This is a genomic window from Streptococcus infantis, assembly GCF_047465525.1.
Lineage (GTDB): Bacteria > Bacillota > Bacilli > Lactobacillales > Streptococcaceae > Streptococcus > Streptococcus infantis_R.
The window spans coordinates 1-115,343 of the sequence record NZ_JASGZS010000001.1; the positions used below are offsets into that span (position 1 = coordinate 1).

Here is a 115,343-nt window from a genome sequence, read left to right on the forward strand (position 1 = left end):
AGAGGCTTGTGACGAGTCAAATGCAATAAGGCTTGAACAACGTGAAAGCCAGCGTCTTTAGGCGCTGGCTGGTAATTTGGGCTTATAGCCCTGGTGCAAACCACCCGTTAGACGGGTGGTTATGATTATTCTAGTCTACCATCTTTACGATAGGCGATATCTGGTTGCCAAGTCCATTCAGCTCCGTATTTTTTAAGTAAATCAAAGCTAGCTTGCGGTCCCATACTACCAGCCTTGTAGTCATGGAGTGGAGCACCGTTTTCAGCCCAAAGCTTTTCAATACGGTCAATCAATTTCCATGAGGCACTCACTTCATCCCAATGGCTAAAGTTAGTTGAATTATTGTTCAAAACATCATAGATCAGTTTTTCATATGGATCTGGCGAAGCACCTGTTGCAGTCGCATCTGTTCGATAGTCAAGAGAATTTGGCGCAAGGCTAAACTCTTCTCCGACCTTTTTTCCGTTAAGACTGAGAGAGAATCCTTCAGTTGGTTGGATGTAGATAGTAAGCACATTCGGTGCTAGTGGTTCTCCGAAAATGGAATCCATTTGCTTGAAGACAATATTCACGTGTGTTCCTTTTTCAGTGAGGCGTTTCCCTGTACGGAAGAAGAAAGGTACATCACGGAAGCGATCAGTATTTACAAAGAAGGCCCCTGAAGTAAAGGTTTCTGTCATAGATTCAGGGTTAACATTTGGTTCACTACGGTAAGAGATGTATTTCATGCCATCAACTTTACCAGAACGATATTGACCACGGATGAATTGTTCTTTAAGTTCCTCGTCTGTAGGGTGGTAAAGATTTTTAAAGACTTTGATTTTCTCTGCGCGAATGTCATCCTTGGTAAAGCTTGCTGGCTTGTCCATGGCAAGGAGTGACAGAAGCTGAAGTGTGTGGTTTTGAACCATATCTCGAAGGGCACCAGATTCATCATAGTAGCCACCACGTTCTTCAACACCTAGACGCTCTGCAAAGGTAATCTGTACGTTATCGATGTGCTCTCGATTCCAAACATTTTCAAAAATCATATTGGCAAAGCGAATAGCAAAAATACTTTGAATCATTTCTTTACCGAGATAGTGGTCGATACGATAGATTTGCTCTTCGTTAAAAGTAGCTAGGAGTTCTTCGTTTAGTTTGCTTGCAGTCTCATAGTCTGTTCCAAAAGGTTTCTCAACAATCAAACGTTCAAAGCCTTTACCGTCAACAATCTGCTCTGATTTGAGGTGTTTGGCGATGGTACCAAAGAACTGAGGTGCCATTGAGAGGAAGAAGAGTTTGTTGTGCTCAGTCTGATATTTTTCGTTTAATTCAGCCTGAAGCTTGCGTAGTTCGATGTAGTGCTCAGTATCATTAACATCGTGACTTTGATAGTAAAAATGACTCGCAAATGCTTGAGCTTCTTCCACACTGTCTGCCAAGTCTAAAATAGATTCGACAACGACAGATTCAAAATACTCCTTACTCCAAGGTCTACGAGCAGTTCCAATAACAGCAAAATGATCAGAAAGATTACCTGATTTATAAAGTCTAAAAAGTGAAGGGTAGAGCTTACGTTTGGCCAAATCCCCACTTGCACCGAAAATTGTAACAATAACTTTTGATGACATCTAGCTACCTAATTTCTATTTTGTTTCCTAGTTAGACTAGGCATGAGGAATCCCCATTTTTCATATCCTTTATTTTATCATAATTTTCTAAAAAATCCAAAAATCCAATACGTCTATATTAAGAGTCTGGGCAAAAACTTAATTTCATACTCTTCGAAAATCTCTTCAAACTACGTCAGCGTCGCCTTATCGTATATATGTTACTGACTTCGTCAGTTCTATTTACAACCTCAAAACAGTGTTTTGAGCTGACTTCATCAGTTCCATCTACAACCTCAAAACAGTGTTTTGAGCTGACTTCATCAGTTCTATCTACAACCTCAAAGCAGTGCTTTGAGCAACCTGCGGCTAGCTTCCTAGTTTGCTCTTTGATTTTCATTGAGTATAGTATATTGAATCTAGAACAGTACACTACAACTGCTAAAAATTTTTCTAGAAATTAGTTTGACTTTTCTAATCTCTCTGTTCATATCTTATTTCAATCCACTATATTAGGAGAAACCGAAGTAAATCTTTCCACAATAAAACGCATAATATCAAGTTTTTAATACCTGATACAATGCGTTTATTTTGATTATAAAGACTTTTTGTCCAACCTCTTCTAGGCGTTTAGAACCTTGTCTAAAAATTCTTTAAGACGCGGATGTTGTGGGTTGTCAAAGATTTGATCAGGTGTACCGTCCTCAAGGAATTCACCGTCTGCAGTAAAGATTACACGATTGGCAACCTTGCGGGCGAATCCCATTTCGTGGGTTACGATGATCATAGTCATACCTTGTTCAGCCAATTCCTTCATAACGTTAAGAACGTCGCCGACCATCTCAGGGTCAAGGGCAGAAGTTGGTTCGTCAAAGAGCATGATATCAGGGTTCATGGCTAGACCGCGAGCGATAGCCACACGCTGTTTTTGACCACCTGATAGGCTTTCAGGATTTGCATTAGCCTTATCAGCGAGTCCAACTTTTTCAAGAAGTTCCATTCCCAATTTTTCAGCTTCGGCCTTAGTCATCAACTTATGCTCTACTGGAGCAAAAGTGATATTTTCTAATACCGTCATGTGTGGGAATAGATTGAAGTGCTGGAACACCATTCCGACATTTTCACGAACGTGGTCCACGTTGGTTGCTTTATCCGTCAAATCATAACCATTAACTGTGATATGACCTTTTGTACCTTCCTCAAGGAGATTCAAGCTACGCAAGAAAGTTGATTTACCTGAACCAGAAGGTCCAATGATACAAACAACATCTCCTTCATAGAATTTTGCTGAAATTCCTTTAAGGACTTTGTTTTTACCATATTGCTTATGTAAATTATCGACATCGATTTTTAATTTAGCCATTATTGAATCCTCTTTTCTAAGCGTTTTGCAAGTCTAGTAAGAAGAGTGATAATCACAAGATAGAAGACTGCGAGAATTGCATACATTTTGAAACTTTGGTAGTTACGAGCAATGATAATCTTACCAGTCTGGAAGAGTTCGACCAAACCGATTGCAGATACGATAGTTGTATCTTTCAAAGCGATGACAAATTGGTTGACGAAGTTTGGAAGCATGAGTTTGGTTGCTTGTGGCAAGACAATCTTACGCATGGTTTTACTGTAAGAGATACCAAGGCTTCGACTAGCTTCCATTTGTCCGATAGGAACAGCCTTAATACCACCACGTACAATTTCAGCGATATAAGCGGCTGAGTTTAGGGAGAGGGCGATTGTACCAGCGACAAAGTCATTGATTGGACTCTGTTGGCCTGTAAGGGATTCGATAAAGTTAGGAACTCCCCAGAAGATAAAGGCGGCAAGAATCATCAATGGAATACCACGAATCACATCGACAAAGATTTCTGAAATAATACGAAGTGATTTATAAGGACTAACGCTAAACATACCAAAGATAATCCCGATAACAATCGCAATTGCAAATGAAATCAGAGCTAGAGAAAGGGTAATTCCAAGTCCACTTAGAAGTTGTTTGTAGTTGTTTTTCAACAAGCCCAAGATAGTAGTTTCGTCAACAGTTGATGATTCACTTGTTGAATCAGTTGCAAGGTATTTATCAAGAATCTTTTGGAATTCACCACTTGCTTTAAGATTTGCAAGACCATTGTTGAACATTTCAATCAATTCAGGATTGCTTCCCTTTTTAACTGCAAAAGCAGTTTCACCAATTGGAGTACCTTCGATTGGTGTTTTTAATTTTTGCCCTTGGCTAATAGAGTATTTAAGAACTGGTTCGTCATCCATCACGGCGTCAATTGAACCTGTGTTCAAGCTGTCATACATAGATGAACCGTCTGCAAAGGTTTTAATTTTATAACCATATTTGCTTTGATTTTCAGTTAGGAAGGTTTGAGAAGCAGTACCGTTTTTTACCCCAACGGTTTTACCATTCAAATCTTCATAAGAAGAAATGGTACTTGATTCCTTAACTCCAAGAATAGTATTAGCTGTATAGTAAGAATCAGAGAAATCAAAGGTTTCTTTACGAGCGTCTGTAACAGACATACCAGCAATCATACCATCGGCTTGACCAGATTGGACCGCGTTAATAGCAGCGTCAAAACCTGGGTTAGTGATTTCAATTTCAAAACCTTGGTCTTCGGCAATAGCCTTGATCAAGTCCATATCAATACCAGTGTACTGGTTGCTTGAGTTTTGGAAAACGAATGGTGCAAATGAAGAATCACTTGCGATAACGTATTTTGATTTGACTGGAGTAGCTTTTTGCCCTGCGCTTGTAGTAGAAGTGAGAGAAGTTATTTGTGAACTAGTTTTAGAAGAATTTGTCCATTTATTGATAATTTTGTCCAAGCTACCATCTTTTTTCATCTGAGCTAAAGCTTCGTTAAATTCTGTAACCAGGTATTCGTACTTGCTACCTTTTTTAACTCCAAAAGCAAAGCTTCCAACGGCTTCTCCGTTCATGTTGATACTGAGATCTTGCCCTTGGTTAATAGCGTACTCGATGACTGGTTTGTCATCCATGATGGCATTTACAGCCCCTGCACTGAGACTGTTATTCATCAAATCACCAGTATCAAAGGTTTTGATAGTGAATCCATATTTATCTTTGATGCTTTCTAGGAAACGTTGTGCGGCAGTACCGTTTTTAACACCAACAGTTTTACCACTGAGTTCTTCATACTTAGTGATTTTGTTAGACTTAGTCGTTGCGATGACAACTTTTGTATCATAGTATGTATCAGACATGGTAAAGACGTTTTCACGTTCTTTGGTTTTTGTCATACCAGCCATGATCGCATCTGCTTGCCCTGCTTGGACCGCATTGACAGCAGCATCAAAGCCTGGATAAGACATTTGGATATTCCATCCTTTTATCTCAGAGACTTTATTGATAATGTCGACATCAATTCCTTTATAAGTCTGGTCTGTATCTTTAAACTCAAAGGGTGCATAAGCTGTATCACTAACAATCTTGATAGTGTCCGCATTAGCATAGCCTAAAGAGAATAAGGGAAATAAAAATAATAAAAATGCAAGGATTTTTTTCTTCATGTTTAGTCTCCTTTTTAGAATATTTACCCATTATAGCAGAAAATAAAAAAGTTGGCAAATATTTAGTGTTTTGATGTAAGAAGATGTGACATGTAGTTTCTTGTAATACTGATTTTTTTGACGTAAAAATTAAAAGAAGCCGAACACATAATGATGAGTTCGGCTTGTTCTATATAATAGGAATGATTAGCTTGACTTGTGCACCATTATTGCTATTTTCTAAGTGCATAGTTCCATTATGAAGTTTCATGACACGTTTGACGAAAGATAAACCAAGTCCATAGTGACTTTCTTGAGAGGGGGTTCTTGCTTGGTCATCTTTATAGAAAAGATTTCCAGCATTTTGTAATATGTTTTTTGAAAAACAAGATTGGTTATTCCATATAGTTAGAACTAATTGACTATTTTCTTGTGAAATTGTGAGGTGGATTTGTGCATCATTTTCTTTTTGATGTTGTATAGCGTTGTTAATAATATTTGTGATTGCTCGGAAAAATAAATTGGAATGAATTTCAATTTGTGTCGATGGATTTATTGTGTTTGTAAAAACAAAGTGTGTATTTCTAGGAACTAACGGTGTGATATGTTCCTTTAATTGATGAGTTACTTGTTGAATTGATATCTTTTCAAGTTGAATATCATGGTCATAAAAAGTTTTGGAGTATTGGATGAAGTGGTTGAAATAATCGTTTAACTGAATACTTGCTTGCTCCAGATCTTTTAGACATTCCATTACTTGGGGTGTTTGCTTGGTAGATTGTAGGAATTCAGCATTTCCTCTTATGACAGTTAGAGGAGTTCGAAGATCATGCGCAGCGCTAGATACTTGAAACATGAGTTCTTTTTTTTGTTCTTTTTCATTTTCAATCCTATTTTTTATATCAGATTGCATTTTTTCTATTAGATCATTTGTTTCAATAAACTCTTTAATCTGTAAATGCTGATTTTCATTTTTTGTGAAATATAGACCACTATGATAAACCATGTTCATTTCTTTTTGAATCTTGGTTAATAATTGTCGAATATTTGTTACAATGATAAGAATTAAAATGATGCAAAGATAAATCCAAGAACTGACGCTAAAAAATAAAGCAAAGAGATTGGCATTTTTCTCATTGATTCCAGATACAGAAGATAGAAGAGCAGGAACTATGTAAAAAAGTAAAAGACATAAAAGAAATTGCCAAATGATTTTAAGGTAGGTATGCTGAATGAGTTGTTTGATTGTCATTTCTTTTGCCATTTGTATCCTCCTCCCCAAACCGTTTTGATAGGATCAATTTGATGATCCTTAAATTTTTGTCTGATTTGATAGATGTATTCGGTGATTGAACGTAGCTGTACATCAGAGCTTACAGGATAGAGGTAATCGTAAAGTTCCTCTGCGCTAAATATTCGGTTCTCATTTTTAGCTAAAAGGTAAAGTAAATCAAATTCTCGCTTAGTTAGAGAAATGCTCTTTGATTGATAATAAACTTCTTGACTATCTCGATAAAAAGTTATATCTGAAATCAATTCTTTTTTAGAGGTTTGGCACAATCTTTCCTCTCTCCGAAGATGCATTTAAATTCTTGCAATCAATTCCTTAATACTAAAAGGTTTTGTGATGTAATCATCTGCTCCGGCTTGTATTCCTTTTAGTAAATCTTCTTCAAAATCTTTAGCGGTTAGAAACAGGATTGGAGTCGTAATTTGTGAACGAATGGAGCGACAAATCTCTAAACCAGAAATAGGCATCATGACGTCAAGTAAAATCAGATCGAACCCAGTAAAGTCACAAATATCGATCTCTTCTATATTTGACCGAGTTTCTACGTTAAAGTTGTTTGCTTCTAATGCATTTCCAATTAATCGTAAGATTTTTTTATCATCGTCAATTGCTAAAATTTTATACTTCATAATCCCTCCAATTACTTGTGTATATTATAGCAAACATAGAAAGTAATTTGTTAGAAATGAAAAAATAATTATAAAAATGTTTATTCTGATTTTTTCCTGATATTCTCCTGATATACTTGCTCCAAGTGAAGGTGAAATTTCACAAAAAGTCAGAAGGGAAAAAGAATGAATGATAACAATTCAAAATCTACATAAGGAATATAATAATAAAATTGTCCTACAAAATGTAACTTTCAAAGCTAAGAAAGGTGAGGTAACTGGATTGATTGGACCAAATGGTTCTGGAAAATCAACTCTAATCAGAATTTTACTCGGTCTAGAAAATAGTGAAACAGGAATGGCATTGATCAATGGCAAAAAATACTCTCAATTGGGAGGTAATCCTTTTTGTGTTGTTGGATCATTCCTCGACAGTTGCCAACCTTATCCAACAAGAACAGGATTTCAGCATCTTCGGTGGATTGGCTTGGCTTGTGGTGTTGACAGAAATAGGTGCAACGAATGTTTAGACTTGGTGGGGTTAAGTGAAACTAAAAATAAAAAAGTAAAAGACTATTCATTAGGAATGAAGCAACGTCTTGGGTTAGCAACAGCCTTATTAGCAAATCCTGACATTTTAATTTTAGATGAGCCAATCAATGGACTAGATCCTGAAGGAATACGCTGGGTACGTAATTTTTTACAATCTTTTGTCAGTGAAGGTAAAACTGTATTAATGACAAGTCATTATATGAGTGAGTTAGAATTAACTGTAGATCATTTGGTTGGTATTTCTAATGGGAAGATCGTTATTGATGGTCCTACCAAAGACATTTTGAAACAGTTTGGATCTTTTGAGGAAGCATATTTTAAGGCACTCGAAGGGAAAGAAGGTGAATAATATGTTGAAGCGTTCCTTTTTTAGTGACCTTTATAAATATAGTAGTTTACCTACTTTTAAATTTACTTTTTTTCTTATTTTGGGTGTCAGCATATTTTTTACAATTCAAAATATCCAGGTGATAAATGCCTTAGTAGAAGGAAATGGCCAAGCAGTTAACCTTGATCCGTCTATGTTATCATCGAATCCAGTCTATACAGTCAGGGATGCTCTCTTATCTTCACCCTACCAAGCAAGTGTAATTTTCTTGCCAATCTTGGTTTCACTAGTTTATTCAACCCATTATCAATTTGGTGATGATTATTTTAGCCAATTATTGATTCCTAGCTGGAAAGCTCGTCTTACTGGTTTTATTGCTAGTTCGATAGTCTTATCACTACTTTCTACTGTAATATTTTCGATAGTAAATGCTGTTATCTTACTCATTTTTTTAGATTCAACTTTAAAGAATTATTTAGAATTTACTTTGTTTTTAGATGTGACGGCAAGAGTTGTGATATTTGCAATCGTCCTCACTTTATTAGCTATATTTTTAGTAAGAGTCACAAAAAAATCAATTTCTTCATTAATTACAATCGTTTTATTATTAGTAATTACTTTATCAGGTGTTCTAAGAGGACTTTCTTCTAACATAGAGAATCTATTACCTTTGATTGGAGCAAAGTCATTTGCTTTTGGCCGAGTTGAAGGGACTCAAACGAGCCAATTGTATGGATTTATTCTTTTAGTAGTTGAAGGTGTTGTATTCTTAGTATTGATAATTGTTGTAGAAAAGATGCGAATGGGGAGGAAGAATGGCAAGAATATTTATCAGTCTTATCGTCAAAAAATATAGCTTAAAACCCGTAAAGTATCAAATAGCCATACAGTCGCTTCTGATAGGTTTTGTGTGCCTACTAAGTGTGTTACCAGTTGCAATCAATGGTAGAATTGTAGAATTATCTTTAAAGCAAGCTCTTATTTTTACATCAATGCTCTCTGTTAGTATTGGGTGTGTTAATGCATTTGTAGACTTACAATCACACGAAACAAAACTAGTTTATTTGGTTAGTGGAAAAAGGATCTTAAGTTCAATTAGGATCCTGTTCGTAGAGTTATTTGATGTGTTACTACAATTAATTTTATATTTCATTGTACTGCATATATGGTTTCATTTTTTAAGTAGCGAAAATGGTGTCGGTTTAGAAATTTTCAGTTTCTATTTGATTGGCTCCATCCAATACTTTTTAGTTTCTTATTTTTTAAGTTATTTTTTCAAAAGTCCAATGGGGAGTTTAGCAATTTTGCTGCTATTTCCTATTTTGTTACAACCGTTCATAGAAAGAGTAGCGGAACCATTGACTAGTTATCTGTTTTACAATATTATTGCGGATACAATACTAGGGAGAGCTTCCTACTTGCAACTATGTGTTTATGCTATGGAATTGGTGTTTTCACTTGGAGCCACTCTTTACCTTTTGATAAGGAATCAAGAAGTTAAGTAGTCTTATAAAAATGATGCTGATGAACAAGCTTTGCTACTTCTGTAAGTCATTGGCGTTGATGTTTATTACGTATTGCATTGTTTCAAATAAAAGACAAGACTTTCGAAGTAATATCGGGAGTCTTGTTTAGTTTTCACTTCTAATATGAGTCCAATTAATTATATTGTTATTTAAACATGTACTGATTTACGGGATTATTTTGTTACATCTTGTATTTCCCTTTTATTCCCCAACTCAGAGAATTCTGGTGATTTATGGTAAAATAAGGTCTATATATGTGAGGACAAAGAGATGATCAATAGAATTACAGACAACAAATTTAAACTTGTATCCAAATACCAACCATCTGGGGATCAACCGCAAGCTATCGAACAGTTGGTAGATAATATCGAGGGTGGAGAAAAGGCTCAAATCCTGATGGGGGCGACTGGTACAGGGAAAACCTATACCATGAGTCAGGTTATTTCCAAAGTTAATAAACCAACTCTAGTCATCGCCCACAATAAGACCCTAGCAGGCCAGCTCTATGGAGAGTTCAAAGAATTTTTCCCAGAGAATGCGGTCGAGTACTTCGTATCCTACTATGATTACTATCAACCTGAAGCTTATGTTCCCTCTAGTGATACTTATATCGAAAAAGATAGTTCAGTCAACGATGAGATTGATAAACTTCGTCACTCCGCTACATCAGCGCTCTTGGAGCGTAACGATGTCATCGTTGTAGCATCTGTATCTTGTATTTATGGTTTGGGGTCTCCTAAGGAATATGCTGATAGTGTAGTAAGTCTGCGCCCAGGACTTGAAATTTCTCGTGATAAACTCCTTAATGAATTGGTCGATATTCAATTTGAGCGTAATGACATTGATTTCCAGCGTGGAAGATTTCGTGTTCGTGGAGATGTGGTGGAGATTTTCCCAGCATCTCGTGATGAGCATGCCTTTCGTGTAGAGTTTTTTGGAGATGAAATTGATCGTATTCGTGAAGTCGAAGCTCTTACGGGACAAGTTCTGGGCGAAGTGGATCATTTGGCGATTTTCCCAGCGACTCACTTTGTGACCAATGATGACCACATGGAGGTAGCAATTGCTAAGATTCAGGCTGAATTGGAGGAGCAGTTAGCTATCTTTGAAAAAGAAGGCAAACTCCTCGAAGCGCAACGATTGAAACAACGGACAGAGTACGATATCGAGATGCTACGTGAGATGGGTTATACCAACGGTGTCGAAAACTACTCCCGTCACATGGATGGACGAAGCGAAGGAGAGCCTCCTTATACACTTCTTGATTTCTTCCCAGATGATTTCCTGATTATGATTGACGAGAGCCATATGACTATGGGGCAGATCAAAGGAATGTATAATGGAGACCGTTCACGTAAGGAAATGTTGGTTAACTACGGTTTCCGTTTGCCGTCTGCCTTGGATAACCGTCCCCTTCGTCGTGAAGAGTTTGAAAGTCATGTCCACCAGATTGTCTATGTTTCAGCGACGCCAGGTGATTACGAGATGGAACAAACGGACACCGTGATTGAGCAAATCATCCGTCCAACAGGTCTTTTGGATCCTGAGGTGGAAGTTCGTCCAACTATGGGACAGATTGATGATTTGCTTGGTGAAATCAATGCTCGTGTTGAAAAGAATGAACGCACCTTTATTACTACCTTGACCAAGAAAATGGCAGAAGACTTGACTGATTACTTCAAGGAAATGGGTATCAAGGTCAAGTATATGCACTCGGATATTAAGACCTTAGAGCGGACAGAGATTATCAGAGATTTACGATTAGGAGTCTTTGATGTCTTGGTTGGAATTAACCTCCTTCGTGAAGGAATTGACGTACCGGAAGTCAGTCTGGTTGCCATTCTCGATGCCGATAAGGAAGGTTTCCTCCGAAACGAACGTGGTCTGATCCAAACCATCGGTCGTGCAGCCCGTAATAGTGAAGGGCATGTCATCATGTATGCAGACACTATGACTCAGTCTATGCAACGTGCCATTGATGAAACAGCCCGTCGTCGTAAGATTCAGATGGCCTATAATGAAGAACACGGCATTGTCCCACAAACTATTAAGAAGGAAATCCGTGACCTTATCTCTGTAACAAAAGTTGTGGCTAAAGAAGAGGACAAGGAAGTCGATATCAATAGCCTCAATAAACAAGAACGCAAAGAACTAGTCAAGAAACTGGAAAAACAAATGCAAGAAGCCGTCGAAGTGCTTGACTTTGAGTTGGCAGCGCAAATACGTGATATGATGTTGGAAGTCAAGGCGTTGGGTTAGATAGGATAAAGCGAATGAAGATTATCATTAAAACAATGGAAACTCCTGAAGAGATAGAAGGCAAATCCCTCGTTCATTGGCAAACGTGGAGAGAGGCTTATGACAATCTTTTACCCGCGGAATTTCAGGAGACGATGACATTAGAAAGATGTCGATTCTTTAGTCAAAAATATCCAGAAAATACCTTGATTGCGATGGATGGAAAGCAGGTCGTTGGATTTATCAGCTATGGAAATTTTCGTGATGAGACCATTCAAGCTGGTGAAATCATTGCCTTATATGTTTTAAAAGATTACTATGGAAAAGGTGTGAGTGAACAGTTAATGCATGCTGCATTTGTTGCTCTTGATCATTTCTCTGAAATTTATTTATGGGTATTGAAAGATAATAAGAGAGCCATTGCTTTCTATCAAAAAATGGGTTTTACTTTTGATGGTCAAGAAAAAATACTTGACCTTGGAAAACCTGTTAAGGAATTGCGGATGATGTTTTCTTCAAATAAAAATTCCTAAAGGACATATCTATCAATCTTTGAACCATTATCAACTAATCAAGTATAAAAAGTGAAATAGATAGAATGAAACAAAGAGATGAAGGAGAAGATGAATGAAAATTCTAGTCATCAATGGACACCCAGATAAGGAAAGTTATTGTCAGGCTATTTTTCAAACCATTGTAGAAAATATTGACACAAATCATCATGAAGTTGAAGTGATCAAACTCAATGAAGAAGACTTTGATCCTGTTTTACGTTATGGTTATCGAAAACGTATGGAAGAAGATTCTTTTATCCTTCGTTCTCAGGAATTAATCCAATGGGCAGATCATTTCATATTTGTTTATCCTATCTGGTGGAGTAGTATGCCTAGCCTCATGAAAGGCTGGATTGATTGGGTCTTCACACCTGGGATTGCCTATTCTGCCAATGGCCAGGGGAGTTTTATCTGGAATTACCTAAGAGGCAAGCAGTTTAAAAAGTTATTAAAAGGGAAAACAGCCAGTATTTACGCAACCTCCATGGCGCCCACTTGGTGGTACAAGATCTTTTCGGGTCCTATCAACATTCCAGATAGCTATGGCATCTCTGTTTTGAAAAATGCGGTCTTGAATCACTGTGGGATTAAAACCAAGCGCGTGTGCGTACTAGGTGAAGTTGGACGGGATGTGAATACAGCAAGTATGCGTGAAGAGCATCTCCAAAAAGTAGCAGAAGAAGTTAAAAAACTATCATGAAACAAAAAAGTAAGAGACAGAAAATATTAAAAAAACACCAGAAATCAAATCGAAAGATTGGTTTACTAGACCGCATGAATCTGTGGTTTGTGCAACATTCAACAATTGCCTGGATCCTTGATGCAAGCGTTCTGTTCTTTTCTGCTCTAGGAATATTATGTCTATTGTACGGGACAACCTTTATTCCAAGTCCCTATCGGGAACCGCATTATAGTTTTCCACTTTATTTAAATATCGTTCTTTTGGTGAATGCATCTTATCATACTTTCCTTCGTAACTTTAGGAAAGACTGGATTTCCTTGCGAAATTTTGCAGAAGTGTTTTTATATTCTAACGGAATTGCTTGTGTATTACAGTTAACGATTGGGATGACCTCTAAAAGAGGAAGAAGACTACTTCCGATATGGGCATTAGACTATCGCTATATCTGGTTTCCCCTCGTTACTTATTTCATTTTCTTTCTAGTGCCTATTGTGACAATTATAATTTCCAAGTATATTGAAAAGAAAAAGAGAAAAGAAGAAAATGGGAAAAATACAATCAAATCAAAGTAACAAAAGAAAGTCAAATACAAAAAAGAATCACCCAAGAAAAGAAAGTTTTCAGCTTTGGCTAGATTCTCATAAAATTATAGGTTTTTTCCTGATCCTTGCTCTCATCTTAGGAATAGGACTAGGTGTTACCCTTGTTTTTAAACTTCTTCCTATTCCGTCTCCATACCGAGATATCAACTATAGTTTTCCAATATATATAAATCTTTTTTGTCTGGTGTATCGATTATTTGACTATTGGTTCCTAGACTTGTCTAAGACAAGGATGACAATAAAAAGATATGCAGATTTATTTATCTATCTTAATAGTATTGGTTTAATAGTTCATCTCTTTATTGGTATTGGCGGGAAAAATAGTAAAGGAATTTTACCTCCCCTCTTATCCCTAGATCACCGCTACATCTGGTTTCCTATTGCAACTTATCTGATCTTTTTCAGTTTGGCATCTATTATAACTCTAGTAATGAAATATATTGAAAAGAAAAGGAGTCAATCATGATGAAACATCTAACTGTATTTAGGTTTATTTATCTTTTGTGCCTGGTATTTGTACTGCTTCATTTTATCTTAGGGCTTTTTGGTTTAGCCTTTACACCGGTCTTGTGGAATTTCTGGTTCTTTGGTCTTTGTTTAACCCTATTTATCCATCCGTGGACTATCTTTTATAAATCTAGAATCTTTCAATGGCATCATCTGATTTTTCAAGCTCTCAGTGGATTCGTTGCTCTCATAATCTGGTTTATGATATTTTTATTTTTCTCCACGGTTCCAGATTCATCTATGCCTATCAATTTAGACTACTATGTGATTAGGGAAAAAAATGAAATAAGAATCATCAGAGGATTCTTACTCCATGAAATTCATGAATATCATGACTTAGTTAATCCTTTGATTATGAAGTCTAAAGTTAAGTATGTAGAAAAAAATTAAACATTAGAAAGTGAGTCTATGTATGTCTCGAGCACAATTAACCATTCTAACTAATATTTGTCTAATAGAAGACCTTGAAAATCAGCGCGTGGTTATGCAGTATCGATCGCCTGAAACCAACCGCTGGTCTGGCTATGCCTTTCCAGGAGGTCATGTTGAAAATGGAGAAGCATTCGCTGAATCTGTTATTCGTGAAATTTACGAGGAAACAGGTCTGACGATTCAAAATCCTCAACTTGTCGGCATTAAAAATTGGCCTTTAGATTCGGGTGAACGCTATATTGTCTTTTGTTATAAGGCGACTGAGTTTTCTGGAAGGCTTCGTTCTTCGGATGAAGGAGAAGTCTCCTGGGTGCAAAAAGACCAGATTCCAAACTTGGATCTGGCCTATGATATGTTACCCTTGATGGAGATGATGGAAGCTCCTGATAAGTCAGAATTTTTCTATCGTCACCGTACAGAAGATGGATGGGAAAAGAAAATATTCTAATCCTTTACTAAATAACCTAGCTGGTCCAAGGCCTTCTCGATATAGAGAAGGTCTTGTTCGTTTTCAGCTTCGACTAGGTGATAATGGACGCCATCTGTTAATTCAGAAAGTGGTCTAAAGTCAGATCTTTCGACTTGCTCTAAAAAATGCTGAACGTCACGGCGACAAGAGAGTTTGAGCAAGGTTTCAATTTCACCGTAGACAGGATGATCAATCAAGGTATTCTGAACACGTCCCCCATTATCGACGATAGCTAGAAGTTCTTGACCAATTTCTTCCATCTCGTGCTTAACTTTAAACAGTTTGTGAACATAAGGATTGGTTTTATTCTCTTTATAAATATAGCCACGATTGGTTGATAAGATCGGAGCACCATCAGCACGTAGAACAGCAATGTCCTGAACGATAATCTGACGGGTTACATGAAAACGGTCTGCTAAAGTTTGACCATTTAGAGGTTTTTGAGACTCCTTTAACAGTTGTAAAAGTGCTTCTTTTCGATTTTTTGTCATATTCTTCTCTCTTAACGCTTAACGGCGTTTTCTCAATGCTTTATAAACAGCCAAGGCTAAGTAATAGTCTACCATACTATGGATAATAGTACCAAATCCAACTAATACAAACAAGACATAGAACATATTTTTTAAGTCAGTTCCAGTACTAGCATAAAAGATCATACAAGCCAAAACTTCAGCAATAGCATGAACCAAACCAAGTACAAAGTTAAAAATCAATGAAGATTTCTTATTGTCCAAGGTTTGAGGATGTTTTTGAAGATAGAAAGCACCCAGACTTCCAAAGAATATGTGGGAAAAGGCGCGAAGTACAATGACAATCGGATACCCAGCCATGAGAAATCCTAAACTAGAAGCTATAATAACAAAGATAGCCATCCATGGCGAGAGAAACATGGCGATAAAAATAGCAACGTGACTTCCTAAAGTGTAGGAAGCGGGAGGAATGACAATTTTAAAGGGCATCACCAAAGGAATCAAAATAGCGATAGCTGTTAGCAATGCGGTTAAGGTCATGAATTGTGTTTTCTTTTGTGTATTCATAATAACTCCTTTTAACTGTATATACAGTTGTATAGTACAATAAAAAATCAAACAAGTCAAGAACTAAAATTGATTTTTGATGAGATTATCTTGAAATAAGGTTAAAAAATAAATAAAATTTTTTAAAAATAAGCAAAAAACTCTTGCACTAAACAAAGTAGTATGGTATACTTATATACGGTTTGAAAAAACTGCCTAAGACAGTAGGGGAGCTCGACTCATAAATATCCTACCGAGGACAAAACGTATCATGTAAAAAGAAGCGTATTGTACTTTCGTGTCTAGGTTTGGGCGCGTTTTTCTTTTGGAAAAATTCCCCAAGCAAAATAATTACGGAGGTGAACACACTAATGAGTGAAGCAATTATTGCTAAAAAAGCGGAACTAGTTGACGTAGTAGCTGAAAAAATGAAAGCTGCTGCATCAATCGTCGTTGTAGACGCTCGTGGTTTGACAGTTGAACAAGATACAGTTCTTCGTCGTGAGCTTCGTGGAAGCGAAGTTGAGTATAAAGTTATTAAAAACTCAATCTTACGTCGTGCAGCTGAAAAAGCTGGCCTTGCAGAACTTGCATCTGTATTTGTTGGACCATCTGCTGTAGCATTTTCTAACGAAGATGTTATCGCTCCAGCAAAAATCTTGAACGACTTTGCTAAAAACGCTGACGCACTTGAAATCAAAGGTGGTGCAATCGAAGGCGCTGTCGCATCAAAAGAAGAAATCGTTGCTCTTGCAACTCTTCCAAACCGCGAAGGACTTCTTTCTATGCTCCTTTCTGTACTTCAAGCGCCAGTGCGCAACGTTGCTCTTGCAGTCAAAGCGGTTGCAGACAACAAAGAAGACGCAGCTTAATCTTAAGCTACGCAGCGTAGCCTAGCTACAAAAATATAAACATAAAATATAAACTTATTTGGAGGAAATAACAATGGCATTGAACATTGAAAACATTATTGCTGAAATTAAAGAAGCTTCAATCCTTGAATTGAACGACCTTGTAAAAGCTATCGAAGAAGAATTTGGTGTAACTGCAGCTGCTCCTGTAGCTGTAGCTGCTGCTGGTGGTGCTGAAGAAGCTGCTAAAGATTCATTTGACGTTGAATTGACAGCTGCTGGTGACAAGAAAGTCGGCGTTATCAAAGTTGTACGTGAAATCACAGGTCTTGGTCTTAAAGAAGCTAAAGAACTTGTTGATGGTGCACCAGGTGTCATCAAAGAAGGCGTTGCAGCTGCAGAAGCTGAAGAAATCAAAGCTAAATTGGAAGAAGCTGGAGCTTCAGTTACTCTTAAATAAGAGGCATATACCAATTAGAATTCGGAATACTATAGTATCAGCCTTTTAGAATCGTGAACACATTTTAGAAACTGATAAATTAATTTAGTTTCCTACCAAAAACCCTACCAAAAATTAATTTGGCAGGGTTTTTCTTTTTAATAAAATTATTTTGGAGAACAGTTGAATATTGTTCTCCTTTTTTTATTTTCAGGAGGGAAAATGACAAAAGAATTACAATCATCACGCTATATTGTCATTTCATTTTTAGTACGTGAAATGGGAATAGATATTGTTGAGGCCATATCTCTTATGGCTGAATTGGAAAAAAGTGGCTTGGTTCGATTGGAATCAAGTGGAGATTTAACACTCAAAGAACTTGGAGGCGCGCTATGAAACGAATTACCGCAAATCAATACCAAACTTCAGAACGGTATTACAAATTACCTAAAATTCTTTTTGAGGATGAGAAATATATGGATATGAAATTAGAAGTAAAGGTGGCTTATTCTATTTTAAAAGATCGTTTAGAATTATCTCTCAGTCGTGGTTGGATAGATGAAGAAGGCGCGGTCTATTTAGTATTTTCTAATTCTAAACTGATGAGGCTGTTAGGTTGTTCGAAGTCAAAATTACTGTCCATCAAAAAAACTCTTAAAGAATATGACTTAATTGATGAAGTTCAACAGTCTTCAAGTGAGAAAGGAAGACTAGCTAATAAGATTTATTTAGGGGAATTATCTTCTACCCCAGTAGGTAATTCAAACAGGCCTAGTGTTAAAAAAAGACTAGGGCTGGTTGAAAATGAAACGGCCCCCGTCTCACATTCAGCCCCTAGTGAGACTGAAGTTAGTGAGACTAAATATAGTGAGACTGATTCTTTATTTATTGAGGATGAGGAGGAGAGGGATACTCAACCTATCTTGAAAAGAAAAGTAGAAAAGGTCACAAAATATGATCGAGATTATATTTGGGGATTGGTACAAGATCAATTTAGACGAGAGGGTTTTTCTGAAACAGCCAGTGAAATTGCTATGACTGATTTTGAGAGAATCTATCAGTATGCTCTTGACAATGTTCGCTTTGTTAGACGAGCGGAAGTACTTGCTGAATTTGTGTTTAACGGCTTGTATTCTGTTTGGAATAATCGTGTTAGAAAAGGAGGTGGTTAAATGTCGCCAATCGAGTGGATATTAGTTATGCTCATTTTCATTTCAAGTGGTGTGACACTTTGGACAATGATAGTCGATAAGAAAGAGGTGATAAAGAAATGAGATTTATTGATTTATTTTCAGGTATCGGTGGCTTTCGACTTGGAATGGAAAGTGTCGGACACAAGTGTATTGGATTTTGTGAGATTGATAAATTTGCTAGAGAATCTTATAAATCCATTTTTCAAACGGAAGGAGAAATAGAATTTCATGACATACGAGATGTTTCAGATGACGAATTTAAAAAACTTAGAGGGAAAGTCGATGTCATCTGTGGGGGATTCCCTTGTCAAGCATTTTCAATCGCAGGAAGACGATTGGGATTTGAAGATACTAGAGGAACTTTGTTCTTTGAGATTGCTCGGGCGGCCAAACAAATCCAACCACGTTTTCTTTTTCTTGAAAATGTTAAAGGCTTACTCAATCACGATAAGGGACGGACGTTCACCACAATCCTTACCACACTTGATGAGTTGGGGTTTGATGTTGAGTGGCAGGTGCTTAACAGTAAGGATTTTGGCGTTCCCCAAAACAGAGAGAGGGTGTTTATTATCGGACATTCTAGAAAGAAAGGTACCAGACTCTTATTTCCTTTCAGACGAGAAGGTCAAGCAACTAACTCTGAGACTTTGAAAGCACTAGGAAATTTGAATCCATCAAGAAGTGGAATGAGTGGTAAAGTCTATTATTCAGAAGGTCTTGCGCCAACCTTAGTTCGTGGAAAAGGAGAAGGATTTAAAGTTGCGATTCCTTGTATGACACCAGATAGATTAGAAAAAAGACAAAATGGTAGACGCTTTAAGGAAAACCAAGAGCCGATGTTTACTTTAAATACTCAGGATCGTCATGGTATTGTTGTTGTTGGAGATTTACCGACTAGCTTTAAGGAGACAGGTCGTGTCTATGGAAGATCGGGCTTATCTCCAACATTGACTACGATGCAAGGTGGAGATAAAATTCCCAAAATACTGATTCCAGAACCAATCCAATTTTTAAAAGTCCGGGAGGCAACGAAAAAAGGATATGCTCAAGCAGAGATTGGGGATTCAATCAATTTAGAAAGACCAAGTTCTCAGTATCGTCGTGGTAGAGTTGGAAAAGGTATAGCGAATACGTTAACAACTAGTGGACAAATGGGAGTAGTAGTGGCTAGCTATGAAGGAAAAGATAAACAAGTTTATCATGTAGCCGGTGTCTTGATAGATGGACAATTTTACCGTCTGAGAATTCGACGAATCACTCCTAAAGAGTGTTTTCGCTTGCAAGGGTTTCCTGATTGGGCTTTTGAAGCTGCTAGAAAAGTCTCTAGTAATAGTCAGCTCTATAAACAAGCTGGTAATAGTGTAACCGTTCCTGTGATTGCCGCAATCGCAAAGAAATTAAAAGAAATAGAGGAAAAAGATGAAAGCATTAAATAAAGAGTCAGTACTAGATTGTGATGAATTAGAAACAGAATTACATGATGCAGAAATCAGACAGCTGGATGAACAAATATTTTTGATGCCCAATTATCCATGTGAGTTTGAAGTGAAATTTTTAGATTATTACCATAAAAAACACAATTACCCACTATTTTATGAATCCTATCTTCAAAACATTATGGAATTCCTTGAAAGTCAGGATATAAAGAACGGAGCTGATGCCTTTGTAGATGATAATCATAATCTTGTTTTTGTTTTATATGGGCAAGGCTATCGAGTCGAGGGAAAAGAGGGAATACTTACAACCCAAGTAACTGTAAAAGCTTATGATGAAGACAAGAAATCAATTAACTTCTCAAATTTATTAGATTCCTTAATCGTCTCAGAATATCAAATGGAACCGAATCTTTGGGAGGTCTCCCATGATTGATCTCTATCTAAGTAAAAATAACCATAGAAATCAACTTCTTTTAGAATTCTTCCAAAACTATGGCATTGAGGTATCCTGTCATTCGATTTCTGAAATGACAAGGGATAAATTAATTGAGATGATGAGCTATTCTTCAGATTGTTTTGAGTTTTTATCTCCCAATTTATTACGATTTAAGAACCGTGACAATTTAAGATTAACGGATTTCATTGAAATGATATTAAAAAATCCTGAACTAAACATCAGACTTCCTCTTGCGGTTTCGAATAAGCGAGTTTATCCAAATCTGAGTCTGGAGGAGGCTAGAGCTTTATTGCCAAGAGATACGAAACAATTGATTTACATGGCACAAACACATTATTTATCTAACTAAAGGAGAATCGATATGGCAGAACGATTTTGGGAGAACTTGTCCATTATTTTGGCTGAAAGAAATATCAGCTGGATTGAGTTAACCAGAAAAATGTTTGCGGGAGAGTTTCACTATCCAAGTGAATTGAATCGTTTGTATCAAAAGATTCGTCACTACAAGATGGAACAACGAATGCCTCAAAGTCCATGGGTAGAAAGGATTGTGCAGGTATTAGATTTAGATTATGAAGATTTATTTCGGAGGTAACGATGAAAAGAATAATTCCAGTTTATATATTCCAACAAGTAAATGTCCTATTGGTATCCTTATACTTGCTGAAATTGCTTTGTATCAGTGAGTTAACTATACTAGAGATTCTCTATGGAGCGTCGCTCATTTCTTTTTTATGGATGTATGGTCAACGAAAACAAGTAATCAAGATTAATATGAAAACTAGGATAAAATGGCTTGGTATTGGATTTGTCAGCCTACTGATTATAAGTCTATGTTTTAGCCTAATCCATGCTCAAGGAAGCACGAATCAAGCAAACTTAATTGGGCTTCAACATCAAGTCCCTTGGTTTTCATTTTTATTGTTCTTAATCAATGCGAGTATGGTTGAAGAATTTCTGTATCGAGAAATTTTATGGAACTTGGTTAGAAAATTAGATATTCGAGTTGCTTTGACAAGTGTTTTATTTGCCTTAGCACATCATCCAGAAACTATTCTAGCTTGGTGTTTATATGTTTCATTGGGAATGTTTTTAGGGCTTGTACGCTATAAATCTGACTTATGGGGCAGTATGGGTCTACATTTAGTGTGGAACCTACTAGTTTATAGCTTGCTGCTTTTTTAGACCAAATTAGCTTGTTTTAGGGAAATGAAATGCTAACGTTATGTAACAATGTTAGTCTTTTATTTCAAAATCTTTGTTTAGTATGAATTTAGCTCTACAGGAAAATAAAAAATGTGATAAAAATTTCAACTACTCTTATCTATAATAAAGCTACCTGTTCTTTGAAAATTGAATCCACTCCGTCTTGATTAGCGTGCCTGTGTAAGTAGGGACTGAGAGTATTTCCCTGTGAAGGGCAACTGGCACAAGACGTGTGTGAGAATTTTCTAACAGACACGGAGTTTATCGTTACCAGACTTAAACGATGCGACAAACTAGATAAAGGAGTTAATCATGAAGGTAGTAAACTTGTATGATTTGAAACAAATGGGAAATAAAGGTGGATGTACCATCCAATTGATTCATCACTTTCCTTTTGGTATGGGCTTAGGACATCTCAAAAAAGACTACATTGAATTTAAACGTGTTGGTATCGTTGATGGGAAAGCAGTAGAAGTTACTCTTCGAGAACCTTATTCGAGAGATCTACTGCAGGTTGTCAAGTCGATTAAGCAACATCAGAAATTGATAGCTTATCGCTATAAAGAAGGAAAACTGCTATTTGTTAAGAAGGAGGCGTCAGATGTCCTCTGAACAACAGGAACGAATGGCAGTTCAATATGCAGAGCGTAGTCTTTTATTTACTGTAAGAAGTCTCTTAAAGATTCTAGAATGGTCTAGACGTCAGGCTTTAGCACAGGATTCCGCCTATAAGATAGGTGTGCAGAAATTAGAAGAATTGCTACAATCTCCCTATGCGATTGATACGATTAATCTGAAAAAAGATTTTTTAGACAAACCAATTGATATAGAGAAATTTAAAGCCTTTTTAGAAAAAGAAGAGATTCCTTTAGCCATCGCTTGGCAAGGGGATTCTCTGCATTTCTACACGAAAGACCGTTCGATTCTAGACAATCATTTAGACCATCTGCTAGAAAAAATGGTTAATGATCCGGAGAAATTAGCTGATTTTACCATGGATAAGTCATTAGACGATGCAATTGATGAGGCTAAATCCCAAATTACCTTTAGACAAGAAGGAGCCGTCAAACAGAAAGAGATGGTGAGATGATGTACAGTGGAAAGAAATTCCTACTATTCTCACTGTTAGGTATCTTACTAGGCTATCTTTTTCATCGTTTGACGCTTTTGTATGATTCCTATACTGGAAATACCTTAGATAAATGGACTCATCTTCTAATGGAAGGTCAAGATGAAGTTCTTCAGTCGCCATGGAATGTTTCTTTTACTGGAAAATCAAGTGCTTTTTTTCTACTAGGTTTTGTGATGATGTTGCTGGTTTATCTCTATCTAGAGACTGGTAAAAAACAATACCGAGAAGGGGTAGAATACGGGAGCGCCCGTTTTGGAACTCTAAAAGAAAAGAAGCTCTTTTACGGTAAGGAATTTTCTCATGATACGATCTTAGCTCAAGATGTTCGTTTGACATTATTAGATAAAAAACCACCCCAATATGATAGAAATAAGAATATTGCGGTGATCGGAGGTTCAGGAAGTGGGAAGACATTTCGCTTTGTGAAACCCAATCTGATTCAGATGAATAGTTCTAATATTGTCGTGGATCCTAAAGATCACTTGGCCGAAAAAACAGGCAAACTCTTTTTAGAACATGGCTACCAAGTAAAGGTGCTAGATTTAGTCAATATGAAGAACTCAGATGGCTTCAATCCTTTTCGCTATATAGAGACAGAAAATGATTTGAATCGCATGCTGACGGTTTATTTCAATAATACCAAAGGCTCTGGCTCCCGTAGTGATCCATTTTGGGATGAAGCTTCTATGACTTTGGTACGAGCTTTAGCCTCCTACTTGGTCGATTTCTATAACCCACCTAAAACAAGAGAACAGCTCATAGAAGAAAGTCGTTTAAGTCAAAAGGAATACCAAAACTTGTTGAAACGTCAAAAAAAAGAAGTGGAAGAGCGAAAAAAACGAGGGCGTTATCCAAGTTTTGCTGAAATCTCAAAACTCATTAAACACTTATCCAAGGGTGAAAACCAAGAAAAAAGTGTCTTAGAAATTCTATTTGAAAATTATGCTAAAAAGTATGGGACTGAAAATTTTACCATGCGAAATTGGGCAGATTTCCAAAATTATAAGGATAAGACTCTGGATTCTGTCATAGCTGTAACCACTGCTAAATTTGCCCTCTTCAATATTCAAAGTGTCATGGATTTGACCAAAAGAGATACCCTTGATATGAAGACATGGGGCAAGGAAAAATCAATGGTTTACCTAGTTATCCCAGATAACGATAGTACCTTTCGCTTTCTTTCAGCCCTCTTTTTTTCAACCGTATTTCAAACCCTAACAAGACAAGCAGATATTGATTTTAAGGGTCAATTGCCTCTTCATGTGAGAGTCTATTTAGATGAGTTCGCAAATATCGGAGAAATTCCAGATTTTGCTGAACAAACCTCAACAGTTCGTTCTCGTAATATGAGTCTCGTTCCCATTCTTCAAAATATTGCCCAACTTCAAGGGCTCTATAAAGAAAAAGAAGCTTGGAAAACCATTCTTGGGAACTGTGATAGCTTAATCTACTTAGGCGGTAATGATGAAGATACCTTTAAATTTATGAGTGGCTTACTCGGTAAACAAACCATTGATGTTCGAAATACGAGTCGTTCCTTTGGCCAGACAGGTTCAGGATCCCTTTCTCATCAAAAGATTGCTCGTGATTTAATGACACCTGATGAAGTCGGAAATATGAAACGGCATGAATGCCTGGTTCGAATTGCCAATATGCCTGTCTTTAAAAGCAAAAAATACAATTCAACCAAGCATCCAAACTGGAAGTACCTAGCCAATCAAGAAACCGATGAACGGTGGTGGAACTATCAAATCAATCCTTTGAATCAAAGACAAGAAAATCATCTTGAAGGCCTTAGAATTCGTGATTTAACTTTTGAATCTAGTTTAAAATAAAAATAGAAAAGAGGAAATAGATGATTACGCATTTTAAAGGTTTTGTTTATGGAGTAGACGCAAGTGCTATGTTTGCACAAGCTATGTCTTTGTTACAGAAGGGATTGATTGCGGTTGGTGCCTTTCTCGTTGTTGTGGGGATTGTCAATCTTGCAACCAACATTAAAGATGGTGGACCAGGTGTTCGGAATGCCATTCTGGAAATAGTCGGTGGTGTTATGGTAGGGGCTGCTGGAGCCTTTGTAACTCAAATTTCAATTTAGGAGGATAAACAATGATATGAATCTTAGTTTAGTCTCACCCTTTGTTTACCTTGCATCTGAAAAAATATCAGCTGAAAATTTATTTGAAGGATTTAATGTAGATTTACAATCTACGGTAGATCTGATTAAATCTCTATCTAGCTATAATCCAACCGTTTGGACTTACATGTCTAGTATTACTAAAAGTGTCATGCAGCCTCTTGGAGTTGCGATTTTATCAGTTGTTCTTATCTTAGAATTTTCGAAGATGGCAAAGAAGATTGCTAACTCAGGAGGAGCGATGACCTTTGAAGCATTAGCGCCGATGTTGATTAGTTATATTATGGTCGCAGTGGTAATTACCAACACTACCGTGATTGTAGAAGCCATCATCGGGATTGCGAGTCACGCCATTGAACAAGTGGCCTCGATTGTGGCTCACGGTGGGGCAAAGTATGATACCATCTCTGGATTAAAAGGTTCAGGATTTATTGGCCGGATGATTGTGGGATTTTTCGCCCTCCTCATTTGGCTAGTTCGGATAGTAAGTGCAGCCATGGTTAATCTTTTGGTATCTATTCGATTTATTCAACTCTACCTTATGATTCCATTTGCCCCTCTTACGATTCCAACATTTTTAAGTGATGAGTGGAAGTCTATTGGTATTGGCTATTTAAAAAATATTATGGTCTATGCGGTACAAGGGGTTCTTATTTTTCTGATTGTTTCTCTTGTTCCTTTGTTTGAATCTGCTGGGAAAATAGCTGTTTCAAATGGTGCAGGAGTCTTGCAATCTCTTGCGATTATGTTTGGTAGTTTAATACAAGCTATCTTACTGATTATTGCCCTCGTTGGTTCTCAACGTACGGCTCGCTCAATCTTAGGTATGTAATTAGATAAAGGCTAGGAAGTGATTGCTTCTTAGCCTTTTTAGAAAGGAAAGTCATGAATACACGTGTCTTTAAAGACATCTCAAAATACCAACACAGGGCTTGGTTAGGTTTCACCACAAGACAAATCATTTTTGTTTTACCAGCCTTTATTGTCACAATTATTGTTTTGGGCTTGAATCTCTTTTTCTGGCAATTTGGAGATTGGTTTGTTTACGGTTTTGTGTTTGCCTTTACCATTCCCCTCATGCTTTTTGGAGTCTATAAACCCAATGATTTATATTTTGAACATTATTTGAAATACCGTCTTCATTTTGAATTAACGGTTCCCTTACGCACAATTACAGGAAAGAAAGGACCTGAACATGAAAAGAAAATCAAATACATTAAAGAAACAAAAAACTTCAATGACTAATAAAAAGGAAGTAGTTAAAGGGAAAAAAGAGGAAGTGTTACCCTCTACGGCTAATACTCTTTCCTATCAAGCCCTGTATCAAAATGGTCTGATGCAGGTAAAAGAAGATTATTTCTCACAAAGCTATTTACTTGGAGATGTCAATTACCAGACCGTTGGTTTAGAAGATAAGGGGGCAATCATTGAGAAGTATTCTGATTTGATTAACTCCCTAGACGATCAAACCAACTTCCAATTGACTATCTTTAACAAAAGATTGAATTTAGAAAAATTCAGACAAAGTGTTTTGTATGAGGAAAAAGAAGATGGGTATGATACCTATCGTAAAGAATTGAATCGGATGATGAATCAGAATTTAGACAGTGGCGAAAATAACTTTTCGGCTGTTAAACTGATTAGCTTTGGTAGAAAGGATTCTAATCCCAAACAAGCCTATCGTTCCTTGTCCCAAATAGGAGAATATTTCAAGAGTGGTTTCTCAGAAATTGATGCTCGATTTGAATCCTTGGCTGGAGAAAACCGTGTCAACTTGTTGGCCGATATGCTTAGAGGAGAACACCATCTTCCTTTTTCTTACCGTGATTTAACCAGATCTGGTCAGACAACTCGTCACTTCATAGCACCTAATCTCTTGGATTTTAAAAACAAGAATTACCTACAAATCAATGACCGCTTATTACAGATTGTCTATGTAAGAGACTACGGCATGGAATTAGGGGATCAGTTTATCCGAGACCTCATGCAAGGAGATTTGGAATTGATTGTGAGCCTCCATGCACAAAGTTCAACCAAGGCAGATGCCATGAAGAAACTACGAACAAAGAAGACCTTGATGGAATCACAAAAGATTGGGGAACAACAAAAACTAGCTCGTACAGGTATCTATTTGGAAAAAGTAGGTCATGTATTAGAAAGCAATATCGATGAAGCTGAGGAACTCTTAAAAACCATGACAGAGACAGGAGATAAACTATTTCAAACAGTCTTTTTGATTGGTGTTTTTGGTCAGGATGAAGAAGAACTCAAACAAGCCCTAGACACGATTCAACAAGTGGCCGGCTCAAATGACCTAATAATTGATAAACTTCCCTATATGCAAGAAGCAGCCTTTAATAGTTTGCTGCCATTTGGTTGTGATTTTTTAGAGGGAGTATCACGGAGTTTATTAACGTCCAATGTAGCAGTGAACTCACCTTGGACTTCAGTAGACTTACAAGACCGTAGTGGGAAATATTACGGTATCAATCAAATCTCAAGCAATATTATTACCATTGATCGCAGCCTATTAAATACACCGTCTGGTCTGATTTTAGGAACATCTGGAGCTGGGAAAGGGATGGCAACCAAGCATGAAATTATCACGACCAAAATCAAGGAATCTGGTGAAAATACAGAAATTATCATCGTGGATCCAGAAGCAGAATATAGTGTCATTGGCCGGGCTTTTGGGGGAGAAATGATTGATATTGCGCCTGATTCCCAAACCTATCTCAATGTCCTTGACTTGTCTGAAGAAAATATGGATGAAGATCCTGTAAAGGTAAAATCAGAATTTCTTTTATCCTTTATCGGCAAGTTATTGGATAGAAAAATGGATGGAAGAGAAAAATCGATTATCGACCGAGTCACCAGACTCACCTATCAGTCTTTTAAAGAACCTTCTTTGGAAGAATGGGTCTTTGTCTTGAGTCAACAACCAGAAGAAGAAGCGCAGAATTTGGCACTTGATATGGAACTGTATGTCGAAGGTTCTCTTGATATTTTTTCTCATAAAACAAACATTCAGACAGGATCCAATTTCTTAATCTATAATGTTAAAAAGTTAGGAGATGAGCTGAAACAAATCGCCCTTATGGTGGTTTTTGATCAGATATGGAATCGTGTTGTTCGGAACCAAAAATTAGGGAAGAAGACCTGGATTTATTTTGATGAAATGCAACTTCTCTTATTAGACAAATATGCCAGTGATTTCTTCTTTAAATTGTGGAGTCGTGTCAGAAAATATGGCGCTAGTCCGACTGGGATAACCCAAAATGTCGAAACCTTATTGTTAGATCCAAATGGTAGACGAATTATTGCAAATAGTGAATTTATGATTCTCCTCAAGCAAGCAAAAAATGACCGAGAAGAACTAGTTCAACTCTTAGGCTTGTCAAAAGAACTCGAAAAATACCTAGTCAATCCAGAAAAAGGGGCAGGACTGATAAAAGCTGGATCAGTTGTTGTTCCCTTTAAAAATAAGATTCCCCAAGATACTCAATTGTTTGATATCATGAGTACAGATCCTGATAAAATGGCTTCTAACTAAGGGGAAGTAAAATGAAGGATAAAAGAGAAATCATACGTGCCCGAAAGGCATTTAGAAGAAGTCTAAAAGATGAGAAGAAATTCTTGAAACAAGGAAAGAAGGAGGTGAGGAAACAGAAAAAAGATTCCTCTGTACTGGATGAAAAAGCATGGAAAAAAGAGATAAAGCAAAAGCTAGAGGGGATGAGAGAAACTTCAAAGGAGAGAGTAAAACAAGCAAATGAAGACTACAATCATATTCTTCAAAATAGTCCTCCATCTCTTTTGAATCGGAAAGAATTAAGAGACAGACGGTTGCCTCATGCTAGGAAACGATTGAAAATAGCCAAGGAGCAATTTAGAGAAGCCAAGGTAGAAGCAAAAGAAGAAAGAAAAGAGAGTCGTAAAGAAAGAAAAAACAATCAAAAATTTCTTTATGGTCAGGAATCGAAACAAAAATCTAATTTTTTCTTTCAAGGGAAGAGTTTAGAAGAATTAAAAGCTAAGAAAGAAGTCAAGGCCGCCAAAGAGAATCTAAAATCTGCTAAACAAGCCTATAAGTCCAAAAAAGTCAGTAGGAAAGCCAAAACTTTTCTTTATGTACTTGGACGTGAAGGAGGAGAGTTAGCTTCAGAAAATGAAGATTTAGAAGGTTATCGCACGCTTCAAGAGACAATTAGAAAAGGAAAACGCTACAGCCGAATTTCTTATAATCTGGGAAAAGCTAGTGTTAAGACAGGACAAGCAACAGGTCGTTTTACGAAGAAGAGACTTGCTAACACAAAAGAGCGTTACCATCATTTTAAGGCTGGAAAAGGATGGAAACTAGCGAAAGATAATCCAAGTTCCTTTAAAAATCGGTATCGAAAATTAAAGAAACAAGGTCTTACAAGTGTCCGAAATATCTATCAAAAACTAAAAGCAGCCTTTTCCTTCTTTACATTTGCGGCTGGGAATCCTATAACATGGATAGTAGGAGGATTAGTTTTTCTTCTCTTACTTATGATGAGCTTCTTTTTAGGATTTTCATCTGCTAGTTTGATTCAACAAGATGAATTTGAATTAACAAAAGCTTATACCCACCTAACTTGGGAAGACGCAGAACATACTCGTACAAATGACAAAGGAATTACTTATTACACAAAAGTTGATGATGTGATGGGGTATATGAACTTTAAATTCCATGACTATGAGTTACACAAACCAGTTCACTTATTTAGTTCAGAATCTTACAAGGATTATCTGTCTACTTTGTGGCATGATTTAAACGATGGAGAAGATTTAAAATCCATGCAAGACCTTTATGAAACTCCTAAGTATAAACTATCAAAAGACGATCAAGAGGAAATGAAGGAACTAAAAGAAGAGGGTGTGTATGCTTCCATGCAGGAATTGGACAATCCATTTGAGGGGAAAAGCAACGAGGATAGTCTAACCATGACTTATCGTTATGGCTACTATGATTTAGACGGCAAACCTACCCTTCAGGAGTACATTCTACTAGAAGCGAAGGCTCACCAAAGGATTGTCGCACCAATGGATGGTGTTGTATCTCTAGACGGAGATAATGTTATTCTCACTAACGGAAAAGGAGAGAATGAGAGTCGCTTAACCTTATATTCCATTCATAATGGCCGTGCGATTGAGGGAACAAGAGTTCTAACGGGTGATGTTATAGGTGAAACACCAGATGATACAGGTTTGAAAGTTTCCTATCAAAAGTATAAGAACAAGAAAGAAAAATTGGTGTATGTCAATCCGCAATTTTATTTTCCAAAAGTCATTCAACTTCAGACTACTATTTTACCAGCAATTGGTCAGTTTGGTGGGGATGAGTTTGAACGAGCAAAACATATTTATGAGTTTTTGAAATCTCAAGGGGCAAGTCCCCAAGCCATTGCGGCAATTTTAGGAAATTGGTCAGTAGAGTCTTCGATTAATCCAAAACGAGCAGAAGGAGATTATTTATCCCCTCCTGTTGGCGCTACCGATTCCTCATGGGATGATGAAACCTGGTTAGCAATTGGTGGTCCAGCCATTTATAGTGGTGCTTATCCTAATATCCTTCATAGAGGTTTGGGGTTAGGTCAATGGACAGATACTACAGATGGTTCAACACGTCATACAGCTTTATTGAATTATGCACGCAGCCAAAATAAGAAGTGGTATGATTTAGACCTCCAACTTGATTTTATGCTTCATGGGGATAGTCCTTACTATCAAAGTTGGTTAAAGGATTTCTTTGGAAATACAGGCAGTGCTGCCAATCTCGCCCAACTCTTTCTTACCTATTGGGAGGGAAATTCTGGTGACAAACTACTGGAAAGACAAACCAGAGCAACGGAATGGTATTATCAAATTGAAAAAGGCTTTAGTCAAACAAATGGAGGACAGGCAAAAAGTGACCCACAATCCCTTGAAGGGGTTCGTGGGGACTTGTATGATCATTCTGTTCCTGGTGGTGGAGATGGTATGGCCTATGCCTATGGACAATGTACATGGGGTGTTGCGGCTCGTATGAACCAGTTAGGATTAAAGCTAAAAGGTAGAAACGGAGAGAAGATTTCAATCATTAATACCATGGGAAATGGTCAGGACTGGGTTGCGACAGCTTCAAGTCTTGGTGGAGAAACGGGTTCCACACCAAAAGCAGGTGCTATTGTTTCTTTTGTCGGAGGTACCCATGGCACACCAGCAGACTATGGTCATGTGGCTTTTGTCGAGAAGGTCTATGATGATGGTTCTTTCCTTGTGTCTGAAACCAACTATGGTGGCAACCCTAACTATACCTTTAGAAAAATCTCTCAAGCAGATAGTGCCATTAGTTTTGCTTATACGGTGAAATAAAAGAATCATGTCATCAGTTTAGGTGACATGATTCTTAGTTTTTATAGAGTGACATATTTAATGCCATAGGCTGATAACTTACTTGATGATCGTCTTTAATCAATTGACTGTAAGCAACAAATCCGAACTGTTCATAAAATTGAATGACTTTAGGATGATTGATACTATCTAAAAATACCATCTGAGTTCCTACAATTGCTCGAAATTCTTCAATTTTTTGAATTACAATTTCAAATAACTCTTGTCCTGATAGTTTATTTAGCTTTGTGTTTTTGCCGAATTGACCGATAAGTAACACAGGGAGATAATCAATATTTTTGGGACTTTTCCCTTTTAGGACGAGTTTCTTTTTTAAGGATTTCTCTAAATCAGAAATATCAACAACTTTGAGAGATAAACTAAAGAATCCTATGATGTTACTTGTTTCAATTTCTTCAACGATAAAATTACGAGAACGATGTTGTTTTTCAAAATTGGGAGCTTTATCAGATAGATAAGTCAACATCTCTTCATTACCGTTGAAATTAACATTTTCTAAAATGATAGTTTTAAATAGCTCCTGAACTTGTTTCTTAGTTTTATCAGGAGCCAGCACTTGAATATTTTCAAGATATTGCTTAAGTGGTGTTACTTGAATTGTCATCTTACAGATACTTTGAAATGAGTTTATTTTTCGTTGGAGCGGTAGCGTCTTGTGATTCAATAGATTTCAAGACTGCTTGTAGCTTTTTAGATGGTTTATGATTAAGAATTTTTAGAGCATCTTCGTTTGTTAGTTTTATGTCACGTGTTAAACTGATTGTAGCCATTTGTTCTACCTCCTGTTTCTACTTAAATTCATTATAGCTTATTTTGAAAAAAAGTTCAATCTAAAGATAGTGTATGTTTTCTATAGTGTATAAATCCAAAATAAGTTTTTCTCTTGTATTTGTAGCTCATATTCGTTAGAATAATGGTGTAGATGAGTGGTCGGCTCATGGTCAATCTGATAGTAATCTTGGACATAAGGGCCAAGCGGTGGCGGACACCAGAACGAAATCCGATAGCAATCTTGGACGTAAGGGCCAAGCGGTGGCAGACACCAGAATAAACCGACTGACTAGGTGGCTTACAGGTTCAGTAAGCCATCTATTTTTTATTATTACAATAGTTTATTTGAAAAAAATTTTCTGGTTTACTTAAAATTAATTGACATATAATTAATTGACATATAATAGTAAAAATGGTATCATTGTCTTATAAAGAAACCGGTTTCAAAAAAAGAGAGAGGAGGATTTATTTTGTCGCATTGTTACTCAGGGTGTGCTTTGTTTGAAAGGAGAAATAAAATGAAAACGAAAAAAAATAGATTACTCGCTCTAGCTCTTATTTCAAGCTTTACATTAATGGGAGCTGTATCTGCCGCAGTGCAGTATCCTGATGGTGGTGTTTGGACCTATGGTGAGGGTTCTGGAGGAGGATGGGCTTTTTCAAATTACTACCATGGTAAAAAATACCATTATTCATCTATCGTGAGCAGATGGGATAGTGATTCTGATAAAGGAGAAGCTCCTGCTGGAAAAACTTCCTACGCATGGATTTGGACCAAATGGGGAGAACAAGTATCATTTTACTATGATTATGACTAATCGTTCATTGGTTTAAATCGTTCCCCTTGTACGAGCTACAAGGGGAATCATTTTTTTATAAGGAGTCTACTATGAAGAAACTATTTATTTGCTTGTCTACTATTTTTCTCAGTTGCTTCTTCATTTGGATTATTATCTTACGTGCCCCTCAGTATCTCTATACTAGTTATGACTCCGTTACCCTGCTACGTGTTAAAAAGGGGGCACAAGAGCCGACTCGTGAGGAGTTTGAGCGAGAGTTGGAGAAGTTTGCAAGCTCGGAGCAGAGTTTGATTGCCAGACGGATAGTAGAGCCGAGTAAGGATGGAAGCACCAACTTCACCTATGCGACCTATGGTCAGGGAAGCTTGCCAAAAGAGTTTCAAGTGGCCAGCCAAGAAAGCCGAGAACGGAGCGATCCTCTCAATAGCTACCTTCTCTTATCTGGTTCATTGACCAAGGAAAAATTAGCTGCAAAATTAGATGATTTAGGTTATAAAGCGATTGCAGACCGCAAAACTCCTCCGTATCTTTTAGCTTTTTGGATTGCTTTAAATCCGTTGTTGTTGATTAGTTTAGCTATATTTGGATTAGCTTTCTTTGCTATGGTGATTATCACTCGGATTAAGGAGATGCGGGCTGCAGGGCTTCAGCTCTTTTCAGGACAGACCCTCTTGTCCATTATAGGAAGCGCCTTATACGATGACGTCAAGTGGCTTTGCTTAGCTGGGGGGGGATCCCTTATAGTGGGAGGTGCTGTACTCCTCGGCCAAGGGCTCTTTTATTCCGTTCTTTTAGCAACCTTTAGTATCGGAGTGGGGCTTTATCTTCTCTTTTTATTGGGAATTTCGCTCGTACTGAGCCTGCTCTACTTGATGAGCTTGAGCTACAAGGCTTTGGTTCCTGTGTTAAAAGGACGTTTGCCCCTCAAACGTTTGATGACCTTGACCTTGCTATGTCAGTTGGTTGCTGTCTTTACAGTAGGTTATGCAGTCAAGACTGGCTTGACTTCTTACCAGCGTTTACAGGAACTCCAGCTATCCAAGCAAGCTTGGGAAGATCGAGCAGATTATTACCAAATTTCCTTTGGGATCGGTGATAGAGGAAAAAATGCGGAAAATCAGAGCAAGTGGTATGCCTTTGCCAAGGAAGCAATCGAAGAAGAACAAGCCCTTTATGTAAAGGATAATCTGTTCCATTTTGCCAATCCACAAGGAAAAAATGAACAGGGAGAGACATTGGATACCTATAGTCCGGATGCTAATACGCTCTATGTTAGTCCCAGTTATTTGGAGAAGGAAAAGGTCGTGGTAGATGCTGAGACCAAACAGAAGTTAGCCCATCTCCCAAAAGGTGAGTTTATTCTCTTGCTCCCAGAACATTTGCGCTCTCGAGAAGCAGAACTAAAAAAAATCTTTGAAGAAAGATTGAGTTATTATGGAAAATCTGGTGAGGAGGCAAGTGCTCCTTTGGATTATGAGATGAAAGCGCACGTTAGTTATCTTTCAATGGGAGAAAAGCGGTTTGTTTATAATAACGGTGAGAATCCCGTATCCACTCAGTATTTGACTGATCCGATTTTAGTGGTATTCACGCCGACTTCTACAGGTGATAGTTTTACATCCTTATCTAGTTGGTCTATCAATGCTGGTAAGAATATTTTTGTCAAAGGATATGAAGATGGGATTAAACTCTTGAAAAATGCAGAAATTTATGATCAAGTCTCCTATCTCAAGGAGGGACGAAGTGTTTACCTCGCACGTTACTATGAGGTTCAAACAGAAACTCTAACCCTTATTTTAGGAGCTATTATTGGAATCGCGAGTTCTTTGCTTCTCTTTTATTCTGTGAATCTTCTTTATTTTGAACAATTCCGTCGTGAGATTTTGATTAAACGAATTTCTGGTTTGCGATTTTTTGAAACACACGCTCAGTATATGATTAGTCAATTTGCTAGTTTTATATTCGGTGCGAGTCTCTTTATTTGGCGTAGTCGGGATTTGATGATTGGATTGGTAACTTTATCAATCTTCCTCGTTATTGCTATACTGACTCTCTACCGTCAAGCACAGAAAGAATCTCGTGTTTCTATGACCATTATGAAAGGAAAATAGGATGATTGAACTAAAGAATATATCTAAAAAATTTGGAAGCCGTCAGCTATTTTCAGATATTAATCTTCATTTTGAAGGTGGGAAAATTTATGCCTTAATCGGTACAAGTGGCTGTGGTAAGACAACACTCTTGAATATGATTGGACGATTAGAGCCATATGACAAAGGGCAAATCATCTATGATGGCACCTCTCTTAAAGACATTAAGCCCTCTGTTTTCTTTAGAGATTACTTGGGATATTTATTTCAAGATTTTGGCTTAATTGAAAGCCAAACCGTCAAAGAGAATCTCAATCTGGGTTTAGTTGGTAAAAAGTTGAAAGAAAAAGAGAAACTCTCTTTGATGAAACAAGCTCTAAACCGTGTAAACCTCTCTTATTTGGATTTAAAGCAACCTATATTTGAGTTATCAGGAGGAGAAGCACAACGTGTTGCACTAGCGAAGATAATTTTAAAGGATCCGCCTTTGATTCTTGCAGATGAACCAACCGCTTCGCTAGACCCCAAAAACTCTGAGGAATTACTCTCTATCCTAGAATCTTTAAAAAATCCGAATCGAACCATTATTATTGCGACCCACAATCCTCTTATTTGGGAGCAAGTGGACCAAGTCATTCGAGTTACCGATTTATCACATAGATGATATGGCAAGATTCAGCAATAAGAAAGTTTTTGATTATATACAGCATAAATTTCGAAAATCTGGAGTACTTGTTTATAATCACAATATTATTTGAGAACGCAGTTTTGGCTCGTTCTCTTTTTTTGTTGTGATACTTCTTTCAAGGAATATTTGGTAGGATTGGAGTGAAAAAAGATTAACTAGGAAAGAAGGAAGTATATGGAAGCCATTTATCAACGTGATTCGGATCAAGATGGACTAACTGATGCTCAAGAATTAGCGCTAGGAACCAATCCTATTAGCGCAGATTCTGATGGTGATGGTCGTTCAGATTTAGTGGAAGTAGAAGAAGGAACCAATCCCTTAGAAAAGGATTTACAAGACATAGACCAAACAAGTATAACTGAACCATCTTCAGTATTTATGGAAATGAAACAAAAGATTTCAGATATGATGGAGAGTCACTACAAGGAATTTATACAGGCTCTGATTAGTATTGAAACAGGGATTGAAAACCAACAAGACCTAGAAGACTTATATACTTACTACATGAGAACAGATTCTGTTTCTCTTTTGTCTAGTGATTTAGAAACCAGTCCTCAAGAGGTTGAAATGGAGATAGAGTTGTAGGGGAATCATGTGATTCTCCTATTTTCGTATAGATGAAAGGAGTGAGTATGGAAGTAATGCAATTATTGGCTATGTTTCGTGGAACAATTCCAAAAGATAGGGAGAAAATGGACCTATTTCTTCGTTATCAAGCTCAACATTTTGATGAGAAATGGCAGGATTTGGTAGTGAATTTTTTGACTGAAGAGGGCAAGATAGAAGAGATTCCTCACGTATATTCTTTTGATCAAGATATTGTTTCTTTCCTAGAGGCCAGTTCTGAAAATAATGACCAAGATTTAGAAAGTTACACAAGAAATTTTGGACAAGCAGGTCTAAGTAAATTATCTCAATTAAGTAATTTTGAGAAAAACTTGGTGCTAGAAGTCGCAACCTATAATCTTTTCACTCGATTTTACATCCAATCTGAAAAAGAGAAGCTAACACCATTAAGTGAGCTTGTATTTCATCAGAATCAGGATGTCAATTTAGTCAATGTCTATCGGGTTGCGAATAATCTATCTGATCGCATTAGTAGAGATATAGAGGAGTTTCTTCTAATGGTTGATTCCAAAGAACTAAAAAAAGAAGTTCTTGAGATTCATTTTGAAGAAAAAGAAGGAGATGTTCTAGCCTATTTGGGCTCAGAATTGACGGCTACTTTAGATATCGTTACGGATCTTGTCCATCATGAAGAAAACTACACACAACTCCCACTGACACAAAAGCTGAAGATTATTACTTATTTTGATGAAGTAAAGGCTATAAGAGAAAAGTCTAAGCAAGTAGAGGAAGCAGTCTTACCTTTAGATAATATTGACCAGGTAGAAGAAAATGTGGAAGTTCATTCCCTAACTAAAGTAGATAAAATTGTAGAAGAAGCTTTGAGGGAATATCCGATTGGTTCACAAGTAAGTTATAAAGGACAAGTATTTCAGTTGGTTTCAATTGAAAATGCACAGTTAAATGACTTAGTTCGCCTAGAGCTATTCAATGATTCCAACCAGTTATTTGAAGAAAATCCTATTTTATATTTGAACAGTTTGGAAGAGATTGAACAAGTATTGTCTCTGGTAGAACTTGAAAAAGAAAATTCAGAGATTGAGATGGATTCATCAAGTGAAAGTCTGGAAATAGATTTGTATTCCTATCTGGAAGAAGAAAAGGAAAAGGATAATGAAACAGAATCAACACCACTTATTTCAAGTATAGAAGAGTTGGATATTCCTGTTCAAGATTTTGTTTTTCCAGATGATTTAGAGAACTTTTATCCTAAGACAAATCGAGAAAAAATTGAAACGAATATCGCCGCAATTGAACTTGTTAAAAGATTAGAAAAAGAGGGACGACAAGCGAATCCAGAAGAACAAGAGCTACTAGCCAAGTATGTCGGCTGGGGTGGTCTTGCCAATGAATTTTTTGATGAACTCAATCCAAAGTATGAATCAGAACGTTTAACTCTCAGGAGCTTAGTAAGTAAATCAGAATACTCCACCATGAAACAAAGTTCTCTCACAGCCTATTATACAGACCCAATGATTATTCGCCAGATTTGGCAAAAGTTACTGGATGATGGTTTTGAGGGAGGAAGGATTTTAGATCCTTCTATGGGGACTGGGAACTTCTTTGCGGCGATGCCTAGAAGTATACGAGAGAAATCAGAACTCTATGGGGTTGAATTAGACAGTGTGACAGGCGCAATCGCAAAACAACTCCATCCCAATACCCATATTGAAGTGCGAGGATTTGAAGAAGTTCCCTATCAAAATAATAGTTTTGATTTAGTCTTAACGAATGTTCCATTTGGAAATTTTCGGATTGCTGATAAAAACTATGATAAACCTTATATGATTCACGACTACTTTGTCAAACACTCACTTGATTTAGTAAGAGACGGAGGACAAGTTTCGATTATCTCTTCTATCGGGACAATGGATAAGCGGACAGATAATGTCTTACAAGAGATTAAAACCAACACTCATTTTTTAGGGGGTGTTCGTTTGCCGGATACGGCTTTTAAAAAGATTGCAGGTACTCGAGTGACCACAGATCTCCTCTTCTTTCAAAAGGATCAAGCAAAGAATCTTAATGAGGAGGAACTTGTCTTTAGTGGCTCTATTCCCTTTGAGGAGGATAAGCGTGTCTGGATCAATCCTTATTTTGATGGGAAATACAATACACAAGTTTTGGGTGAATATGAGGTACGTAATTTTAATGGAAGTACTCTCAATGTTAAGGGGGTATCAGAAACATTAGCTACTGACATAATGAAATCATTAGAGAATGTGGAAGCACCTAAACAAATTGACAATTCTTTGAAAGCACCTGTTTTTATCCAAGAAGAAGTGGATAATTCTATCCCAAGTCGTATACGTGAGAACTTAGCGCTCTATTCTTTTGGATATGAGGGAAATCAAATTTATTACCGAGATACGCATGGCATTCGGAAAAGTTCAAAAGTAGACGAAATTAGTTATTATGTAGATGAGAAGGGAGATTTTAAAGCTTGGGACAGTTCTTTGTCTGAACATAAAATAGACCGATTCGTGCAACTTCATTTGACAGATGAGGAAGTGCTAGATGTTTACAAGTCAGAAGAAGCGAGTAAAAGAGGGAAATATAAGGGACTGTTCAAAAAAACTGTCTTTTATGAAAGTCCCTTATCGGATAAGGACATTAGTCGTATTAAGGGCATGGTTGATTTGAGAGAGACCTATCAAGACTTAATTGAAATTCAACGTCATCAAGATTATAGTCGGACAGATTTTCAGGTATTACTTAGTAAACTCAATCATGACTATGATCGCTTTGTAAGTCAATTTGGATACTTGAATGTCTCCGTTAATCGGAACTTATTTGATAGTGACGATAAGTATTCTTTACTAGCAAGTTTAGAAGATGAATACATCGATTCTAAAGACCAGAAAGTAAAATATAAAAAATCTTTAGCTTTTGAGAAAGCATTGGTTAGGCCAGAGAGAGTGATTGCAAGAGTATCAACGGCTTTAGATGCCTTAAACTCCAGTTTATCGGATGGTAGAGGGGTTGATTTAGAATATATGGTATCAATTTATCCCGATCATAGCCAAGCTGCTATTTTAGATGAGTTAGGTGACCAGATTTTAATGGATCCTGAAAGCTATTTAAGAGGAGAAAGAAAATATCTTTCTAAGAACCAGTTTTTATCAGGAGATATTCTCAACAAGATAGAAGTAGTTCAACTATTAGTGGAGGAAAACAATCAAGAATGTGACTGGTCCCATGCTTTAGATTTGTTAGAATCTGTTCGCCCTCCAAGGATTCATCTGGCAGATATTGAGTTTAAAATAGGGTCACGTTGGATTCCTCAATCCGTTTATGGTAAATTTGCCTTTGAATGTTTTACCAATCGTGAATTTGAATTGTCTTCGCCTGATGTTGAACAAGTCATTGAAGTGAATCCTGTCGATGGCCAGGTTCATTTAAGGACATCATTTGCTTATCGCTATCCAAGTGCCAAAGATAGTAGTCTTGGAGTTAGTGGGTCACGTTATGATACAGGAAGAAAGATTTTTGAGAATTTACTTAATTCGAACCAACCGACGATTACCATGACTGTTACGGAAGGAGAAAAGAAAAAGACCATCACAGATTTGGAAAAAACCTCTGTTCTAAGAGCAAAAGAGCAGCATTTACAAGAGCTCTTTCAAGAATTTGTCTCACGGTATCCAGAAGTCCAACAAGTCATTGAAGAAAGCTATAATCGTCTTTATAATCGAACTGTTAGTCGAGAGTATGATGGTAGCCATCTAGTCATTGATGGCTTGGCACAAAACATCAGTCTTCGTCCTCATCAAGAGAATGCCATTCAAAGAATCGTAGAAGAAAAAAGAGCCTTATTAGCTCATGAGGTAGGTTCAGGAAAGACCTTGACCATGCTTGGTGCTGGGTTTAAATTAAAGGAGTTGGGGATGGTTCATAAGCCCTTGTATGTGGTTCCCTCTAGTTTGTCTGCTCAGTTTGGTCAAGAAATCATGAAATTTTTCCCTACTAAAAAGGTCTTTGTGACCACTAAGAAAGATTTTGTGAAGGCGAGAAGAAAACAATTTGTGTCACGTATTATTACAGGAGATTACGATGCCATTGTTATTGGGGATTCTCAATTTGAAAAAATCCCTGTCAGTAAGGAAAGACAGATGAATTATATCGAGGATAAACTCAATGAATTACGAGAGATTAAAACGCATTCTGAAAATAAGTATACTGTCAAAGAAGCAGAACAATCAATAAGTGGTCTAGAGAAACAATTGGAAGAACTCCAATGCTTTAATCGTGATAGTTTTATTGATTTTGAGAACTTAGGAATTGATTTTCTCTTTGTGGATGAAGCACATCACTTTAAAAATATTCGTCCAATTACTGGACTTGGAAATGTAGCAGGGATTACCAATACAACCTCTAAGAAGAACGTGGATATGGAAATGAAGGTTCAACAGATTCAGGAAGAACATGATTATAAAAATATTGTCTTTGCGACAGGAACACCTGTTTCCAATTCTATTAGTGAGTTATATACTATGATGAACTATATTCAACCAGATATTTTAAAACGCTATCAAGTTGATTATTTTGACTCTTGGGTAGGTGCTTTTGGAGAAATTCAAAACTCTATGGAATTAGCTCCTACAGGGGATAAGTACCAGCCTAAGAAACGATTTAAAAAGTTTGTCAATCTACCTGAGTTGATGAAAATCTATAAAGAAACAGCCGACATTCAAACACAAGATATGTTGGATTTACCTGTTCCAGAAGCTCATATTATCCCTATTGAGAGTGAGTTAACTGAAAACCAGAAACTCTATTTAGAAGAATTAGTTATGAGGTCAGATATGGTCAAATGTGGAACAGTTGATCCGAGTCAGGATAACATGTTAAAGATAACAGGTGAGGCACGGAAACTAGCAATTGATATGCGTTTGTTGGACTCTAGTTATAGTCTAGCAGACAATCATAAACTGCTTCAGGTAGTGGATAATGTTGAAAGAATTTATCGTGAAGGAATGGAAAATAAGGCTACTCAGATGATTTTTTCAGATATTGGAACACCTAAGAAAAAGGACAATGGCTTTGATGTTTATTCTGAGATTAAGGCTTTATTAGTTGATAGAGGAGTCCCTAGTAAGGAAATTGCCTTTGTACATGATGCCAATAGTGATGAAAAGAAGAATAGTTTGTCTCGAAAGGTCAATGCAGGAGAGGTGCGGATCTTACTTGCCTCAACTGAAAAAGGAGGAACAGGTTTAAATGTTCAGAGCAAGATGAAAGCAGTTCATCACCTGGATGTACCGTGGAGACCAAGTGACATTCAGCAACGTAATGGACGGATTATCCGACAGGGAAATGAAAACAAGGAAGTGGATATTTACCACTACATTACCAAAGGTTCATTTGATAATTATCTATGGGCAACTCAGGAGAACAAACTTCGTTATATTAAGCAGATTATGACTTCTAAGGAGCCGATTCGTGCTGCGGAAGACATTGATGAACAGACCATGACAGCTTCTGATTTTAAGGCACTAGCAACAGGTAATCCTTATCTCAAATATAAGATGGAACTAGAGAATGATCTAACTCTATTAGAAAATCAAAGACGCGCCTTTCAACGCAGTAAGGATCACTATCGTCATACAATCTCTTACTGTGAAGAAAATATGCCCATTCTTGAGAAACGATTAAGCAAGTATGAAGGCGATATTCAACAGTCTGAAATATCGAAAGACCAGGCATTTTCTATGACAGTAGGCAAGCAAGTTTTTGAGCAACGAGCTGAAGCAGGTGAATCTCTACACCGTCTTATCCGTCATAATCAAGCTGACAGCAAAGAATTCCGTACCCTAGCAAGCTATCGAGGATTTGACATTAAAATGCTTAGTCTTCCAATAAATCAGCCTCTTCCTGAAACCTTCTCTGTTAAGATTGTAGGAGAAAATCAATATTCTGTCAGTTTAGATTTGTATTCTCCTTTGGGGACAATTCAAAGGCTCCAGCATACGATTGATTACATTAAAGAGGACCAAGTGAAAACTCAGAACTTATTGGATGAATTAAAGGATAAATGGACTACTGCTAAGGTAGAAATTGAGAAAAATTTTCCAAAGGAAGAGGAGTATCAAACTAAAAAGGCCGAATACGATGTACTCGCACCATTGATTGAAACAGAAACGGATTTAGATATTATTGATCAGGCATTAAGGCAATTCCACGAAAAAGGAAAAGAAAAGCAGGAACAACTTTCTTTTGAATTAGATTAAAAAATATATAAAAATAGCGGACAAGAAAAGAAAAGCGCGGTAGAATAAAGATAGAAAGAAACGAGGTAACGATTATGATGGAAGATACCTATTATCAATTAGAAGAGGCCTTGGTACAGGGATTTCAAACACCTGAAGAATACCAAGCCTACAAGGAACTAAAGGAACATTATGAGGAAGTTACTGGGGATTACAGTTTTTCTAAACGAGAACTCACTAGTCAATTGGAAATCTCTCTTCAGAATCATCGAGGTGTGGACTTTGAAGAACATGAAAAAGAGGAGTATTTGGACTTAGTTCAAAAATTAGAAGAGTTTGATTCCTCTCTTGCCACCCATTATCGTCAATTGATTAACTAGAAAGGAGAAAGTTATGAATGATTTACTCCTTATCCCAGTAATTTTTTTAGCAGTTGGAGGAATTCTCATTCTTTTATGGAGACTCTTTCTTATTGCCAGTGGACTTTTCCTGATTGGTTTTGTCAGTTTTCTTATTTTCGTGGAGGTTTATGGAATTTATTTGTTCTTTACTGAACCTACTTTATATTTTGATGATATCAGACAACATGGTTTAACTAGTTTTACAGCTGTGTACCTTTTCATCAATCTGATGTTGGTTCTAGGATTTAGTTGGCGCTTCATTAACTCCATAAATAAGAATAAAATGTGAACTTTTTAGATAGTTAAAAGACTTTATTCAAAGGTAAGTTTGAATAGAGTTTTTTTTATTGATGTGCTTATAATCCCGTCCTAGTACTTAGTGTGAGAAATAAAAAGAGATGAATTAAAATTAAAGTGTACAGAATGCTTTAGAGTTTCTATTTTTCTTATAATATATAGTAATTTCGGTACAAATTAACTTGTATATTCTATCTGGTTTAGTGTGATATATTCATTGTTAAATAAAAATATGAGTTCTCCTCTTATTTTAAAAAATAATTATTTTATAATTTTTTTTTATATTTAGTGTAAACCATTCATTGCGTCCCAAATACGGGAGGTTTGTTTCTGATTTTCATATTTGGATTATAATATTCTCATCAGAGTTACTTAAGGAGTAAGATATGAACCAGATTATGAAACAATATAAATTACTATATTTCTTGATTATTTTATTAAGTTTGACAAGTGCTCTTTTAATGACATTCTTCTCTATTCAATTAGGAAGAATACTTGATAGTATATCTAATTCAAATAGTGGATTACTCTTTCATATCACTATTTCTGTAGGTTCTATTTTACTGTGGTTCTTTATCTCTTGTTCTTATTCCTATCTTAAAAATCAATATGTAAAAAAAGTTATTATAGATCTAAAAAAGGGTCTCTTATTACATTATTTATCGCGTGAATTTAACCAAATTGACAACCGTAACCATTCAGATTTCTTAAATAATATCACCAAAAATAGTGACCTTATTCAAGAAAATTTATTGATTCCTAGAATCTCTCTAATTGCAAATTTAGGGACCCTTATCATGAGTGTGGTTGCTATTATCTATATAGAATGGCGATTAGCATTAGTCTTTCTTTTATTGTCAAGTATAACGATTTTTCTATCTCAAATTCCTGGAAAGTTAATGACTAAAGCAACTAATAATTATTCCCTACAAAATAGTGACTATTTATCAAAAATGACAAACTTTATTGATGGTTTTGAACAAATTAAGTTATTAAATGTTCAAAGCTGGATTCAAGAAAAAATTCAAGGAATCAGTTTAGAATTTGAAGAGTCCAGAAAAACTTATCAATTTTTAAAAGACATAGCTTCAACTACTGGAACCTTACTAAGTTTTTGCTCTCAACTATCCTGTATGGTTGCTGGTATCTTTTTTGTAAGAAATAACTTACTGACTATTGGATTACTCGTAGCAAGTATTCAATTATTAAACGGTGTCTTTGCTCCTTTACAATCTATTCTTTACAATAAAAATTTAATCAACAGTTGTAAGTCCATTATTGATAATATCCAAGAAAATCTATATGAGACGAATCATGAAATTTTTCATAAAACAACTACAATTAATTGTGATAATATTTCGACCATTTCTATTAGCCAATTATATTATGAAATTGAAAATAGAATATTATTTGATTGTTTTTCCTATGAATTTAAAAAAGGCAAGCGCTATGCTATTATCGGTGCTTCAGGAGCTGGGAAAACAACTTTAGTAAAATTAATACTAAATTATTATCCAAAAAATCTTTATGATGGAGAAATAAAAATCAACGGAAAACAGAATATTGATATTCCCTCAGAGGAGTTATATAAAGATATTGCGTTTGTGCAAAAAAATGACTTTCTGATTGAAGGCAATATTCTAGAGAATATCAAATTGGCTAGAAACCTTCATTTAACTGAAAAATTAAGAAAATCCTTAGGTTTTAATGAAGACTTCCTTCGTAAAAACCTAGCTCAATCAAACCAAATCATTTCAGAAGGAGAAAAGCAACGAATTGATTTAGCTAGGTTTTTAGTCAAAACATATTCAGTTTATATATTTGACGAACCTACAAGTAACCTTGATCCAATAAAAGCAAAAGAAATAATGGACTACATTCTATCCATTAAAGATGCAATTGTTATTGTCATTACTCATGATCAAAATCCAGAAATATTGGAAGAGTTTGATCAGATAATTGTTTTATAATAGAAAGGAGGTGATGATCATGATTATGGAAGATTTCAACATTTTGGAGTTAGAATTTGAAGAAATTCGTGAAGAAGATACAACTAATTGGTACTTTATCTAAGATAATTTTAGATTTAGTTAATTTAAACTCTTAAAAAGAGAGTTTAAATTAGTTTGTATTAATAAAAAAGAAGTCAATAATATTAATTGACTTCTCGTGTATAACAAAAGCATGCATGTTCATCTTGCATGCTTTTATCAAATAGTTGAGGATATAAAATGGATAATTATTTCCCAAAATGGAACCAGGATAGAATCGTTTACCAATGGAAGAACGATAGATTAAGAATTGGAGCTGACGATGTTGATGTATTAGAAATTACAGGATACTCAGATTTTTGGTTAGATTTAATTTCTTGTTGCAATGGAATTAATAGCTTTGAAGAAATTAAAGATTTATTAAGAAAAAAATATGATATATCCGAAAATATTATAGAAAAATATATATCTAAATTTTCTGATCGTAATTTATTAGAAATATTAGATAGACCTGTAAATCAAATTGATCACTATTTAATTAATGAATCACTGGAAACTTATTATTCTAGTGAAGGTATTGGTGGGATTAAATTACTTGAAAAATTGAGTAATTTAAAAGTTACCATACTAGGATGTGGAGCCGGTGGTTCTCATATCGCATTACAATTAGCCCAATTAGGGGTAGGGCGACTTCATTTAGTCGATGATGATATTGTTAAAGAAAATAATATAAATAGGCAATCTATGTTTACCTTTAACGATATTGGTAAATATAAAGTTGACTGTGTAAAAGATTGTATTCTAAAACGTAATTATCAGTGTGTAGTCACAAAAAGAAAGTTAAAAATGAGCACTGTTGATGCTGTAAAAAAAGAAATTTCTGAAAGTGACTGGGTATTTTGTTGTATGGATGAACCTCCTTATATAGCACAAAGATTAGTAAATAGAGCATGCTATTTATTTAATATCCCTAGTATATACTGTTTTAGCCAACGTAGCGCAGGTAAACTCTTATTTTGTAATCCTAATATTCAAAATATAGGCTGTGTTGATTGTTTACTTTATGAACAAGATAGTGATAACTTTCAAAATTTAGTTAAAAAATTTTCAAACTATGATGGAAAATTAATAACTGCAAATATTTTAACTAATATTCTATTATTGTCATCATGGGTTGTGAAGAAATGGTTAGATTGTGTAACAGAGAAAAATAGTAATGTTTGGAATACTTTATTTAGATTTGATTTTTATAGTTTTAGGGAAGATGAATTCAAGCACTTCTCTAAGCAATCTCATTGTCCTACATGTGGTCATGATTTCAATAAAAGTAAACTCTGGGAGATTCTAAAAATTGATGAATAAGAAAATTATATTTAAAAAAAATCAAGCAAGTAAATTTGCATATTTTTCATTGATGTTTGTTGCAGGTACTAGTATTGAGCAAGTAAATGAATTAGGATTTTCACATCTTATTGAACATTTACTAATACGAGCAGGGAATGAACAATCACTAAATGAATTGTTTGATATGAATGGTGCAGCTATTAAAGGAGAGACATCTAGAGATTATATTAATTTAAGTGGTTACTGTCTAGCTGAAGATTTCAATAAAATTTTTAAAATACTGATAAGTAGGATTTTCAATCTTTCTATTACTGAAGATGAACTATTGAGGGAAAAGAAAATAGTCTTAATTGAATTAAATCAGTATGAAAATAGTAAAAAATCTATTAATGATAATCGAGTAATTTTTAAAAATAGTTCTTGGTCAATAGATATTATTGGTACTAGAGGTAATATTGAGTCTGTTACTTTAGAAACTATATATAAATTTTATAAAAATAAAATTCAAGCAGGAGAATTCCAGATTGCTATTTCTGGTCCAAGTTTTCTACAAAGTGAAATCATATATATTGAAAATATGTTACCTTTAAGTGGATCATCTGTAGAAATTAACTTTCCGACATTTTCAAGTGGTTTAACAGAATTAGATAAAATACAAGAACTCTCTGAAATTTCTATGTATCTTGATATATCTGGTATGGTAGCATCATCTCATGATATGGCAATGTTAAGTATCTTAAACTCGATGTTAACTGGTATTAAAGATTCATTATTAGGCCATAAGTTAAGGACACAAAAGCAATGGATATATAATATTGTATCATACCCAATATTTTATAGTAATATGACTTTACTAAAAATCGTAACTATAACACCTACAATCTATAAGAAAAAATTGATTAAAACACTAGAGAACAATCTTGTTAATGAATCCGATTTATCTGATGAACTATTATTTTATAAGGCTAAAAAAAGAGTAATCAATGAATTGTACATAAATTGTGAAGTTAATAAAAATGAATATTTAAAAACAATTTGTAGAGAAAAATTATTTGATATTCCAAGTTGGGATAGTATTGCTGAAGAGCTAGAGTTGATTTCTTTAGATGAGTTCAAGAGATTTTCAAAAAAAGCAATTATTCAAAATAGGAATTACCACATTGTATTAAATTGATAATATTTTTTTCGAAGTATTCTTTATAATTTTTGTATATTGTTTTATTGAATAATTCAAAAATTTTTAAAGCATCTTCTATTTTTAAAATTGATTTTTGATTATGATGAAATTTAAGTTCAAAATATCCATCTAAATACAAAAAAATAGTTTGTTCAAAAAAATCTGTGGAATTAGATAATATATTCTTAGTAGCTTGTTTTAAAAATAAAGATTCCTCATATAAGCTATTTTCAATCATTATAATAAGTGAATTAAGAAGTAATTGAACGAGAGATTGTTTATTTCTAGGTATGGAACTATACAACTTTCCTTTTTTTAGTGCCTCTTTAGCATATCTAAATAATAAATTTGGTAATATTGCTCGACAGCAATTTCCAAGAATAAGAATTTCGTAATATCCCCAGTTTTCAACAGAAAATAAATAATTTGTAAGGTAAGAGGTGTCTTGATTACTCAATTTATGATTATTATCAATTCCATAGACAATGCTTTCAATGAAAATAGCATTTAGCTTATGATAATGAGAATTTGTCTCTCTAAACAGTGCTATCTCTTTGTTTGCCATATTAAGTAATGATTTAATTTCTTGATTGTAGGCAGCCTGTTGAACTAAGCGGATCAAGCTATTGAAGTCTGAAGGCTCATAATTATTACAGGAAAGTAAAAACTCTTCTAGTGTTACACCTATTTTTTCAAGTAGATATAATAATTTAAAAAATGAAATTTCTGTCTCTCCTAATTCAAATCTAGAAATTTGAGACTTTGAAATTTCTGCACCTGCTAATGAAGAAATAGAAATACCTTTTCCTTCTCGTATTTTTCTATAAGTTTCACCTAAAATCATATTTACCTCCCTTTACCATAAAAAATTATTAGAAAGTGTGACAGATTATGAAAAAATACTATCAAATTCTTTTATTACTATTTGATATTATCATTATTATTGGATTATATCAATAAAATTAATGAGTCTGGGTAAAAACTCAATTTCAGGAGAAAATAAAATGAATATTCCCACGATAAAACGCATTATATCAAGTTTTTTGGACAGCCTTTGTTCGAAAATTATTTTAACTCATAGTTGATGATTCCATAAATTGAAAAGTTTTATACTTAGTATTAAAATGCTCGATTTTAATACGTATTACAAGTATCTCTATTAAACCTCTTATCCTCTTCAGTCAATGGATGCTTTTTAGAACTTTTAACAGGAATGAAGGTTATCTTATGAGTATTCACAATGCATAAATAATCCAAATCCAGAAAAACAAGTGATTGCTCTGGCAAACTTGACCTATCCTTTCTTAAAAAGAGTAAAATCATGTGTATGACCTTCTTAAAAAACTAATTAGCAGGCATGAAGTGGTGTTAAATCGAGTATGATTTGTGTCTTTATGTTATGTCTCTTTTTTCCTGAATAATTTTACTTTGGTTTCTTTTAACGTTGAAATAGGATTTTCTATTACATCAATAGCTATAGTGACACTTGTTGATTTTAAGTTTTCTAAGTCAAATAGACTTGAGGAATGGAGAGTATATTCTACGAATGTTAATGTTCAGTGACTGTCGCTAATCCAAGACCAAAATCAAAAGCTAGGAGACGTAGAGTTGGTCAATAGAATAAATAACGCAAGTTTAGCATCAACTGTTTTTATAGACTTAGCGTTTTTGGACGTCCTCCTTTATAGTGTTTGGCTTTATAAGCTTTATTTAGACAGGATATCTTCGTTGGGAAGGTGTCCTTTTTTACACTAATAAATAATTTAAAGTTCTCAGAAGTTAGTTGCATGATCTTTTGTAAATAGTTTTCTTAACTATAGTATAGCATAGTACAGTATGCATTTTATTTTTTTCCAATAAGTCTATTATACTCCAAAGACAGCTAGTTTTATTTTTTTCTCTGAACTGTACGATTTTGCGCCTGAAATGTAGGAATCACCTTTAGTTGTTGTGTGATAAAACTTACAAGTTCTTTTTGTTATTCTTGACCTAGTTTTTATAGAAAGAAGGTCTAAGATGTTAAATAAAGTCAAAACTAAAGCCTTAATTAGTGTTGGAGCAGTAGCCGCAACTAGCTTTATTCTCATGATGGGATATACTGCTGGTCAACATTCTACTGCTAAACAAAGTCGCAAAGAGATTGAATTGGCTGCAGCTAAACTTGTGGAAGATAAACAAGCAGAAGATAAAGCCAGTATTTTGTCATCGGATACTGTAAAAGAATTTTTGACACAGTACTATACGAAAGAAAAGCTCGGAGAAAATAATACACGCATTCAACCTTATATGACTGAATCAGCTTATTCTCAAGAATTGACAAGTCAAAACGATGCCATGAACCAAGTGTATAAGGACTATATTTTGGATTATCATTTTGAAAAAGCTGATATCTTTGTCAATCAGACTACGAATCAAGCCATTGCCATGGTCTCTTATAATGTAACCTATGTATCTGATTTAAAGAATGCCAACCAATCAAAGACTAATCAGACAGAAACAAGAACAGTTAAGTTATCCTATTCTAAACTACCTGGTAAGTTATTGGTCAACCAAGTACAGGTTTGGAAATCTGGGTTGGATGATTTAGATAAGGAAACTCCTAAAACTTTAGAAGAATCATCATCAATACCATCACTGCCAAATACTACGACAAAATGATGATATTGCATGGAAATAGAAGAATGTAAGCAAATTTCAATTCTTGATGTAGCAAGTCGTTTAGGTATCTCCTTTAAACAAGTTTCTAGCAGTGTCTATGAACATCCTGAACATGATTCATTTCGGATTTTTTCAACTACCAATACTTTTAAATGGTTTTCAAGAGATATTCAAGGTGATGTCATTGATTTTGTTCAACTAGTTAAGGGAATATCCTTTAAAGAAGCTCTAGCCTTTCTTTCTGAAGAACCTTTTCAAAAAGGCATTGTTCAAGACAATATAGAGAGACCATTTTATTATCCTTTAAAGTCAATAGAAGATTCTGACTGTCGTTTGACCAGATATTACTTAACAGAATGTAGAGGAATTTCAGAAGAAATCGTACAAAAGATGATCCAACAAGGTTTGATGGCACAAGCTAGTTGGAAAACAAATGAAACAGTTGAACCTGTTATTGTTTTTAAAAGCTTTGATCATCGTCACAAACTGAAGGCGGCAAGCCTACAAGGGATTTATAAGAATCATTCTATCCCAAGAGAGAGGTTAAAAACAATTTTAAAAGGAAGCCATGGACATGTTGGAATCTCCTTTGACATTGGTAAACCAAATAGACTGGTCTTTTGTGAATCGTTCATTGATTTGATGAGCTATTACGAACTTCATCAACAAAATCTATCTGATGTTCGTTTGGTATCTATGGAGGGATTAAAAAAATCTGTTGTTGCTTATCAAACTTTACGACTAATAGCTGAAGAAAATAAGAAGTTGGAATTTTTAGATACAGTAACACCTTCGAAGTTATTGCCCTTAATCAATACAATTCGTGATACCACTACCTATTTCGATAATCATCCTGATTTATTGACACTTGCGGTAGATTGTGATGATGCAGGTAAAGATTTTTCTGATAAGTTATCTCAAGCAGGATTTCCCGTTTTACTGGATTTACCTAATAATGAATTTGGGAAAGAAAAAATAGACTGGAACGATATTCTTCGAGAAAAGAAATCAGATTTACAATTGATGATCGAGACTGTGAAAGAGACTTTTGGAAATCCACCAGTAAGACAAACCTCTCAATGTTTAGAATTGTGATAACAAAATCAAGATGTTTTAGCTAATATTAGAATGAAGGAGGATCATATATGACCATAATCGAACGCTTAGAAGAAAAGGTCACTAGGCAAGAAAGCAAGGTAGCAAGAGAGACAGAAAAACTCGCTGCTTACAAAGAACAACTGGAGACAGCGATGTTTGCAACGTTCAAAAGGCGTCAAAGCATCAGTCACATGAGTTTTGAAGAAGCTCTTGACCATGCCTTTGGTAAAGAAAGACAATTCGATGATTCTGAATTTAGAAAGGATGAAATGAGTGAATGACAAAAGATTGGAATTTTAATCAACCATTAGAAAGTAAATCAGAAAATCAAGAAGATCCAGATAAAATTGCGGCCTTATTTGGAAATCATCAAGGAGGTAATGATGTAAATTATGAAGCAGCTTTTCAAAAGCGTAAACAAGCACCTGTGACGGAATCAAATTCTAGTTCTAAACCCAAAGTTACAGAGGTTAGAACAGGAAAAGAGACAGATATCACTACAAGTTATCAGCAACATCTTAAAAGACTTATTGCAGATAACAATAGCGATATTCAAAGTAGTCAAAAGAAAATTGAAGAGCTACATACGTTGATCGACACAAAGAATAAAGACAATAAGAAATTGCAGTCAATTTATGATGCGATTTCCGAATTACACTAAGCAGTCCTGATAGGCTGCTTTTTTGAGAGGTTATAGATGTTTACAAAACTTTTTAAGAAAAACAAAGACAATAGTGATGTATTTAAGAAGCTAATTCATAGACTATCTGATATGTCTGTCCAAGATCTTGAAAAAATAGACCGACTGTTAGATATCATTTTCACTCCAGATCAAGGATCAGAACAACTAAAAACAGAAGCAACTTACAGAGAAGAAACTTTGGACGACACATTAAAGGAAGCTAAGAATCAACTTCATAAGGAACAATTGGAGAAGAATTTAGAGAGATTTAGGAAAGATGGAATGAAATAAATGGTTTTATAAAATTTTCTTTTACTTGCATAAAGTCTTGTGTTATACTTTTAGTATAGACTAGAGAAGGAAGTAAATATTTTGGAGTTGACTACCAAGCAGGAAAAGCAACTAGGTCAGACTCAGTGGTTCCATGCGACATTGTTCCGACATTTAGAATCGTTAAAAAAAGGTATCAATGTTCAATTTAACTTAGGGAGTGAGCTAGATTTTGGACCTGGTTTCTATATTACGCCTGACTTTGAACAAGCTAGAAAATTTATCAATAAACAAGTTGAAGTTCTAAATAACATTATGGCGAATAAAGATATTTTTGAGTCAGAAGAAGAATTCGGAATTATATTAGAATTTCGTATTTCAAATTTTGTAGAAATTTTTAAGAACCCAGACTATCATTGTCACTATTTTGCAAAACATAAAAAATCAGAGTCAGATTTAGATTTTGCGGAATTTGTCTTTCAAAATCGGGAAAATCCAGATGAATTACAACACCATTTTGATTTTATCTATGGTGTTCAGACTGATGACAATCCAACCCAAGCTTTAGCTCGTTTTCGTCAGAATGAAATTACAAAAGAAGAAATGCTTTCTGAGTTTAGAAAACCCTATTCTTTTAAACAATTATCCATTCACAACCAATCTTTTTGTGATATAATGAAAATAGAGAAGGTTTATCAATCAAAGACAGGAGAGGAGTTACAAAAATGGCAGTAGTATCATTGGAAAATAATATTAAACTATATAGTTCAGAATTATTTCAAGCACTATTAAAAGCCTCTAATTATAAATTGGATGAGCGTATTGCTCAGACTGTTGCAGAAGGCTATGCTCGTAATCTAGATTATTCTGATCCTGAACTGATGCATGTTGGTGTAACTTCGGTTGCTAACAATCTGCTTACAAAAATTAAACAAGAGTATTTTATTGTATAGGATTTTGAAATAAGCGACCTCAAAAGAAAGAAATTACTCTTAGCCAAGTTGATAGCTAGCAGTTCAGTTATCAGGGTTAATAGTAGCGAGTCAGACGGACTGACTCGCTTTTTCATTATTTTGTTTTTTTCCCGATGAAATCGTAATAAATGTCTATCTGAATAATTCAGTTGCGTTTCGTGTCAATCGGCTTGTGAATCATTTTCTGTCAAGTTAGAAATGAAACTCCTGTCGGAATGAGTTAGACTGACAAATCTAGACGAAGTTTTCAGTATTTAATGTGATAGATTAGGCTTAAAAATCTCATTTTACAGAGTTGAAAGAAGTTGCTTCATCGACACAATTCAAAGATCGATTGGAATGATTCTCATTTATAAAGTAATTTGAGTACGCATCCTGTTTTATGCTATGTCTATATGATATAATGAAAAAGAGGTATAAACTATGTCAGATTTAGAGATTAAAAAAATTGATATCAAAGATTTTGGTTGCTATAAAGATTACAAACAGCATAGTCAATCAGGTATCGGTAATGATTTTAATGATGGAAGAATTAATATTTTTTACGGTAGAAACTATTCAGGAAAAAGTACTTATTCGAAAATTTTTCAAAGTATTGAACTTAAGCAACTTCCAGAAAAGTATGAAAATATAGATTTTGAAGTCAAACTAGCTAATCATAGGATTATTAAGTCAAACGAAATAGGTAGCGACTTACCAATAGATTGTAAAGTTTTCAATCAGCAATTTATTGACGATAATATTTATCTTCACAATGACAATAAATTAAATAGTTTCCAAATTTCGATAGGTAGTGATACTAATGAAACCTTGAAGAAAATTGAAGATATACGATTAAACGAACTTAAACCCAGAAATGAAAAATTGTCACAGGTTGAATCGGATATAACTAAAAAACAAAAAAAGCTTAAGAGTAGTGAAAATGTTTTGAATTCAAAACTGAGAACAACTGCATCAAAAATCAAGAATTTAAAGAATCCCTCGGTCGTAGTTGGTAATAAATATGATATACGAGATATAAAGGAAGAGTTTAAAAAATATTCAGCTCATTTTCCTATTTTACCATTACAAGATGATGAGAAGGCTGTAGCTGAGTTAGAAAAGAATGTTGAACAAGCCAAAATACGAATTCTCGAAAAAAACATAAATAAACCACAAAAAATTGATTTAGTTAGTTTTGATAAAAATTTTAATTTCACATTATTTTTAGAAAATACGAAGAAGCTTTTATCTAAAGTTGTCTCAGTAAGTAATATTCTAGATGAATATAAAGATAGTCCAGATAAAATAAATTGGATTAAGCATGGTGTTGATATCCATGGAGATAATCCAGAAAAATGTGTATTTTGTGGTAACGGCATTGATGGTGAGCTTATTAAAAATCTAAAGTTGGCTTTTTCTGATGAGTTAAGCTCTCTGGAAAACGAATTAGTGCTGCAAAATAATAGGATAAAATCAGAAATCCAAAAATTAGATGCTATTCCAAATATTAATAAGGAAGATTATTTTAAAGACTCTGTATCTGATATTCAAAATATAAACAAAGAGATTGAAAATAATATTAATAATAGAAAAAGAGTTCTAGAAATACTAGAATCAAAAATTTCAGAAAAACAACGAGACATTTTTTCTAAAATTGAAATTAATGATTTAAATTGGATTGATTTTTCCGAAATTCAAGTTGAGATTAACTCACTATATGATGGTACTATTAAACAGATAGAACAATTTGAGGATAGGAAAACTAAAAGCATAGATTTTCTTCGAAGATATTATATCGTAAAAGAGTTCCCTGTATCTGAGTTCACTAAACTATCTCAAGAAGTTGACCAACTTGAAGAATATATAAATGAGAATTCCAAAGAACAGAAAAAATTAAAGGAAGAAAAAGAAAAATTTGAGCAAGATATTATTGAACTTGAAGGTAGTTTAAAGTCAGAATCTGAAGCAGCAAAACGTATAAATATGATACTTCAAAATTCTTTAGCACATTCAGAGATGTCCCTAAAATCAGTCGATGATGAGGAAGGTATATATTTCGAAGTTTCTCGTAATGAAGAAAGAGCATATAATCTAAGTGAAGGAGAAAAATCATTAATAGCCTTTGCTTATTATATTACAAGATTAGAAAGTTTGTCGACAGAAGAAAAGTCAAAAACAATCTTATTTATTGATGACCCTGTCTCTAGTCTGGATGAAAATAACATTTTTTATATCTACAACCTAATTTTTTGTCTTCTAGAAAAGAAAGAATTTTTACAATACTTCTTGTCCACTCATAATCTAGATTTCTTGAAATATACAAATAGATTTTCTAATAAAAAAGATTATTACTTAATAGAAAAGATAAAAGAAGCTGAAAATATCCCGTCAAAAAGTTATATAAAAAAATTGCCTACGCATTTATCAAATAAAGTCACAGAATTTGTATTCCTGTTTGAACAAATATATAGAGTGGCAACAGAAGATGAACACGAAAATAATTTTTCTGTTTTTTATAATTTTCCAAACAACGGTAGAAAATTTATTGAAACTCTTTTATACTTTAAATATCCTGACTATAAAACAAAGAATGACGATAAAATTATTAATTATTTCGGAGATGAGAATGCTCCATTTATGCAACGTATAAATAATGAGTACTCTCATGGAGAAGATAGGTTTGATAGAACTCGCAATCCCATTAATACATGCGAGTTTAAGCATGATGCTAGAATAATATTAGGCGCCTTACATCGAAATGATCCAGAACAATTTAAATCATTTCTCAATAATAGTAATTTAACTCACCCCGATTTTCTGGAAGATAGATAAAAATAACGACATTTCATTAAAGAGATGTACTTATACTAAACGAAAATCAAAGAGCAAACTAGGAAGCTAGTCGCAGACTGTACTTAGGTACGGCAAGGCGAAGCTGACGCGGTTTGAATTTGATTTTCGAAGAGTATTATCTCTATACTGTTGAGTGTTGTGCTCCCTTTTAGGTGGCTTTTTTAGAAGTAAAGTTTAGTATAGAAAAACAAGACACAACTCACCAAAATTGGTGAGTTATGTTTTTTATGTTATAATGGTATTATCAAATGAAGGGAGTTTGCCATGATTGGAAAGAACATAAAATCCTTACGTAAAACACATGACTTAACACAACCCGAATTTGCACGGATTGTAGGTATTTCACGAAATAGTCTGAGTCGTTATGAAAATGGAACGAGTTCAGTCTCTACCGAATTAATAGACATCATTTGTCAGAAGTTTAATGTATCTTATGTCGATATTGTAGGAGAAGATAAAATGCTCAATCCTGTTGAAGATTATGAATTGACTTTAAAAATTGAAATTGTGAAAGAAAGAGGTGCTAATCTACTATCTCGACTCTATCGTTATCAAGATAGCCAGGGAATTAGCATTGATGATGAATCTAATCCTTGGATTTTAATGAGTGATGATCTATCTGACTTGATTCATACGAATATCTATTTAGTGGAAACTTTTGATGAAATAGAGAGATATAGCGGCTATTTGGATGGAATTGAACGTATGTTAGAGATATCTGAAAAACGGATGGTAGCCTAGTGGAAATCCAAGATTATACTGATAGTGAATTCAAACATGCTCTAGCGCGGAATCTTCGTTCTCTGACAAGAGGAAAAATATCCAGTAAGCAAACTAATATGTCTGCTGATATTGTTTATTTAACTGCTTCTCACAACGAATTAAGAAGAAAGAGAGAACTGTTTCCAGAAAATGATAATTTTATCTGCTATGTACAATATGATAGAAGTAAAAAATTTCCAATTCATAACATCATAGTAGATTCATATTAAAAAAAGAATAGAGAGGGATATTTGGAATTCAATTGGAATCCAAATTATAGAGGGCCTTTACTATGGATGTTATTAAGGATTTAGCAACAGTAATTTCTATGATTGTTTCTACGATTACTATAGCAGGAATATACTATTCTGATAATGGAGAAGTTGAAAAACGTAAAAAAATATTTTTAAAAAATATTGCCTTAATAATTGTCTTTACCATTTTATTATGGATATTTAGTATCTATTTATTAAGAATATATTTTCAAACAGATTTATTGACAGTTTTGTCATTGGTTAATCCAACTTTAGTTTTTTTCTTTATCTTATGTACTGTAACAGTCAGTATGAATTCCTTTATTTATTCAAGAAAAAAATTTTTATCTAACATCAAGAATGATGAGATAATTTATGTTTTTTACAAAAAATATCTTACAATTCACAAAAAACTGAATAGAGGTAAACTTTGGAAATATAGTCAATCTTATTTGTTCCCATTTATTAAGTCAGTTCTAATAGGAGTGTATATTTTATTAGGAATTCTTTCTATTTTTATTATTTTTATTATTTTTATTAATCATTTTGATAACGAGGTAAAACAGTTCCCGTTTCAATCTCTCGAAAGGTTCTATTTAAAAAATATCAGTGATGGTAAAGTTTATTCGATTGATACTGAAACTGACTTTGATATAGTTATGACTTCTGAAAACAAAATCCCACAGTCACTATACAGTATTGAAGATAATATTTATAGTTTACCTATAGATAATCAGAGAATAAAGTTAAAAAAAGGAACAAAGCTATTTGAGTCATCAGTTGAGAAAGTAAAAATTTATAGGAATAACAAAGAAAGTGTTACAGTGAATAAAGCTGAAGGTAAAACATTCTTAATATTAGAACAAGATGATGTTTTTGATTTGGTTTCGGATAGTAAAGATTCTACGAAAAAGAAATCATATTTATTTTTATCAAATCAATACAGGAAACTAGAAAAGGAAATGCAAACGGTAAAATCCTTAATCCTACCTGGTATAATAGGATTTATTATATTTGGTTTAACATTTTTGCTAACCAATTTTTATTTTTTCCCATTAATCATTGTAATATTTGGTGGATTTGTTGATATGTTATTACTTCAAATTAATAATAACAATTCATTTCATATAGCAATGGTTCTTTCGATTTTAGTAGCTCTTTATTTTCTAATTTGTATTGTTATTTATGATTGTTGTGTGGTGAATCTCCATGAATCAAAGGATACAATAAAACTGATAAGGTATCATTATAAAAAATTTTCATATCAAATCAGAAAGCAAGATTTAATCGAAAATTTATTAAATGGCAAGACATGCGGGTGTCATGTGGTTAAATTTCCTTATTTAGTAGGTGAAAATAGAACAGAACCTAAAATTATTTTTTTCATCTATAAAAACTATTGGGATATTTTAAGGTTACCTATTTTATACTTTAAATGTAAAAAGCACTAGAGAGCCAGTTCTGTCTCTCTTTTTTCTTACTCTCATCTTCATGCTGTGATACCTTTTCCAAATTTCCTCTGATATACTTTTTTCAACTTTAAAAAATCCAACTAAGATTTTTCTACTGGGGGTTTGGGGGCGAAGCCACCAAGTTATCTTATCGTTAGCTGTCAAAACTAGAAGTTTTTGATCGGTTGGCGATATGATTTTTGGGATATTGTGGACACAATATCTGAGCTCGCAAAGACCGAACAAGAACCAAGTGAGGTCTTTAGGAAGCGTACTGACAATGTGAGGTAGACTTACACTGTCAGACAAGTAGAATATTGAAGGGATATCAGAATGGGACAAGAAATTAAGTCAATCCGAAAGCAATTTAGAATTACGAGACAAGAAGAAAAACAGATAAAAGAAATGATGAGGGAACAAAAAGTGGATAGTTTCTCAGAATTTCTTCGTCAAAATTTATTGAAAAAGAATTATCAGGATAGAATTTTTGAAAGTTGGTTCTCCCTTTGGCAGTGTCAAAAGTTTGAACAGATTAGTCGAGATGTGTATGAAGTTCTGGTTGTCGCAAGAGAAAATCATCAAGTGACTCAAGAGCACGTCTCAATCTTATTGACTTGCGTTCAAGAATTGATTGCAGAAGTGAATCAAGTGCAGCCACTCAGTCGTGAGTTCCGTGAAAAATATATGGGTTAGGAGGATGTAATGGTTTATCGCTATCGTACCAATCTCAAAAAAGTATTTCTAACTGATCCAGAATTACACCAATTGAATGAACGGATTGCTAAGAGCAATTGTCAAAATTTCTCAGTCTATGCCAGAAAAGTTTTGCTTAATCCCAATATGTCATTTGTCACGATTAACACTGATACTTATGACCAGTTAGTTTTTGAATTGAGACGGATTGGAAATAACATCAATCAAATTGCGCGTGCGATTAATCAAAGCCATCTGATTTCTCAGGACCAATTACAAGAATTGAGTAAAGGAGTCGGAGAGTTAATTAAGGAAGTGGACAAAGAATTTCAAGTGGAGGTGAAAAGACTGAAGGAGTTTCATGGTAGTTACTAAACACTTTGCGACGCACGGTAAAAAATATCGTAGGCGTTTGATTAAGTATATTCTCAATCCCGATAAAACAGATGATTTGAAATTGGTATCTGATTTTGGCATGAGCAATTACTTGGACTTCCCTAGTCATGCAGAAATGGTAGAAATGTACAATGTCAACTTCACCAATAATGACAAGTTGTACGAATCCAGAAACGACCGACAAGAAAAACACCAACAAACTATTCATGCCCATCATCTCATCCAATCATTTTCTCCTGAAGATAATCTGACACCTGAAGAAATTAATCGTATTGGTTATGAGACCATGATGGAATTAACAGGAGGATGTTTTCGTTTCATCGTGGCAACTCACACAGACAAAGATCATATTCATAATCACATCCTAATCAATGCTATAGATCGTAATTCAGATAAAAAATTGATATGGAACTATGCTATAGAAAGAAATTTTCGTATGATTTCTGACCGTATTTCAAAAATAGCTGGTGCAAAAATTATTGAGAAGTGTTATTCCTATCGTGATTATAAAAAATATAGGGAATCTAGTCATAAGTTTGAATTGAAACAACGTCTCTATTTTTTGATGCAGCAATCTAAATCGTTTGATGATTTTTTAGAGAAAGCAAAGCAGTTGCATGTTCAGATTGATTTTAGTCAGAAGCATAGCCGTTTTTTGATGACGGATCGTGCAATGACAAAACCAATTCGAGGACGCCAACTCAGCAAACGAGATCTATATGATGACGAATTTTTTAGAATGCATTTTGCTAAGCAAGAGATTGAAAGTCGTTTAGAATTTTTGTTGAACCGTGTCAATTCTTTAGAAGAGTTAATAACAAAAGCAAAAGAATTGAATTTAACCATTGGCTTAAAACAAAAAAATGTAACTTTTATCCTGGAAGAAGATAATCAAAAGATAAGTTTGGGTCATCAAAAAATAAGTGATAAGAAATTATATGATGTCAAATTTTTTCAAGATTATTTTAAAAATAAGGAAGTCGGTGTTTCAGAAGGATTAGAGAATTTACAGGAACAGTACCATGCTTTCCGAGAAGAACGAGATAAGGATAAAGTATCCACTGAAGAGATTGAGGAAGCCTTTGAGACATTTAAGGAAAAACGAGATACCGTTCGTGAATTTGAAGTGGAACTTGCAGAGAACCAAATAGAGAAGCTAGTTGATGAGGGCATTTATATCAAAGTGTCTTTTGGTATTAAGCAGAGTGGTCTCATTTTCATTCCCAATTATCAATTAGATATTCTAGAAGAAGAGAATCAAACAAAATATAAAATTTTTATACGTGAGACAACCTCATACTTTGTATATAACAAAGAACATTCGGATAAGAATCAGTATGTCGAAGGACGAACATTGATAAGACAGCTAACCAACGATAGTCGAGTAATACCATACAGAAGATCTACAGTTAAGAGTCTACAGGAAAAGATTACCGAGATTAACCTCTTCATTGAATTAACTGAAGCAGATAAGAAATACCAAGACATTAAAGATGAGTTAGTAAAAGAAATAGCAGAGACAGATATAAAACTAAATCAAATTAATGAAAAAATCGCCAACTTAAATAAGATGGCGGAAGTACTTATCAATTTGAAGAGTGAAGATATAAGCAGTCGAAAGCTTGCAAGATATGACTTTTCAAAATTGAACTTGACAGAATCAGCGTCGTTAGAGTATGTGAATGAAGAAATAAGAAAGCTACAAGAGGAACTCGGTCATTATCTTGATGAGTATGAGGATTTAGTGAGAAGATTAAAAACATTTGTAAGAATTTTGAATATGGATGGAGAAGCAAATCAGAAATTACAAACTGATATTACTATAGAATAGAAGATTCTATAACTATAGAAAATACTACATTTCTAGATCTAAGGTTATTCAATTACATTTACTCATTCGTTAACTGGTTTCTTATAAGCAACATCAGACACAAGTCAAAAACGAAAATCATAATCTCTTACAAAGGGCCAACACTAAATTGACTAGTTATCTTTCTGACATCTTCTCCAAGACAGGACAGTATCTCTCGACTCTCTTTATTAACGGGGAAGTCATAGACTGTGATAACGTGATTCCTTACATTCATAAGCATGTCAAAGAAAGTCCTGGAGAATTAGCTGAAGCTATGAATGTGAAGTTATCACTAGACGATCGCTTTCTCTTGGAACAGAGCTTAGAAGAATAACGGATGTATCAGGATCTCATTTAAAAATTGACCTGTGAGATTCAGGCTTATATCGAAAAGGAGTTTCCCTGAAGAAAAAAGATACCTTCAAACAATTACTGGTGTGAGCGAAGCAAGTGCAGCCACTGTTTTAACCGAGATTGGATCAACAGTAACAGATGGACACTTAGCTGCTTCTTAGTAAGAGAGATGTTCTTAACATCTCAGTAGTTGTAAAGAAAGGAGAAGAATAATATGGATGCTTATAAAAAAGTATCGATTTCTTTATTCACCACAAAGAAAATGCCCAATTCAAAAAGTTTATACGAGGTCGTGACTTAATTCGTCAGATTTCTCATGGCAGAAAATACATTTCTAAACGCAAATTCAGAGAAGAAAATGGGCTCAACCCCCAACTAACTTGGTTGCATAGTTTCTCAATGAAGCCAGCGGTTCACAGTTTCCCAATCTTGAAGTGCGTGAATTAACAAAAATAGTCTTTCGATTTGTACTGACCCCCAAAAGTTGGACAAATAATTATTGAAAGGATTTAGTTCTGTATTGCACAGGGCTAAGTCCTTTTAGTTTGACTTTGATTCGTTTGTTGTTGTAGTAATCAATGTAGTCCACAATAGTTTGTTCAAGGTCTTCTAAAGACCTAAAGTGCTTTTCATAACCATAAAACATTTCGGATTTTAAAATTCCAAAGAAGGACTCCATCATACCGTTGTCTGGGCTGTTTCCCTTGCGTGACATAGATGGCTGAATTCCCTTACTCTCTAGAAACCGATGATAAAAATCGTGTTGGTATTGCAAGCCTTGATCGCTATGGAGAATCGTATTTGTGTAATGATTCTCACTGAAGGCCTGGTTTAACATAGTTTTCACCTGTTCTAAATTTGGTGAAGTTGAAAGATTATAGGCGATAATTTCGCTGTTAAAGCCATCTAAAACAGGTGATAAATAGAGTTTTTGACTAGATTAATGATATTTCCTACTTGTTCCTTATACAGTTTTCGTTTTCTCGACAGTAATTCTGTGATTCGTTCCTTGAGTCTTTTTTCTGAGTAATCTTCTCCAATTGTTTTTCCTCTGGTGAATCGTTCCTTATACTTATGTCTGAAGGCAATATGTTTCCCATGCTTGATTTCATAGTCTATTTTTTCCATTTTAGACAGAAAATCATCCCAATTTTTTGATTGTCTAATTACTCTATCAATATCAAATTGCAGTTTACTTTTCCAAGATGTTCCTTGCTTTCGTTGATTATCTTCATACCATGATTTACCATTTGGTTTGTATTTTTTCTTAAAGGTTTCGTAGTACTCATCTATAATAGATAGCCCTTTTTCCTTACAGATTAGATCGCTTTGATAGCGGATTTGATGATAGGTTTTCTTATTGGATTGATAACATTTTCCTGTCACCATATTGACGTTATTGAAGATGATATGATTATGGATATGCCCTTTATCAATATGAGTACTTAGTACAAATTCGTATTCATCTTTTAAGACTCTTTTACAGAGTTCCAGTCCAATTTCGTGAGCCAATTCTGGGGAGATTTCTCCAGGCAAAAAAGATTGTATGAGGTGTCTTGCTAGAACAGTTCCATGAACTTGTTCTTGTTCTCGTCTTTTTAAAAATTGAGTATGCGCTGTTGTAACGTGACACTTATGCGTGCTAATAAGAATTTCTTGGTCTGTCTTTTCGTTATTTGTGATGTAGTCGATAGCAAGATTTAACGTTGATTTGATAGGGTGAATCTTAGTGACTGCCATTTTGCTTCTCTCCTGCCTTATGTGTTCTTGAGAGTAAAAGAGAGTGTATTTGCCAGATTTCTTTTGAGAGGGAGTCTATTTTTTCCTTCATTGTTTGTATGTCATCTTTATAGATAACAGCAGTAGTATTGACACGTTTTGCAATTTGATTGATGTTGTTAGTTGCATTATAGAGGAGTCCTTGTAAGTCTACCACAAAAATATCTCCTTCCAAGACAAATTTACGTATAAAATGACTCATGGTTTTACATTTGGTAAGTTTCATTTTTTTCTCAAAAATTTGTTTTTCTTCTTCGTTAAGGCATATTTTGAGCTGAATATTTCTTGTTCTGTTTGCCATAGTTACTTTCTCCTTGCAGTGTATTTCGGGGTCTTAGGGGATTCCCTAACAAGTTTAAATTGATAAAAAAGAAGCAGTTCCACAAGGGGCTGCTTCATCAATTTGTCGTAAGTGTGTACACACTTACTGTGCTTGCTACTAAACAGTAGATAGCGGTAAGCTAATTTATATTATAGATAATTAATTCACTATTTTATTGTAGTGCTCAATATAATTTTTATAGAATTTATCTTCACTTAAAATTTTAAGAACTTTTAAAGCATCTAGCATTTTATCTTTACCGTCTAAGTTGCCTTCTTTATAAAGTAAATAGCCAGAAGCATAGATGAATACGGTTTTCTCATAAAAACTGGTTTCATTATTTAAAAGATATTCGACTTCTTTTAAAAGATACCTCGCATTTTTGAAGTGACCCTTGTCAATACTAACAATTAGACAATTAATAGTAAGTTGAATAACCAATCTTTTATTACTCTCTGCTCGAATGTAGTATCTAATCTTGTTTAATAATTCCTTTGTTAATAAAAAGATAGTTTGATAAGTTAATTGTCTAAAACAGTTGCCAAATAGAGAAATTTCATAGTAGCCCCAATGTTCGACTTTAAATAGATAATCAACGAGCTCTTCTAATTCACTTTTGGAGGGATATATATCTTTAGAGTAATTATTAAGAATAGATTTTAAAAGAGTGATTTCAAAGTTTTTTAAAGTGCTTTTGTCTTTGTTTTGATAACTCTCTAAAATTTTTATTATATTCTGAATATCATTTGAAGCAGTAGAATCTCTTACTTCATTTATCATGATTTTAAAATCATAATCAGAAAAACCTCTATTAATAATTAAAAATTCATCGAAGGAAGTATTTAACTTATTTAAAAGATAATTCAACTTAGAACAAGATATTTCAGACTCACCTCTTTCAAATCTTGAAAGTTGTGATTTTGATATAACATCATCGGCTAATTTATTTATACTAACTTGCTTACTCGTCCTGATAAAGCGTAGTGTTTTCCCGAAATCGTCCATAAATCATCCCACTTTCACAACAAAAAATTGGTTTTTCTAATATTAGTTTACAATAAGTCTAAAATAAAGGAAAGGAAAAAGTTTATGAAGAGGCTCATAAAAATTTTACTGTTTATTATATGTGACATATTAATCATTGTAGGTGGTTAATCCTAAAAGCAATAAGGATGGATGAGTCCTTATGTACATAAGGGAGAGTAGATACTAATCTACTCTCCCTTATGTACATAAGGGAGAGTAGATACTAATCTACTCTCCCACTCCTAAACGTACAGAAAAAATTACTGAAGGAAGGTTACTTATGAAAAAAATAGGAAGTATCTACAGACATTATTCAAATCGAAAACTCATTTCACTGACAGTTATTTTTACACTGATATATGCAATTTTACCAGTATCTAGTGTTATGTTTTTAAAGGGGTTTTTAAATTATATTGAAGGAGTAAGTAATCTTCAACTAACGATTGTAAGTTCTGTATTCTATCTCCTTATGAGCTTCTTGGGTCCCCCACTATCACAAATTTTTGAAACAGAGTTAGCAGAATTTCGATTATCCTATTTGGTAACTTCTTATTTTGAAAAAACGATAGACCTACCAATTGAAAGTACAGTCTCAGAGAAAGATTTAATAACAATTAGGAATGGGGAACTATTTTCTGCTCAAAGTTGGAAAGGATATCAGCGATTGATGAAGTTAGTCCCATCCTCTCTCGCGATTATTTCTTCATTAGTTTTAATCGCAATCATGAACGATAATTTGACTAGAGTATTTATGATTGTCATGACTTTACTAGCTTTGTTGGTTCACTATTTTAATGGTAAAATTCCTGAATTAAATCAAGCTATTGATGTATTAGCACAAAGTCAAAAGAATTATACAGGATTTTATTCCAGTGTTTTAACGGATAGCAAAATGCTACGTGAAGTTAAATCATCGAGCTATGAAAACTTTGTACAGAAAAAGTTGTCTGACAGACTTTTACAGTTTTATGAATTGAGTACGAATAAAATTAATCAGTATGGTTTGAATTTATTGTATATTAGTGTGTTATCTGCTCTTCCTTATCTAACAGGAATCATTTTGATTTTACTAGGTGTTCATAGTGGATATCTGAGAGTTACAGACGGAATCTTTTATCTATCAATGATTAAAGTGGTTCAGGATAATATAAGCAAACTATTGAAAAATGGAGAAAAAATAAAAACAGATATTCGTCTATATGACTTATATGAAGACTTTTTATGCTTGACTACTACTTATCAAAATGAAGTTCAAAAAGTAAGTATTGGAGAAATTAACAAGGTAGAGTTTGTAGATGTTTCTTATAAATATCCCAATAGTGACCAGTATGTTTTGAAGGATATAAAATATTGTTTTGAATCTCCCAATCGAGTAGCAATTGTTGGCGAGAGTGGTTCTGGTAAAACAACTCTAATTAAATTATTATGTGGTTTTATAAGGCCAACTGTCGGACAGATTTTAGTGAATGGGATTGATTTAAACAAAATTGATTTGAAAAGTTATCACCAGCAACTTGCAACTGTTTTTCAAAAAACTGATTTTCTTGCCTTTACATTTCGAGAAAATGTATTACCGAAATTTGATCGCTCACAAATCAAACGATTAGATACCTTGGTAAAAGAATTAGAAATACAGGATATGATTAGAAATCTACCACAAGGAATTGATAGTCACTATACCAAATATTTATCAGAAGAAGGAGTACAACTTTCTGGCGGACAGGTCCAAATGCTGTTATTACTTCGTTCTATGATGAAAGATTCAAGTTTATATATCTTAGATGAAGCTACTTCAGCCATGGATATTAATAATGAAGTAAAAACAATTAGGGAGTTTTTGAAAATAACTTCAGAAAAGATGTCTATTATAGTAACACATCGGTTGTTGGCTACTAAATTTTCTGATGATATTTTAGTATTAGATAATGGTGAACTTGTTGAAACAGGCAAGCACCACGAACTTTTAGAAAATAATGGATATTACGCTAACTTATACAAACTACAGAATAAGGGATATGGGGAGGAATAATCTATGGATTGTATCAAAAGAAAATTCATACCAGTATTTATTCTCTATGTGACTCTGTTAGTGATGACAAATACACTTTTTAACCTTTTTCCTACGGTATTAGTCTATCTCCTTACGGCCTACAGTGATCAATTTAATTTGCTTTTTATCTTAGTTATTATACTGTTCTATTTAATTTGTCGTTTAATATCAGATTTCGCAACTAAAAAGGCTGAAATGTTCTATCAGGTATTATCTGAGTCAAAGAAGACTAAGATTGTATCAAAAATGTTGAGCCATACTTACTCAGAATTACAATCATCAGAGATTAGAACAAAGTTATCAAATACCTTATTTGCTATCGATAACCAGTCTCTTTTCATTCGATATTATGAAATTATTACTACACTAGTCTACACATCTGTAACATTGCTTTTTAGCGCTGCTATCCTTAGTAAGATCAATCCTTTTGTGGCACTAACATGTGTAGTGATAGTTGGGCTGTCTATTGGCATAAACGAGTTAAAAAAGAAAATACTATTGATGAGAACAAATAAGTTATTAAACATCAATAAGGGACTTAACTATTTTGAACAATTAGCAAAGAATGGACTGTTTTTAAGTGATAATAAAGTTTATGATCTATCTATTTTAGTAAATTCACAATTTCATCAGTATATAGCAAAGACAAATAAGACACTCCGAAAAGGGATGTATAGAGTTGCCTTTTTTGATGGTGTCAGTTCATTTTTAGGTGTGGCTAGTCTAGTTATCGGTTCAATCATGTTAATCACTCTATCAAAAAATCAAGCCTTTTCTGAACTTAGCCTCGCTATTACCGCACTATTTACTTTTGTTGGCATGATTGAAAACTCTTTTGCAGCTTACTTACAATTATTGACCGTCTGCACCCAACTTTCGTCTTATTATAGCCTAGATAAATTAAAATGTGTACCAAGTAATTTTGATGACACCAGTGAGTACGCTATTGAGATGAATAATATTTCTTACGCCTATACAGGAAGTAATAAAGTCATTGATAACCTTACAATGAAGATTAAAAAAGGAGAAACAGTAGCTTTAGTAGGTGAAAATGGAAGTGGAAAAACAACCTTAATTGGTATTATTGCCGGGATTCTAGAACCACAAACTGGATCTGTTTCTAACGGAGTAAATCATAATTATGCGTTTGTTCAACAAGAGTCAATCCAATTTCCAGAAAGTATAATAGATAACATTATTATTGATAAGGAGAAGGAGAGAAGCAAAATTGAGTCCGTTATTCAATCAGTGAATTTAGAGTCAATATTGTTGCAGGATGAAAATTTTTTAGGGAAAAAACTAAATCCCACTGTGAATGCTGACGGTATTAGCTTATCTGGTGGTCAATTCCAACGCTTAACAATTGCACGAGGATTATATCAAGATTCTCAACTACTTATTTTAGATGAACCAACTGCTTCATTAGACATTGAAAATGAGCATACCATATTTGAAACAGTCTCCAAGTTGCATGATATTGAGACAAAGGTATTTATTTCTCATCGACTTGCTAATTGCCAGATTGCAGACACTATCTATTTTCTAAAAGGTGGCAAAATCATTGAGACTGGTAGTCATGATGAGTTAATGACTAAAAAAGGTGCTTATTATGAATTGTTTAGCAAGCAGAGCAAAATTTATGTGGAAAATGACATAAATATTTTAGAGACGCACATAACTTAATTGGAGGTGAAACAAACATGAAGAAAATTATAGTACTTTTTGGACATAAAGCAGTTGTAAAGGCTGCTAAAGAACAAGGATTTTATGTTATCAATATACTTCAATCCAATATGTTACACAGTACATTTATTAAAGCATGTAATTTTGCAGATGAAACTGTGATCATAAATAATTTATCAGAATTAGATGGGTTAATTGATAGAATTGTATCTACTAACATTGTAGCTGGTATTGTTTCGTTTACTGATACTAGGGACGGAGTCTTAAAATCAGCTGTCTATTCTGAAAAGCTTTTATCTGAAAATCGGTTTGTAACCAAAGAATCGGTAGATATACTTATAGATAAAAAGAAAATGAGAGATTTTTTAAAGTCAATCAATTTAAAACTAGTGCCTAATATCGTTCCCAAAACTGTTGACGACGTGAGACAATTTTTAAAGGTCAATGGAAAATCAATTATAAAACCAGTTGCAGGTCAAGGAAGTCAAGATATCCTTTTGATATCACCTGAAGATAGATTCGAAGATATTTTTCCAAAACAACTTAATGAGTCGTTATCCAATGGATGGTTGATTATGGAAAAATTTATTGATGGTAAAGAAGTAAGCGTTGAGACATTAACTTATGATGGAGTTACACAGATATTTGGGATAACAGATAAGTATAAGATTCCGAAAGGGACACCTCACTCACAATTTGTTGAGAGTGGTCATGTCTTCTGTGCAAATTTAGAATCTTACCTTGTCAATGATATTTATAATAATGTTAGGAAAATCTTTAATCATCTTAACGTCAATACTACATTGGGACACACAGAAATGATAATTGAGAAGGGAACTAATGAGGTATATGTCGTGGAATCTCATCTAAGAGCTGGGGGAGATTGCATACCAGATTTAGTCGAAAATGTATCAGGTTATAATCCATACTATTTATTTTTTAAAGCGTTAGATGGTGAACAGCTGCCTTTAGTAACAAATAAAGGGAGGTCTGGAATATTTTATTATATCCCTGAGGTTGGTAAAATATCATCTGTTACAAAGTATTCTCATACTTTTTCAGATGATATTTATGTAAAAGATAGGCTTGATTTTACAACAATAGATGTCAACCCTATACAAAATTCATTTGATAGAAAATGGGGCTATATTATGTTGTCGGGAACTGATATAGAAGAGGCAGCTAGAAAATATTTTAGTGAGATCTGTATTGAGTATGAAAGAGAGTAATAGTTAAATGGATAACATTATATACATGAAGTACGGTGTACATGCCGGTGAAACAGTTGATAGTATAGTGAGGCGTAAACAAGATGAGATAGCAAAAGTTGGATATACTTTTTGGGGATATGGGGGAAACTTTTGTCACCCTTTAACTCAAGTTCAACCTTTTGCAGAGAATGTCTATAAAAAAGGAGAAAAGCTTTATCTAGTTATGTCTTTAACAGAATCGAAGTTGAATAATACTCCCGATAAGAGTCATTACTTCTCGATTGATAATGTAGATTGGTCTCCCATAGATGAAAAAATTAATGTATTGGGTTCAAAATTTGCTTTGTGCATCAAAAATTTAACAGTTTGCAATTTTGATTTATCTTTGGATACATATTCTGTTGGAATCGGAAATAAATGTGGAACGATTTTGAGTGATTATATCCGTTATCGAGTGGATAAAGCGTGTGCAGTTAAAACAGATAGTTACACCACTAATCATAAGACGGTAAAAATTACACTGCTTGCAGAAGTAATAGCCCCCTTCGCAGTTTTTACAAAATAAAAAATAAAATAGGAGAAATGTTTTGAAAAATTTATTTGCTAACTTAAATCCTTCAATTTCACAACAAATGGTTAACTTGGCAGACCAAGTAACATATAGAAGGCCATCAGCTAACAGAACCTTTGACCAGATTTTTATGCATGGTGGTGATATGATACAACAAACAATGCTAATGCATAGTTTTTTAAGTGATAAAGATGTGCTATTTCTTGGTGATGGTGATGGAATGAGCATGATGTTTGGGTTGTTTGCAACACAAGGACTTACCTCTAAACCTAAGAGCCTCACTGTTCTTGACTTTGATGAGAGAATGGTCAATAACATTGATAAATTTTCTAAAGATTTCGAGTTTTCAGTTCCAGTGAAAGCTTCCATTTATAATGTCATTGATAAAGTTGATCCAGATCTAAAACAAAAATTTGACTTTTTCTATATAAATCCACCTTATGGTTCTAAAAATAAAGGGTTAAGTACGATTGCTTGGTTACATAGATGTATGGAGTTATGTAAACAAGAGTCGTCTGGATGTTTGGTTATACCCTATGATGAGAATGTTTTATGGACTGTTGAAGCTATGAGAAATATTCAAGATTTTTTAATCAAAAGTGGTTTTGTAATTCGTGATATGGTTACGGGTATGCACAGTTATCACTTGCCTGAAGCACCAGGATTAACTTCAGCAACATTAATTGTTGATAGGGTTGAAAACACTTCATCTGAATTTGAAGGTCATATTCTTCCTAAAGAGTACGTAATAAATCTTTATGGTAAGGAGCGCGAAATTCCTAAAAATATAAGCGACGATGGAACTATTTATGGTTATCCAAATTATGATTGGATTTATGGAACAAAGTTTTGGTAATGTTAGAATTAGAAAGGAAGCTTAATGAAAACATCAATATTTATTTTATTGGGTTTAAATAATTTTTTAGATTTTATCATAAAAGAATCCCAGAATGTAGATCAAATACATATTATAACACCTGTAGGGAGTCTAGAATACACAGAGGACTACTTGGAAAATTTACTTACAGTTGAAACTGAAGTCACTATTTCAACCAATGTAAAAATAAAAAAACTAGAAGAATTAATCAGTTGTATCGGTTCAAAAGCCACTATTGAGCATATTTTTGCTTTTGAAGAATACTGCTTATTAAGTGCCGCATATTTACGGCAACATTTCAAAATTGATGGAAAAAAGCCAGAGGATGTTATCACTTTTAGAGATAAGAAGCTCATGATTGATGTGCTTGAAAATAGTGGTATAAACTCTGTTAAAATTCCATATACAGAGGACTATATAGATTATAGTCAGGTTGTGAGACTGCTAAAAAAATTTAAAAAAGTTATAGCGAAAAGAAAGGATGGTATGGGCTCCAAAGATATGGCAATTTTTACAAGTGATTTGTCTGATTTAGAGGTGAAAGAACTTACAGAAAATATACGTAAAGATAAAAGCTATATAATTCAGGAATTTATAGAAGGTCAAGTGTTTCACTATGATACATTTGTTATTAATAAGACCCCAATAATTAATAACTTGATGATGTATCAAGAAAATCAATTTGAGTTTAAATCAAATAAATCTTTATCTGCAGTGTCAGTTAGTGATAGTCAACTTAGAGATAAACTTATAGATGCGGCTCATGAAGTTATAGCGTGCTATGGGATGGACAAAGTGACACTCCACTTAGAGCTTATAAATTCAGTCAATGGTATCTATTTTTGTGAGATTGGGGTCAGGCCGGGAGGGGCGGGAGTTGTCCCAGTCATTGAATCGTTATTTGGAACAAATCTTTTTGAAGTTGAGTATAACCTCCAATCAAATCATGAGGAACTAATTCCTAATGAAATAATTAGTCAAGTCAACCAGGGAGGATGGACTATAGTTTATCCTAAAAAGGGTAAAGTGACATTTGTGTCTGATGTTGATGAAATTTTAAAATTGGATGGAGTAAAATCAGCTGATGTATATATTAAAGCCGGGGACTCTTTAGGGCTTGGGAAACACTGTGCCACTAAAGTATTTCAATCTGTATATACTGCAGAAAATATTGATGATGTCCTTTCTTTAAAAGATAAAATACTAAATGAATTTAAATTTGAAACAGAATAAGGGGATAATGATGGATGCTACGTATTTTCCACTTTTAGGAATGAACTATATTTTAAATGATACTACACAGATTGTTGACTTAAAGATGGATGGAGTTAATAAGGTCAATATACTTTTGTGTGCGCAACCAAATAGTTACCCTCATTTTGGTACTTTAATTAACTTTATATTTGGATTTGCATATGCAGATATTTTAAGAAAAAAATATAGGGTAGAAGTTGAAGTAACATTGGATCTCTTAGAACATGCTAAAGGAGAAAAAGTAGTTCATGAGGAAAGTGTATATTTCAAGCCCTTAAACCATACGTATAGTAAGGATAGTAAGTTAAGTGATTATGAATTCTATCGTGTGTTTTTTGAAGAATTGTTGTCAGAATTAAGTGAACTCTCTGGTGTTGATTATAAAATCAGAACATTCAATGAGTTTCAAAAGGAACGTCATGCACGTCGGGCGCTGATTGATATGTATAATAATCATGATAGGATTGCCAAAATTATTACACCAAAAGAAAATAAACTTCGTACTAGACTAGCGTGTCCCCAGTGTGGTTTGTACAGCACAAATACTAAAGATACTAAAATCACAGTTTATAAGGATAAGTTAGAATTTAGCACAGAATGTCCAGAACATGGTTTCTGTGAATTGACATTTGATGAAACAAATGAAGTGGAAGTCAATCCCAATGTACCAATGAGAAATCTTATGAAAGGGATCTCTATCATTGAGAATGATGCCAAAAATAATACACTGAGTATTGTATTTGAAGGCTCTGATTGGGGTGGCGTATGGCCTCTGCGTGTCTATTATGAAGGATTGAAGGAAATGGGGTATAACCAGATTCCGACACTTATATATACACCACAAATTTTAGATCGTTCAGGTTCAAAACTTTCAAAACGTAAATATGTTGGAGGAGATTCAGCATATCGTGGTATGTATGATGAGTATATTGTTAATATCTCACTGATTAAAGATGAGCTAGGAGATGATGCGATTAAAAAGTTATGGAATGTCTTTTCACCTTGGGCAAGTGATCCAAAGTATTTCTTTAGAGATTACACTGTAAATTATTTGCTAGAGGTAATGAAGGAGGAGTTTTAATTGAAGAAAATTATTCTGAGTTTTAAACCGGAGTTCTTTAGAGCCTTATTAACCCAAAAGAAACATTTTGAATATCGTTCAAGAATTCCTGAACAACAAACGGTTGCTTACCTTTATTTATCTGCACCTGCTAAAATGATTGTAGGAAAAATGGTTATGGGGAAACGAAATGAGATTAAGTCGTTCTTAAATGATTCTGATTTAAATAATGACTATTGTTTGAATTTAAACAATCATTATCGAGAAGGAGCCAAGTATTTTTCCGCTATTCATTCATTATCGCTTTTAGATAGCCCAGTTCTACTAGAGGAAGCTAAAAAGATGTCTCCTAATTTTTCTGCACCTCAGGGATATAGTTATATAAAAAATTATCAAGAACTTCATGAGTACCTTGAAAAAGCTGATTATTCATTGTTTGAAATAAATCCGAATGAGAGTCTGGAGTTTCTCGGTTTATTTACTAGAGATATAGTTAACAAATTCAGTCAAGAAATTGAAACTCCCAGTTTTTTAGAAAAATTTATATAGATTTAAAGAGACCGAAACAGACCTTGTCAGATACATACAGACTGGCAAGGTCTTTTAGGTTCGAATATTTTTAATAAATCAAATATGTGAAACTTTTTACCTTACTTACTTTGTTCACTCCCTATAAAAATTCACTAATACAGTGAAGGCTATTGAAGTCATTTTATTCGGAGCAACAAGATGGAAAAAGATTATTACATTTTAGTAAATGGTAAGAAAGTTGAAGTATCAGAGGAAGTCTATAAGGCTTATTGGCAGTTAACAAATCGTGAGAATTATTTGAAACGTTTAGATGCAAAATATAATGTATTGCCGTTTTCAAGTTTTGGAGATTATGAATATGACATCCTTGATAAACTAGCAGACAAGTCCATAGATATTGAGAAAATTGTTGAGACTAGGGAGCTGTTGAAACTTCTTGAATTAGCTTTGTCAAAGTTAAATGATGAAGAGTATACCCTAATTTCGGATTTATATTTTAAAGAACTATCCATTAGAGCGTTAGCAGAGAAAAAACATATTCCTCCAAGTAGTCTGGCCTACCTGAGAGACAAGATTTTGAAAAAACTTAGAAAATTTTTTGAACAGTAAGGCATATTTTTCACTTAAAGAGTAAGAGACAAAAATGCCTATTGTTCATTGAAAATTGAATAGACCACGGTGGGACTTTCCTAGTTTGCCGAGCAATCTCACAAGACGCCAAGACCGTAAGCGAGCGATAAATCTTGATGAGACAATAGACCGACACTCTATGCCAAGACACATTCTAGGGACAATGATACTTCTAAACGTTGTTGCTTCTCAATCGTTAATAGAGGAGAGATGAGATTTCTATGTTGTGCGTCAGCACACCTGCCAATGTCGTAAAACTATAGTTTGATTTTAACTAGGAGAAATTTTATGGAGGCAATAATTGATTATTGTTTATTTTGTAGTATGTTAAATAGACTTTTAAGTCTAAAATTAATAACAGATGACGAATATCGTTTACTTTCAGAGATGTTACACAAAAAAATTAAAAATAGTACAAATGTTAGTACTAAACTGGCTGACAAATTGATATAAGAGCGATTTTTAAACCATCAATAAAATAGAGCGATACTTTATATGCCATGATACGAATGATATACAATGATACTTCTGACCGTTCAGACTGCCACCGTAAAAGAGCAGCAAGTGAAATTCTTATGATGACTTCATCAGTCATGCCATGGATGTGAAAAAATCTAAGAAAGGAAGTAGTAAAATCATGGAAACAGTAAACTATAAAGATTTAGTTGCGATTGGTTTTCCAGAGCACACATCAAGAAATATTATTAGACAAGCAAAAAAGATTGCTGTAAAAAAGTTTGAAGAAGCTAGAAAAAATGATAAGAATGCGGTACAATTAGGATGTTCACCTTTCGATAATAAAAGGTTAGGCATTGCTCCTAAAAATATTGTAGAAAATTTAATTGGTATTTCTTTTTCAGATATAGAAGGTGAGAAAAATGGTTATATCAAAGACAAAGAAATATAAAGGTGTATACAAAGATTCAAAAGGAAAAATTTATTTTCAAATTGAATTAGGAGTTGATCCAATAACTGGGAAAAGAATCCAAAAGAAAGGAAGGAAAAATCAACAAGGACTACCGTTTAATTCTTTTAAGGAAGCATATGAAGAGATACTTCGTTTAAAACATGAATTTGTGAACTCTACTACTAATAATAGTTTTCTAACTTTTAGAGAGTTTATGGAAGAGATTTATTTAAAATATTATCAACAAAAAGTTCAATTTGTAACTTATCAGACCGCTTTACCACATCATCAATTATTTATTAAGCAATTTGGTAGTAAAAAATTATCAGATATTAGTACTATTGACTGTGAAAGATTTCGCTTAGCTATTATAGACAAGTATTCTAGTAACTATGCTAAAAATATGTGGTCTAGATTTAAAGCATGTCTGGGCTATGCAGAAAGATTGGGTTATATTGATAGAGTTCCTTTTAAAGGATTAGATAATCCTAGAGGAAAACACCCTGATACAAAATTTTGGACATTTGATGAATTTAAGAAGGTAATAAACTCTTTTGATATTAGTGAGTATGAGGGACTCCATAATTACATGACGATCTGGTTATATTTTATGACTGGTTTAAGAGTTAGTGAGGGTATTGCTCTTAAATGGGAAGATATTGATTTTGAACGTAAATGGATTCATGTTCATTCGACAATTGAGAAAGACAAAAACGGTGTATGGTATGCTAAACAACAAACAAAGACAGTAGCAGGGAATCGTAAAATTGATTTAGATGATTTTACGATTACAATACTTAGAAAATGGCGAGAAGTTCAAATCAAGAATGATGAAAAAGATTATGTAATATCACGTTTTGGTGCCCCCTTGTGTAAGTCTACAATTTCTAGGATAATAAAAAGGCATGCTAAGATTACTGGTGTACCAGAAATTACGGGGAAAGGATTAAGACATAGTCATGCATCTTATCTTATAAATGTGTTACATAAGGATACTTTATATGTTTCATATCGATTAGGACACGCTGATAAGTCAACTACGTTGAATACATATAGTCATTGGTATTATTCAGGTGATTCAACAATTTCAGAAGAGATTACAAACAGTTTAGATAATCTTGGATTATCAATTTACCTACCAAATTCCTGCCAGAGTTGAAAATTGAGGAATTAACCCACTAATACTGGGAGAAAATAGGATTTGCAAATTGTTACTCTTAAATAATAGAGCAACTACATTCGTAGCTTAAAAACATGATTAAACCGCTAGTCTTAGGATTAGTGGTTTTTCTTTTTGTTCTAAAAGGGGCATAAATGGGGCAGTTAAATTAATTTGGCTAAGAAATATATAGGACTAGTGATAAAATAATTTTACTTTTTCATTTCTTTTTGTTATAATAGACGACAAGAAAGAATATCTTATCAGTAAATCCCAAGCGAGCCTGTGGTAGTGAGAGTCAGGTGATTGAGAGATGAGTGTGGCGCTTTTGGTAAATTTTAAAAAATAATGAAGTAATAAATTAGGGTGGAACCGCGTTTCTGACGCCCCTAGGTCACTTGACTTAGGAGCAAAGACACGGTTCTTTTTGTATTCTAGGTCGCAAGAAATTATAATAAAGGAGTAAAATATGTCCAAAAAATTGACTTTCCAGGAAATTATCCTTACTTTGCAACAATACTGGAATGACCAGGGTTGTATGCTCATGCAGGCTTATGACAATGAAAAGGGTGCGGGAACCATGAGTCCGTACACTTTCCTTCGTGCCATTGGTCCTGAACCATGGAATGCGGCTTACGTAGAGCCATCACGTCGTCCAGCAGACGGTCGTTACGGGGAAAATCCAAACCGTCTTTACCAACACCATCAATTCCAAGTGGTGATGAAACCATCACCATCAAACATTCAAGAGCTCTACCTAGAGTCATTGGAAAAATTGGGTATCAATCCTTTGGAACACGATATTCGTTTCGTTGAAGATAACTGGGAAAACCCATCAACTGGATCAGCAGGTCTTGGTTGGGAAGTTTGGCTTGACGGTATGGAAATCACTCAGTTCACTTACTTCCAACAAGTCGGTGGCTTGGCAACTGGTCCTGTTACAGCCGAGGTTACTTATGGTTTGGAACGTTTAGCTTCTTATATCCAAGAAGTAGACTCTGTTTATGATATTGAGTGGGCTCCAGGCGTTAAATACGGAGAAATCTTCCTTCAACCAGAATATGAGCATTCAAAATACAGCTTTGAAGTTTCAGATCAAGATATGTTGCTTGAAAATTTTGAGAAATTTGAAAAAGAAGCAGGACGTGCTTTGGAATTGGGTCTTGTTCACCCTGCCTATGACTACGTTTTGAAATGTTCACACACCTTCAACTTGCTTGATGCTCGTGGAGCAGTATCCGTTACAGAACGTGCTGGTTATATCGCTCGTATTCGTAACTTGGCTCGTGTTGTAGCCAAGACCTTCGTCGCAGAACGCAAGAAACTTGGATACCCACTTCTTGATGAAGCAACACGTGCAAAACTCTTAGCAGAAGAGGAAGAATAAAAACAGTTACAAGAATAGAAAAAGGGCGAACAAAGTGAGCCCGTATGGCACCCAGAGGCAAGTCGAAGACTTGCTAAAGGGATAGGCACCGCCGTACTGGTATCTGGGGATTTTTGAAACTTTGGGTTCAAAAATCAGTTGGCTAAATCCACTTTGATGAGACTGTTGGAAATCTTTGTCAAGAAGACAGAAGATTTCCCCACAGACTCACAAAGTTAGTTAGCAACGTCCCCAGTACCTAAGGTGCCTATCAAAAAGAAGAAATTTTGTAAGGGAAAAAACATGGCAAAAAATTTATTAGTAGAACTAGGACTCGAAGAGTTACCAGCCTACGTTGTCACACCAAGTGAAAAACAACTAGGTGAAAAAATGGCAGCCTTTTTGGATAATAACCGCCTTTCATACGAAGGAATTCAAACTTTTTCAACTCCACGTCGATTGGCTGTTCGCGTACTTGGCTTGGCAGACCAACAAACGGATTTGACTGAAGATTTTAAAGGACCTTCTAAAAAAATTGCTTTGGATGCAGAAGGAAACTTCTCTAAAGCAGCGCAAGGGTTTGTCCGTGGTAAAGGCTTGACTGTAGATGATATCGAATTCCGTGAAATTAAGGGTGAAGAATATGTCTACGTGACTAAGCATGAAGCTGGAAAACCAGCTGAGGAAGTTTTGGCTGGAATTCCAGAAGTATTGGCTAGCTTAAGTTTCCCAGTAAGTATGCACTGGGCAAACAATACCTTTGAATATATCCGTCCGGTCCATACATTGACAGTTCTTTTGGATGATGTGGCACTCGATATGGATTTCCTAGATATTCATTCAGGAAGAGTCAGTCGTGGACATCGTTTCCTTGGTCACGAAGTAGAAATTCAGCATGCTGACAGCTATGAAGAAGACCTGCGCAAAGTTTATGTTATTGCAGATAGCACTGAACGCGAAAATATGATTCGTGAGCAAATTAAGGCTATCGAAGCTGCAGAAGGTGTTCAGGTACAAATTGATGAAGGACTCTTGAATGAAGTTCTGAATTTGGTTGAATACCCAACTGCCTTCATGGGGAATTTTGATCCTAAGTACCTAGAGGTTCCAGAAGAAGTTTTGGTCACTTCAATGGAAACTCACCAACGCTACTTTGTAGTACGTGACCTTGATGGAAATCTAAAACCAAACTTTATTTCTGTTCGTAACGGAAATGCAGAGTATTTGGATAATGTCATCCGAGGAAATGAGAAAGTCTTGGTGGCACGTCTTGAAGATGGTGAATTCTTCTGGCGTGAAGACCAAAAACTCAAGATTGAAGATCTTGTAGCTAAATTATCACACGTAACCTTCCATGAAAAGATTGGTTCACTTCGTGAGCACATGATTCGTACAGGGCAAATTGCTATCCTTTTGGCAGAAAAAGCAGGTTTATCGGTAGATGAAACTGTTGACCTTGCTCGTGCTGCAACCATTTATAAGTTTGACCTCTTGACTGGTATGGTTGGTGAATTTGATGAGCTTCAAGGGATCATGGGTGAGAAATATGCTCTTCTCGCTGGTGAGAATGCAGCAGTAGCACAAGCTATTCGTGAACATTACCTTCCAGATTCTGCAGATGGTGCTCTTCCTGAGTCTAAAGTCGGAGCTATCCTTGCACTAGCTGATAAATTGGATACTCTCTTGTCCTTCTTCTCTGTTGGCTTGATTCCATCTGGTTCAAATGACCCTTATGCTCTTCGTCGTGCAACACAAGGGATTGTCCGTATCTTGGAAGACTTTGGCTGGAATATTCCAATGGACGAATTGATTGCTAGCCTTTATGCTTTATCATTTGATAGCCTAACTTACGATAATCAAGAAGAAGTGCTTAACTTCATCAAAGCTCGTGTTGATAAGATGATGGGGTCTACTGCAAAAGATATTAAGGAAGCTGTTCTAGCAAGTTCAAACTTTGTTGTTTCTGATATGATTGAAGCAGCAGAAGCACTGAAAGAAGCATCTCTAAATAGTAACTACAAACCAGCTGTTGAATCCTTATCTCGTGCCTTTAACCTAGCGGAAAAAGCAGAAGGTTCAGTCAAAGTTGATACTAGTCTCTTTGAAAATGAACAGGAAAAAGAACTAGCTCAAGCAGTAGAAAATCTAGAATTGAAAGGTTCAGCTAGTGATAAATTAACGCAGTTATTTGCTCTTAGTCCTGTTATTGATGCATTCTTTGACAATACAATGGTTATGGCAGAGGATGTTGATGTTAAGAATAATCGCCTAGCTATTCTAACTGAACTTGTGAATAAAGCAAAAACTGTCGCTGCTTTTAATCTTCTTAATACAAAATAGAAATTAAAAAGTAGATTGGAGGTTCAAATATGACACCAGAAAAAATCGCTCGTATTAATGAGCTTGCGAAAAAGAAAAAAACTGAAGGCTTGACTGCAGAAGAAAAAGTAGAACAAGCTAAACTTCGTGAGGAATATATCGAAGGATATCGTCGTTCAGTTCGTCATCACATTGAAGGGATCAAAATCGTAGATGAAGATGGAAATGATGTGACTCCTGAAAAACTTCGTCAGGTACAACGTGAAAAAGGCTTGCATGGTCGTAGTCTTGACGATCCAAATTCATAAATAAAAAAATTCTCGGTTTGTGTGTGCGAACCGAGATTTCTATTATAAAAAAAGGAACCCAAAATGGTTCCTTTTTGTTAGTTATTAGTTACTTGCACCAGAAGTAGCATCCGCATCTCCATGGCCTCCGTCAGCTGAGTCAGATGCACCAGAAGTAGCATCTGCGTCACCGTGGCCTCCAGCAGCAGGAGCAAAAGGTCCGCTACCACCTACCAAGCGTTGACCTGTTTCTTTCAAGTACCAGTCAAGCCATGGTTGGAAGTTAAAGACAATTTCATTGATACCAGCATATGAACCGTCAGGATAGTACATAGCTTGGTAGTTGTGAGTGTTGATAACACCAGCAGGTGAACCAGGAACGATTGTACGTACGTATTCTTGGTTACCATTGCGAAGTGTTCCAATAACCCACTCAACGTTTTTCATACGTGCTGGTGGGAGAGAACCGTGAACGGTTGACATACGGCTACCAGATTGAGATGGTACACGTTTTGCAAACATTGTATCAGGATCTTGGTGAGCATTGTTGTAGTAGAGGAATTGGTTGTTATCGTCAGCGTATGTCAACTCAAAAGGCATAGCTTTCAAGAACATATCGATTTGGTTAACTGTAAGGATACCATGGTCAAGTTTAACGTATGTATCACCAGATACAGCTCCTGTGATTTCAGCGACTTTTTCTACCCAGTTTGGATCATCAGGGTCAACTTCTGTAATAGTTGTAGCGATTGGTTTTCCACAATCCAAGTCTTCTGGTTCAATTGGTTTTGGTTTTTTCAATTTAGAAACGACTCCTACGTATTTGACAAAGTTATCTAAACAAGTTTCAAGGAATTTAACAGTTCCTTCGTTGATAATATTTCCGTTAGCATCAAAAGCTTCTTTAGCTTTTCCAAGAAGGAATTCATTACCTGGTAATGTGTAGGCATTCACCCCTGGTGCGTCAAGGATTTTACGAAGGTGAACTTGAGCACGAGAAGTTCCTTGGTCGTAGTAAGAAGCACCCACGATCATCACTGGTTTGTTTTCGAATGGATGTACTTCATATGAAAGCCATTCAAGAACTGACTTGAGTGAAGCAGAAATTGTATGGTTGTGCTCAGGAGTAGCAATAATCACACCATCAGCACGAGTAATTTTATTGTAAAGAAGGCGTAATTGGAAGCTTTCGTCCCATTTTTCGTCTTGGTTAAACATTGGAACTTCATCGATTTCAAGAACTTCTAATTCAAATTTCAGTTTGAAGTTACGACGGATGAATTCCAAGAGTTTGCGGTTATATGATTGGTCGTAGTTTGATCCAACAAGTCCAACAAATTTCATTCTTTCAATCTCCTATCTTACAAATTTTCCCAGTCAAATTCTTCTGCATCTTTACGAAGAAGTTCTTGTGCGTTACGCAATTTTTCAGTCACTTTAACAAAGATACGGAAGTCATCAAAGATGGCATCCAATTTCTTGATGACATCAAGATCTACCAAGTCACCATTCTTATCGAATGATTGAAGAGAATGAGAGAGCAAGAACTCATCTGGGAGAACATTTGCTTTAATTTCTGGTGCATTCAAGATTTGACGGAGTTGCAATTGAGCACGTGAAGAACCGAGTGTACCGTATGAAGCGCCTGTGATCATCACTGGTTTGTTAAGGAGTGGAAATACTCCATAAGAAATCCAAGCAAGAGCGCTCATAAGAACGGCAGGAATTGAGTGATCATATTCAGGAGTACCGATAATCACACCATCAGCTGCTTCGATTTTTGCAGCGATTTCCAAGGCTTCTGCAGGAATAAGTTTATCTGCAGGTTTGTTGAAAACTGGAAGATCTTTAATTTCTACCAATTCGATTTCTGCTTTATCAGCAAAGTGTTTTTGCATATATTGAAGCAGTTGGCGGTTTGTGGAACGTTTAGAGTTAGTTCCTACAATAGCAATAAGTTTTAGCATGAGCTTTCCTTTCTCTTTTTGCATTATTTATTATTTATCTTTAGATACCGGATGAACAAGCGATATGTCCATCTTTATCAATAAGGATGGCTTCGATTCCATCGATATTTTCGATTTGCCACATGATAGAAGCGCTACGTTGGCCAAACAATCGTGTGGTCCATATCTCACCATCAACTGAGCGGTCAGATATAATCGTTAAACTAGCCAAATCCGTTTCAATAGGATAGCCAGTTTCACTATCGAAAATGTGATGATAATCCTTTCCATCAATTTCAAGATGCCGTTCATAAATTCCAGATGTAACAACAGATTTTCCAGTAATAGATAAGGTCATCAGGTGATTACCACGTGGATGATTAGGGTCTTGAATACCAATTTGCCAGGGTTGACCATTTTTGGCTTGGTTGTTTCCGATGGTGAGGATGTTTCCTCCAAGATTGATAAGAGCAGAAGTGACACCATTTTCTTTTAAAAAAGTAGCAACCTTATCTGCGCTATAGCCCTTTGCTAGACAACCTAAATCAATTTTCATTCCTTTCTTTTCTAAGAAAGCAGTAGAAGCAATTGAATCAAGTTTGATAAAACGGGGATCTATCAATGGTAAAACCGAAGAAATTTCTTCAGGACTAGCAACTTTTGCATCGGAAAAACCAATACGCCAGGTTTGTACCAAGGGACCGATGCTGATATTGAGATTGCTTCCAGAGGCTAGACTATGGTCTAAACCTAAGGAAATCAGTTCAAACAAATCAGGGTGGACCTTAACTGGGGCAATTCCCGCCTGATAGTTAATTTCCATCAATTCCGATTCGGTGCTATTCGCATTAAATCGAAATTCAAGTTCCTTGAGCAAATTAAAAGCTTGACGGAGAAGATTATCCGCTTGTTCATGTACCAAGGAAATAGTAATCGTAGTTCCCATTAACCGTTCAGATAATGAACTGAAAGGCAAAAAATCAACTCCCTTCAAATCAATTGGAAATAGTTGTAAATCCAGATATGAAAGCAATCTGAAGATTTATATTTCATTTCCATATAAATAGAATATCATAAAGTTAGCGTTTTCACAAATTATTTTTTACAAAAAGTCAAGAAATATGCTCAAAAAAACTATATTTCCTTAAAATTTAATTTGAAAACACTGAAAATAAATTAATACATGTTTCTAGTATTTTCGAAAATAAGGGAAAACAAGTAAAAAGCTTGTAAACGCTCACAGAAAATGATATACTGGAAAGGTAAAAAAAATTAAAGGTAGGAATTATCTTATGAGTAAAATCGTAGTCGTGGGTGCTAACCACGCTGGAACAGCTTGTATCAACACTATGTTGGACAATTTTGGAAGTGAAAATGAAATCGTTGTTTTTGACCAAAACTCAAACATTTCATTCCTAGGATGTGGAATGGCTCTATGGATTGGTGAGCAAATCGATGGTCCAGAAGGTCTCTTCTACTCAGATAAAGAAAAATTGGAAGCAAAGGGTGCTAAAGTTTACATGAACTCACCAGTTCTTTCAATCGACTATGACAACAAAGTTGTTACTGCAGAAGTTGACGGAAAAGAACACAAAGAATCATACGAAAAATTGATCTTTGCAACTGGTTCTACACCAATCTTGCCACCAATCGAAGGTGTTGAAATTGTTAAAGGTAACCGCGAATTCAAAGCAACTCTTGAAAATGTTCAATTCGTTAAATTGTACCAAAATGCTGAAGAAGTGATCAACAAACTTGCTGACAAGAGCAAACATCTTGAACGTATCGCTGTTGTCGGTGGTGGATACATCGGTGTTGAGCTTGCTGAAGCATTCGAACGTCTTGGAAAAGAAGTTGTCCTTGTTGATATCGTAGACACAGTCTTAAACGGTTACTACGATAAAGACTTCACGCAATTGATGGCTAAGAACTTGGAAGACCACAACATCCGCTTGGCACTTGGACAAACTGTTAAAGCTATCGAAGGTGACGGTAAAGTTGAACGCTTGATCACTGACAAAGAAAGCTTTGACGTTGATATGGTTATCCTTGCAGTTGGTTTCCGTCCTAACACAGCTCTTGCTGATGGTAAGATTGAACTCTTCCGCAACGGTGCTTTCCTTGTTAACAAGAAACAAGAAACTTCACTTCCAGGTGTGTTCGCTGTGGGTGACTGTGCAACTGTTTATGACAACGCTCGTAAAGACACTAGCTACATCGCTCTTGCATCAAACGCTGTACGTACTGGTATCGTTGGTGCTTACAATGCTTGTGGACATGAGCTTGAAGGAATCGGTGTTCAAGGATCAAACGGTATCTCTATCTACGGTCTTCACATGGTTTCAACTGGTTTGACTCTTGAAAAAGCAAAAGCTGCAGGCTACAATGCAACTGAAACTGGCTTCAACGATCTTCAAAAACCAGAATTTATGAAACATGACAACCATGAAGTAGCTATCAAGATTGTCTTCGACAAAGATAGCCGTGAAATCCTTGGTGCTCAAATGGTATCACGTGATCCTGGAATTGCTATGGGAATTCACATGTTCTCACTTGCTATCCAAGAACATGTTACAATTGAAAAATTGGCCTTGACAGACCTATTCTTCTTGCCACACTTCAACAAACCATACAACTACATCACAATGGCTGCACTTACAGCTGAAAAATAATGATTTGTAAAACGGAAGATTTGTTTCTTCCGTTTTTATCATCAAAAAAATAGTAACTTCAAATTCGAAGTTACTATTTTTGTTGTCTATGTGTTAGGAAGTTTCTTCTTTTACAAAGGTGAAGCCTTCTCCAAGAATTTCGTGAGCTTCAGTGATGGTGATAAAGGCTTTAGGATCAATCGTATGAATCAATTCTTTCATCTTAATCATTTCATTTCTTGCTACGATACAGTAGATAATTTTTAAATCTTTTTGACTGTAGTAACCTTGTCCAGATATGAAGGTGACACCTCGACCTAACTCTTCATTGATTTTATCTGCCACTTCCATAGGCTTTTGAGTGATAATCATAAAACCTTTTCCAGCATATCCGCCTTCACCAATCAAGTCAATAACTCTAGAGACGATGAAGTCAAATAGAAGTGTATAAGTAACGAGACGAAGGTCTTGGAAGATAATTAAAATGAGCATTAAGATGAGGAAGTCTAGTGCAAAGAGTAATTTCCCTACGGAGATATTGGTGTACTTGTTCAGGATTCGAGCGACGATATCTGTTCCTCCAGTGGTACCACCAGCATTGAAGATAATACCTAGACCAAGTCCCAAAAGAACACCCGCAACTAAAGCAACGATGACCAGATCTCCTTCAAGATTAAAGTTGAGAGGAATCTTCTCAAAGATTGCTAGCCAAATGGATAAGGAAATAGTACCAAGCAGGCTGCTGTATAGGGTCTTTGCACCAAATATTTTCCAGGCTAGAATAAATAATGGGATATTGATGATGAGGTTCATCACGGAGATAGGGATGTTAAAGAGATAATAGGTAATCAAGGTGATTCCCGTTGCTCCACCCTCGAATAAGTGGTGGGGCACAACAAAATACGTGAGTCCGAAGGCATAAATGGCAGCTCCGAATATAATGGTTAAAATAGATTTGATATGCCGTAGCATTGAACGCACCTCCCATTTTAATTTGAGTCTATAGCAGTAACAGCCCACCAGTATACAAGACTTTATTTGATTTTCATGGACTGAATTTTTTCAGGGGCGGGTGTAACACGGAGGGTCTTTTGCCCAGTATAGGTGACAAAACCAGGTTTTCCACCAGTTGGTTTGTTGAGTTTTTTGACCTCAATCATATCCACCTGAACGAGGTTTGAGAGACGTCCCTTAGAGAAGTAGGCTGCAAGTTCTGCTGCGTCTGTTTTAATCTCATCAGTAGGATTGAGATTGCCTGAGATAACAACATGACTTCCAGGGATGTCCTTAGCGTGGAACCAGAGTTCTTCTTTACGGGCCATTTTAAAGGTCAATTCCTCGTTTTGTAGGTTATTGCGCCCCACGTAGATGATCGTTTTTCCATCACTAGCTAGATACTGCTCAGGTTTTTGACGTTTCTGGATTTTCTCGCGTTGTTTTCTACGGATAAATCCTGTTTGGATCAATTCTTCACGAATTTCAGCAATTTCATCGAGTCCGGCTTGATTGAGGACAGTTTCGACACTTTCTAGATAGAGAATGGTTGCCTTGGTTTCTTCAATCAGGTCAGTCAAGTATTTAACAGCTTCTTTTAATTTCTGATAGCGTTTGAAGTAGCGTTGAGCATTTTGGTTTGGAGTTAAAGCCTTATCAAGTGCAATCGTGATAGGCTGGTTGGTGTAGTAGTTTTCTAAAATGACTTGATCTTGATCATTGGGAACTTGATGAAGGAAAGTGGTTAGTAACTCACCTTTTTGACGAAATTCTTCTGCATTTTCGGTAGCCAGAAGTTCTTTTTCCTGTTTCTTTAGTTTTTGACGATTCTTTTGTAGTTCGTTTTCGACGCGACGTATGAGTTCGCTAGCCTGCTGTTTGACACGATCACGTTCGGCTTTATCCTTATAATAGATATCAAGTAATTGTGAAAGACTGTCAAAATTCTCCGCTGTTTTACTAGAAAAAGGCACACAAGAAAAGGATTTATCTGTTAGGCAAGGTTCGGTTTCTTGTCCAAAGAAGTTCCGGAAAGTGGCTAGTTTATCATTAAGCAGTTGTCTTTCTAACTCGGTTGCTGTATCTTTTCCCAAACCTTGAAAGAGGTTTTGAAGGTTTTTAGCAGTTAACTCTTGGGTTTGTAGAATCTCAAAGAGTTTTTCGTCCTTGACCATAAAAGGATTCAGAGACTCTGTACTTGGAGGAGCGATATAAGTAGCACCTGGTAATAAGGTACGGTAGCTATTTTGAGAGAAACCGATATGCTTGATAACTTCAAGGATTTTGTGACTAGACTTATCTACAAGGAGAATATTGCTGTGTTTCCCCATAATTTCGATGATGAGTGTGGCCTGGATATGGTCTCCAATCTCGTTTTTATTGGAAACTGTGATTTCCACAATACGGTCGTTTTCGATTTGTTCGATTGACTCAATAACTGCTCCTTGAAGGTACTTTCTCAATACCATAATAAAAGTAGATGGCTGAGCAGGATTTTCAAAGGTAGACTCTGTTAACTGGATGCGACCAAAAACTGGGTGGGCAGACAGGAGCAAACGATGACTTTTACGATTGCTACGGATTTGCAGGACCAATTCTTGGTCAAAGGGTTGATTAATCTTTTGGATGCGACCATTTAGTAGTTCAGTTCGCAATTCCTCAACCATGTGGTGTAAAAAAAATCCATCAAATGACATGGTTCTCTCCTCGTGAATGTATTCCATAGTATTATATCAAAAAGGTAGAATAAAATCATAGAAATGTGATATAATAAAGCCAAGTAAAGAGAATCGAGAAGCACATGTATATTGAAATGGTAGATGAAACTGGACAAGTTTCAAAAGAAATTTTAGAACAAACACAGGAAATTTTAGAATTTGCTGCAAAAAAAATTGGAAAAGAAGACAAGGAAATGGCGGTCACATTTGTGACCAACGAACGAAGCCATGAACTCAATCTAGAGTTTCGTGATACCGATCGTCCAACAGATGTCATCAGTCTTGAATACAAGCCGGAGTTAGAGATTGCCTTTGATGAGGAAGATCTGGAAAATGATCCCGACTTGGCAGATGTGATGTCAGAATTTGATGCTTATATCGGTGAGCTTTTCATTTCCATTGATAAGGCACATGAGCAAGCTGAGGAGTACGGTCATAGTTTTGAACGTGAAATGGGCTTCTTGGCAGTGCACGGCTTTTTACACATTAACGGCTATGATCACTACACTCCCGAGGAAGAAGCGGAGATGTTCGGTTTACAAGAAGAAATTTTGACAGCCTATGGACTCACAAGACAATAAACGAAAATGGAAAAATCGTGACCTAATCTCCAGTTTAGAATTTGCCATTACAGGGATTTTTACTGCGATTAAGGAAGAACGTAATATGAGAAAGCATGCAGTGACGGCTCTAATAGTTGTCCTTGCAGGTTTTGTTTTTCAGGTGTCACGAATCGAATGGTTATTTCTACTTTTAAGCATTTTCATGGTAGTAGCTTTTGAGATTATTAATTCAGCTATTGAAAATGTAGTAGATTTGGCTAGTCACTATCACTTTTCTATGTTGGCAAAGAAAGCTAAAGACATGGCAGCTGGTGCCGTGCTTGTGGTTTCTCTTTTTGCCGCTTTGACAGGTGCACTCATCTTTCTCCCACGGATTTGGGATTTATTATTTTAAACAGTAAGAGGAAATTATGACATTTAAATCAGGCTTTGTAGCCATTTTAGGACGTCCAAATGTAGGGAAGTCAACTTTTTTGAATCATGTCATGGGGCAAAAGATCGCCATCATGAGTGATAAGGCGCAGACAACGCGCAATAAAATCATGGGGATTTACACCACTGATAAGGAACAAATTGTCTTTATCGATACACCTGGTATTCACAAGCCTAAGACGGCTCTTGGAGATTTTATGGTGGAGTCTGCCTATAGCACACTTCGTGAAGTGGATACCGTACTTTTCATGGTGCCTGCTGATGAACCACGTGGGAAGGGCGACGATATGATTATCGAACGTCTTAAAGCTGCTAAAGTTCCTGTAATTTTGGTGGTCAATAAGATTGACAAGGTTCATCCAGACCAGCTCTTGGCTCAAATCGATGATTTCCGTAATCAGATGGATTTCAAGGAAATTGTTCCTATTTCAGCCCTTCAGGGAAATAACGTTTCTCGTCTAGTCGATATTCTCAGTGAAAATCTTGAGGAAGGTTTCCAATATTTCCCTGCGGATCAAATTACTGACCATCCAGAACGATTCTTGGTTTCTGAGATGATTCGTGAAAAGGTCTTACACTTAACTCGTGAAGAAATTCCACACTCAGTTGCAGTAGTGGTGGACTCAATGAAAAGAGACGAGGATACAGACAAGGTTCATATTCGAGCAACTATCATGGTCGAACGTGATAGCCAAAAAGGGATTGTCATCGGTAAAGGTGGTGCCATGCTCAAGAAAATTGGGACTATGGCCCGTCGTGATATCGAGCTTATGCTAGGGGACAAGGTTTTCCTAGAAACTTGGGTCAAGGTTAAGAAAAACTGGCGAGATAAGAAGCTAGATTTGGCTGACTTTGGCTATAATGAAAAAGAATATTAAGAAGAGGTGGGCAGTAGCCTGCTTCTTGTTTTTAGAGAAGGAGGAGTTATGCCTGAATTACCTGAGGTCGAAACGGTTCGACGAGGTCTTGAAAAACTGATTCTAGGGAAGAAGATTGCTAGTCTTGACATTCGTTATCCTAAGTTGATTAAGACAGATTTGGATCAGTTTCAGAAAGAATTGCCTGGTCAAGAGATTCAATCGATGGGGCGCCGTGGCAAGTATTTACTTTTCTTCCTGACAGATAAGGTCTTGATTTCTCATCTACGGATGGAAGGCAAGTATTTTTATTATCCAGGTCAAGCCCCTGAACGTAAGCATGCCCATGTTTTGATTCATTTTGAAGATGGAGGCACTCTAGTCTACGAGGATGTACGCAAGTTTGGCACTATGGAATTGCTTGCTCCTGAACTCTTAGATGCTTACTTTGTATCTAAAAAGCTTGGACCAGAACCTACTGAACAAGATTTTGACTTAGAGATTTTTAGAGGTGCCTTGAAGAAATCTAAAAAGCCTATCAAATCACATCTTCTCGATCAGACTTTGGTTGCTGGATTGGGGAATATCTACGTGGATGAAGTTCTCTGGAGAGCGAAAGTTCATCCTTCTAGAACTTCTAAAAGTTTAAGCGCCCAAGAGGCTAGAAAAGTCCATGATCAAACCATTGAAGTTTTGGGGCAGGCTGTTGAGAAAGGCGGTTCAACCATTCGCACCTATACCAATGCATTTGGCGAAGATGGGACCATGCAAGACTTTCATCAAGTCTATGATAAAGCTGGACAAGCTTGTTCACGTTGTGGATCCATTATCGAAAAAATTCAACTCGGTGGTCGTGGAACCCATTTTTGTCCAAAATGTCAAAGGAGAAAGTGATGAGAAAAATTATCGGAATCACTGGTGGTATTGCATCTGGGAAGTCCACCGTCACAAATTTTCTAAGACAAAAAGGGTTTGAAGTGGTAGATGCGGATGCTCTTGTCCACCAACTTCAAAAACCTGGTGGACGACTTTTTCAGATTTTAGTAGAGCATTTCGGTGAAAAAGTCCTTCTAGAAGATGGGGAACTGAATCGTCCATTACTAGCCAGTCTTATCTTTTCTAACTCTGAGGATAGAGAATGGTCTAAAGAAACTCAAGGACAAATCATCCGTGAAGAATTGGGCTCTTTGAGAGACAAGTTATCTCAGACTGAGGACGTGTTTTTCATGGATATTCCATTGCTTTTTGAACAGGACTATGCTTCATGGTTCGATGAAACTTGGCTAGTTTATGTAAGCCGAGATACCCAGCTGGATCGCTTAATGAACCGTGATCAGTTATCCAAAGAGTCAGCTGAAACTCGTTTAGCTTCACAGTGGCCTTTAGAAGAAAAGAAGAAATTTGCTACTTATATATTAGACAATAACGGCAGTCGAGAGCAGCTTTTGAGTCAAGTAGTGACCTTACTTGAAGGAGGCGATGCCCATGCAAGAGATTAGCTGGAAGGATAATCTTCGTATTGCTTGGTTTGGTTGCTTTTTAACAGGAGCCAGCATTTCTCTCGTTGTTCCTTTCATGCCTATTTTTGTCGAACAGTTAGGAATTGAAGGAGATCAAGTTGCCTTTTATTCAGGTTTAGCTATATCAGTCTCAGCCATTTCTGCAGCCTTTGTATCACCAATTTGGGGTATCTTAGCAGACAAGTATGGTCGAAAACCCATGATGATTCGTGCAGGGCTAGCCATGACTATTACTATGGGTGGTCTGGCCTTTGTTCCAAACGTTTTCTGGCTCTTGTTCTTACGCTTTCTTAATGGTGTTTTTACAGGATTTGTACCTAATGCGACAGCTTTAATTGCTAGTCAAGTCCCCAAAGATAGGTCGGGATACGCTCTAGGGACTTTATCAACTGGTGTTGTCGCTGGAACTTTGACTGGTCCCTTTGTCGGTGGTTTCATTGCCGAAATTTTTGGCATTCGAAATGTCTTTTTATTGGTTGGTGGTTTCCTGTTCTTAGCTGCTATCTTAACCATTCTTTTTATCAAAGAAAACTTTCAACCAGTGCCAAAAGAAAAAGCACTCCCTACAAAAGAGCTCTTTACTTCTGTTAAATATCCTTTTCTCCTGATAAATTTATTTCTAACTAGCTTTGTGATTCAATTTGCTGCCCAATCTATCGGTCCTATCCTTGCCCTGTATGTACGAGATCTGGGACAGAAAGAGAACCTTCTTTTTGTCTCTGGCTTGATTGTATCCAGTATGGGATTTTCAAGTATGATGAGTGCAGGTATCATGGGTAAATTAGGTGATAAAGTGGGCAATCATCGACTACTTGTCCTAGCTCAGGTATATTCAGTTTTTATATATCTATTATGTGCAAATGCGACTAGCCCATTCCAATTAGGCTTCTATCGTTTTCTATTTGGTCTGGGAACAGGAGCTCTGATCCCTGGTGTCAATGCTCTCCTAAGCAAAATGACTCCTAAAGTTGGCATTTCAAGGGTATTTGCCTTTAATCAAGTCTTCTTTTATCTAGGAGGAGTGATAGGTCCCTTAGCAGGATCAGCAGTAGCGGGACAATTTGGCTATCACTCAGTATTTTATGCAACAGCTCTTTGTGTAGCTCTCAGTTGTTTATTTAATCTTATCCAATTTAGAACATTATTAAAAGTGAAGGAAATCTAGTGCGAGTAAAAATCAATCTCAAATGCTCCTCTTGTGGCAGCATCAATTATCTAACCAGTAAGAACTCCAAAACCCATCCAGACAAGATTGAGGTCTTAAAGTATTGCCCTAAAGAAAGAAAAGTGACTCTACATCTTGAATCTAAGTAGAAATTATGGTAGAATAATAGGGATTTTAAGGAGTTTGATATGTATAACCTATTATTAACCATTTTATTAGTATTATCTGTTGTGATTGTGATTGCGATTTTCATGCAACCAACCAAAAACCAATCTAGCAATGTATTTGATGCCAGTGCAGGTGATTTGTTTGAACGTAGCAAAGCGCGCGGTTTTGAAGCTGTGATGCAACGTTTGACAGGAATTTTAGTCTTTTTCTGGCTAGCCATTGCCTTAGCATTGACGGTATTATCAAGTAGATAAGAAAATAATGGGCGGGACTAGGTCTTTGCCTATTTTTATTTTTAAAAGAAATAAGGTTTTACACCAAAAAGAAAATATTATAAATCTAGAAAGAAAACATGAAAGATAGAATAAAAGAATATATACAAGAAAAGGGACGAGTCACAGTCAATGACTTGGCCAGTGCTCTCGGGAAGGATGGTTCGAAGGACTTCCGTGAGTTAATCAAAACTCTTTCCTTGATGGAACGTAAGCACCAGATTCGCTTTGAAGAAGATGGTAGTTTAACCCTAGAACAGAAGAAAAAACATGAGATTACCCTAAAAGGAATTTTCCATGCGCATAAAAATGGGTTCGGTTTTGTGAGTCTTGAAGGTGAAGAAGACGATCTTTTTGTTGGAAAAAGTGATGTTAACTATGCCATAGATGGTGATACTGTTGAAGTTGTCATTAAGAAAGTTGCTGACCGTAACAAAGGAACTGCAGCAGAAGCAAAGATTGTCGACATCCTAGAGCACAGTCTAACGACAGTTGTTGGGCAAATTATTCTCGATGAAGAGAAACCAAAGTATGCAGGTTATATCCGTTCTAAAAACCAAAAAATAAGTCAACCGATTTATGTGAAAAAGCCATCTCTCAAACTAGAAGGGACAGAAGTACTCAAGGTCTTTATCGATAAGTACCCAAGTAAGAAACACGATTTCTTTGTCGCTAGTGTCTTAGATGTTGTCGGACATTCAACGGATGCAGGGATTGATGTCCTTGAGGTCTTGGAATCTATGGATATTGTATCTGAGTTTCCAGAGGATGTTCTTAAAGAAGCAGAAAAGGTTCCTGATGCGCCATCTGAGAAGGATATGGAAGGTCGTCTGGACTTAAGAGATGAAATTACCTTTACGATTGATGGAGCTGATGCCAAGGACTTGGATGACGCTGTTCATATCAAACCATTGATAAATGGAAATATCGAACTAGGAGTTCACATTGCCGATGTCTCCTACTATGTGACAGAGGGTTTTGCTCTTGACAAGGAAGCTCTCAATCGTGCGACCTCTGTCTATGTGACAGACCGTGTAGTTCCAATGCTACCAGAACGCCTTTCAAATGGTATTTGTTCCCTCAATCCTCAAGTGGACCGCTTGACCCAGTCTGCTATTATGGAAATTGACAAAAATGGTCGTGTTCGTAATTACACAATTACTCAGACTGTTATCAAGACAAGTTTCCGTATGACTTATAGTGATGTCAATGACATCCTAGCAGGTGATGAGGAGAAGAGACAAGACTATAAGAAAATCGTTCCTAGTATCGAACTTATGGCCAAGCTCCATGAGACTTTGGAAAGTATGCGAATTAAGCGTGGTGCTTTAAATTTTGATACCAATGAAGCTAAGATTTTAGTAGATAAAAAAGGGAAGCCAGTTGATATTGTTCTTCGTCATCGTGGGACTGCAGAACGTATGATTGAGTCCTTTATGCTGATTGCCAATGAAACAGTTGCCGAGCACTTTAGTAAGCTGGACCTACCTTTTATCTATCGTATCCACGAGGAACCTAAAGCTGAAAAAGTTCAGAAATTTATTGATTATGCTTCAAGTTTTGGATTACGAATCTATGGAACTGCCAGTGAGATAAGTCAGGAAGCCCTCCAAGATATCATGAGTGCTGTTGAAGGAGAGCCATATGCGGATGTATTGTCCATGATGCTTCTGCGTTCGATGCAGCAGGCTCGTTATTCTGAGCATAATCACGGTCACTATGGATTAGCTGCAGACTACTACACTCACTTTACCAGCCCAATTCGTCGTTATCCTGACCTCTTGGTTCACCGGATGATTCGTGACTATGGACGTTCTAAGGATGTAGCAGATCATTTTGAACAGGTTATTCCTGAGATTGCCATCCAGTCTTCCAACCGTGAGCGCCGTGCTATCGAAGCAGAGCGTGAAGTCGAAGCCATGAAAAAAGCTGAATACATGGAAGAGTACGTTGGTGAAGAGTATGATGCAGTTGTTTCAAGTATTGTTAAATTTGGTCTTTTTGTTGAATTGCCAAATACAGTTGAAGGCTTAATTCACATTACAAATCTGCCTGAGTTTTATCATTTTAACGAACGTGATTTAACCCTTCGTGGGGAGAAATCAGGTATTACCTTCCGTGTAGGTCAGCAGATTCGCATTCGCGTTGAAAGAGCGGATAAGATGACTGGTGAGATCGATTTCTCCTTTATTCCAAGTGAATTTGATGTGATTGAAAAAGGTCTGAAAGGCTCTGGTCGTAAGGATAGAGGTCGTCGTTCAGATAAGAAAGAAGACAAGAGAAAAGCTAGTCGCTCAAGTGATAAGCGCAAGCATTCTCCAAAAGATAAAAAGAAAAAGAGCAAGAAACCTTTTTATAAGGAAGTAGCAAAGAAAGGAGCTAAGTATGGCAAAGGGCGAGGGAAAGGTCGTCGCGCAAAATAAAAAAGCGCACCACGACTATACAATCGTAGATACGCTAGAAGCAGGAATGGTCCTGACAGGAACTGAAATTAAGAGTGTTCGAGCAGCCCGCATCAATCTGAAAGATGGGTTTGCCCAAGTGAAAAATGGGGAAGTTTGGCTGAGCAATGTGCATATTGCACCTTATGAAGAGGGCAATATCTGGAATCAGGAACCCGAACGTCGTCGTAAACTTCTCCTTCACAAAAAACAAATCCAGAAATTGGAGCAAGAAACCAAAGGAACAGGTATGACCTTGGTTCCTCTTAAAGTTTATATCAAAGATGGCTATGCCAAGTTACTTTTAGGACTTGCAAAAGGGAAACATGATTACGATAAACGTGAGTCTATCAAACGACGTGAGCAAGATCGTGATATTGCGCGTGTTATGAAAGCTGTTAACCACCGATAGAAAGAGTGAACTAAATGGAAAAACTAGTTGCCTATAAACGCATGCCTGTCTGGAATAAAGACACCATGCCTGAAGGTGTTCAAAGAAAACACAATACTAAGGTTGGAACCTGGGGCAAAATCACTGTATTAAAAGGAACCCTTAAATTTATTGAATTAACTGAAGAGGGAGAAATTATAGTTGAGCACCTCTTTGAAGCGGGTGCCAATAATCCCATGGCTCAGCCTCAAGCCTGGCACCGTGTAGAAGCTGCTACAGATGATGTAGAATGGTACTTGGAATTTTATTGTAAACCTGAGGATTATTTCCCTAAGAAATACAATACTAATCCAGTTCATTCGGAAGTCTTAGAAGCTATGAAGACGGTAAAACCGTGTAAGGCACTAGATTTGGGTTGTGGTCAAGGAAGAAATGCACTCTTTCTCGCTCAACATGGCTTTGATGTCACAGCTGTAGATCAAAATGAGCTATCTCTTGAAATCTTGCAAAGCATTGTGGAACAAGAAGATTTAGAAATGCCTGTCGGTATCTACGATATCAATTCAGCTAGCATTGGACAAACTTACGATTTTATCGTATCAACGGTTGTTCTCATGTTTTTACAAGCAGATCGCATTCCAGCTATTATCCGAAACATGCAAGAACAAACCTCTATTGGTGGCTACAATTTGATTGTTTGTGCCATGGATACGGAAGATTATCCATGTTCAGTTAATTTTCCCTTTACCTTTAAAGAGGGGGAATTAGCAAATTACTACCAGGACTGGGAATTGGTTAAATACAATGAAAATCCTGGTCATTTGCACCGTCGTGATGAAAATGGCAATCGTATCCAACTACGATTTGCTACTATGTTGGCTAAAAAGATAAAATAAAATCTTAAAACGAATAGAAAAGCTATCAATTTCTATTCGTTTTTTATATAAAGACTTGAGGGCCAATCAACTGAATTATGCTATACTAGATGTGTAGGAAATGCTAAAGATAATCTCTTAACCCGTATTTCTATGAAGTTTACAATAAGAAATTTTAAATTTTCCATACTACTAATAAGTCTTTAATAGGGAGGTAGCGACATGCCGAGTCTTTTAGTCGAACTTTTTGATCATCACACTATCGAGAAAAATGTTTATCAGACTTTTATTTGTGATTGTGACGAGGTTCTATTTCTCTCCCTGAAAAAAATTACAGAAGAAGAAAGGTTGTCCTTGAAGCATTTTTTGCTGGATCAAGTTTCCCATGTAAAACAAGTGCATTTTCGGCAAATAAGCCTAGATAAGATTACGGATGATTTGAATCTTTTCTTGACTAATTATGATTCAGTGACTTTAGATGTTTTTGGAGGAGATTCGATATTAGCTATTTTCCTTTATCAGTATGGTTTGGAAAAGCAATTACCGATTGTTGCAATTGATATTGAGCAAGGAAAACAATTCAAATGGAAGATGGGGAAGGTGGAAAAGGAAGAGTTAGTAATTCCTGGTCTGACCATTGAACAGTTGATGGCCTTACGGGGTGGTAAACTCATCAAATCGAAACAACCTAAATATAGTCCGAAACAAATTATTACCATCAAAAAACTAGCCAACTATGCAATTTTAAACCCAGAGCAATGGTATCAGATTACTCAATTCTTTGCATTAGCTAAAACAATTGATTTTCATGCTGAAACAGTAAAAGTTTTGGAAAGTAACGGAAAAAGGTACTCATATCCAGAATCAATGATTCCTCTACTAACAGAAGCTAACTTGATTCATATTGATGCGGAAAGTTCCGAACATATTAGTTACACTTTTTCTAGCTCTGAGGCACAATTGCTCTGTCGCACAAAAGGTCATATTTTAGAATTATATCTCTATCTTTTAGCGATAGAGTCAGAGTATTTTGATGAATGTATGATAGGGGCAGAAATTGACTGGAATGGTATTTTCCCTGAAGTTGATAATGTACAAAATGAAATTGATGTTGTCCTCCGTAAAGGTCAATCCATTATTTTTATATCTTGTAAAATGACAGACTTGTCTGTAGAAGCTATTAATGAACTAGAGGTATATGCCAATCATTTTGCTGGTGAGACTTGTTTGAAATTAATTGTTTGCTCTGGAAAAATTAATCCCGTATATAACCATCGCTGTCAAGAGTACGGTGTATTGGTGATTAAACAAGATCAAATTTCAAATCTGATTCCCATGTTACAAAAACAGATCAAAAAGCATAAAATATGAGCTGGATTAAAGGATTATTCTAAAAATATAATGGAAAGGCTGGTTTTCTTAGCCTTTTTCTTATCCTTTCCGAATAAAGTAGAAAAGGGGGATATATGTTTTTAGCTAGAGATAAAAAAGGTCATTTAATCAACGCGTTAGAGAAAGAAGTAAAGAAACAAGCTTATTATTGTCCAGCTTGTGGAACGAGTGTTCGCTTGAAAATAGGAAAAAATGTAAGAACTCATTTTGCGCATGAAAGTTTAAAAAGTTGTGATTTTTATCATGAGAACGAAGGACCAGAACATTTAGAGAATAAGGTGGCACTTTTTAATTGGGCTAAGAAAGATGCTAAAGTAGAAATGGAATATCCGATTCCTGAACTTAAGCAAATCGCAGATATCCTCATCAATAAGCAATTAGCACTGGAAGTTCAGTGTAGTCCTATTTCTTGTGAACTTTTACGGGAGAGAAGCAATGGTTATCGAAGTTTGGGAATTCAAGCTCTTTGGCTACTGGGAGAAAAGCTCTGGCTAAAAGAGCGACTAACTAAACTTCAAAGAGATTTTCTTTATTTTAGTAATAATATGGGATTTTATCTTTGGGAGTTAGACCATAAAAGACAAGTTTTGAGGCTCAAGTACCTCCTTCACCAAGATTTGAAAGGGAAACTCCATTATCAGGTCAAGGAATTTTTTTATAACAAAGGAAATCTTCTAGAAATATTACGGACTCCTTATCATCAACAAAATCTTATCACTTTTTCGATTGAACAAGATAGGAACATTTGTCATTACATTCAAAAACAGCTCTATTATCAAAACCCCTATTGGATGAAACAACAAGCCCAAGCTTACTTGAGAGGAGAAAACCTATTAAATTTGAAGACTCAGGACTGGTATCCCCAAGTAAGGCCGATAGAACATGGTCATTTTTGTCAGATAACTGTAGATTTACAGGGCTATTACGATAATTTTCAGGCTTATTATCAACTAAATCCCAAAATTGACACACAAAAGCTTTATCCACCTGCCTTTTATCAGCAATATTTCTTAAAAAATATGGTAAAATAGAAAGGATGGAGGAAACTTATGGTATTACAACGAAATGAAATCAATGAAAAAGATACATGGGATCTATCAACGATCTTTGAAACAGACCAAAAATGGGAAGAAGAACTCGCCCTTTTAACGGAAGATACAAAACAAGCAGCTAGTCTTGAAGGACATCTCTTGGATAGTGCAGAAAGTCTTCTTGATATTACAGAGCGTTATCTGGACTTGAGTCGTCGTCTTGAAAAACTCTATGTCTATGCACATATGAAAAACGACCAGGATACACGAGTTGCTAAATATCAAGAATACTATGCAAAAGCCATGACTCTTTATAGTCAACTTGATCAAGTCTTCTCTTTCTATGAGCCTGAATTTATGGCAATCACAGAAGAGCAGTATCAAAACTTTTTAGCAGAAGAACCAAAACTCCAGCCTTATAAACACTTCTTTGATAAACTATTGCAAAATAAGGACCATGTCCTTTCACAACGTGAAGAAGAGTTGCTTGCAGGTGCTGGTGAAATCTTCGGTGCTGCTAGTGAAACCTTTGCTATTTTAGATAATGCAGATATCGTCTTTCCATTTGTTAAAGATGAAGATGGAAATGAAGTTCAATTATCACACGGCGTTTATATGCGCTTGGTAGAATCTAAAAATCGTGAGGTTCGTCGTGGAGCTTATGAAGCCCTCTATGCTACTTATGAGCAATACCAGCACACTTACGCTAAAACCTTGCAGACTAATGTTAAAGTGCAAAACTATCGTGCAAAGGTTCGAAACTACAAGAGTGCGCGTGAAGCTGCTCTTGCGGCAAACTTTGTGCCAGAAAGTGTTTATGACAATCTAGTATCTGCTGTTCGTAAGCACTTGCCATTATTGCATCGTTATCTGGCTCTTCGCTCAAAAATTCTTGGTATTCCAGACCTCAAAATGTACGATGTCTATACACCATTGTCTTCAGTGGAATACAGCTTTACTTATGAAGAAGCCTTGAAGAAAGCAGAAAATGCTTTGGCAGTTCTTGGTGAGGATTACTTGAGCCGTGTTAAACGTGCCTTCAGCGAACGCTGGATTGATGTGTATGAAAATCAAGGCAAGCGTTCAGGTGCATATTCTGGCGGTTCTTATGATACCAACGCCTTTATGCTTCTTAACTGGCAAGATAACCTGGATAATCTCTTTACCCTTGTACATGAGACAGGTCATAGTATGCATTCTAGCTATACGCGTGAAACTCAGCCTTATGTATACGGAGATTACTCAATCTTCTTGGCAGAAATTGCTTCAACTACTAATGAAAACATCCTGACAGAAAAATTATTGCAAGAAGTTCAAGACGATGCAACACGCTTTGCAATTCTCAACAACTTCCTAGATGGTTTCCGTGGAACAGTCTTCCGCCAAACTCAATTTGCTGAATTTGAACATGCTATTCACCAAGCTGACCAAAATGGTGAAGTCTTGACAAGTGAGTTCCTAAACAATCTCTATGCTGACTTGAACCAAGAATATTATGGTTTGAGCAAGGAAGACAATCCTCAAATCCAGTACGAGTGGGCTCGTATCCCGCATTTCTACTATAACTACTATGTCTATCAATATTCAACAGGCTTTGCAGCAGCTTCAGCTTTGGCTGAAAAGATTGTTCATGGTAGCCAAGATGATCGTGAGCGCTATATCGACTACCTCAAAGCAGGGAAGTCAGACTATCCACTCAATATCATGCGTAAAGCTGGTGTTGACATGGAAAAAGAAGATTACCTCAACGATGCCTTTGCAGTCTTTGAACGCCGTTTGGATGAATTTGAAGCCCTTGTTGAAAAATTAGGATTGGCATAAGGCAGATGGTAAAGTCTTATAGTAAAAATGCCAATCATAACATGCGACGTCCTGTTGTCAAGCATGAGATTGTCGAGTTCATGCGTCACAGACAAAAGCAGGTGACTGGCTCACTCAAGGAATTAGAGAAGTTCGCTCGCAAGGAAAATATTCCCATCATTCCTCATGAAACCGTCGCTTACTTTCGTTTCCTTATGGAAACTATTCAACCAAAAAATATTTTAGAGATTGGTACGGCGATTGGATTTTCAGCACTTTTAATGGCAGAGCATTCACCCAAGTCAAAAATCACCACTATTGACCGAAATCCTGAGATGATTGGTTTTGCCAAGGAAAATTTTGCAAAATTTGATCAACGCAAACAAATCACTCTCTTAGAAGGTGATGCGGTAGATGTCCTGTCAACGTTGACAGAGACCTATGATTTTGTGTTTATGGATTCTGCTAAGTCCAAGTACATCATTTTTCTACCAGAAATCCTCAAACACCTAGAAGTAGGTGGAGTGGTTGTCTTAGATGATATTTTCCAAGGAGGAGATATTGCTAGGGATATCATGGAAGTCCGTCGAGGACAAAGAACCATCTATCGTGGCTTGCAACGACTCTTTGATGCGACTTTGGACAATCCAGGATTAACCGCTACTTTGGTTCCTCTTGGAGATGGAATTCTCATGCTGAGAAAAAATCAAGCAGAAGTAGAACTGCCTGATATTGATTGATTTCAGATATTTTTAAGACAATTTGGTAAAATAGATAAGGTAAACCTTTATTTAGTGAACAAAAGGAGTAAACATGAAGAAAAAACTAATGGCAGGAGCCATCACATTGTTGTCAGTAGCCACTTTGGCTGCTTGTTCAAACAGTTCTGAAGGAACTGACTTGATTAGCATGAAAGGCGATGTTATTACTGAGCATCAATTCTTTGAAGAAGTCAAAAATAATGCTACTGCTCAACAAGTCTTGCTGAATATGACCATTCAAAAAGTTTTTGAAAAACAATATGGTTCAGAAGTAAGTGATAAAGAAGTAGATGATGCAGTTGCAGAAGAACAAAAGAAATACGGTGATAGCTATCAAACGATTCTCGCCCGTTCAGGCATGACTGCAGAAAGCCGTAAAGCTCAAATTCGTACAAGTAAATTAGTTGAGTATGCTGTTAAGAAAGCCGCTGAAGCTGAATTAACAGATGAAAACTACAAAAAAGCTTTTGAAGAGTATACTCCAGAAGTAACGGCTCAAATTATTAAACTTGACAGTGAAGATAAGGCTAAGGAAGTTCTTGCCAAAGCAAAAGAGTCTGGAGCTGACTTTGCACAACTTGCAAAAGACAATTCTACAGACGAAAAGACAAAAGAAAATGGTGGAGAAATCACCTTTGACTCTGCATCAACAGAATTACCAGACGTAGTTAAGAAAGCAGCTTTTGCGCTTGATGTCAACGGAATTTCAGATGTTATCACCGCTCCAGGAACTCAAGCTTATACAAGTAGTTTCTACATTGTTAAGTTGACGAAGAAGTCAGAAAAATCTTCAAACTTGGATGATTATAAAGAAAAACTTAAAACAATCATTTTGACTCAAAAACAAAATGATGCAACCTTTGTTCAAGGTGTTATTAGTAAAGAATTACAAGATGCCAACATTAAAGTTAAAGACCAGGCCTTCCAAAATATCTTTACACAATACATTAAAGGCGAAACAACTTCTGACAGCAGCAGTAGCGCCTCAAACTAATAAAAAAACTATCTATCTTTCTTTTTTAGAAAGTAGATAGTTTTTTTCTATTGGACTTCTTTCAGAATTAGCAGTAGTGCATCTAGTACACGAGATCTTTGTTCTGTAGGAAGAAGTTTCAATTCGTCAATCAGACGGGATATTTTGGGGTCTTCTTCTTTCAGTTGGATATCAAAGAAAGTGTCTAAATCTACTTCTAATGCTTCCATGACTTTTTCTAGAGTTTGAATCTTTAAGTTTGTTGATAGATTTTCTAATTTGTAAACATAATTTGTTCCTAAGTCAGCCATTTCCTCTAATTGTTCTTGGGTATATCCTCTTTCTATTCTGAGTAAACGGATGCGTTTAGAAATGTAGTCTTGCAAATTACTTTTATTTTTGACCATGTAGTACCTCGCTACTTACATGATACAGTCAAACGACTGCATTTTTTAGACTTTAAATAGTTACATTTTAATAAAATAACTTTAAAAAGTTGTACATTGTGGTATAATGAAGGTATAAAAAATAAAAAGGGGAAACCTATGAAAAAAGAATTGATTACTTTGACTGCCATAGCAGCAACGGGCCTTGCAACAACTGTAAGTGCAAATGAGGTGGCTGAACCCAATGTAGATAATGCAGGTGGTGTTCGTACTGCTCAAACTGAGCCAGCGTTTAACATTACTGATGCTAAAAACGAACCAGCATTGGTCGAGAAAGAGGCACCAAAACCAGTAGAAGTGAAAACTCCTACTAAGGAAGAAGTTGCTGAACTTGGTGCTACTGCTAAACAAACCCAAGAAGATGCCGATAAGGCTAAAGAGGTTTTGGATCAAGCTAATGAAACTTCTGATAAAGCAGAAAAGAAAGTTGAAAGCTTGAAACAAGCTAAAGACGATGCTCAAAAAGAGGCTGACAAAGCAACTCCTGAAGCGATTCAAAATGCAGAGAAGAAAGTGGAAACTGCTAAAGCAAAAGTTCAAGTAAAAGAAGAGGCTTTAAATTCTGCCCAGTCTTTAAAAGCAGAATCTGATGAAGCTGTATCTAATCAAGAAAAAATAGTTGAAGGTAAGAAAGAAGAAATTGAAAAACTTCAATCAGCTGTTTTAGTAGCTAAAAATAATGTACAGCTGAAACAAAATATTTTAGATGGGACTAAAATATCTGAAGAGAAAAAATCAGCTGAGGAAGCTTTAGAACAAGAAACAGCTAATGTTAAAAGACTAAGTGATGAATTAGCAAAAGCAGAGATTGAAGATGAAAAACATAGTCAAAAGATAAAAAATGCTGAAAATGACTTAGCTGAAGCTATAACAAAAGTTTCAACATCTAATCAATCAATTTCTAGCGCGAGCGAAAAAGTAAAGCAAACTCAGTCTGAGCTAATCAAAGCGCAAGAAAATTTAGCAAACCAAAATCCTAAAAATACGATTAAGTTAACTGATAGTTTTGTTGAAACTTTTAAGTCTTTTGTATTAAATCCATACGATTATGATAAACAACCAGAACTATTCATTAAACATAGTAAAGAGTATAGAGAAAAACTGAAGAAAATTGCTCCAGAAAATAAATCTCTCAATCAATATCATTCGGTTGAAAAGGATAAACACAGACCATTTGATTCTTCTCATTTGACATTGGAGCAGAGAGAGGAACTGACACTCTTCGCAAACGATCTTTTCAATCAAGCTCGTAGATTGTTTGCGAAGCCTGACACAGTAGCTACTCAAGGAATGATAGGAGTTGCAGATAAGGTTGCTAAGGACAAAACTACAATTTGGGCTGCTCAGGAATTCAATTTTCTCCAAATCGATGATTATACCCCTATTAATTATAGTGTGGTAACTAGCGATAATAAAATCAAAATGTCTAGTATAGATGAAGCCAAAAAATACATATATGAAACGTTTACTTGGCTATTATTTGAATCTCCTGAAGATATCGGACATCAAATTGTTTCATCTGATTGGAATTTTATGAAACATTCGTTTAAAACGGGAAAAGATTATTTTGGTTTTACTCTTATTGAAAGAGATGGGAAAACAGAGTTTTATTATTTGACTGTCAATGAAGAAATCAAGGGTAATGAAAAATTTGATAAAACTGTAATTAAACCTTCAAACTCAACTCAATATAATACAGTAAGCAATGAATCTGCATTGACTGCGCTAAAGACCGCAGAAGCTAACTATACTAAAGCGAAGGCAGACTTGGAAAAAGCAGAATCAGAATATAAGGAACATTTATCGATTCAAAAAGATATTCAGAACAGGCTAGAACTTCTAAAGTCAACTCCATTTAAAGCATCTTTAGTAAAGGCTGAACTTGCTAGAGCTCAAAAACTTCAGATCGAGGCTCAAAAACGACTTGCATTGGCTCAAAAAGCACAAGATGAAGTTATGACTGATATCAAGTTTAAACAAGAGAATTTAGATAAAGCAAAACAAGAGCTAGTTGATAAAGAGAATGCATTAAAACTTGGGAAAGATAAGTTACAACAGGAAGAGGCTGAACTTACTAAGTTGCAAGCTGATGTAAGTGCGAAAGCACAAGCGGTATCTACTGCTAAGAAAGCACTTCAAGATGCACAAAAAGAAGTTAAACAAGCCGAAAAAGAGCTTGCAGACCTTAACGGTGCGCATACTCGTTTGGCAGAGTTGAAAGCAGAGCTTGAAAAAGCAGAAACAGAGCTTAAAGAAGCTTACAAAGCACAAAACGAAGCTAAAGTAGATTACGAAGTTAAGAGCCTTGCTGCAGGTCAAGCTAAAACTGCTTACGAAACTGCTAAAGCGAAGTTTGAAGAAGCAGAAGCCAAACGTTTGGTTGCACTTGCAGAAGAAAAACGTAAAGAGCTTGAAAAAGCAGGCTACCAAACAGTTCCAGTTGTAGACGGTCGTGGGAATGTGGTGGATTACACAGTAGAGAAAGTGACTGTAGGAACTAAAGACGATAAAACATATCAAGCGCCTGCACAAGCTATAAATGAAAAATCAGAACCTAAGAAACAACTTCCAAATACTGGAACGAAAGAATCGAATCTCCTCGCATTGCTTGGAGCAAGTGTTGGACTACTTGCTTTAGCAGGAAAACGAAAATATAGATAAAATAGAAAGGGAGTTACTGCCCTTTTTATGCTATATTTGAGTAAAATTCGAATGTTTATACTGTAAGAGTTTTTTTCTAGGCTAAAAAATGGTATAATAGCATGTAAAACTAGAAATAATAAGGGAAAATAAAAATATTTTTCCGAAAGATAGGTGACATATGAAAATAAGTAAAAGGCACCTGCTGAATTATTCCATTTTGATTCCTTATTTACTGTTATCCGTTTTAGGATTGATAGTAGTTTATTCGACAACTAGTGCGACCCTTATTCAGGAGGGGAAAAGTGCATTATATCTAGTGCGAAATCAGGGGATTTTCTGGATAGCCAGTTTATTCTTAATAGCCTTAATCTATAAATTAAAATTAGGATTTCTTCGTAATGAGCGATTGCTCTTTATCGTTATGTTTGTCGAGCTGATACTCCTAGCTCTGGCACGGTTAATAGGTAGTCCCATCAATGGAGCATATGGCTGGATCAAGGTTGGTCCCATCACGATTCAACCAGCAGAGTATCTAAAGATTATTATCATTTGGTACTTGGCTCAGCGTTTTTCAAAACAACAAGATGAGATAGCAGTTTATGACTTCCAAGTTTTAACCCTCAATCAGTGGTTGCCAAGAGCCTTTAATGATTGGCGTTTTGTCCTCTTGGTCATGATTGGTAGTTTGGCAATCTTCCCTGACCTTGGAAATGCAACCATCTTGATTTTAGTATCTTTGCTCATGTATACCATCAGTGGAATAGCTTATCGATGGTTCACAACTATTCTGGGCTTACTAGCTGGTGTTTCTATGATTTCCTTAACAGCCATTCGCTTTATCGGTGTTGAGAAATTCTCTAAAATTCCCGTATTTGGTTATGTTGCCAAGCGTTTCAGTGCTTTTTTCAACCCCTTTAATGACCTAGCAGGATCTGGACATCAGTTAGCCAATTCTTATTATGCAATGGTTAATGGTGGCTGGTTTGGTCTTGGTTTAGGAAATTCTATTGAAAAACGAGGTTATCTACCAGAAGCTCATACAGACTTTGTCTTTTCGATTGTGATAGAGGAGTTTGGATTTGTAGGAGCTAGTCTTATTTTGGCTCTCCTATTCTTCTTAATTCTCCGAATCATTTTGGTAGGTATTCGAGCAAGGGATCCTTTCAACTCAATGGTAGCAATCGGTATTGGTGGAATGATTCTGATACAGGTATTCGTTAACATTGGCGGTATATCAGGCTTGATCCCTTCAACAGGGGTAACCTTCCCCTTCCTATCGCAAGGGGGAAACAGTCTCTTGGTGCTATCAGTAGCCATCGCTTTTGTGTTGAATATTGATGCCAGTGAAAAACGTGCCAAACTCTATCGCGAATTAGAAGCGCAACTCTAAGACATAATATAACAAGGAGAAAAAAATGTCTCTTCAAAAGTTAGAAAATTATAGTAACAAAACGGTCGTACAAGAAGAAGTTCAAATCTTGACAGATATGCTGGAAGATATCACAAAAAATATGCTTCCTGCTGAAACCTTCGATAAGATTATGCACTTGAAGGAACTTTCTTCAAAACTTGACTATCAAGGGCTAGATAAAGTAGTAACAGGGCTTTCAAATGATGAGATGGTCTACATTTCTAGATACTTCTCTATTTTGCCTCTTTTAATTAACATCTCAGAAGATGTTGACTTGGCTTATGAGATTAACCATCTAAACAATGTCGATCAAGACTATCTGGGTAAATTGTCAACAACGATAAAAATGGTGGCTGAAAAAGAAAACGCTGCTGAGATTCTTGAACACTTGAACGTGGTACCAGTTTTGACGGCCCACCCAACTCAGGTTCAACGTAAGAGTATGTTGGATTTGACCACTCATATCCATACCCTTTTGCGTAAATATCGTGACGTGAGAATGGGACTCATCAACAAAGAAAAATGGCATAATGATCTTCGTCGCTATATTGAGATTATCATGCAGACAGATATGATTCGTGAGAAGAAACTAAAAGTAACCAACGAAATCACCAATGTGATGGAGTACTACAATAGTTCCTTCCTACAGGCTGTCCCTAACTTGATGCTAGAGTACAAACGTCTAGCAAAAGAACAAGGAATTGATCTTAAACAAGCCAAACCAATTACTATGGGAATGTGGATTGGTGGAGACCGTGATGGAAATCCATTTGTAACTGCTGAGACGCTCATGCGTTCTGCTACTATCCAAAGTGAAGTGATCTTGAACTACTATATTAGCAAGATTTCTAGTCTCTATCGTACCTTCTCTCTCTCGACTAATTTATCAAAAACTAGTAAAGCTGTTGAAGAAATGGCTGCTCAGTCTGGAGATACATCAGTCTTTCGTGAGAAAGAACCCTATCGCCGCGCCTTTCATTTGATTCAATCCAAATTGATTCAAACACTCTTGAATTTAAAAGAATGGTCTGTTGTTGGCTCGTCAGCTGATGAACGTCATCCTGTTGAACGTCTTCTAGGTACTCAAGGACATCAACAAGGAGTGATTACAGACTATATTAGTAATCGACTTTCAGGAGCTATTCAAGAGCTGGCTGAAGATCGTCCACCATTTTACGAAACAGTCGAAGAGTTTAAGCAAGATCTATACATTATTAAGGACTCATTACTTGAAAACAAGGCAGAGGCCTTACTCACAGGTGAATTTGCAGAACTTTTAGAAGCTGTAGAAGTCTTTGGTTTCTTCTTGGCTTCCATCGACATGCGTCAAGATTCAAGCGTCCACGAAGCCTGTGTAGCAGAATTGTTGGCATCTGCTGGAATCAATGACCACTATAGTGATTTATCAGAAGATGAAAAATGTGAATTGCTTTTGCATGAATTATTAGAAGATCCTCGAATCTTGTCTGCAACTCATGCTGAGAAGTCTGAACTTCTCGAAAAAGAACTGGCTATTTTCCAAACAGCACGTGAATTAAAAGATCGTTTAGGAGAAGATGTCATTCGTCAAACGATTATCTCACATGCAACAAGTGTGTCAGATATGCTTGAGTTGGCTATTATGCTAAAAGAAGTTGGTCTGGTAGATGCTGAAAAAGCGCGTGTTCAGATTGTTCCTCTCTTTGAAACAATTGAGGACTTGGACCATTCTGAAGAAACAATGAGAAAGTATTTCTCTCTACCACTTGCTAAGAAATGGATTGCTTCTAAAAACAATTACCAAGAAATCATGCTTGGCTACTCTGATAGTAATAAGGATGGCGGTTATCTATCATCTTGTTGGACACTCTATAAGGCCCAACAACAATTGACTGCTATTGGTGATGAATTTGGAGTCAAAGTAACCTTCTTCCATGGTCGTGGTGGTACCGTTGGCCGTGGTGGTGGCCCTACTTATGATGCTATTGCTTCTCAACCGCTCAAGTCAATTAAGGATCGTATTCGATTGACAGAGCAAGGGGAAGTTATCGGAAACAAATACGGAAACAAGGATGCAGCTTACTATAACCTTGAAATGTTGGTTTCAGCAGCTATCAACCGTATGATTACCAAGAAGAAGAGTGATACCAATACGTCAAATCGCTATGAAGCCATCATGGACCAAGTAGTAGAACGTAGTTACGATATCTACCGTGAACTCGTATTCGGAAATGACCATTTCTATGATTATTTCTTTGAATCTAGTCCAATCAAGGCTATTTCAAGTTTCAATATTGGTTCTCGTCCAGCAGCTCGTAAAACGATCACTGAAATCGGTGGTCTACGTGCTATTCCTTGGGTATTCTCATGGTCACAAAGTCGTGTTATGTTCCCAGGTTGGTATGGAGTTGGTTCAAGCTTTAAGGAATTTATTGACCAAGATCCCAAAAATATCGAATATCTTCGTGATATGTATCAAAACTGGCCATTCTTCCAGTCACTCCTATCTAACGTTGATATGGTCTTGTCCAAATCAAATATGAACATCGCCTTTGAGTACGCTAAACTGTGTGAAAGTGAAGAAGTCCAAGCAATCTACTATACCATCTTAGATGAATGGCAATTGACCAAGAACGTTATCTTAGCCATCGAAGGCTATGATGATCTCTTGGCAGAAAATACTTATTTGAAAGACAGTCTCAACTACCGCATGCCTTATTTCAATATCCTTAACTATATTCAGTTGGAATTGATTAAGCGTCAACGTCGTGGTGAGCTATCTTCAGATGAAGAAAGATTGATCCATACAACTATCAACGGAATTGCTACAGGATTACGTAATTCAGGTTGATACAAGCTCCATTTTCCAAAAATCGTAGGAATTTTCGTAATTTTTTAAAATATTTTATGAAAACCCTTGACAAGTTTTAGTAAAATGATATAATTTAAGCATTCAGAAAGTAATCATTGAAATTTTTTAGAGAGTCTGTGGTTGGTGGAAACAGATAGGTGGAAGTGATGAAAATTGGGCTGAATGTTATTAAGAATTTGAAATCATAAGAATTCGGTGAGCACACCTTACAGTGCAACTCGTTTTAGCGAGTAAGAGCGATAGGACTAGTTCCTATAATTGAGGTGGCACCGCGCATCGACGTCCTCACACAAGTTTTTTGTGTGAGGACTTTTTCTATGGGGAGGAGAAAATTATGGAAATCAAACGATGGCGTCGCTTGAATAAGTGATTGAAAAAAATAATAAGTTAAGAAGAAATAAGGAGAAAATTATGAAAAACAAACGTCTACTCGGTATTATCGTAGTATTAGCACTTGTAGTTGGAGGAAGCTTGGTATATTCTAGCTTAACGAAACAAGAAACTAAAACTGAGACAGCTAATAAAACAGCTAAGGTTGGTGTTCTTCAGTTTGTAAGCCACCCATCACTCGACTTGATTTACCAAGGTATCCAAGATGGACTTGCTGAAGAAGGCTATAAAGGTGACCAAGTTAAAATCGACTTCATGAACTCAGAAGGTGACCAAAGTAAGGTTGCGACAATGAGTAAACAATTGGTAGCAAATGGAAATGATGTCGTTGTCGGTATTGCAACACCAGCAGCTCAAGGTCTTGCAAGTGCAACAAAAGACCTTCCTGTTATCATGGCAGCTATCACAGACCCAATTGGTGCTAACCTTGTACAAAACTTGGAAAAACCAGGTGGGAACATCACTGGGGTGTCTGACCACAACCCTGCTGAACAACAGGTTGAATTGATTAAAACATTGACTCCTGATGTCAAGACAGTTGGAGCTCTTTACTCAAGTAGCGAAGATAACTCAAAATCACAAGTCGAAGAGTTCAAAGCTTACGCAGAAAAAGCTGGTTTGAAAGTAGAAACATTCGCAGTTCCATCAACTAACGAAATTGCTTCAACAGTTAATGTTATGACTGGTAAAGTAGATGCAATCTGGATTCCAATTGACAACACAATCGCATCTGCATTCTCAACTGTCGTTTCAAGCAATCAAACAGCTAAAAAACCAATCTACCCAAGTGCGACTGCCATGGTAGAAGCTGGAGGTTTGGCATCAGTCGTTGTTGACCAACACGATCTTGGTGTTGCTACTGGTAAAATGATTGCTAAAGTCTTGAAGGGTGAAAAACCTGCAGATACACCAGTTAATGTCTTCTCAACTGGTAAATCAGTGATCAACAAAAAAGTTGCTCAAGAACTTGGAATCACTATTCCTGAATCAGTTCTCAAAGAAGCTGGTCAAGTAATCGAATAAGAATAAAGGAGGAGTTGGAGACATCTCCTCCAATTTTTAGAATAAAGGAAACGAATCAAACATGCTAATATCTATTATTTCACAGGGATTGGTCTGGGCTATCCTAGGTTTAGGAATCTTTATGACCTTTCGAATCTTGAACTTCCCAGATATGACAACGGAGGGCTCTTTCCCATTGGGAGGAGCGGTAGCAGTGACTCTCATTACCCAAGGGGTTAATCCTTTTCTTGCTACTTTAGCAGCCATAGGAGCAGGTTGTCTTGCTGGTTTAGCAGCTGGACTATTGTATACCAAAGGGAAAATTCCAACTCTTTTATCAGGAATTTTAGTCATGACTTCTTGTCATTCTATCATGCTCATGATTATGGGACGGGCTAACCTTGGGCTCTTAGGAACAAAACAAATCCAGGATGTTCTTCCATTTTCATCTGAGGTTAATCAATTACTGACAGGTTTAATCTTTGTGACTTTGGTTATCCTTCTCATGCTTTTCTTCCTAGATACCAAACTTGGACAGGCCTATATCGCTACAGGGGATAATCCAGACATGGCTCGTAGTTTTGGTATCAATACAGGACGTATGGAGCTTATGGGCTTGGTCTTGTCAAATGGTGTAATCGCACTTGCTGGCGCACTTATCGCTCAACAAGAAGGTTATGCGGATGTCTCTCGTGGTATCGGTGTTATCGTTGTTGGTCTTGCCAGCTTGATTATCGGTGAGATTCTCTTTAAGAGTCTTACTCTAGCAGAACGCTTGGTTACTATTGTAGTTGGTTCCATCAGTTATCAATTCTTGGTATGGGGAGTCATTGCTCTCGGCTTTAATACTAGCTACCTCCGTCTATACAGTGCCCTTATCCTAGCAACTTGTCTAGTCATTCCAACTCTTAAGGATAAATACTTGAAAGGAGTCAAGTTAAGCAAATGACAGCAATTGTAGAATTAAAAAATGCCACAAAAATTGTGACAAATGGCTTTGACGAAGAAAAGATTATTCTAAACGATGTTTCACTTGATATTTATGAACATGACTTCATTACAATCTTGGGTGGAAATGGTGCAGGGAAATCAACCCTCTTTAATAGTATTGCGGGAACGCTACCCTTGACTAGTGGTAGCATTCGTATCATGGGTGAGGATGTGACTCATTTCAGCCCAGAAAAGCGTGCCAAATACCTTTCTCGTGTCTTCCAGGATCCAAAAATGGGAACAGCCCCTCGTATGACCGTTGCAGAAAATCTCTTGATTGCAAAGTTTCGTGGAGAAAAACGTGGTCTGTTTCCAAGAAGACTCTCAGCTTACAAGGAAGCATTTCAAGCAACTATTGAGAAGGTTGGAAATGGACTAGAGAAACACTTGGATACACCGATTGAATTTTTGTCTGGTGGACAAAGACAGGCTTTGAGTCTCTTAATGGCAACACTAAAACGTCCAGAACTCCTTTTGTTGGATGAACATACAGCAGCCCTTGACCCTAAAACAAGTGTGGCCTTGATGGAATTGACAGATGACTTTGTCAGTAAGGACCATCTGACTGCTTTGATGATTACCCACCATATGGAAGATGCTCTCAAGTATGGAAATCGCTTGATTGTTATGAAAGATGGACAAATCATCCAAGATTTGAATAAGGATGAAAAAGCCAAGATGAAAATTTCCGATTACTATCAACTGTTTGAGTAATTGATTTTAAATAATTGAGATAAAAAACTTAGAAGTAGGCTTTTGCTTCTAAGTTTTTTGTTGAATTTTAAATATTACTGTTTTTTCCTATTCATCAGTTTTACTTTGGAGTATAATCAGTATAAGAATCTTAAACATTGATAAAAGTAAGGAGATAAAAATATGGCTTACACACAAGAAGATTTTCAAGAATGGATTTTTCAAATTGGATTTAAGATGGACTATTTTACTAGGGAGTTTGCTGAGGAACAAGGCCTTCATTTAGACTATAGCATGCAGTCTTTGGATGATTTGGAGGCTTGGATCTTGGCTCACTACGATGACCACCATGCTTTGATAGCAGACCGCAAGATGTTGGATTATTTGACAGTTTATATCGGCGAAACCTTCCGCAAACACCTAGGAGGAAAATGGTTTATTGACCTTAAAAATAAAAAGAACGCCTATTATTCTATGCCTGTCTTGACTGATCCATCATATAGAGGAGAGGTATACAAAGCACCATTGACTTATGCAACAGCTTGTATCAGTAGAAAAGATGGTCAGTATATTAGCAGGATATTGAAAAATAATCTCAAAAATCAGGTGAAATAGTCTTTAATTTTTTCTATTTTTCTTTCAAATATTAGAATGGTTTGCTCAAAAGATTCACTTTTTCATAATAGCTGGAAACTTATGAAATAGTCTCATGTAAAGTGTATGAAATGGTTTACTTTTTTTCAGAAATAAGCTATACTAGTTAGAGTAAACTGTGATAAAATGGAGGTATTGTCTATGGTTGACAAGAGACTCATCGAAGAGATCAAAAACAATACCAATATTGTCGAAATCATAGGAGAAGTGATTTCTTTACAAAAATCTGGACGGAACTTTTTAGGGCTCTGTCCTTTTCATGGTGAAAAGACCCCTTCCTTTAACGTGGTCGAGGATAAGCAGTTTTACCACTGTTTTGGATGTGGTCGTTCTGGAGATGTTTTTAAGTTTATCGAGGAGTATCAGCAGGTAACCTTTTCGGATGCGGTGAGGATATTAGCTGAGAGACTTGGGATTCAGATGGCAGCGCCTGTTCAAGGTTCTGTACAGCCTAGGTCGCCCCATCAAAATCTCTACGATATGCATGACAAGGCTGCACGGTTTTATCATGCCATCCTCATGACAACGAAGATGGGTGAAGAGGCTAGAAACTATCTCTATAAACGTGGCTTAACAGATGATGTTCTCAAGCATTTTATGATTGGTTTGGCTCCAGCAGAACGATCTTATCTTTATCAGCGTTTAGCCGATGATTATAGTGAGAAGGACTTGCTGGATTCAGGTTTGTTTTATCTATCTGAGAGTAACCAATTCTTTGATACCTTTCATAATCGCATTATGTTTCCTCTTTCAAATGATCAAGGAAAGGTGATTGCCTTTTCTGGTCGTGTATGGCAAGAGACTGATTCTCAAACTGGAAAGTATAAAAATAGTCGAGCGACGGCAATTTTTAACAAAAGTTACGAATTATATCATTTGGAGAGGGTAAAAAAAGGATCGGGCAAGGCTCCTGAAATCTACCTGATGGAAGGGTTTATGGATGTCATTGCGGCTTATCGTGCTGGTATTGAAAATGCAGTTGCTTCTATGGGTACCGCACTGACGAGTGAACATGTGGAGCATCTGAAACGCTTTACCAAAAAAGTGATCGTCACCTATGACGGAGATAAGGCTGGACAAGCTGCGACGGCTAAAGCCTTGGACGAGCTTAAAGATATACCTGTCCAAGTAGTCCAGATTCCTGACGCGATGGATCCGGATGAATATTTGCAGAAAAACTCTCCTCAAGACTTGGCTTATCTCTTAACCAATACACGCATTAGTCCTGTTGAGTTTTACATCCATCATTTCAGACCGGAAAACAGTGAAAATCTACAAGCTCAAATTGAATTTATAGAGAAAATTGCTCCCTTAATCGCCAAGGAACCCTCTATCACAGCTCAGAATTCCTACATTCACATTTTGACGGATCACTTGCCATCTTTTGACTATCAGCAAGTCGAACATATTGTCAATGAAAGTCGTGT

The 115,343-nt window shown here is 35.8% G+C and carries 108 protein-coding genes, 4 pseudogenes and 1 other annotated feature (1 of these 113 running past the window's edge); of the genes and pseudogenes, 91 read left to right on the top strand and 21 right to left on the bottom strand.

Going from position 1 to position 115,343, the window contains the following annotated elements; genetic code table 11:
• Window positions 1–125 precede the first annotated feature (125 nt).
• The 6 genes and pseudogenes from zwf to QM374_RS00030 all read right to left on the bottom strand — a co-directional run bounded on the left by zwf (window position 126) and on the right by QM374_RS00030 (window position 7,028).
• The gene (zwf, locus tag QM374_RS00005; protein WP_414310534.1) at window positions 126–1,613 is read right to left on the bottom strand and encodes a glucose-6-phosphate dehydrogenase; all 1,488 of its coding nucleotides are present in this window, start codon (window positions 1,611–1,613) and stop codon (window positions 126–128) included.
• A 175-nt stretch (window positions 1,614–1,788) separates the two neighbouring features.
• On the bottom strand, window positions 1,789–1,992 hold the full coding sequence (locus QM374_RS00010) for a hypothetical protein (RefSeq protein WP_414310535.1): 204 nt from the start codon (window positions 1,990–1,992) through the stop codon (window positions 1,789–1,791).
• A gap of 222 nt (window positions 1,993–2,214) precedes the next feature.
• On the bottom strand, window positions 2,215–2,955 hold the full coding sequence (locus QM374_RS00015; protein ID WP_049503260.1) for an amino acid ABC transporter ATP-binding protein: 741 nt from the start codon (window positions 2,953–2,955) through the stop codon (window positions 2,215–2,217).
• Window positions 2,955–5,129: an ABC transporter substrate-binding protein/permease gene (locus QM374_RS00020; protein ID WP_414310536.1), complete on the bottom strand. Its 2,175-nt coding sequence runs from the start codon at window positions 5,127–5,129 to the stop codon at window positions 2,955–2,957. Before QM374_RS00020 ends, QM374_RS00015 begins: the two co-directional genes overlap by 1 nt.
• 169 nt (window positions 5,130–5,298) lie before the next feature.
• Window positions 5,299–6,372, bottom strand: a complete 1,074-nt coding sequence (locus QM374_RS00025) for a sensor histidine kinase (RefSeq protein ID WP_414310537.1) — start codon at window positions 6,370–6,372, stop codon at window positions 5,299–5,301.
• Window positions 6,357–7,028: pseudogene (locus QM374_RS00030) on the bottom strand (response regulator transcription factor). Before QM374_RS00030 ends, QM374_RS00025 begins: the two are co-directional and overlap by 16 nt.
• Window positions 7,029–7,197: 169 nt before the next feature.
• Here QM374_RS00030 and QM374_RS00035 point away from each other — a divergent pair.
• From QM374_RS00035 to QM374_RS00080, 10 genes are all read left to right on the top strand, one after another.
• Window positions 7,198–7,908, top strand: a complete 711-nt coding sequence (locus tag QM374_RS00035; protein WP_414310538.1) for an ABC transporter ATP-binding protein — start codon at window positions 7,198–7,200, stop codon at window positions 7,906–7,908.
• Window position 7,909: 1 nt separating this feature from the next.
• Window positions 7,910–8,743 (top strand): hypothetical protein, encoded by an 834-nt coding sequence (locus QM374_RS00040; RefSeq protein WP_414310602.1) that lies wholly within the window; start codon window positions 7,910–7,912, stop codon window positions 8,741–8,743.
• Entirely contained in the window at window positions 8,703–9,392 is a 690-nt protein-coding gene (locus tag QM374_RS00045; RefSeq protein ID WP_414310539.1) for a hypothetical protein, read from the top strand. The genes QM374_RS00040 and QM374_RS00045 overlap by 41 nt, the downstream gene beginning before the upstream one ends.
• Window positions 9,393–9,683: 291 nt before the next feature.
• Entirely contained in the window at window positions 9,684–11,672 is a 1,989-nt protein-coding gene (gene uvrB / locus QM374_RS00050) for an excinuclease ABC subunit UvrB (protein ID WP_414310540.1), read from the top strand.
• 14 nt (window positions 11,673–11,686) lie between these two features.
• The gene (locus tag QM374_RS00055) at window positions 11,687–12,184 is read left to right on the top strand and encodes an N-acetyltransferase family protein (RefSeq protein WP_414310541.1); all 498 of its coding nucleotides are present in this window, start codon (window positions 11,687–11,689) and stop codon (window positions 12,182–12,184) included.
• A 94-nt stretch (window positions 12,185–12,278) separates the two neighbouring features.
• On the top strand, window positions 12,279–12,905 hold the full coding sequence (locus QM374_RS00060; RefSeq protein ID WP_371559142.1) for an NAD(P)H-dependent oxidoreductase: 627 nt from the start codon (window positions 12,279–12,281) through the stop codon (window positions 12,903–12,905).
• The gene (locus tag QM374_RS00065) at window positions 12,902–13,459 is read left to right on the top strand and encodes a hypothetical protein (protein WP_414310542.1); all 558 of its coding nucleotides are present in this window, start codon (window positions 12,902–12,904) and stop codon (window positions 13,457–13,459) included. The genes QM374_RS00060 and QM374_RS00065 overlap by 4 nt, the downstream gene beginning before the upstream one ends.
• Window positions 13,431–13,955 carry a hypothetical protein gene (locus tag QM374_RS00070; protein WP_241768492.1) on the top strand — a complete coding sequence of 175 codons (525 nt, stop codon included), beginning with the start codon at window positions 13,431–13,433 and terminating at the stop codon, window positions 13,953–13,955. Before QM374_RS00065 ends, QM374_RS00070 begins: the two co-directional genes overlap by 29 nt.
• Window positions 13,952–14,386 carry a hypothetical protein gene (locus QM374_RS00075; protein WP_045763321.1) on the top strand — a complete coding sequence of 145 codons (435 nt, stop codon included), beginning with the start codon at window positions 13,952–13,954 and terminating at the stop codon, window positions 14,384–14,386. The genes QM374_RS00070 and QM374_RS00075 overlap by 4 nt, the downstream gene beginning before the upstream one ends.
• A gap of 22 nt (window positions 14,387–14,408) precedes the next feature.
• Window positions 14,409–14,876 carry an 8-oxo-dGTP diphosphatase gene (locus QM374_RS00080; protein WP_281334993.1) on the top strand — a complete coding sequence of 156 codons (468 nt, stop codon included), beginning with the start codon at window positions 14,409–14,411 and terminating at the stop codon, window positions 14,874–14,876.
• On the opposite strand, the gene QM374_RS00085 is transcribed toward QM374_RS00080, so the two are convergent.
• Together QM374_RS00085 and QM374_RS00090 are read right to left on the bottom strand one after the other, a co-directional pair.
• Window positions 14,873–15,388, bottom strand: coding sequence for a transcription repressor NadR (locus QM374_RS00085; RefSeq protein WP_281334992.1), 516 nt, complete (start codon window positions 15,386–15,388; stop codon window positions 14,873–14,875). The two genes, QM374_RS00080 and QM374_RS00085, sit on opposite strands and share 4 nt — an antisense overlap.
• 18 nt (window positions 15,389–15,406) lie before the next feature.
• Window positions 15,407–15,934 (bottom strand): ECF transporter S component, encoded by a 528-nt coding sequence (locus tag QM374_RS00090; protein ID WP_001095969.1) that lies wholly within the window; start codon window positions 15,932–15,934, stop codon window positions 15,407–15,409.
• A gap of 176 nt (window positions 15,935–16,110) precedes the next feature.
• Window positions 16,111–16,246, top strand: a sequence feature (ribosomal protein L10 leader region).
• Window positions 16,247–16,284: 38 nt separating this feature from the next.
• Between QM374_RS00090 and rplJ the strand changes: the two genes are divergently transcribed.
• The 17 genes from rplJ (at window position 16,285) to QM374_RS00175 (ending at window position 31,142) form a co-directional block, all read left to right on the top strand.
• Window positions 16,285–16,785 (top strand): 50S ribosomal protein L10, encoded by a 501-nt coding sequence (gene rplJ / locus QM374_RS00095; protein WP_001287269.1) that lies wholly within the window; start codon window positions 16,285–16,287, stop codon window positions 16,783–16,785.
• Between the two features lie 73 nt (window positions 16,786–16,858).
• Complete coding sequence (gene rplL / locus QM374_RS00100; RefSeq protein WP_001196968.1) at window positions 16,859–17,224, top strand: 50S ribosomal protein L7/L12; 366 nt, start codon at window positions 16,859–16,861, stop codon at window positions 17,222–17,224.
• 201 nt (window positions 17,225–17,425) lie between these two features.
• On the top strand, window positions 17,426–17,599 hold the full coding sequence (locus tag QM374_RS00105; RefSeq protein ID WP_016397890.1) for a hypothetical protein: 174 nt from the start codon (window positions 17,426–17,428) through the stop codon (window positions 17,597–17,599).
• Complete coding sequence (locus QM374_RS00110) at window positions 17,596–18,375, top strand: replication initiator protein A (protein WP_049525963.1); 780 nt, start codon at window positions 17,596–17,598, stop codon at window positions 18,373–18,375. The genes QM374_RS00105 and QM374_RS00110 overlap by 4 nt, the downstream gene beginning before the upstream one ends.
• A gap of 98 nt (window positions 18,376–18,473) precedes the next feature.
• Window positions 18,474–19,832 carry a DNA (cytosine-5-)-methyltransferase gene (gene dcm, locus QM374_RS00115; protein ID WP_049525962.1) on the top strand — a complete coding sequence of 453 codons (1,359 nt, stop codon included), beginning with the start codon at window positions 18,474–18,476 and terminating at the stop codon, window positions 19,830–19,832.
• Window positions 19,816–20,265 carry a hypothetical protein gene (locus tag QM374_RS00120; protein ID WP_414310543.1) on the top strand — a complete coding sequence of 150 codons (450 nt, stop codon included), beginning with the start codon at window positions 19,816–19,818 and terminating at the stop codon, window positions 20,263–20,265. The genes dcm and QM374_RS00120 overlap by 17 nt, the downstream gene beginning before the upstream one ends.
• Entirely contained in the window at window positions 20,258–20,638 is a 381-nt protein-coding gene (locus QM374_RS00125) for an arsenate reductase (RefSeq protein WP_049525958.1), read from the top strand. Before QM374_RS00120 ends, QM374_RS00125 begins: the two co-directional genes overlap by 8 nt.
• Window positions 20,639–20,650: 12 nt before the next feature.
• Window positions 20,651–20,884, top strand: a complete 234-nt coding sequence (locus tag QM374_RS00130) for a hypothetical protein (protein ID WP_000840776.1) — start codon at window positions 20,651–20,653, stop codon at window positions 20,882–20,884.
• 2 nt (window positions 20,885–20,886) lie between these two features.
• Window positions 20,887–21,474, top strand: a complete 588-nt coding sequence (locus QM374_RS00135) for a CPBP family intramembrane glutamic endopeptidase (protein ID WP_049525957.1) — start codon at window positions 20,887–20,889, stop codon at window positions 21,472–21,474.
• Window positions 21,475–21,807: 333 nt separating this feature from the next.
• Window positions 21,808–22,107: a hypothetical protein gene (locus tag QM374_RS00140; RefSeq protein ID WP_414310544.1), complete on the top strand. Its 300-nt coding sequence runs from the start codon at window positions 21,808–21,810 to the stop codon at window positions 22,105–22,107.
• On the top strand, window positions 22,097–22,585 hold the full coding sequence (locus QM374_RS00145; protein ID WP_049522123.1) for a hypothetical protein: 489 nt from the start codon (window positions 22,097–22,099) through the stop codon (window positions 22,583–22,585). The genes QM374_RS00140 and QM374_RS00145 overlap by 11 nt, the downstream gene beginning before the upstream one ends.
• Window positions 22,585–24,462: a VirD4-like conjugal transfer protein, CD1115 family gene (locus QM374_RS00150; protein ID WP_414310603.1), complete on the top strand. Its 1,878-nt coding sequence runs from the start codon at window positions 22,585–22,587 to the stop codon at window positions 24,460–24,462. Before QM374_RS00145 ends, QM374_RS00150 begins: the two co-directional genes overlap by 1 nt.
• A gap of 20 nt (window positions 24,463–24,482) precedes the next feature.
• Window positions 24,483–24,725 (top strand): hypothetical protein, encoded by a 243-nt coding sequence (locus tag QM374_RS00155; RefSeq protein WP_000627865.1) that lies wholly within the window; start codon window positions 24,483–24,485, stop codon window positions 24,723–24,725.
• A gap of 16 nt (window positions 24,726–24,741) precedes the next feature.
• The gene (locus QM374_RS00160) at window positions 24,742–25,596 is read left to right on the top strand and encodes a conjugal transfer protein TrbL (protein WP_001054256.1); all 855 of its coding nucleotides are present in this window, start codon (window positions 24,742–24,744) and stop codon (window positions 25,594–25,596) included.
• 53 nt (window positions 25,597–25,649) lie between these two features.
• On the top strand, window positions 25,650–26,009 hold the full coding sequence (locus QM374_RS00165) for a PrgI family protein (protein WP_001097589.1): 360 nt from the start codon (window positions 25,650–25,652) through the stop codon (window positions 26,007–26,009).
• Window positions 25,960–28,317 (top strand): VirB4-like conjugal transfer ATPase, CD1110 family, encoded by a 2,358-nt coding sequence (locus tag QM374_RS00170; RefSeq protein ID WP_414310545.1) that lies wholly within the window; start codon window positions 25,960–25,962, stop codon window positions 28,315–28,317. Before QM374_RS00165 ends, QM374_RS00170 begins: the two co-directional genes overlap by 50 nt.
• 11 nt (window positions 28,318–28,328) lie before the next feature.
• A complete protein-coding gene (locus QM374_RS00175) occupies window positions 28,329–31,142 on the top strand; it encodes a phage tail tip lysozyme (RefSeq protein WP_414310546.1) in 2,814 nt (937 codons plus the stop codon).
• 34 nt (window positions 31,143–31,176) lie between these two features.
• On the opposite strand, the gene QM374_RS00180 is transcribed toward QM374_RS00175, so the two are convergent.
• Window positions 31,177–31,785, bottom strand: a complete 609-nt coding sequence (locus QM374_RS00180) for a hypothetical protein (RefSeq protein WP_075228627.1) — start codon at window positions 31,783–31,785, stop codon at window positions 31,177–31,179.
• A 1-nt stretch (window position 31,786) separates the two neighbouring features.
• Window positions 31,787–31,951 carry a hypothetical protein gene (locus QM374_RS00185; RefSeq protein WP_000201399.1) on the bottom strand — a complete coding sequence of 55 codons (165 nt, stop codon included), beginning with the start codon at window positions 31,949–31,951 and terminating at the stop codon, window positions 31,787–31,789.
• A 519-nt stretch (window positions 31,952–32,470) separates the two neighbouring features.
• On the opposite strand from QM374_RS00185, the gene QM374_RS00190 reads away from it, so the two are divergent.
• The 10 genes from QM374_RS00190 (at window position 32,471) to QM374_RS00235 (ending at window position 47,573) form a co-directional block, all read left to right on the top strand.
• Entirely contained in the window at window positions 32,471–32,770 is a 300-nt protein-coding gene (locus QM374_RS00190; protein WP_049525949.1) for a lactococcin 972 family bacteriocin, read from the top strand.
• Between the two features lie 71 nt (window positions 32,771–32,841).
• A complete protein-coding gene (locus QM374_RS00195) occupies window positions 32,842–34,863 on the top strand; it encodes a bacteriocin-associated integral membrane family protein (RefSeq protein WP_414310547.1) in 2,022 nt (673 codons plus the stop codon).
• 1 nt (window position 34,864) lies between these two features.
• The gene (locus QM374_RS00200; protein ID WP_049525946.1) at window positions 34,865–35,506 is read left to right on the top strand and encodes an ABC transporter ATP-binding protein; all 642 of its coding nucleotides are present in this window, start codon (window positions 34,865–34,867) and stop codon (window positions 35,504–35,506) included.
• 198 nt (window positions 35,507–35,704) lie between these two features.
• A complete protein-coding gene (locus QM374_RS00205; RefSeq protein WP_049525944.1) occupies window positions 35,705–36,115 on the top strand; it encodes a thrombospondin type 3 repeat-containing protein in 411 nt (136 codons plus the stop codon).
• A gap of 47 nt (window positions 36,116–36,162) precedes the next feature.
• Window positions 36,163–42,387, top strand: coding sequence for an SNF2-related protein (locus QM374_RS00210; RefSeq protein WP_414310548.1), 6,225 nt, complete (start codon window positions 36,163–36,165; stop codon window positions 42,385–42,387).
• A gap of 74 nt (window positions 42,388–42,461) precedes the next feature.
• The gene (locus QM374_RS00215; RefSeq protein ID WP_049525940.1) at window positions 42,462–42,746 is read left to right on the top strand and encodes a DUF5962 family protein; all 285 of its coding nucleotides are present in this window, start codon (window positions 42,462–42,464) and stop codon (window positions 42,744–42,746) included.
• Between the two features lie 13 nt (window positions 42,747–42,759).
• The gene (locus QM374_RS00220; protein ID WP_049525938.1) at window positions 42,760–43,056 is read left to right on the top strand and encodes a DUF5966 family protein; all 297 of its coding nucleotides are present in this window, start codon (window positions 42,760–42,762) and stop codon (window positions 43,054–43,056) included.
• A gap of 394 nt (window positions 43,057–43,450) precedes the next feature.
• The gene (locus QM374_RS00225) at window positions 43,451–45,034 is read left to right on the top strand and encodes an ABC transporter transmembrane domain-containing protein (protein WP_049525936.1); all 1,584 of its coding nucleotides are present in this window, start codon (window positions 43,451–43,453) and stop codon (window positions 45,032–45,034) included.
• Between the two features lie 261 nt (window positions 45,035–45,295).
• The gene (locus QM374_RS00230) at window positions 45,296–46,417 is read left to right on the top strand and encodes a HesA/MoeB/ThiF family protein (RefSeq protein ID WP_049525935.1); all 1,122 of its coding nucleotides are present in this window, start codon (window positions 45,296–45,298) and stop codon (window positions 46,415–46,417) included.
• Entirely contained in the window at window positions 46,410–47,573 is a 1,164-nt protein-coding gene (locus QM374_RS00235) for a M16 family metallopeptidase (RefSeq protein WP_414310549.1), read from the top strand. The genes QM374_RS00230 and QM374_RS00235 overlap by 8 nt, the downstream gene beginning before the upstream one ends.
• On the opposite strand, the gene QM374_RS00240 is transcribed toward QM374_RS00235, so the two are convergent.
• A complete protein-coding gene (locus QM374_RS00240; protein ID WP_049525931.1) occupies window positions 47,536–48,420 on the bottom strand; it encodes a helix-turn-helix domain-containing protein in 885 nt (294 codons plus the stop codon). The genes QM374_RS00235 and QM374_RS00240 overlap by 38 nt on opposite strands.
• 1,172 nt (window positions 48,421–49,592) lie before the next feature.
• On the opposite strand from QM374_RS00240, the gene QM374_RS00245 reads away from it, so the two are divergent.
• From QM374_RS00245 to QM374_RS00315, 15 genes and pseudogenes are all read left to right on the top strand, one after another.
• Window positions 49,593–50,234 carry a hypothetical protein gene (locus tag QM374_RS00245; RefSeq protein WP_049525930.1) on the top strand — a complete coding sequence of 214 codons (642 nt, stop codon included), beginning with the start codon at window positions 49,593–49,595 and terminating at the stop codon, window positions 50,232–50,234.
• 9 nt (window positions 50,235–50,243) lie between these two features.
• Window positions 50,244–51,329, top strand: a complete 1,086-nt coding sequence (locus QM374_RS00250) for a DNA primase (RefSeq protein ID WP_414310550.1) — start codon at window positions 50,244–50,246, stop codon at window positions 51,327–51,329.
• 50 nt (window positions 51,330–51,379) lie between these two features.
• Window positions 51,380–51,613 carry a DUF5965 family protein gene (locus QM374_RS00255; protein WP_000152419.1) on the top strand — a complete coding sequence of 78 codons (234 nt, stop codon included), beginning with the start codon at window positions 51,380–51,382 and terminating at the stop codon, window positions 51,611–51,613.
• Window positions 51,610–51,993 (top strand): DUF5945 family protein, encoded by a 384-nt coding sequence (locus tag QM374_RS00260; protein WP_002933294.1) that lies wholly within the window; start codon window positions 51,610–51,612, stop codon window positions 51,991–51,993. Before QM374_RS00255 ends, QM374_RS00260 begins: the two co-directional genes overlap by 4 nt.
• 36 nt (window positions 51,994–52,029) lie before the next feature.
• Window positions 52,030–52,305, top strand: coding sequence for a hypothetical protein (locus tag QM374_RS00265; protein ID WP_414310551.1), 276 nt, complete (start codon window positions 52,030–52,032; stop codon window positions 52,303–52,305).
• An 81-nt stretch (window positions 52,306–52,386) separates the two neighbouring features.
• Entirely contained in the window at window positions 52,387–53,019 is a 633-nt protein-coding gene (locus QM374_RS00270; RefSeq protein WP_049525923.1) for a DUF3990 domain-containing protein, read from the top strand.
• Window positions 53,010–53,237 carry a hypothetical protein gene (locus QM374_RS00275; RefSeq protein WP_000301902.1) on the top strand — a complete coding sequence of 76 codons (228 nt, stop codon included), beginning with the start codon at window positions 53,010–53,012 and terminating at the stop codon, window positions 53,235–53,237. Before QM374_RS00270 ends, QM374_RS00275 begins: the two co-directional genes overlap by 10 nt.
• Before the next feature lie 444 nt (window positions 53,238–53,681).
• Window positions 53,682–56,072, top strand: coding sequence for an AAA family ATPase (locus QM374_RS00280; RefSeq protein WP_414310552.1), 2,391 nt, complete (start codon window positions 53,682–53,684; stop codon window positions 56,070–56,072).
• Window positions 56,073–56,357: 285 nt separating this feature from the next.
• A complete protein-coding gene (gene pezA / locus QM374_RS00285; protein ID WP_000579619.1) occupies window positions 56,358–56,834 on the top strand; it encodes a type II toxin-antitoxin system antitoxin PezA in 477 nt (158 codons plus the stop codon).
• Window positions 56,834–56,926 (top strand): annotated as a pseudogene (locus QM374_RS00290) (toxin PezT); the annotation flags it as partial. The gene pezA and the pseudogene QM374_RS00290, both read left to right, overlap by 1 nt.
• Before the next feature lie 221 nt (window positions 56,927–57,147).
• Window positions 57,148–58,560: a hypothetical protein gene (locus QM374_RS00295; RefSeq protein WP_414310553.1), complete on the top strand. Its 1,413-nt coding sequence runs from the start codon at window positions 57,148–57,150 to the stop codon at window positions 58,558–58,560.
• 333 nt (window positions 58,561–58,893) lie between these two features.
• On the top strand, window positions 58,894–59,253 hold the full coding sequence (locus QM374_RS00300; RefSeq protein WP_060955609.1) for an SAG1252 family conjugative relaxosome accessory protein: 360 nt from the start codon (window positions 58,894–58,896) through the stop codon (window positions 59,251–59,253).
• Between the two features lie 9 nt (window positions 59,254–59,262).
• The gene (mobC, locus tag QM374_RS00305) at window positions 59,263–59,628 is read left to right on the top strand and encodes a plasmid mobilization relaxosome protein MobC (RefSeq protein ID WP_000263039.1); all 366 of its coding nucleotides are present in this window, start codon (window positions 59,263–59,265) and stop codon (window positions 59,626–59,628) included.
• A complete protein-coding gene (locus QM374_RS00310; RefSeq protein WP_414310554.1) occupies window positions 59,615–61,480 on the top strand; it encodes an SAG1250 family conjugative relaxase in 1,866 nt (621 codons plus the stop codon). The genes mobC and QM374_RS00310 overlap by 14 nt, the downstream gene beginning before the upstream one ends.
• A 148-nt stretch (window positions 61,481–61,628) precedes the next feature.
• The gene (locus QM374_RS00315; protein WP_150114524.1) at window positions 61,629–61,835 is read left to right on the top strand and encodes a hypothetical protein; all 207 of its coding nucleotides are present in this window, start codon (window positions 61,629–61,631) and stop codon (window positions 61,833–61,835) included.
• Window positions 61,836–62,351: 516 nt separating this feature from the next.
• On the opposite strand, the pseudogene QM374_RS00320 reads toward QM374_RS00315, so the two are convergent.
• The 4 genes and pseudogenes from QM374_RS00320 to QM374_RS00335 all read right to left on the bottom strand — a co-directional run.
• Window positions 62,352–62,795: pseudogene (locus tag QM374_RS00320) on the bottom strand (IS3 family transposase); the annotation flags it as partial.
• 52 nt (window positions 62,796–62,847) lie between these two features.
• A pseudogene (locus tag QM374_RS00325) lies at window positions 62,848–63,595 on the bottom strand (relaxase/mobilization nuclease domain-containing protein); the annotation flags it as partial.
• The gene (locus tag QM374_RS00330) at window positions 63,582–63,935 is read right to left on the bottom strand and encodes a plasmid mobilization protein (RefSeq protein WP_414310555.1); all 354 of its coding nucleotides are present in this window, start codon (window positions 63,933–63,935) and stop codon (window positions 63,582–63,584) included. The pseudogene QM374_RS00325 and the gene QM374_RS00330, both read right to left, overlap by 14 nt.
• A 180-nt stretch (window positions 63,936–64,115) precedes the next feature.
• Window positions 64,116–64,961, bottom strand: coding sequence for a helix-turn-helix domain-containing protein (locus QM374_RS00335; RefSeq protein ID WP_022524918.1), 846 nt, complete (start codon window positions 64,959–64,961; stop codon window positions 64,116–64,118).
• A 301-nt stretch (window positions 64,962–65,262) separates the two neighbouring features.
• On the opposite strand from QM374_RS00335, the gene QM374_RS00340 reads away from it, so the two are divergent.
• The 14 genes from QM374_RS00340 (at window position 65,263) to QM374_RS00405 (ending at window position 80,908) form a co-directional block, all read left to right on the top strand.
• Window positions 65,263–67,011 carry an ATP-binding cassette domain-containing protein gene (locus tag QM374_RS00340; protein WP_414310556.1) on the top strand — a complete coding sequence of 583 codons (1,749 nt, stop codon included), beginning with the start codon at window positions 65,263–65,265 and terminating at the stop codon, window positions 67,009–67,011.
• A 3-nt stretch (window positions 67,012–67,014) separates the two neighbouring features.
• The gene (locus QM374_RS00345; protein ID WP_414310557.1) at window positions 67,015–68,715 is read left to right on the top strand and encodes an ATP-binding cassette domain-containing protein; all 1,701 of its coding nucleotides are present in this window, start codon (window positions 67,015–67,017) and stop codon (window positions 68,713–68,715) included.
• Between the two features lie 17 nt (window positions 68,716–68,732).
• Window positions 68,733–69,944, top strand: coding sequence for an ATP-grasp domain-containing protein (locus tag QM374_RS00350; protein ID WP_414310558.1), 1,212 nt, complete (start codon window positions 68,733–68,735; stop codon window positions 69,942–69,944).
• A gap of 7 nt (window positions 69,945–69,951) precedes the next feature.
• Window positions 69,952–70,491 (top strand): hypothetical protein, encoded by a 540-nt coding sequence (locus QM374_RS00355; RefSeq protein ID WP_060955615.1) that lies wholly within the window; start codon window positions 69,952–69,954, stop codon window positions 70,489–70,491.
• 22 nt (window positions 70,492–70,513) lie between these two features.
• Window positions 70,514–71,353 (top strand): bis-aminopropyl spermidine synthase family protein, encoded by an 840-nt coding sequence (locus QM374_RS00360; RefSeq protein WP_049525906.1) that lies wholly within the window; start codon window positions 70,514–70,516, stop codon window positions 71,351–71,353.
• 24 nt (window positions 71,354–71,377) lie between these two features.
• Entirely contained in the window at window positions 71,378–72,607 is a 1,230-nt protein-coding gene (locus QM374_RS00365; RefSeq protein ID WP_414310559.1) for an ATP-grasp domain-containing protein, read from the top strand.
• Window positions 72,582–73,709 carry a hypothetical protein gene (locus QM374_RS00370; protein WP_150114526.1) on the top strand — a complete coding sequence of 376 codons (1,128 nt, stop codon included), beginning with the start codon at window positions 72,582–72,584 and terminating at the stop codon, window positions 73,707–73,709. The genes QM374_RS00365 and QM374_RS00370 overlap by 26 nt, the downstream gene beginning before the upstream one ends.
• A complete protein-coding gene (locus QM374_RS00375) occupies window positions 73,710–74,237 on the top strand; it encodes a hypothetical protein (RefSeq protein ID WP_022524910.1) in 528 nt (175 codons plus the stop codon).
• A 180-nt stretch (window positions 74,238–74,417) separates the two neighbouring features.
• Window positions 74,418–74,828 (top strand): sigma-70 family RNA polymerase sigma factor, encoded by a 411-nt coding sequence (locus QM374_RS00380; protein WP_261055748.1) that lies wholly within the window; start codon window positions 74,418–74,420, stop codon window positions 74,826–74,828.
• A 658-nt stretch (window positions 74,829–75,486) separates the two neighbouring features.
• Complete coding sequence (locus QM374_RS00385; RefSeq protein WP_000450956.1) at window positions 75,487–75,756, top strand: DUF3173 family protein; 270 nt, start codon at window positions 75,487–75,489, stop codon at window positions 75,754–75,756.
• On the top strand, window positions 75,728–76,915 hold the full coding sequence (locus QM374_RS00390) for a tyrosine-type recombinase/integrase (protein ID WP_049525899.1): 1,188 nt from the start codon (window positions 75,728–75,730) through the stop codon (window positions 76,913–76,915). The genes QM374_RS00385 and QM374_RS00390 overlap by 29 nt, the downstream gene beginning before the upstream one ends.
• Before the next feature lie 469 nt (window positions 76,916–77,384).
• Window positions 77,385–78,302 (top strand): glycine--tRNA ligase subunit alpha, encoded by a 918-nt coding sequence (gene glyQ, locus QM374_RS00395; RefSeq protein WP_000038760.1) that lies wholly within the window; start codon window positions 77,385–77,387, stop codon window positions 78,300–78,302.
• A gap of 282 nt (window positions 78,303–78,584) precedes the next feature.
• Entirely contained in the window at window positions 78,585–80,621 is a 2,037-nt protein-coding gene (gene glyS, locus QM374_RS00400) for a glycine--tRNA ligase subunit beta (protein WP_371559146.1), read from the top strand.
• Window positions 80,622–80,650: 29 nt separating this feature from the next.
• Window positions 80,651–80,908: a DUF896 family protein gene (locus QM374_RS00405; protein WP_000187071.1), complete on the top strand. Its 258-nt coding sequence runs from the start codon at window positions 80,651–80,653 to the stop codon at window positions 80,906–80,908.
• An 84-nt stretch (window positions 80,909–80,992) separates the two neighbouring features.
• Here QM374_RS00405 and QM374_RS00410 read toward each other — a convergent pair whose 3' ends face one another.
• From QM374_RS00410 to QM374_RS00420, 3 genes are read right to left on the bottom strand one after another with little or no spacing between them, the layout of a single operon-like run.
• Window positions 80,993–82,231 carry an NAD(P)H-dependent oxidoreductase gene (locus QM374_RS00410; RefSeq protein WP_000673684.1) on the bottom strand — a complete coding sequence of 413 codons (1,239 nt, stop codon included), beginning with the start codon at window positions 82,229–82,231 and terminating at the stop codon, window positions 80,993–80,995.
• A 17-nt stretch (window positions 82,232–82,248) separates the two neighbouring features.
• Window positions 82,249–82,854 (bottom strand): NADPH-dependent FMN reductase, encoded by a 606-nt coding sequence (locus QM374_RS00415; RefSeq protein WP_315639243.1) that lies wholly within the window; start codon window positions 82,852–82,854, stop codon window positions 82,249–82,251.
• 40 nt (window positions 82,855–82,894) lie between these two features.
• Window positions 82,895–83,809, bottom strand: coding sequence for an FAD:protein FMN transferase (locus QM374_RS00420; RefSeq protein WP_414310560.1), 915 nt, complete (start codon window positions 83,807–83,809; stop codon window positions 82,895–82,897).
• Window positions 83,810–84,125: 316 nt separating this feature from the next.
• On the opposite strand from QM374_RS00420, the gene nox reads away from it, so the two are divergent.
• Complete coding sequence (gene nox, locus QM374_RS00425) at window positions 84,126–85,505, top strand: H2O-forming NADH oxidase (protein ID WP_414273454.1); 1,380 nt, start codon at window positions 84,126–84,128, stop codon at window positions 85,503–85,505.
• 93 nt (window positions 85,506–85,598) lie between these two features.
• Here nox and QM374_RS00430 read toward each other — a convergent pair whose 3' ends face one another.
• A complete protein-coding gene (locus QM374_RS00430; RefSeq protein WP_281334985.1) occupies window positions 85,599–86,456 on the bottom strand; it encodes a YitT family protein in 858 nt (285 codons plus the stop codon).
• A gap of 62 nt (window positions 86,457–86,518) precedes the next feature.
• Window positions 86,519–88,174 (bottom strand): NFACT family protein, encoded by a 1,656-nt coding sequence (locus QM374_RS00435; protein WP_414310561.1) that lies wholly within the window; start codon window positions 88,172–88,174, stop codon window positions 86,519–86,521.
• 104 nt (window positions 88,175–88,278) lie between these two features.
• Between QM374_RS00435 and ybeY the strand changes: the two genes are divergently transcribed.
• The 16 genes from ybeY to prsA all read left to right on the top strand — a co-directional run bounded on the left by ybeY (window position 88,279) and on the right by prsA (window position 102,857).
• Window positions 88,279–88,776, top strand: coding sequence for an rRNA maturation RNase YbeY (ybeY, locus tag QM374_RS00440; protein WP_414310562.1), 498 nt, complete (start codon window positions 88,279–88,281; stop codon window positions 88,774–88,776).
• Entirely contained in the window at window positions 88,757–89,152 is a 396-nt protein-coding gene (locus tag QM374_RS00445) for a diacylglycerol kinase family protein (RefSeq protein WP_000378151.1), read from the top strand. Before ybeY ends, QM374_RS00445 begins: the two co-directional genes overlap by 20 nt.
• 16 nt (window positions 89,153–89,168) lie before the next feature.
• Window positions 89,169–90,068, top strand: coding sequence for a GTPase Era (gene era, locus QM374_RS00450; protein WP_045763311.1), 900 nt, complete (start codon window positions 89,169–89,171; stop codon window positions 90,066–90,068).
• 48 nt (window positions 90,069–90,116) lie between these two features.
• Window positions 90,117–90,941: a DNA-formamidopyrimidine glycosylase gene (gene mutM, locus QM374_RS00455; protein ID WP_414310563.1), complete on the top strand. Its 825-nt coding sequence runs from the start codon at window positions 90,117–90,119 to the stop codon at window positions 90,939–90,941.
• The gene (gene coaE, locus QM374_RS00460; protein ID WP_371559154.1) at window positions 90,941–91,546 is read left to right on the top strand and encodes a dephospho-CoA kinase; all 606 of its coding nucleotides are present in this window, start codon (window positions 90,941–90,943) and stop codon (window positions 91,544–91,546) included. The genes mutM and coaE overlap by 1 nt, the downstream gene beginning before the upstream one ends.
• Window positions 91,533–92,732, top strand: coding sequence for a multidrug efflux MFS transporter (locus tag QM374_RS00465; protein ID WP_414289534.1), 1,200 nt, complete (start codon window positions 91,533–91,535; stop codon window positions 92,730–92,732). Before coaE ends, QM374_RS00465 begins: the two co-directional genes overlap by 14 nt.
• The gene (rpmG, locus tag QM374_RS00470; RefSeq protein ID WP_001809104.1) at window positions 92,732–92,881 is read left to right on the top strand and encodes a 50S ribosomal protein L33; all 150 of its coding nucleotides are present in this window, start codon (window positions 92,732–92,734) and stop codon (window positions 92,879–92,881) included. Before QM374_RS00465 ends, rpmG begins: the two co-directional genes overlap by 1 nt.
• Window positions 92,882–92,920: 39 nt before the next feature.
• Complete coding sequence (secG, locus tag QM374_RS00475; RefSeq protein WP_000282514.1) at window positions 92,921–93,154, top strand: preprotein translocase subunit SecG; 234 nt, start codon at window positions 92,921–92,923, stop codon at window positions 93,152–93,154.
• Between the two features lie 98 nt (window positions 93,155–93,252).
• The gene (rnr, locus tag QM374_RS00480) at window positions 93,253–95,595 is read left to right on the top strand and encodes a ribonuclease R (protein WP_414310564.1); all 2,343 of its coding nucleotides are present in this window, start codon (window positions 93,253–93,255) and stop codon (window positions 95,593–95,595) included.
• Window positions 95,558–96,025 (top strand): SsrA-binding protein SmpB, encoded by a 468-nt coding sequence (smpB, locus tag QM374_RS00485; RefSeq protein ID WP_001051741.1) that lies wholly within the window; start codon window positions 95,558–95,560, stop codon window positions 96,023–96,025. The genes rnr and smpB overlap by 38 nt, the downstream gene beginning before the upstream one ends.
• A gap of 14 nt (window positions 96,026–96,039) precedes the next feature.
• A complete protein-coding gene (tehB, locus tag QM374_RS00490) occupies window positions 96,040–96,900 on the top strand; it encodes an SAM-dependent methyltransferase TehB (protein ID WP_414310565.1) in 861 nt (286 codons plus the stop codon).
• 201 nt (window positions 96,901–97,101) lie between these two features.
• The gene (locus QM374_RS00495; protein WP_414310566.1) at window positions 97,102–98,250 is read left to right on the top strand and encodes a hypothetical protein; all 1,149 of its coding nucleotides are present in this window, start codon (window positions 97,102–97,104) and stop codon (window positions 98,248–98,250) included.
• 95 nt (window positions 98,251–98,345) lie between these two features.
• Window positions 98,346–99,302 carry a competence protein CoiA gene (locus QM374_RS00500; RefSeq protein ID WP_414310567.1) on the top strand — a complete coding sequence of 319 codons (957 nt, stop codon included), beginning with the start codon at window positions 98,346–98,348 and terminating at the stop codon, window positions 99,300–99,302.
• Window positions 99,303–99,320: 18 nt separating this feature from the next.
• On the top strand, window positions 99,321–101,123 hold the full coding sequence (gene pepF / locus QM374_RS00505; RefSeq protein WP_414310568.1) for an oligoendopeptidase F: 1,803 nt from the start codon (window positions 99,321–99,323) through the stop codon (window positions 101,121–101,123).
• 5 nt (window positions 101,124–101,128) lie between these two features.
• The gene (locus QM374_RS00510) at window positions 101,129–101,842 is read left to right on the top strand and encodes an O-methyltransferase (RefSeq protein WP_414310569.1); all 714 of its coding nucleotides are present in this window, start codon (window positions 101,129–101,131) and stop codon (window positions 101,840–101,842) included.
• A 73-nt stretch (window positions 101,843–101,915) separates the two neighbouring features.
• Window positions 101,916–102,857: a peptidylprolyl isomerase PrsA gene (gene prsA / locus QM374_RS00515; protein ID WP_000728085.1), complete on the top strand. Its 942-nt coding sequence runs from the start codon at window positions 101,916–101,918 to the stop codon at window positions 102,855–102,857.
• A 47-nt stretch (window positions 102,858–102,904) separates the two neighbouring features.
• On the opposite strand, the gene QM374_RS00520 is transcribed toward prsA, so the two are convergent.
• Window positions 102,905–103,243 (bottom strand): helix-turn-helix domain-containing protein, encoded by a 339-nt coding sequence (locus QM374_RS00520; protein ID WP_153224722.1) that lies wholly within the window; start codon window positions 103,241–103,243, stop codon window positions 102,905–102,907.
• A gap of 336 nt (window positions 103,244–103,579) precedes the next feature.
• Here QM374_RS00520 and QM374_RS00525 point away from each other — a divergent pair, with 336 nt between their 5' ends.
• The 8 genes from QM374_RS00525 to dnaG form a co-directional block, all read left to right on the top strand.
• Window positions 103,580–105,943: an SEC10/PgrA surface exclusion domain-containing protein gene (locus QM374_RS00525; RefSeq protein ID WP_414310570.1), complete on the top strand. Its 2,364-nt coding sequence runs from the start codon at window positions 103,580–103,582 to the stop codon at window positions 105,941–105,943.
• Between the two features lie 160 nt (window positions 105,944–106,103).
• Window positions 106,104–107,315 carry a cell division peptidoglycan polymerase FtsW gene (gene ftsW, locus QM374_RS00530; protein WP_281334969.1) on the top strand — a complete coding sequence of 404 codons (1,212 nt, stop codon included), beginning with the start codon at window positions 106,104–106,106 and terminating at the stop codon, window positions 107,313–107,315.
• A 25-nt stretch (window positions 107,316–107,340) separates the two neighbouring features.
• A complete protein-coding gene (ppc, locus tag QM374_RS00535; protein ID WP_414310571.1) occupies window positions 107,341–110,166 on the top strand; it encodes a phosphoenolpyruvate carboxylase in 2,826 nt (941 codons plus the stop codon).
• 432 nt (window positions 110,167–110,598) lie between these two features.
• Entirely contained in the window at window positions 110,599–111,600 is a 1,002-nt protein-coding gene (gene trpX / locus QM374_RS00540) for a tryptophan ABC transporter substrate-binding protein (protein ID WP_414310572.1), read from the top strand.
• Between the two features lie 61 nt (window positions 111,601–111,661).
• Window positions 111,662–112,528 (top strand): ABC transporter permease, encoded by an 867-nt coding sequence (locus QM374_RS00545; RefSeq protein WP_414310573.1) that lies wholly within the window; start codon window positions 111,662–111,664, stop codon window positions 112,526–112,528.
• The gene (locus tag QM374_RS00550; RefSeq protein ID WP_414310574.1) at window positions 112,525–113,283 is read left to right on the top strand and encodes an ABC transporter ATP-binding protein; all 759 of its coding nucleotides are present in this window, start codon (window positions 112,525–112,527) and stop codon (window positions 113,281–113,283) included. Before QM374_RS00545 ends, QM374_RS00550 begins: the two co-directional genes overlap by 4 nt.
• A 162-nt stretch (window positions 113,284–113,445) precedes the next feature.
• Complete coding sequence (locus tag QM374_RS00555) at window positions 113,446–113,877, top strand: hypothetical protein (protein ID WP_414310575.1); 432 nt, start codon at window positions 113,446–113,448, stop codon at window positions 113,875–113,877.
• Between the two features lie 180 nt (window positions 113,878–114,057).
• On the top strand, window positions 114,058–115,343 hold the 5' portion of the coding sequence (dnaG, locus tag QM374_RS00560) for a DNA primase (RefSeq protein WP_414310576.1). The gene runs 475 nt beyond the window's last position; only the first 1,286 of its 1,761 coding nucleotides appear in the window; its start codon is at window positions 114,058–114,060; the stop codon falls past the right edge of the window.

What these genes read in the sequence shown, in the direction of transcription:
- QM374_RS00230 (WP_049525935.1), top strand. Translation starts at nt 45,296, where the DNA reads ATGGATAATTATTTCCCAAAATGGAACCAGGATAGAATCGTTTACCAA.
- QM374_RS00215 (WP_049525940.1), top strand. Translation starts at nt 42,462, where the DNA reads ATGATGGAAGATACCTATTATCAATTAGAAGAGGCCTTGGTACAGGGA.
- QM374_RS00335 (WP_022524918.1), bottom strand. Translation starts at nt 64,961, where the DNA reads ATGGACGATTTCGGGAAAACACTACGCTTTATCAGGACGAGTAAGCAA.
- QM374_RS00180 (WP_075228627.1), bottom strand. Translation starts at nt 31,785, where the DNA reads ATGACAATTCAAGTAACACCACTTAAGCAATATCTTGAAAATATTCAA.
- QM374_RS00265 (WP_414310551.1), top strand. Translation starts at nt 52,030, where the DNA reads ATGTTTACAAAACTTTTTAAGAAAAACAAAGACAATAGTGATGTATTT.
- QM374_RS00465 (WP_414289534.1), top strand. Translation starts at nt 91,533, where the DNA reads ATGCAAGAGATTAGCTGGAAGGATAATCTTCGTATTGCTTGGTTTGGT.
- rnr (WP_414310564.1), top strand. Translation starts at nt 93,253, where the DNA reads ATGAAAGATAGAATAAAAGAATATATACAAGAAAAGGGACGAGTCACA.
- glyS (WP_371559146.1), top strand. Translation starts at nt 78,585, where the DNA reads ATGGCAAAAAATTTATTAGTAGAACTAGGACTCGAAGAGTTACCAGCC.
- QM374_RS00045 (WP_414310539.1), top strand. Translation starts at nt 8,703, where the DNA reads ATGGCAAGAATATTTATCAGTCTTATCGTCAAAAAATATAGCTTAAAA.
- prsA (WP_000728085.1), top strand. Translation starts at nt 101,916, where the DNA reads ATGAAGAAAAAACTAATGGCAGGAGCCATCACATTGTTGTCAGTAGCC.
- dcm (WP_049525962.1), top strand. Translation starts at nt 18,474, where the DNA reads ATGAGATTTATTGATTTATTTTCAGGTATCGGTGGCTTTCGACTTGGA.
- nox (WP_414273454.1), top strand. Translation starts at nt 84,126, where the DNA reads ATGAGTAAAATCGTAGTCGTGGGTGCTAACCACGCTGGAACAGCTTGT.
- secG (WP_000282514.1), top strand. Translation starts at nt 92,921, where the DNA reads ATGTATAACCTATTATTAACCATTTTATTAGTATTATCTGTTGTGATT.
- zwf (WP_414310534.1), bottom strand. Translation starts at nt 1,613, where the DNA reads ATGTCATCAAAAGTTATTGTTACAATTTTCGGTGCAAGTGGGGATTTG.
- QM374_RS00025 (WP_414310537.1), bottom strand. Translation starts at nt 6,372, where the DNA reads ATGGCAAAAGAAATGACAATCAAACAACTCATTCAGCATACCTACCTT.
- pezA (WP_000579619.1), top strand. Translation starts at nt 56,358, where the DNA reads ATGATTGGAAAGAACATAAAATCCTTACGTAAAACACATGACTTAACA.
- QM374_RS00070 (WP_241768492.1), top strand. Translation starts at nt 13,431, where the DNA reads ATGGGAAAAATACAATCAAATCAAAGTAACAAAAGAAAGTCAAATACA.
- QM374_RS00205 (WP_049525944.1), top strand. Translation starts at nt 35,705, where the DNA reads ATGGAAGCCATTTATCAACGTGATTCGGATCAAGATGGACTAACTGAT.
- glyQ (WP_000038760.1), top strand. Translation starts at nt 77,385, where the DNA reads ATGTCCAAAAAATTGACTTTCCAGGAAATTATCCTTACTTTGCAACAA.
- QM374_RS00330 (WP_414310555.1), bottom strand. Translation starts at nt 63,935, where the DNA reads ATGGCAAACAGAACAAGAAATATTCAGCTCAAAATATGCCTTAACGAA.
- QM374_RS00165 (WP_001097589.1), top strand. Translation starts at nt 25,650, where the DNA reads ATGAATACACGTGTCTTTAAAGACATCTCAAAATACCAACACAGGGCT.
- QM374_RS00295 (WP_414310553.1), top strand. Translation starts at nt 57,148, where the DNA reads ATGGATGTTATTAAGGATTTAGCAACAGTAATTTCTATGATTGTTTCT.
- pepF (WP_414310568.1), top strand. Translation starts at nt 99,321, where the DNA reads ATGGTATTACAACGAAATGAAATCAATGAAAAAGATACATGGGATCTA.
- QM374_RS00340 (WP_414310556.1), top strand. Translation starts at nt 65,263, where the DNA reads ATGAAAAAAATAGGAAGTATCTACAGACATTATTCAAATCGAAAACTC.
- QM374_RS00200 (WP_049525946.1), top strand. Translation starts at nt 34,865, where the DNA reads ATGATTGAACTAAAGAATATATCTAAAAAATTTGGAAGCCGTCAGCTA.
- QM374_RS00410 (WP_000673684.1), bottom strand. Translation starts at nt 82,231, where the DNA reads ATGAAATTTGTTGGACTTGTTGGATCAAACTACGACCAATCATATAAC.
- QM374_RS00085 (WP_281334992.1), bottom strand. Translation starts at nt 15,388, where the DNA reads ATGACAAAAAATCGAAAAGAAGCACTTTTACAACTGTTAAAGGAGTCT.
- QM374_RS00060 (WP_371559142.1), top strand. Translation starts at nt 12,279, where the DNA reads ATGAAAATTCTAGTCATCAATGGACACCCAGATAAGGAAAGTTATTGT.
- QM374_RS00280 (WP_414310552.1), top strand. Translation starts at nt 53,682, where the DNA reads ATGTCAGATTTAGAGATTAAAAAAATTGATATCAAAGATTTTGGTTGC.
- QM374_RS00105 (WP_016397890.1), top strand. Translation starts at nt 17,426, where the DNA reads ATGACAAAAGAATTACAATCATCACGCTATATTGTCATTTCATTTTTA.
- QM374_RS00445 (WP_000378151.1), top strand. Translation starts at nt 88,757, where the DNA reads ATGGACTCACAAGACAATAAACGAAAATGGAAAAATCGTGACCTAATC.
- QM374_RS00190 (WP_049525949.1), top strand. Translation starts at nt 32,471, where the DNA reads ATGAAAACGAAAAAAAATAGATTACTCGCTCTAGCTCTTATTTCAAGC.
- QM374_RS00140 (WP_414310544.1), top strand. Translation starts at nt 21,808, where the DNA reads ATGAAGGTAGTAAACTTGTATGATTTGAAACAAATGGGAAATAAAGGT.
- QM374_RS00510 (WP_414310569.1), top strand. Translation starts at nt 101,129, where the DNA reads ATGGTAAAGTCTTATAGTAAAAATGCCAATCATAACATGCGACGTCCT.
- QM374_RS00075 (WP_045763321.1), top strand. Translation starts at nt 13,952, where the DNA reads ATGATGAAACATCTAACTGTATTTAGGTTTATTTATCTTTTGTGCCTG.
- QM374_RS00385 (WP_000450956.1), top strand. Translation starts at nt 75,487, where the DNA reads ATGGAAACAGTAAACTATAAAGATTTAGTTGCGATTGGTTTTCCAGAG.
- QM374_RS00040 (WP_414310602.1), top strand. Translation starts at nt 7,910, where the DNA reads ATGTTGAAGCGTTCCTTTTTTAGTGACCTTTATAAATATAGTAGTTTA.
- QM374_RS00035 (WP_414310538.1), top strand. Translation starts at nt 7,198, where the DNA reads ATGATAACAATTCAAAATCTACATAAGGAATATAATAATAAAATTGTC.
- tehB (WP_414310565.1), top strand. Translation starts at nt 96,040, where the DNA reads ATGGAAAAACTAGTTGCCTATAAACGCATGCCTGTCTGGAATAAAGAC.
- QM374_RS00355 (WP_060955615.1), top strand. Translation starts at nt 69,952, where the DNA reads ATGGATAACATTATATACATGAAGTACGGTGTACATGCCGGTGAAACA.
- QM374_RS00245 (WP_049525930.1), top strand. Translation starts at nt 49,593, where the DNA reads ATGTTAAATAAAGTCAAAACTAAAGCCTTAATTAGTGTTGGAGCAGTA.
- QM374_RS00405 (WP_000187071.1), top strand. Translation starts at nt 80,651, where the DNA reads ATGACACCAGAAAAAATCGCTCGTATTAATGAGCTTGCGAAAAAGAAA.
- era (WP_045763311.1), top strand. Translation starts at nt 89,169, where the DNA reads ATGACATTTAAATCAGGCTTTGTAGCCATTTTAGGACGTCCAAATGTA.
- QM374_RS00415 (WP_315639243.1), bottom strand. Translation starts at nt 82,854, where the DNA reads ATGCTAAAACTTATTGCTATTGTAGGAACTAACTCTAAACGTTCCACA.
- QM374_RS00015 (WP_049503260.1), bottom strand. Translation starts at nt 2,955, where the DNA reads ATGGCTAAATTAAAAATCGATGTCGATAATTTACATAAGCAATATGGT.
- QM374_RS00365 (WP_414310559.1), top strand. Translation starts at nt 71,378, where the DNA reads ATGAAAACATCAATATTTATTTTATTGGGTTTAAATAATTTTTTAGAT.
- mobC (WP_000263039.1), top strand. Translation starts at nt 59,263, where the DNA reads ATGGTTTATCGCTATCGTACCAATCTCAAAAAAGTATTTCTAACTGAT.
- QM374_RS00020 (WP_414310536.1), bottom strand. Translation starts at nt 5,129, where the DNA reads ATGAAGAAAAAAATCCTTGCATTTTTATTATTTTTATTTCCCTTATTC.
- QM374_RS00135 (WP_049525957.1), top strand. Translation starts at nt 20,887, where the DNA reads ATGAAAAGAATAATTCCAGTTTATATATTCCAACAAGTAAATGTCCTA.
- smpB (WP_001051741.1), top strand. Translation starts at nt 95,558, where the DNA reads ATGGCAAAGGGCGAGGGAAAGGTCGTCGCGCAAAATAAAAAAGCGCAC.
- QM374_RS00240 (WP_049525931.1), bottom strand. Translation starts at nt 48,420, where the DNA reads ATGATTTTAGGTGAAACTTATAGAAAAATACGAGAAGGAAAAGGTATT.
- QM374_RS00175 (WP_414310546.1), top strand. Translation starts at nt 28,329, where the DNA reads ATGAAGGATAAAAGAGAAATCATACGTGCCCGAAAGGCATTTAGAAGA.
- QM374_RS00125 (WP_049525958.1), top strand. Translation starts at nt 20,258, where the DNA reads ATGATTGATCTCTATCTAAGTAAAAATAACCATAGAAATCAACTTCTT.
- QM374_RS00110 (WP_049525963.1), top strand. Translation starts at nt 17,596, where the DNA reads ATGAAACGAATTACCGCAAATCAATACCAAACTTCAGAACGGTATTAC.
- QM374_RS00370 (WP_150114526.1), top strand. Translation starts at nt 72,582, where the DNA reads ATGAATTTAAATTTGAAACAGAATAAGGGGATAATGATGGATGCTACG.
- uvrB (WP_414310540.1), top strand. Translation starts at nt 9,684, where the DNA reads ATGATCAATAGAATTACAGACAACAAATTTAAACTTGTATCCAAATAC.
- QM374_RS00275 (WP_000301902.1), top strand. Translation starts at nt 53,010, where the DNA reads ATGGCAGTAGTATCATTGGAAAATAATATTAAACTATATAGTTCAGAA.
- rplJ (WP_001287269.1), top strand. Translation starts at nt 16,285, where the DNA reads ATGAGTGAAGCAATTATTGCTAAAAAAGCGGAACTAGTTGACGTAGTA.
- QM374_RS00155 (WP_000627865.1), top strand. Translation starts at nt 24,483, where the DNA reads ATGATTACGCATTTTAAAGGTTTTGTTTATGGAGTAGACGCAAGTGCT.
- coaE (WP_371559154.1), top strand. Translation starts at nt 90,941, where the DNA reads ATGAGAAAAATTATCGGAATCACTGGTGGTATTGCATCTGGGAAGTCC.
- QM374_RS00145 (WP_049522123.1), top strand. Translation starts at nt 22,097, where the DNA reads ATGTCCTCTGAACAACAGGAACGAATGGCAGTTCAATATGCAGAGCGT.
- ybeY (WP_414310562.1), top strand. Translation starts at nt 88,279, where the DNA reads ATGTATATTGAAATGGTAGATGAAACTGGACAAGTTTCAAAAGAAATT.
- QM374_RS00210 (WP_414310548.1), top strand. Translation starts at nt 36,163, where the DNA reads ATGGAAGTAATGCAATTATTGGCTATGTTTCGTGGAACAATTCCAAAA.
- QM374_RS00195 (WP_414310547.1), top strand. Translation starts at nt 32,842, where the DNA reads ATGAAGAAACTATTTATTTGCTTGTCTACTATTTTTCTCAGTTGCTTC.
- QM374_RS00150 (WP_414310603.1), top strand. Translation starts at nt 22,585, where the DNA reads ATGTACAGTGGAAAGAAATTCCTACTATTCTCACTGTTAGGTATCTTA.
- QM374_RS00300 (WP_060955609.1), top strand. Translation starts at nt 58,894, where the DNA reads ATGGGACAAGAAATTAAGTCAATCCGAAAGCAATTTAGAATTACGAGA.
- QM374_RS00495 (WP_414310566.1), top strand. Translation starts at nt 97,102, where the DNA reads ATGCCGAGTCTTTTAGTCGAACTTTTTGATCATCACACTATCGAGAAA.
- ftsW (WP_281334969.1), top strand. Translation starts at nt 106,104, where the DNA reads ATGAAAATAAGTAAAAGGCACCTGCTGAATTATTCCATTTTGATTCCT.
- QM374_RS00225 (WP_049525936.1), top strand. Translation starts at nt 43,451, where the DNA reads ATGAACCAGATTATGAAACAATATAAATTACTATATTTCTTGATTATT.
- QM374_RS00055 (WP_414310541.1), top strand. Translation starts at nt 11,687, where the DNA reads ATGAAGATTATCATTAAAACAATGGAAACTCCTGAAGAGATAGAAGGC.
- QM374_RS00350 (WP_414310558.1), top strand. Translation starts at nt 68,733, where the DNA reads ATGAAGAAAATTATAGTACTTTTTGGACATAAAGCAGTTGTAAAGGCT.
- QM374_RS00130 (WP_000840776.1), top strand. Translation starts at nt 20,651, where the DNA reads ATGGCAGAACGATTTTGGGAGAACTTGTCCATTATTTTGGCTGAAAGA.
- QM374_RS00520 (WP_153224722.1), bottom strand. Translation starts at nt 103,243, where the DNA reads ATGGTCAAAAATAAAAGTAATTTGCAAGACTACATTTCTAAACGCATC.
- QM374_RS00500 (WP_414310567.1), top strand. Translation starts at nt 98,346, where the DNA reads ATGTTTTTAGCTAGAGATAAAAAAGGTCATTTAATCAACGCGTTAGAG.
- QM374_RS00250 (WP_414310550.1), top strand. Translation starts at nt 50,244, where the DNA reads ATGGAAATAGAAGAATGTAAGCAAATTTCAATTCTTGATGTAGCAAGT.
- QM374_RS00550 (WP_414310574.1), top strand. Translation starts at nt 112,525, where the DNA reads ATGACAGCAATTGTAGAATTAAAAAATGCCACAAAAATTGTGACAAAT.
- QM374_RS00185 (WP_000201399.1), bottom strand. Translation starts at nt 31,951, where the DNA reads ATGGCTACAATCAGTTTAACACGTGACATAAAACTAACAAACGAAGAT.
- QM374_RS00160 (WP_001054256.1), top strand. Translation starts at nt 24,742, where the DNA reads ATGAATCTTAGTTTAGTCTCACCCTTTGTTTACCTTGCATCTGAAAAA.
- QM374_RS00065 (WP_414310542.1), top strand. Translation starts at nt 12,902, where the DNA reads ATGAAACAAAAAAGTAAGAGACAGAAAATATTAAAAAAACACCAGAAA.
- QM374_RS00235 (WP_414310549.1), top strand. Translation starts at nt 46,410, where the DNA reads ATGAATAAGAAAATTATATTTAAAAAAAATCAAGCAAGTAAATTTGCA.
- QM374_RS00260 (WP_002933294.1), top strand. Translation starts at nt 51,610, where the DNA reads ATGACAAAAGATTGGAATTTTAATCAACCATTAGAAAGTAAATCAGAA.
- trpX (WP_414310572.1), top strand. Translation starts at nt 110,599, where the DNA reads ATGAAAAACAAACGTCTACTCGGTATTATCGTAGTATTAGCACTTGTA.
- QM374_RS00120 (WP_414310543.1), top strand. Translation starts at nt 19,816, where the DNA reads ATGAAAGCATTAAATAAAGAGTCAGTACTAGATTGTGATGAATTAGAA.
- QM374_RS00310 (WP_414310554.1), top strand. Translation starts at nt 59,615, where the DNA reads ATGGTAGTTACTAAACACTTTGCGACGCACGGTAAAAAATATCGTAGG.
- QM374_RS00430 (WP_281334985.1), bottom strand. Translation starts at nt 86,456, where the DNA reads ATGCTACGGCATATCAAATCTATTTTAACCATTATATTCGGAGCTGCC.
- QM374_RS00545 (WP_414310573.1), top strand. Translation starts at nt 111,662, where the DNA reads ATGCTAATATCTATTATTTCACAGGGATTGGTCTGGGCTATCCTAGGT.
- QM374_RS00255 (WP_000152419.1), top strand. Translation starts at nt 51,380, where the DNA reads ATGACCATAATCGAACGCTTAGAAGAAAAGGTCACTAGGCAAGAAAGC.
- QM374_RS00435 (WP_414310561.1), bottom strand. Translation starts at nt 88,174, where the DNA reads ATGTCATTTGATGGATTTTTTTTACACCACATGGTTGAGGAATTGCGA.
- QM374_RS00010 (WP_414310535.1), bottom strand. Translation starts at nt 1,992, where the DNA reads ATGAAAATCAAAGAGCAAACTAGGAAGCTAGCCGCAGGTTGCTCAAAG.
- QM374_RS00345 (WP_414310557.1), top strand. Translation starts at nt 67,015, where the DNA reads ATGGATTGTATCAAAAGAAAATTCATACCAGTATTTATTCTCTATGTG.
- QM374_RS00380 (WP_261055748.1), top strand. Translation starts at nt 74,418, where the DNA reads ATGGAAAAAGATTATTACATTTTAGTAAATGGTAAGAAAGTTGAAGTA.
- QM374_RS00080 (WP_281334993.1), top strand. Translation starts at nt 14,409, where the DNA reads ATGTCTCGAGCACAATTAACCATTCTAACTAATATTTGTCTAATAGAA.
- mutM (WP_414310563.1), top strand. Translation starts at nt 90,117, where the DNA reads ATGCCTGAATTACCTGAGGTCGAAACGGTTCGACGAGGTCTTGAAAAA.
- rplL (WP_001196968.1), top strand. Translation starts at nt 16,859, where the DNA reads ATGGCATTGAACATTGAAAACATTATTGCTGAAATTAAAGAAGCTTCA.
- ppc (WP_414310571.1), top strand. Translation starts at nt 107,341, where the DNA reads ATGTCTCTTCAAAAGTTAGAAAATTATAGTAACAAAACGGTCGTACAA.
- QM374_RS00390 (WP_049525899.1), top strand. Translation starts at nt 75,728, where the DNA reads ATGGTTATATCAAAGACAAAGAAATATAAAGGTGTATACAAAGATTCA.
- QM374_RS00090 (WP_001095969.1), bottom strand. Translation starts at nt 15,934, where the DNA reads ATGAATACACAAAAGAAAACACAATTCATGACCTTAACCGCATTGCTA.
- QM374_RS00170 (WP_414310545.1), top strand. Translation starts at nt 25,960, where the DNA reads ATGAAAAGAAAATCAAATACATTAAAGAAACAAAAAACTTCAATGACT.
- QM374_RS00555 (WP_414310575.1), top strand. Translation starts at nt 113,446, where the DNA reads ATGGCTTACACACAAGAAGATTTTCAAGAATGGATTTTTCAAATTGGA.
- QM374_RS00220 (WP_049525938.1), top strand. Translation starts at nt 42,760, where the DNA reads ATGAATGATTTACTCCTTATCCCAGTAATTTTTTTAGCAGTTGGAGGA.